General features: G+C 58.5%; 99 protein-coding genes, 3 tRNA genes, 2 rRNA genes and 3 pseudogenes (1 of these 107 running past the window's edge). 54 read left to right on the plus strand and 53 right to left on the minus strand.

Annotation, left to right across the window (positions count from 1 at the left end):
* The 10 genes from CLU84_RS14575 to cysS form a co-directional block, all read right to left on the minus strand.
* Positions 1-2,592, minus strand: a 23S ribosomal RNA gene (locus CLU84_RS14575); the annotation flags it as partial.
* A 418-nt stretch (positions 2,593-3,010) separates the two neighbouring features.
* A tRNA-Ala gene (locus CLU84_RS14580) sits at positions 3,011-3,086 on the minus strand.
* 29 nt (positions 3,087-3,115) lie between these two features.
* Positions 3,116-3,192 (minus strand) — tRNA-Ile (locus CLU84_RS14585).
* Positions 3,193-3,292: 100 nt separating this feature from the next.
* Positions 3,293-4,825, minus strand: a 16S ribosomal RNA gene (locus tag CLU84_RS14590).
* A 346-nt stretch (positions 4,826-5,171) separates the two neighbouring features.
* Positions 5,172-5,264, minus strand: a tRNA-Ser gene (locus CLU84_RS14595).
* 54 nt (positions 5,265-5,318) lie between these two features.
* On the minus strand, positions 5,319-6,584 hold the full coding sequence (locus CLU84_RS14600; RefSeq protein WP_099738038.1) for an aspartate kinase: 1,266 nt from the start codon (positions 6,582-6,584) through the stop codon (positions 5,319-5,321).
* Positions 6,585-6,677: 93 nt separating this feature from the next.
* Positions 6,678-7,682 (minus strand): tRNA lysidine(34) synthetase TilS, encoded by a 1,005-nt coding sequence (gene tilS, locus CLU84_RS14605; RefSeq protein ID WP_099738039.1) that lies wholly within the window; start codon positions 7,680-7,682, stop codon positions 6,678-6,680.
* Between the two features lie 165 nt (positions 7,683-7,847).
* On the minus strand, positions 7,848-8,825 hold the full coding sequence (locus CLU84_RS14610; protein ID WP_099738040.1) for an acetyl-CoA carboxylase carboxyltransferase subunit alpha: 978 nt from the start codon (positions 8,823-8,825) through the stop codon (positions 7,848-7,850).
* A gap of 59 nt (positions 8,826-8,884) precedes the next feature.
* Positions 8,885-9,760 carry a DNA-3-methyladenine glycosylase gene (locus CLU84_RS14615; protein ID WP_099738041.1) on the minus strand — a complete coding sequence of 292 codons (876 nt, stop codon included), beginning with the start codon at positions 9,758-9,760 and terminating at the stop codon, positions 8,885-8,887.
* A 50-nt stretch (positions 9,761-9,810) separates the two neighbouring features.
* Positions 9,811-11,196, minus strand: a complete 1,386-nt coding sequence (gene cysS / locus CLU84_RS14620; RefSeq protein WP_099738042.1) for a cysteine--tRNA ligase — start codon at positions 11,194-11,196, stop codon at positions 9,811-9,813.
* Between the two features lie 219 nt (positions 11,197-11,415).
* On the opposite strand from cysS, the gene CLU84_RS14625 reads away from it, so the two are divergent.
* The 4 genes from CLU84_RS14625 to CLU84_RS14640 all read left to right on the plus strand — a co-directional run bounded on the left by CLU84_RS14625 (position 11,416) and on the right by CLU84_RS14640 (position 14,262).
* A complete protein-coding gene (locus CLU84_RS14625) occupies positions 11,416-12,000 on the plus strand; it encodes a tetratricopeptide repeat protein (RefSeq protein WP_099738043.1) in 585 nt (194 codons plus the stop codon).
* A gap of 140 nt (positions 12,001-12,140) precedes the next feature.
* On the plus strand, positions 12,141-12,725 hold the full coding sequence (locus CLU84_RS14630) for a peptidylprolyl isomerase (RefSeq protein ID WP_099738044.1): 585 nt from the start codon (positions 12,141-12,143) through the stop codon (positions 12,723-12,725).
* A gap of 71 nt (positions 12,726-12,796) precedes the next feature.
* Positions 12,797-13,324 (plus strand): peptidylprolyl isomerase, encoded by a 528-nt coding sequence (locus CLU84_RS14635; protein ID WP_099738045.1) that lies wholly within the window; start codon positions 12,797-12,799, stop codon positions 13,322-13,324.
* A gap of 140 nt (positions 13,325-13,464) precedes the next feature.
* Complete coding sequence (locus CLU84_RS14640; RefSeq protein ID WP_099738046.1) at positions 13,465-14,262, plus strand: UDP-2,3-diacylglucosamine diphosphatase; 798 nt, start codon at positions 13,465-13,467, stop codon at positions 14,260-14,262.
* A 193-nt stretch (positions 14,263-14,455) separates the two neighbouring features.
* Here CLU84_RS14640 and CLU84_RS14645 read toward each other — a convergent pair whose 3' ends face one another.
* Positions 14,456-16,102 (minus strand): acyl-CoA synthetase, encoded by a 1,647-nt coding sequence (locus tag CLU84_RS14645; protein ID WP_099739021.1) that lies wholly within the window; start codon positions 16,100-16,102, stop codon positions 14,456-14,458.
* Between the two features lie 605 nt (positions 16,103-16,707).
* Here CLU84_RS14645 and dnaG point away from each other — a divergent pair.
* The 7 genes and pseudogenes from dnaG (at position 16,708) to CLU84_RS22495 (ending at position 25,040) form a co-directional block, all read left to right on the plus strand.
* A complete protein-coding gene (gene dnaG / locus CLU84_RS14650) occupies positions 16,708-18,699 on the plus strand; it encodes a DNA primase (protein WP_099738047.1) in 1,992 nt (663 codons plus the stop codon).
* Positions 18,700-18,974: 275 nt separating this feature from the next.
* Positions 18,975-21,419, plus strand: a complete 2,445-nt coding sequence (gene rpoD / locus CLU84_RS14655) for an RNA polymerase sigma factor RpoD (RefSeq protein ID WP_099739023.1) — start codon at positions 18,975-18,977, stop codon at positions 21,417-21,419.
* A 148-nt stretch (positions 21,420-21,567) separates the two neighbouring features.
* Positions 21,568-22,593 (plus strand): tripartite tricarboxylate transporter substrate binding protein, encoded by a 1,026-nt coding sequence (locus CLU84_RS14660; protein ID WP_099738048.1) that lies wholly within the window; start codon positions 21,568-21,570, stop codon positions 22,591-22,593.
* A 21-nt stretch (positions 22,594-22,614) separates the two neighbouring features.
* The gene (locus CLU84_RS14665) at positions 22,615-23,556 is read left to right on the plus strand and encodes a ketopantoate reductase family protein (protein ID WP_099738049.1); all 942 of its coding nucleotides are present in this window, start codon (positions 22,615-22,617) and stop codon (positions 23,554-23,556) included.
* A gap of 356 nt (positions 23,557-23,912) precedes the next feature.
* The gene (locus CLU84_RS14670; protein WP_003057624.1) at positions 23,913-24,218 is read left to right on the plus strand and encodes a helix-turn-helix domain-containing protein; all 306 of its coding nucleotides are present in this window, start codon (positions 23,913-23,915) and stop codon (positions 24,216-24,218) included.
* Positions 24,219-24,347: 129 nt separating this feature from the next.
* Positions 24,348-24,692: pseudogene (locus CLU84_RS22490) on the plus strand (FKBP-type peptidyl-prolyl cis-trans isomerase); the annotation flags it as partial.
* A complete protein-coding gene (locus tag CLU84_RS22495; RefSeq protein WP_233210263.1) occupies positions 24,672-25,040 on the plus strand; it encodes an FKBP-type peptidyl-prolyl cis-trans isomerase in 369 nt (122 codons plus the stop codon). The pseudogene CLU84_RS22490 and the gene CLU84_RS22495, both read left to right, overlap by 21 nt.
* A 66-nt stretch (positions 25,041-25,106) precedes the next feature.
* On the opposite strand, the gene CLU84_RS14680 is transcribed toward CLU84_RS22495, so the two are convergent.
* From CLU84_RS14680 to ppsA, 4 genes are all read right to left on the minus strand, one after another.
* Positions 25,107-25,613 (minus strand): hypothetical protein, encoded by a 507-nt coding sequence (locus tag CLU84_RS14680; protein WP_099738050.1) that lies wholly within the window; start codon positions 25,611-25,613, stop codon positions 25,107-25,109.
* A 179-nt stretch (positions 25,614-25,792) separates the two neighbouring features.
* On the minus strand, positions 25,793-27,892 hold the full coding sequence (locus tag CLU84_RS14685; protein ID WP_099738051.1) for a VC_2705 family sodium/solute symporter: 2,100 nt from the start codon (positions 27,890-27,892) through the stop codon (positions 25,793-25,795).
* Positions 27,885-28,283, minus strand: coding sequence for a DUF4212 domain-containing protein (locus CLU84_RS14690; protein WP_099738052.1), 399 nt, complete (start codon positions 28,281-28,283; stop codon positions 27,885-27,887). Before CLU84_RS14690 ends, CLU84_RS14685 begins: the two co-directional genes overlap by 8 nt.
* Positions 28,284-28,297: 14 nt before the next feature.
* The gene (gene ppsA, locus CLU84_RS14695; RefSeq protein ID WP_099738053.1) at positions 28,298-30,688 is read right to left on the minus strand and encodes a phosphoenolpyruvate synthase; all 2,391 of its coding nucleotides are present in this window, start codon (positions 30,686-30,688) and stop codon (positions 28,298-28,300) included.
* A 252-nt stretch (positions 30,689-30,940) separates the two neighbouring features.
* Here ppsA and CLU84_RS14700 point away from each other — a divergent pair, with 252 nt between their 5' ends.
* Positions 30,941-31,762, plus strand: a complete 822-nt coding sequence (locus tag CLU84_RS14700) for a pyruvate, water dikinase regulatory protein (protein WP_099738054.1) — start codon at positions 30,941-30,943, stop codon at positions 31,760-31,762.
* Positions 31,763-31,795: 33 nt separating this feature from the next.
* Here the strand turns inward: CLU84_RS14700 and CLU84_RS14705 are convergent, their stop codons facing one another.
* The gene (locus tag CLU84_RS14705) at positions 31,796-32,749 is read right to left on the minus strand and encodes a LysR family transcriptional regulator (RefSeq protein ID WP_099738055.1); all 954 of its coding nucleotides are present in this window, start codon (positions 32,747-32,749) and stop codon (positions 31,796-31,798) included.
* Positions 32,750-32,943: 194 nt separating this feature from the next.
* Between CLU84_RS14705 and CLU84_RS14710 the strand changes: the two genes are divergently transcribed.
* A complete protein-coding gene (locus CLU84_RS14710; RefSeq protein ID WP_099738056.1) occupies positions 32,944-33,204 on the plus strand; it encodes a DUF2798 domain-containing protein in 261 nt (86 codons plus the stop codon).
* A 79-nt stretch (positions 33,205-33,283) separates the two neighbouring features.
* Here CLU84_RS14710 and CLU84_RS14715 read toward each other — a convergent pair whose 3' ends face one another.
* The 6 genes from CLU84_RS14715 to CLU84_RS14740 all read right to left on the minus strand — a co-directional run bounded on the left by CLU84_RS14715 (position 33,284) and on the right by CLU84_RS14740 (position 39,940).
* Positions 33,284-34,111: a heme ABC transporter ATP-binding protein gene (locus CLU84_RS14715; RefSeq protein ID WP_199173785.1), complete on the minus strand. Its 828-nt coding sequence runs from the start codon at positions 34,109-34,111 to the stop codon at positions 33,284-33,286.
* Positions 34,108-35,181 carry an iron ABC transporter permease gene (locus CLU84_RS14720; protein WP_099739029.1) on the minus strand — a complete coding sequence of 358 codons (1,074 nt, stop codon included), beginning with the start codon at positions 35,179-35,181 and terminating at the stop codon, positions 34,108-34,110. Before CLU84_RS14720 ends, CLU84_RS14715 begins: the two co-directional genes overlap by 4 nt.
* A gap of 58 nt (positions 35,182-35,239) precedes the next feature.
* Positions 35,240-36,127, minus strand: a complete 888-nt coding sequence (locus tag CLU84_RS14725; RefSeq protein WP_099738057.1) for a hemin ABC transporter substrate-binding protein — start codon at positions 36,125-36,127, stop codon at positions 35,240-35,242.
* The gene (locus tag CLU84_RS14730) at positions 36,124-37,236 is read right to left on the minus strand and encodes a hemin-degrading factor (RefSeq protein WP_099738058.1); all 1,113 of its coding nucleotides are present in this window, start codon (positions 37,234-37,236) and stop codon (positions 36,124-36,126) included. Before CLU84_RS14730 ends, CLU84_RS14725 begins: the two co-directional genes overlap by 4 nt.
* Positions 37,233-37,616: a hypothetical protein gene (locus CLU84_RS14735; protein ID WP_099738059.1), complete on the minus strand. Its 384-nt coding sequence runs from the start codon at positions 37,614-37,616 to the stop codon at positions 37,233-37,235. Before CLU84_RS14735 ends, CLU84_RS14730 begins: the two co-directional genes overlap by 4 nt.
* A gap of 71 nt (positions 37,617-37,687) precedes the next feature.
* A complete protein-coding gene (locus CLU84_RS14740; RefSeq protein WP_099738060.1) occupies positions 37,688-39,940 on the minus strand; it encodes a TonB-dependent hemoglobin/transferrin/lactoferrin family receptor in 2,253 nt (750 codons plus the stop codon).
* Between the two features lie 455 nt (positions 39,941-40,395).
* Here CLU84_RS14740 and CLU84_RS14745 point away from each other — a divergent pair, with 455 nt between their 5' ends.
* Positions 40,396-41,709 carry an NRAMP family divalent metal transporter gene (locus CLU84_RS14745; RefSeq protein WP_233210202.1) on the plus strand — a complete coding sequence of 438 codons (1,314 nt, stop codon included), beginning with the start codon at positions 40,396-40,398 and terminating at the stop codon, positions 41,707-41,709.
* 163 nt (positions 41,710-41,872) lie between these two features.
* Here the strand turns inward: CLU84_RS14745 and msrA are convergent, their stop codons facing one another.
* The 4 genes from msrA to CLU84_RS14765 form a co-directional block, all read right to left on the minus strand.
* Entirely contained in the window at positions 41,873-42,580 is a 708-nt protein-coding gene (gene msrA, locus CLU84_RS14750; protein ID WP_099738062.1) for a peptide-methionine (S)-S-oxide reductase MsrA, read from the minus strand.
* Between the two features lie 94 nt (positions 42,581-42,674).
* Positions 42,675-42,959 (minus strand): pentapeptide MXKDX repeat protein, encoded by a 285-nt coding sequence (locus tag CLU84_RS14755; RefSeq protein WP_099738063.1) that lies wholly within the window; start codon positions 42,957-42,959, stop codon positions 42,675-42,677.
* 102 nt (positions 42,960-43,061) lie between these two features.
* Positions 43,062-43,853, minus strand: a complete 792-nt coding sequence (locus CLU84_RS14760; protein WP_099738064.1) for a molybdopterin-dependent oxidoreductase — start codon at positions 43,851-43,853, stop codon at positions 43,062-43,064.
* Positions 43,850-44,425 (minus strand): cytochrome b/b6 domain-containing protein, encoded by a 576-nt coding sequence (locus CLU84_RS14765; protein WP_233210265.1) that lies wholly within the window; start codon positions 44,423-44,425, stop codon positions 43,850-43,852. Before CLU84_RS14765 ends, CLU84_RS14760 begins: the two co-directional genes overlap by 4 nt.
* A 179-nt stretch (positions 44,426-44,604) precedes the next feature.
* On the opposite strand from CLU84_RS14765, the gene CLU84_RS14770 reads away from it, so the two are divergent.
* A complete protein-coding gene (locus CLU84_RS14770) occupies positions 44,605-45,330 on the plus strand; it encodes a response regulator transcription factor (RefSeq protein ID WP_099738066.1) in 726 nt (241 codons plus the stop codon).
* Positions 45,327-46,808, plus strand: a complete 1,482-nt coding sequence (locus tag CLU84_RS14775) for a HAMP domain-containing sensor histidine kinase (protein WP_099738067.1) — start codon at positions 45,327-45,329, stop codon at positions 46,806-46,808. The genes CLU84_RS14770 and CLU84_RS14775 overlap by 4 nt, the downstream gene beginning before the upstream one ends.
* A 345-nt stretch (positions 46,809-47,153) precedes the next feature.
* On the opposite strand, the gene ahpF is transcribed toward CLU84_RS14775, so the two are convergent.
* Together ahpF and ahpC are read right to left on the minus strand one after the other, a co-directional pair.
* Positions 47,154-48,710 (minus strand): alkyl hydroperoxide reductase subunit F, encoded by a 1,557-nt coding sequence (gene ahpF, locus CLU84_RS14780; protein ID WP_099738068.1) that lies wholly within the window; start codon positions 48,708-48,710, stop codon positions 47,154-47,156.
* A gap of 175 nt (positions 48,711-48,885) precedes the next feature.
* A complete protein-coding gene (gene ahpC, locus CLU84_RS14785; protein ID WP_099738069.1) occupies positions 48,886-49,461 on the minus strand; it encodes an alkyl hydroperoxide reductase subunit C in 576 nt (191 codons plus the stop codon).
* Positions 49,462-49,856: 395 nt separating this feature from the next.
* Between ahpC and bfr the strand changes: the two genes are divergently transcribed.
* On the plus strand, positions 49,857-50,333 hold the full coding sequence (bfr, locus tag CLU84_RS14790; RefSeq protein WP_099739031.1) for a bacterioferritin: 477 nt from the start codon (positions 49,857-49,859) through the stop codon (positions 50,331-50,333).
* 50 nt (positions 50,334-50,383) lie between these two features.
* Here the strand turns inward: bfr and CLU84_RS14795 are convergent, their stop codons facing one another.
* Both CLU84_RS14795 and CLU84_RS14800 read right to left on the minus strand, forming a co-directional pair.
* On the minus strand, positions 50,384-51,088 hold the full coding sequence (locus CLU84_RS14795; protein WP_099738070.1) for a FadR/GntR family transcriptional regulator: 705 nt from the start codon (positions 51,086-51,088) through the stop codon (positions 50,384-50,386).
* 88 nt (positions 51,089-51,176) lie between these two features.
* A complete protein-coding gene (locus tag CLU84_RS14800; protein WP_099738071.1) occupies positions 51,177-52,511 on the minus strand; it encodes an MFS transporter in 1,335 nt (444 codons plus the stop codon).
* 204 nt (positions 52,512-52,715) lie between these two features.
* Here CLU84_RS14800 and CLU84_RS14805 point away from each other — a divergent pair, with 204 nt between their 5' ends.
* Positions 52,716-53,258, plus strand: coding sequence for an ureidoglycolate lyase (locus CLU84_RS14805; RefSeq protein ID WP_099738072.1), 543 nt, complete (start codon positions 52,716-52,718; stop codon positions 53,256-53,258).
* Between the two features lie 74 nt (positions 53,259-53,332).
* Here CLU84_RS14805 and CLU84_RS14810 read toward each other — a convergent pair whose 3' ends face one another.
* The 3 genes from CLU84_RS14810 to CLU84_RS14820 all read right to left on the minus strand — a co-directional run bounded on the left by CLU84_RS14810 (position 53,333) and on the right by CLU84_RS14820 (position 58,408).
* Positions 53,333-54,289 (minus strand): alpha-E domain-containing protein, encoded by a 957-nt coding sequence (locus CLU84_RS14810; RefSeq protein ID WP_099738073.1) that lies wholly within the window; start codon positions 54,287-54,289, stop codon positions 53,333-53,335.
* A complete protein-coding gene (locus CLU84_RS14815; protein WP_099738074.1) occupies positions 54,289-55,758 on the minus strand; it encodes a circularly permuted type 2 ATP-grasp protein in 1,470 nt (489 codons plus the stop codon). The genes CLU84_RS14810 and CLU84_RS14815 overlap by 1 nt, the downstream gene beginning before the upstream one ends.
* Positions 55,759-55,927: 169 nt before the next feature.
* Positions 55,928-58,408, minus strand: a complete 2,481-nt coding sequence (locus tag CLU84_RS14820; protein ID WP_369826866.1) for a DNA internalization-related competence protein ComEC/Rec2 — start codon at positions 58,406-58,408, stop codon at positions 55,928-55,930.
* Between the two features lie 196 nt (positions 58,409-58,604).
* Here CLU84_RS14820 and CLU84_RS14825 point away from each other — a divergent pair, with 196 nt between their 5' ends.
* Both CLU84_RS14825 and pdxY read left to right on the plus strand, forming a co-directional pair.
* The gene (locus tag CLU84_RS14825) at positions 58,605-59,066 is read left to right on the plus strand and encodes a RidA family protein (protein ID WP_099738076.1); all 462 of its coding nucleotides are present in this window, start codon (positions 58,605-58,607) and stop codon (positions 59,064-59,066) included.
* A 41-nt stretch (positions 59,067-59,107) separates the two neighbouring features.
* Positions 59,108-59,992, plus strand: a complete 885-nt coding sequence (gene pdxY, locus CLU84_RS14830; protein ID WP_099738077.1) for a pyridoxal kinase PdxY — start codon at positions 59,108-59,110, stop codon at positions 59,990-59,992.
* A 125-nt stretch (positions 59,993-60,117) separates the two neighbouring features.
* Here the strand turns inward: pdxY and parC are convergent, their stop codons facing one another.
* The 3 genes from parC to CLU84_RS14845 are packed head-to-tail and all read right to left on the minus strand — an operon-like array spanning position 60,118 to position 65,454.
* Positions 60,118-62,508, minus strand: a complete 2,391-nt coding sequence (gene parC / locus CLU84_RS14835; protein WP_099738078.1) for a DNA topoisomerase IV subunit A — start codon at positions 62,506-62,508, stop codon at positions 60,118-60,120.
* A gap of 40 nt (positions 62,509-62,548) precedes the next feature.
* Complete coding sequence (locus CLU84_RS14840; RefSeq protein WP_099738079.1) at positions 62,549-63,436, minus strand: lytic transglycosylase domain-containing protein; 888 nt, start codon at positions 63,434-63,436, stop codon at positions 62,549-62,551.
* A gap of 47 nt (positions 63,437-63,483) precedes the next feature.
* Complete coding sequence (locus tag CLU84_RS14845) at positions 63,484-65,454, minus strand: DNA topoisomerase IV subunit B (protein WP_099738080.1); 1,971 nt, start codon at positions 65,452-65,454, stop codon at positions 63,484-63,486.
* Between the two features lie 402 nt (positions 65,455-65,856).
* On the opposite strand from CLU84_RS14845, the gene CLU84_RS14850 reads away from it, so the two are divergent.
* The 4 genes from CLU84_RS14850 (at position 65,857) to CLU84_RS14860 (ending at position 68,760) form a co-directional block, all read left to right on the plus strand.
* A complete protein-coding gene (locus CLU84_RS14850; protein WP_233210204.1) occupies positions 65,857-67,083 on the plus strand; it encodes an MFS transporter in 1,227 nt (408 codons plus the stop codon).
* 4 nt (positions 67,084-67,087) lie between these two features.
* Complete coding sequence (locus tag CLU84_RS22575; protein WP_255409127.1) at positions 67,088-67,219, plus strand: hypothetical protein; 132 nt, start codon at positions 67,088-67,090, stop codon at positions 67,217-67,219.
* A 43-nt stretch (positions 67,220-67,262) separates the two neighbouring features.
* Entirely contained in the window at positions 67,263-68,072 is an 810-nt protein-coding gene (locus CLU84_RS14855; protein WP_099738082.1) for an SDR family oxidoreductase, read from the plus strand.
* Positions 68,073-68,169: 97 nt separating this feature from the next.
* Positions 68,170-68,760: a bifunctional 2-polyprenyl-6-hydroxyphenol methylase/3-demethylubiquinol 3-O-methyltransferase UbiG gene (locus CLU84_RS14860; protein ID WP_199173794.1), complete on the plus strand. Its 591-nt coding sequence runs from the start codon at positions 68,170-68,172 to the stop codon at positions 68,758-68,760.
* A 166-nt stretch (positions 68,761-68,926) separates the two neighbouring features.
* On the opposite strand, the gene puuE is transcribed toward CLU84_RS14860, so the two are convergent.
* Complete coding sequence (gene puuE, locus CLU84_RS14865; protein ID WP_099738084.1) at positions 68,927-69,883, minus strand: allantoinase PuuE; 957 nt, start codon at positions 69,881-69,883, stop codon at positions 68,927-68,929.
* A complete protein-coding gene (locus CLU84_RS14870) occupies positions 69,880-70,557 on the minus strand; it encodes a GntR family transcriptional regulator (protein ID WP_099739033.1) in 678 nt (225 codons plus the stop codon). Before CLU84_RS14870 ends, puuE begins: the two co-directional genes overlap by 4 nt.
* Before the next feature lie 280 nt (positions 70,558-70,837).
* Between CLU84_RS14870 and CLU84_RS14875 the strand changes: the two genes are divergently transcribed.
* The 7 genes and pseudogenes from CLU84_RS14875 to bamC all read left to right on the plus strand — a co-directional run bounded on the left by CLU84_RS14875 (position 70,838) and on the right by bamC (position 78,426).
* Entirely contained in the window at positions 70,838-71,539 is a 702-nt protein-coding gene (locus CLU84_RS14875; protein WP_099738085.1) for a GntR family transcriptional regulator, read from the plus strand.
* Between the two features lie 1,180 nt (positions 71,540-72,719).
* Positions 72,720-74,255: an NCS1 family nucleobase:cation symporter-1 gene (locus tag CLU84_RS14880; RefSeq protein ID WP_099738086.1), complete on the plus strand. Its 1,536-nt coding sequence runs from the start codon at positions 72,720-72,722 to the stop codon at positions 74,253-74,255.
* Between the two features lie 17 nt (positions 74,256-74,272).
* The gene (locus tag CLU84_RS14885; protein WP_099738087.1) at positions 74,273-75,001 is read left to right on the plus strand and encodes an aspartate/glutamate racemase family protein; all 729 of its coding nucleotides are present in this window, start codon (positions 74,273-74,275) and stop codon (positions 74,999-75,001) included.
* 98 nt (positions 75,002-75,099) lie between these two features.
* A pseudogene (locus CLU84_RS22705) lies at positions 75,100-75,198 on the plus strand (transposase); the annotation flags it as partial.
* 511 nt (positions 75,199-75,709) lie between these two features.
* Positions 75,710-75,949 (plus strand): annotated as a pseudogene (locus CLU84_RS22710) (IS3 family transposase); the annotation flags it as partial.
* Positions 75,950-76,352: 403 nt separating this feature from the next.
* Positions 76,353-77,249: a 4-hydroxy-tetrahydrodipicolinate synthase gene (gene dapA, locus CLU84_RS14895; protein WP_099738088.1), complete on the plus strand. Its 897-nt coding sequence runs from the start codon at positions 76,353-76,355 to the stop codon at positions 77,247-77,249.
* Between the two features lie 64 nt (positions 77,250-77,313).
* Positions 77,314-78,426 (plus strand): outer membrane protein assembly factor BamC, encoded by a 1,113-nt coding sequence (gene bamC / locus CLU84_RS14900; protein ID WP_099738089.1) that lies wholly within the window; start codon positions 77,314-77,316, stop codon positions 78,424-78,426.
* 266 nt (positions 78,427-78,692) lie between these two features.
* Here the strand turns inward: bamC and CLU84_RS14905 are convergent, their stop codons facing one another.
* The 3 genes from CLU84_RS14905 to CLU84_RS14915 form a co-directional block, all read right to left on the minus strand.
* On the minus strand, positions 78,693-78,956 hold the full coding sequence (locus CLU84_RS14905; protein WP_099738090.1) for a hypothetical protein: 264 nt from the start codon (positions 78,954-78,956) through the stop codon (positions 78,693-78,695).
* A gap of 380 nt (positions 78,957-79,336) precedes the next feature.
* Positions 79,337-80,461: a cupin domain-containing protein gene (locus CLU84_RS14910; RefSeq protein WP_099738091.1), complete on the minus strand. Its 1,125-nt coding sequence runs from the start codon at positions 80,459-80,461 to the stop codon at positions 79,337-79,339.
* A 249-nt stretch (positions 80,462-80,710) separates the two neighbouring features.
* On the minus strand, positions 80,711-81,679 hold the full coding sequence (locus tag CLU84_RS14915) for a helix-turn-helix domain-containing protein (RefSeq protein ID WP_099738092.1): 969 nt from the start codon (positions 81,677-81,679) through the stop codon (positions 80,711-80,713).
* A 261-nt stretch (positions 81,680-81,940) separates the two neighbouring features.
* On the opposite strand from CLU84_RS14915, the gene CLU84_RS14920 reads away from it, so the two are divergent.
* From CLU84_RS14920 to CLU84_RS14945, 6 genes are all read left to right on the plus strand, one after another.
* Entirely contained in the window at positions 81,941-83,164 is a 1,224-nt protein-coding gene (locus CLU84_RS14920; RefSeq protein WP_099738093.1) for an amino acid ABC transporter substrate-binding protein, read from the plus strand.
* 216 nt (positions 83,165-83,380) lie between these two features.
* Positions 83,381-84,256, plus strand: coding sequence for a branched-chain amino acid ABC transporter permease (locus CLU84_RS14925; RefSeq protein ID WP_099738094.1), 876 nt, complete (start codon positions 83,381-83,383; stop codon positions 84,254-84,256).
* Entirely contained in the window at positions 84,253-85,203 is a 951-nt protein-coding gene (locus CLU84_RS14930) for a branched-chain amino acid ABC transporter permease (protein ID WP_099738095.1), read from the plus strand. The genes CLU84_RS14925 and CLU84_RS14930 overlap by 4 nt, the downstream gene beginning before the upstream one ends.
* Positions 85,200-85,970: an ABC transporter ATP-binding protein gene (locus CLU84_RS14935; protein WP_099738096.1), complete on the plus strand. Its 771-nt coding sequence runs from the start codon at positions 85,200-85,202 to the stop codon at positions 85,968-85,970. Before CLU84_RS14930 ends, CLU84_RS14935 begins: the two co-directional genes overlap by 4 nt.
* Positions 85,963-86,676, plus strand: a complete 714-nt coding sequence (locus CLU84_RS14940) for an ABC transporter ATP-binding protein (RefSeq protein ID WP_099738097.1) — start codon at positions 85,963-85,965, stop codon at positions 86,674-86,676. Before CLU84_RS14935 ends, CLU84_RS14940 begins: the two co-directional genes overlap by 8 nt.
* Before the next feature lie 22 nt (positions 86,677-86,698).
* Positions 86,699-88,150: an aldehyde dehydrogenase gene (locus tag CLU84_RS14945; RefSeq protein WP_099738098.1), complete on the plus strand. Its 1,452-nt coding sequence runs from the start codon at positions 86,699-86,701 to the stop codon at positions 88,148-88,150.
* Between the two features lie 122 nt (positions 88,151-88,272).
* Here the strand turns inward: CLU84_RS14945 and CLU84_RS14950 are convergent, their stop codons facing one another.
* Complete coding sequence (locus CLU84_RS14950) at positions 88,273-89,019, minus strand: DUF2076 domain-containing protein (RefSeq protein WP_099739035.1); 747 nt, start codon at positions 89,017-89,019, stop codon at positions 88,273-88,275.
* A gap of 220 nt (positions 89,020-89,239) precedes the next feature.
* Between CLU84_RS14950 and CLU84_RS14955 the strand changes: the two genes are divergently transcribed.
* Positions 89,240-89,761 carry a peptidylprolyl isomerase gene (locus CLU84_RS14955; RefSeq protein ID WP_099738099.1) on the plus strand — a complete coding sequence of 174 codons (522 nt, stop codon included), beginning with the start codon at positions 89,240-89,242 and terminating at the stop codon, positions 89,759-89,761.
* A 60-nt stretch (positions 89,762-89,821) separates the two neighbouring features.
* Here the strand turns inward: CLU84_RS14955 and CLU84_RS14960 are convergent, their stop codons facing one another.
* The 4 genes from CLU84_RS14960 to coaBC form a co-directional block, all read right to left on the minus strand.
* Positions 89,822-90,436 (minus strand): glycine zipper 2TM domain-containing protein, encoded by a 615-nt coding sequence (locus tag CLU84_RS14960; protein WP_099738100.1) that lies wholly within the window; start codon positions 90,434-90,436, stop codon positions 89,822-89,824.
* A gap of 363 nt (positions 90,437-90,799) precedes the next feature.
* Positions 90,800-91,249 (minus strand): dUTP diphosphatase, encoded by a 450-nt coding sequence (gene dut / locus CLU84_RS14965; protein ID WP_099738101.1) that lies wholly within the window; start codon positions 91,247-91,249, stop codon positions 90,800-90,802.
* 151 nt (positions 91,250-91,400) lie between these two features.
* On the minus strand, positions 91,401-91,922 hold the full coding sequence (locus tag CLU84_RS14970) for a hypothetical protein (RefSeq protein WP_099738102.1): 522 nt from the start codon (positions 91,920-91,922) through the stop codon (positions 91,401-91,403).
* Positions 91,923-91,964: 42 nt separating this feature from the next.
* Positions 91,965-93,191, minus strand: a complete 1,227-nt coding sequence (coaBC, locus tag CLU84_RS14975) for a bifunctional phosphopantothenoylcysteine decarboxylase/phosphopantothenate--cysteine ligase CoaBC (RefSeq protein ID WP_099738103.1) — start codon at positions 93,189-93,191, stop codon at positions 91,965-91,967.
* Between the two features lie 113 nt (positions 93,192-93,304).
* Here coaBC and CLU84_RS14980 point away from each other — a divergent pair, with 113 nt between their 5' ends.
* From CLU84_RS14980 to CLU84_RS15005, 5 genes are all read left to right on the plus strand, one after another.
* On the plus strand, positions 93,305-94,966 hold the full coding sequence (locus CLU84_RS14980) for a CTP synthase (protein ID WP_099738104.1): 1,662 nt from the start codon (positions 93,305-93,307) through the stop codon (positions 94,964-94,966).
* 148 nt (positions 94,967-95,114) lie between these two features.
* Positions 95,115-95,972 (plus strand): 3-deoxy-8-phosphooctulonate synthase, encoded by an 858-nt coding sequence (gene kdsA / locus CLU84_RS14985; protein ID WP_099738105.1) that lies wholly within the window; start codon positions 95,115-95,117, stop codon positions 95,970-95,972.
* 389 nt (positions 95,973-96,361) lie between these two features.
* The gene (gene eno / locus CLU84_RS14995) at positions 96,362-97,648 is read left to right on the plus strand and encodes a phosphopyruvate hydratase (protein WP_099738107.1); all 1,287 of its coding nucleotides are present in this window, start codon (positions 96,362-96,364) and stop codon (positions 97,646-97,648) included.
* Between the two features lie 76 nt (positions 97,649-97,724).
* A complete protein-coding gene (locus CLU84_RS15000; protein ID WP_099738108.1) occupies positions 97,725-98,003 on the plus strand; it encodes a septum formation initiator family protein in 279 nt (92 codons plus the stop codon).
* Between the two features lie 60 nt (positions 98,004-98,063).
* On the plus strand, positions 98,064-98,549 hold the full coding sequence (locus CLU84_RS15005) for a hypothetical protein (protein ID WP_233210209.1): 486 nt from the start codon (positions 98,064-98,066) through the stop codon (positions 98,547-98,549).
* 41 nt (positions 98,550-98,590) lie between these two features.
* On the opposite strand, the gene CLU84_RS15010 is transcribed toward CLU84_RS15005, so the two are convergent.
* Together CLU84_RS15010 and CLU84_RS15015 are read right to left on the minus strand one after the other, a co-directional pair.
* Positions 98,591-99,598, minus strand: coding sequence for an Hsp33 family molecular chaperone HslO (locus CLU84_RS15010; RefSeq protein ID WP_099738109.1), 1,008 nt, complete (start codon positions 99,596-99,598; stop codon positions 98,591-98,593).
* A gap of 32 nt (positions 99,599-99,630) precedes the next feature.
* Positions 99,631-100,155, minus strand: a complete 525-nt coding sequence (locus tag CLU84_RS15015; protein ID WP_099738110.1) for a gamma carbonic anhydrase family protein — start codon at positions 100,153-100,155, stop codon at positions 99,631-99,633.
* Between the two features lie 52 nt (positions 100,156-100,207).
* Here CLU84_RS15015 and CLU84_RS15020 point away from each other — a divergent pair, with 52 nt between their 5' ends.
* The 3 genes from CLU84_RS15020 (at position 100,208) to CLU84_RS15030 (ending at position 103,764) form a co-directional block, all read left to right on the plus strand.
* Positions 100,208-101,014 (plus strand): ferritin-like domain-containing protein, encoded by an 807-nt coding sequence (locus CLU84_RS15020; protein WP_099738111.1) that lies wholly within the window; start codon positions 100,208-100,210, stop codon positions 101,012-101,014.
* Positions 101,015-101,176: 162 nt separating this feature from the next.
* Positions 101,177-102,436 carry an EAL and HDOD domain-containing protein gene (locus CLU84_RS15025; protein WP_099738112.1) on the plus strand — a complete coding sequence of 420 codons (1,260 nt, stop codon included), beginning with the start codon at positions 101,177-101,179 and terminating at the stop codon, positions 102,434-102,436.
* Positions 102,437-102,477: 41 nt separating this feature from the next.
* Positions 102,478-103,764: an EAL and HDOD domain-containing protein gene (locus CLU84_RS15030; RefSeq protein ID WP_099738113.1), complete on the plus strand. Its 1,287-nt coding sequence runs from the start codon at positions 102,478-102,480 to the stop codon at positions 103,762-103,764.
* A 101-nt stretch (positions 103,765-103,865) separates the two neighbouring features.
* Here the strand turns inward: CLU84_RS15030 and CLU84_RS15035 are convergent, their stop codons facing one another.
* On the minus strand, positions 103,866-104,867 hold the full coding sequence (locus CLU84_RS15035; protein WP_099738114.1) for a tripartite tricarboxylate transporter substrate binding protein: 1,002 nt from the start codon (positions 104,865-104,867) through the stop codon (positions 103,866-103,868).
* A 214-nt stretch (positions 104,868-105,081) separates the two neighbouring features.
* On the opposite strand from CLU84_RS15035, the gene CLU84_RS15040 reads away from it, so the two are divergent.
* Positions 105,082-105,759, plus strand: coding sequence for a Twin-arginine translocation pathway signal (locus CLU84_RS15040; RefSeq protein WP_099738115.1), 678 nt, complete (start codon positions 105,082-105,084; stop codon positions 105,757-105,759).
* A 7-nt stretch (positions 105,760-105,766) separates the two neighbouring features.
* Here CLU84_RS15040 and xerD read toward each other — a convergent pair whose 3' ends face one another.
* Positions 105,767-106,723 carry a site-specific tyrosine recombinase XerD gene (gene xerD, locus CLU84_RS15045; RefSeq protein ID WP_099738116.1) on the minus strand — a complete coding sequence of 319 codons (957 nt, stop codon included), beginning with the start codon at positions 106,721-106,723 and terminating at the stop codon, positions 105,767-105,769.
* Positions 106,724-106,885: 162 nt separating this feature from the next.
* Between xerD and CLU84_RS15050 the strand changes: the two genes are divergently transcribed.
* Together CLU84_RS15050 and CLU84_RS15055 are read left to right on the plus strand one after the other, a co-directional pair.
* Positions 106,886-107,422, plus strand: coding sequence for a DUF2867 domain-containing protein (locus CLU84_RS15050; RefSeq protein WP_099738117.1), 537 nt, complete (start codon positions 106,886-106,888; stop codon positions 107,420-107,422).
* Positions 107,423-107,520: 98 nt separating this feature from the next.
* Positions 107,521-108,123 (plus strand): sugar O-acetyltransferase, encoded by a 603-nt coding sequence (locus CLU84_RS15055; RefSeq protein ID WP_099738118.1) that lies wholly within the window; start codon positions 107,521-107,523, stop codon positions 108,121-108,123.
* Between the two features lie 195 nt (positions 108,124-108,318).
* On the opposite strand, the gene CLU84_RS15060 is transcribed toward CLU84_RS15055, so the two are convergent.
* A complete protein-coding gene (locus tag CLU84_RS15060) occupies positions 108,319-109,299 on the minus strand; it encodes a tripartite tricarboxylate transporter substrate binding protein BugE (RefSeq protein ID WP_099738119.1) in 981 nt (326 codons plus the stop codon).
* A 245-nt stretch (positions 109,300-109,544) separates the two neighbouring features.
* Between CLU84_RS15060 and CLU84_RS15065 the strand changes: the two genes are divergently transcribed.
* Positions 109,545-110,453 carry an AEC family transporter gene (locus CLU84_RS15065; RefSeq protein WP_099738120.1) on the plus strand — a complete coding sequence of 303 codons (909 nt, stop codon included), beginning with the start codon at positions 109,545-109,547 and terminating at the stop codon, positions 110,451-110,453.
* A gap of 60 nt (positions 110,454-110,513) precedes the next feature.
* Here CLU84_RS15065 and queG read toward each other — a convergent pair whose 3' ends face one another.
* Positions 110,514-111,554, minus strand: coding sequence for a tRNA epoxyqueuosine(34) reductase QueG (gene queG, locus CLU84_RS15070; RefSeq protein ID WP_099739039.1), 1,041 nt, complete (start codon positions 111,552-111,554; stop codon positions 110,514-110,516).
* 12 nt (positions 111,555-111,566) lie between these two features.
* Between queG and tsaE the strand changes: the two genes are divergently transcribed.
* From tsaE to CLU84_RS15085, 3 genes are all read left to right on the plus strand, one after another.
* Positions 111,567-112,088: a tRNA (adenosine(37)-N6)-threonylcarbamoyltransferase complex ATPase subunit type 1 TsaE gene (gene tsaE / locus CLU84_RS15075; RefSeq protein ID WP_099738121.1), complete on the plus strand. Its 522-nt coding sequence runs from the start codon at positions 111,567-111,569 to the stop codon at positions 112,086-112,088.
* Positions 112,085-113,584, plus strand: a complete 1,500-nt coding sequence (locus CLU84_RS15080; RefSeq protein WP_099738122.1) for an N-acetylmuramoyl-L-alanine amidase — start codon at positions 112,085-112,087, stop codon at positions 113,582-113,584. Before tsaE ends, CLU84_RS15080 begins: the two co-directional genes overlap by 4 nt.
* A 191-nt stretch (positions 113,585-113,775) precedes the next feature.
* A complete protein-coding gene (locus CLU84_RS15085) occupies positions 113,776-113,991 on the plus strand; it encodes a glycine zipper 2TM domain-containing protein (protein ID WP_099738123.1) in 216 nt (71 codons plus the stop codon).
* A gap of 151 nt (positions 113,992-114,142) precedes the next feature.
* Here the strand turns inward: CLU84_RS15085 and CLU84_RS15090 are convergent, their stop codons facing one another.
* Positions 114,143-114,805, minus strand: coding sequence for a DedA family protein (locus CLU84_RS15090; protein WP_099738124.1), 663 nt, complete (start codon positions 114,803-114,805; stop codon positions 114,143-114,145).
* Between the two features lie 376 nt (positions 114,806-115,181).
* On the opposite strand from CLU84_RS15090, the gene CLU84_RS15095 reads away from it, so the two are divergent.
* A protein-coding gene (locus CLU84_RS15095; RefSeq protein ID WP_099738125.1) for a hypothetical protein crosses the window boundary here: on the plus strand, positions 115,182-115,343 show its 5' portion. 87 nt of this gene lie beyond the right edge of the window; 162 of the gene's 249 nt are visible here — the first part of the coding sequence; the start codon lies at positions 115,182-115,184; its stop codon lies beyond the right edge, outside the window.

Here is a 115,343-nt window from a genome sequence, read left to right on the forward strand (position 1 = left end):
ATAGGGACCAAACTGTCTCACGACGTTTTAAACCCAGCTCACGTACCTCTTTAAATGGCGAACAGCCATACCCTTGGGACCGACTACAGCCCCAGGATGAGATGAGCCGACATCGAGGTGCCAAACACCGCCGTCGATATGAACTCTTGGGCGGTATCAGCCTGTTATCCCCAGAGTACCTTTTATCCGTTGAGCGATGGCCCTTCCATACAGAACCACCGGATCACTATGTCCTGCTTTCGCATCTGCTCGACTTGTCAGTCTCGCAGTTAAGCACGCTTATGCCATTGCACTATCGTCACGATGTCCGACCGTAACTAGCGTACCTTCGAACTCCTCCGTTACGCTTTGGGAGGAGACCGCCCCAGTCAAACTGCCTACCATGCACTGTCCCCGATCCAGATAATGGACCAAGGTTAGAACCTCAAACGCACCAGGGTGGTATTTCAACGTTGGCTCCATGTGATCTAGCGACCACACTTCAAAGCCTCCCACCTATCCTACACAGATCCGTTCAAAGTCCAATACAAAGCTACAGTAAAGGTTCATGGGGTCTTTCCGTCTTTCCGCGGGGAGATTGCATCATCACAAACATTTCAACTTCGCTGAGTCTCAGGAGGAGACAGTGTGGCCATCGTTACGCCATTCGTGCAGGTCGGAACTTACCCGACAAGGAATTTCGCTACCTTAGGACCGTTATAGTTACGGCCGCCGTTTACTGGGACTTCAATCAAGAGCTTGCACCCCATCATTTAATCTTCCAGCACCGGGCAGGCGTCACACCCTATACGTCCACTTTCGTGTTTGCAGAGTGCTGTGTTTTTATTAAACAGTCGCAGCCACCAATTTTTTGCAACCCCTTTTAGCTCCGTTTGTTCAACTTCACTGACTTGGGGTACACCTTCTCCCGAAGTTACGGTGTTAATTTGCCGAGTTCCTTCTCCTGAGTTCTCTCAAGCGCCTTAGAATACTCATCTCGCGCACCAGTGTCGGTTTGCGGTACGGTCGTCAATAGCTGAAGCTTAGTGGCTTTTCCTGGAAGCAGGGTATCACTCACTTCGTCTGCAAGCAGACTCGTTATCACCCCTCATCTTAGCCCGGCGGATTTGCCTACCAGGCATGACTACAGGCTTGAACCAACATATCCAACAGTTGGCTGAGCTAACCTTCTCCGTCCCCACATCGCACTATTGATCGGTACAGGAATATTGACCTGTTTCCCATCAGCTACGCATCTCTGCCTCGCCTTAGGGGCCGACTCACCCTACGCCGATGAACGTTGCGTAGGAAACCTTGCGCTTACGGCGAGGGGGCTTTTCACCCCCTTTAACGCTACTCATGTCAGCATTCGCACTTCTGATACCTCCAGCATCCGTCTCCAGACACCTTCACAGGCTTACAGAACGCTCTCCTACCACGTGCCATAAATGACACATCCGCAGCTTCGGTAACTGGCTTAGCCCCGTTACATCTTCCGCGCAGGACGACTCGATCAGTGAGCTATTACGCTTTCTTTAAATGATGGCTGCTTCTAAGCCAACATCCTGACTGTTTTAGCCTTCCCACTTCGTTTCCCACTTAGCCAATTTTAGGGACCTTAGCTGGCGGTCTGGGTTGTTTCCCTCTTGAGTCCGGACGTTAGCACCCGGTGCTCTGTCTCCCAAGCTGTACTCGTCGGTATTCGGAGTTTGCATAGGTTTGGTAAGTCGCCATGACCCCCTAGCCTAAACAGTGCTCTACCCCCGACGGTAATACTTGAGGCACTACCTAAATAGTTTTCGGAGAGAACCAGCTATTTCCAAGTTTGTTTAGCCTTTCACCCCTATCCACAGCTCATCCCCTAATTTTGCAACATTAGTGGGTTCGGACCTCCAGTACCTGTTACGGCACCTTCATCCTGGCCATGGATAGATCACTTGGTTTCGGGTCTACACCCAGCGACTGATCGCCCTATTCGGACTCGATTTCTCTGCGCCTCCCCTATTCGGTTAAGCTTGCCACTGAATGTAAGTCGCTGACCCATTATACAAAAGGTACGCCGTCACCCCTTACGAGGCTCCGACTTTTTGTAAGCATACGGTTTCAGGATCTATTTCACTCCCCTCCCGGGGTTCTTTTCGCCTTTCCCTCACGGTACTGGTTCACTATCGGTCGATGATGAGTATTTAGCCTTAGAGGATGGTCCCCCTATATTCAGACAGGGTTTCTCGTGCCCCGCCCTACTTGTCTGCAGCCTAGTACCACCGATCGGTTTTCACATACGGGACTATCACCCACTATGGTTGGCCTTTCCATGCCATTTTGTTAACCGGTCGACTATCACTGCAAGGCTCTTCCGAATTCGCTCGCCACTACTATCGGAATCTCGGTTGATGTCTTTTCCTCTGGGTACTTAGATGTTTCAGTTCTCCAGGTTCGCTTCGCATGACTATGTATTCATCATGCGATACCTCTTGCGAGGTGGGTTCCCCCATTCAGAAATCTCCGGATCAAAGCTTATTTGCCAGCTCCCCGAAGCTTATCGCAGGCTATCACGTCTTTCGTCGCCTATCATCGCCAAGGCATCCACCATATGCTCTTAGTCACTTGACCCTATAACTTTGACGTCTCTTGCGAAACACAAAGCTCTAGATTTCAAAGACTGGTGAGGTCTTGCACCTCACGCGTTATGCCGTAATGTGAATATCTTTGGCTGTATCTTTCGATACAGCTTAGAGAATATTCGTCATTACTAAATATCTTTGCTTTCGCAAAATATTTGTTTTGACGCAATCAAAAAGTTGCTGATGGCACGGTGCACAAACCTTGGTTTGCGCTTTCCACCAGCAACGCTGATTTCGACTCTATGAATTTTTAAAGAACAGCCTATTGATCAAAGATCAATATAAAAGCAGTCTGCTTCAGACTGCTTTTATATTGAATTTCTGTTTTCTTGCTTCTCAACCTCATGCCTTGCAACATCTGCTGAGCCAACGATTATAGCACCTTCAGGCGCTATCATTTTTAAACTTGGTGGAGGATGACGGGATCGAACCGACGACCCCCTGCTTGCAAAGCAGGTGCTCTCCCAGCTGAGCTAATCCCCCAGGATCCTCTTGCACTGGCATTGGAATCTTGGTGGGTCTAGTTGGGCTCGAACCAACGACCCCTGCGTTATCAACACAGTGCTCTAACCAGCTGAGCTACAGACCCATTCCTCAACACAACAAGCAAGTTTCCTTGCCTATCAAGCTTTGGCTTGTTCCAACAACCGATAAGTGTGGACGTTCAATTTAAAGCAGCATTTTTCCAGAAAGGAGGTGATCCAGCCGCACCTTCCGATACGGCTACCTTGTTACGACTTCACCCCAGTCACGAACCCCGCCGTGGTAAGCGCCCTCCTTGCGGTTAGGCTACCTACTTCTGGCGAGACCCGCTCCCATGGTGTGACGGGCGGTGTGTACAAGACCCGGGAACGTATTCACCGTGACATTCTGATCCACGATTACTAGCGATTCCGACTTCACGCAGTCGAGTTGCAGACTGCGATCCGGACTACGACTGGCTTTATGGGATTAGCTCCCCCTCGCGGGTTGGCAACCCTTTGTACCAGCCATTGTATGACGTGTGTAGCCCCACCTATAAGGGCCATGAGGACTTGACGTCATCCCCACCTTCCTCCGGTTTGTCACCGGCAGTCCCATTAGAGTGCTCAACTGAATGTAGCAACTAATGGCAAGGGTTGCGCTCGTTGCGGGACTTAACCCAACATCTCACGACACGAGCTGACGACAGCCATGCAGCACCTGTGTTACGGTTCTCTTTCGAGCACGAAACCATCTCTGGTAACTTCCGTACATGTCAAAGGTGGGTAAGGTTTTTCGCGTTGCATCGAATTAAACCACATCATCCACCGCTTGTGCGGGTCCCCGTCAATTCCTTTGAGTTTCAACCTTGCGGCCGTACTCCCCAGGCGGTCAACTTCACGCGTTAGCTTCGTTACTGAGTCAGTTAAGACCCAACAACCAGTTGACATCGTTTAGGGCGTGGACTACCAGGGTATCTAATCCTGTTTGCTCCCCACGCTTTCGTGCATGAGCGTCAGTACAGGTCCAGGGGATTGCCTTCGCCATCGGTGTTCCTCCGCATATCTACGCATTTCACTGCTACACGCGGAATTCCATCCCCCTCTACCGTACTCTAGCCATGCAGTCACAAAGGCCGTTCCCAGGTTGAGCCCGGGGATTTCACCTCTGTCTTACATAACCGCCTGCGCACGCTTTACGCCCAGTAATTCCGATTAACGCTTGCACCCTACGTATTACCGCGGCTGCTGGCACGTAGTTAGCCGGTGCTTATTCTTACGGTACCGTCATGACTCCGGGATATTAGCCCAGAGCTTTTCGTTCCGTACAAAAGCAGTTTACAACCCGAGGGCCTTCATCCTGCACGCGGCATTGCTGGATCAGGCTTTCGCCCATTGTCCAAAATTCCCCACTGCTGCCTCCCGTAGGAGTCTGGACCGTGTCTCAGTTCCAGTGTGGCTGGTCGTCCTCTCAGACCAGCTACAGATCGTTGGCTTGGTGAGCCTTTACCCCACCAACTACCTAATCTGCCATCAGCCGCTCTAGTAGCACAAGGTCTTGCGATCCCCTGCTTTCATCCGTAGATCTCATGCGGTATTAGCTACTCTTTCGAGTAGTTATCCCCCACTACTAGGCACGTTCCGATGTATTACTCACCCGTTCGCCACTCGTCAGCATCCGAAGACCTGTTACCGTTCGACTTGCATGTGTAAAGCATGCCGCCAGCGTTCAATCTGAGCCAGGATCAAACTCTATAGTTCGATCTTGAATTTAAAGTCTTTCGACTGCTCACTCACTTGACGGAATCAAGAAGAATAAATTCTTCAATAATTACTGTTTTTGTGAGCGCTTGATACTCCGAAGAGTTTTGTTCCGAAGAACTGGCTGCTTGCCATCAAACGCCCACGCTTATCGGCTGTATTTTTTTAAGGAACCGAGAACTCAAAACCGGCAGAACCACTTTTGAATTTCGTTGCTTGCTGTGATCAGCGAAGCCTTAGATTTTAGCACTGTTTTCAGCAATCAAATCAAAGATTTTTGAAACTTTTTGTTAGCACCCGAAGGATCCTAACAAAAAGAAAAAGCCTTTCGGCTTTTTCTTTGATTTGGCGGAAACGGAGGGATTCGAACCCTCGATGAGGCTCTACACCCCATACTCCCTTAGCAGGGGAGCACCTTCGGCCACTCGGTCACGTTTCCAGTATGTCGCTATTGTAAGCAGCTTTTTAAAGCGTTTTTGGAAAGTTGCGAAAATTATTCGCTTTTATCCAAACCAAAGGCTGTGTGCAGGGAGCGCACGGCCAGTTCCAGGTACTTCTCGTCGATCACGACCGAGGTCTTGATTTCGGAAGTAGAGATCATCTGAATGTTCACACCTTCCTTGCTCAGAGTACGGAACATCGTGGAAGCAACACCCACGTGGCTGCGCATGCCGATACCGACGATGCTGACCTTGGCGATGTTGGGATTACCCACCACTTCGGAGGCACCCAGCGAAGGAGCGACGGTTTCGCTCAGCAGTTCTAGTGCACGCTGGTAGTCGCCTTGGCTGACGGTGAAGCTGAAGTCAGTCTTGCCATCCTTGGAGATGTTCTGAATGATCACATCGACTTCAATGTTGGCATCAGCCACAGGACCCAGGATGCCAGCAGCGATGCCGGGGGTGTCGGGCACGCCCAGCACAGAGATCTTGGCTTCACCGCGGTTAAACGCGATGCCGGATACGACAGCCTTTTCCATTTTCTCGTCTTCCTCAAAAGTAATCAGGGTGCCGGACTTGGCTTCTTCTTCCAGATCGATATCCCAGGGGGTGAAGCTGGAAAGCACGCGCATAGGCACTTTGTACTTACCAGCAAACTCCACCGAGCGGATCTGCAGCACCTTGGAGCCCAGGCTTGCCATTTCCAGCATTTCCTCAAAGCTCACGGTACCCAGGCGCTTGGCCGCAGACACCACACGGGGGTCGGTGGTGTAGACACCATCCACATCGGTGTAGATCAGCACTTCGGCTGCCTTCAGCGCCGCAGCCACAGCCACAGCCGATGTATCAGAGCCGCCGCGTCCCAGTGTCGTGATGTTACCTTCGGGGTCAATACCCTGAAAGCCCGTCACGATCACGACTCGACCTGCATCCAGATCAGCGCGCACACGCTTGTCATCAATGGATTCAATGCGAGCCTTGGTGAAGCTGCTATCCGTGCGCACAGGCACTTGCCAGCCAGCGTAGCTGACGGACTCGACGCCTTCGCCCTGCAGAGCAATTGCCAGCAGCGCCGACGATGCCTGCTCGCCGGTGGAGGCCAGCATATCGAGCTCACGGTAGTACGAATTCTTAGCGTGACTGGGAGCCAGTTCGCTGGCCAGACCCAGCAAGCGATTGGTTTCGCCACTCATGGCGCTGGGCACAACCACCATCTGGTGGCCTGCCCGAGCCCACTTGGCCACGCGCTTGGCGACATTACGGATGCGCTCTGTCGAGCCCATCGAGGTGCCGCCGTATTTATGAACGATCAGTGCCATTGGATACTAAAGGGTGACGAAACAGCTGCCACGGCGCAGGTCACAAAGGTTTTGGCGCGCCGGCGGTTTTCGTGCAAGTAGAAAGACCAAAACCTAGGAATTGTACCAATCGAGAGTTAGCCCCCGGCGCTCGACAAAACCGCGTCCCACCTTGATATGGATGCGGTGCCCTCGCGTAGTACAAACACTGATCTGTTGCATGAGCTGTGAAAGCTGGGCTGCCGTAGGCGTTGTGCCATAAATAGAGCGCAGCCAGAAGCGCAGCACATTGCCCAGCCGCACCGTAGTTAAAGTCTGCAATGCCTTGATATGCGGCGGGGTGCCCACTATCTGCAAATCAACCGCTGCCTGCTCATCCAGCAATTCAGACGCCTGCGCACAATGGGCGCTACTGCGGGCAAAGGTGCTGCGAAATTGTGGAAAGACTTGCTCCAGCACCGGCAGCAACTGCGCCCGTATGCGATTGCGCGTGTAAGCCTGATCAGTATTAGTGGGATCCTCCACCCAGCTCACACCCCGCAGACGCAGCCAGTCTCTTAGCACCTGCCCGGGCACAGCCAGCAAAGGGCGAAACCATTCAAGCTGCGCCCGTTGCCAATGCGAAGGCATAGCCGCCAAACCAGCCACCCCGGCACCGCGTGACAGCGCCAGCAACAAAGTCTCGACCTGATCATCCGCATGCTGCGCCAAAGCCAGAGAGCGCACAGGCTCCAGCGCCACGGCATCGGCACTTGACCAGTCTTGCTCCGCAGCACCAATCAAGGCTTCGTACCGGCCTTGGCGAGCCGCATCTTCCGGGCTTTGACCTTGGGCATTTCGCGCATCAATAGCGCAGACTTTGAGCGCAATGCCGTGCCGCGCACACAGTTGCTCACAGTGCTTCTGAAAATCATCTGCCGCCGCCTGCAAGCCGTGATGGACGTGAATCGCCCTCACCTGCCCCGGCCAGCGCGCATGGCAGGCCAGAAGCAAAGCGCACGAATCTGCTCCACCACTGAAAGCCACCGCCAGCGGCAAAGGTGGATTAAAAGCGGCCACGGCAGCATCTACCAACGCAGCCGAGGCATTCAGCAAGTCAGCATCGGACTTGGTTTGCATTGCAAATAGACTCCAGATTCATACTTCAATCGCAGCTAGCGCTTTCTGTATAAGGGCTAGAGGCTTATTTCACTCAAAACCCTGCTTAGCCAGCCGCAAAAACAAATGGCTCCCGAAGGAGCCATTGTGCGCAAGCGCCAGCCAAGCAGATGCTTTAGCGCTAGCTTAGCTGTTGTCCGCCTTGGTATCAGAGAACTTGCCGTAGCTCTGAATACGCTCGTAGCGGCGATCTTGCAGCTCCTTGGGCTTCAGATCCGACAGCTGACGCAGAGCATCGCCCAGCGCACGCTTGAGGAAAGCGCCCATTTGCTTGGTATCGCGGTGAGCGCCACCGACGGGTTCGTTGACGATCTTGTCAACCAGACCCAGCGCTTTCAGGCGATGGGCGGTGATGCCCATGGCGTCTGCCGCTTCTTGGGCCTTTTCACCCGTTTTCCACAGAATGGAAGCACAGCCTTCGGGACTGATCACAGAGTACACGGAGTACTGCAGCATCAGCACCTGATCAGCCACGGCAATAGCCAGTGCACCGCCCGAGCCACCTTCACCAATGATGGTGGTGATGATGGGGGTTTGCAGCTGAGCCATCTCATAGATGTTGCGGCCAATGGCTTCGGACTGACCACGCTCTTCAGCGTCGATACCAGGGAAGGCACCGGGCGTATCCACAAAAGTGAACACGGGCAGCTTGAACTTCTCTGCCGTCTTCATCAGGCGCAGAGACTTGCGATAGCCCTCAGGGCGCGTCATGCCAAAGTTGCGCAGAGTGCGCTCTTTGGTATCACGGCCTTTTTGATGACCAATCACCATGCAGGGCTGGCCGTTGAAACGGGCCAGACCACCGATGATGGACTGATCGTCCGCAAAATGGCGATCACCGTGCATTTCGACAAAGTCAGTAAAGCACTCACGCACATAGTCAAGCGTGTAGGGACGCTCGGTATGACGGGCAATCTTGGTGATCTGCCAAGGGGTCAGATCACTGTAGATATCCTTAGTCAGCTGCAGGCTTTTTTTGCTGAGCTGATCAATCTCTTCCGAGATATCGACTGCGCTTTCAGTCTGCACATAACGCAGTTCTTCGATTTTGGATTCGAGTTCTGCAATGGGCTGCTCAAAATCCAGAAAGTTCTTTTTCGCCAACGTATTTCTCCTTGTGCCAGCCTGTTGCAACTCTTGCAATCGGCCAGTGGTAGATGTCATCAAGCCACAGGCTGCGCTTCGAGCGAGCGCCAAATATACCAAGTTGCAACCGTACACCACGGCTTCCAAGCCTCGGCGACCTCACGGGCGTCACTGCGACTGACAGGATCACCCGAAAAATAATTAAGTGAGATGCCCTGAATCAATCCGGCATCATCCAGCGCCAGCACATTGGGCCGCGCCAGGTAGTAAATCAGAAAATTCTCAGCCGTCCAGCGACTGAGACCGCGAATAGACATGAGCTCGGCAATGATTTCGTCATCACCCATCTCAGGCCACTCATCCATGCGCAGGCGGTTTTCCGTGAAGTGCAGCGCCAGATCGACCAGATAGTCCACCTTGCGTGCCGACAAGCCAGCCCCGCGCATATCGTCCACCTTGAGCTTGAGCACCTGCTCAGGCTGCATCTCAATGAGCAGCTTGGCAAACTTGTTCCACAGCGTCTTGGCAGATTTGGCAGAAATCTGCTGACCCACGATGGAGCGAGCCAGCGTGGCAAAAGCCTGATCTTGACCCTGCCCTTGCCCAAATCCCGAACCACTAGGCAGCAGCGCCTGGCTGCTGAGCTGCGGAATCAGGCGCTTGAGCACGCGATCACGGCGCATGAGCTGGCGGCAGGCGTCTTCCCAGTAGGCAGGCACACCTTCAGGCAAAGCCAGATTGATCTTAGGCGCAGGCGCTTTGGGACTGGGTGCAGCCTTGGGATATGCTTCCGTTTTGCTAGCTGACACCGCAGTCTCAGCAAGCGATGCAGCCCCAGCAGAGCCTAAAGGAGCCACAGGCAGCGGCGCTGCCGGACCCATGGGCACAGGCAGATCAGCCACCAGAGGCAGCTGCTCAAAATCCATGGTGTCCAGATGCTTGACCGCACTCATGCACGGCCTTTCGCACTGCGCACAGTGTTATTGAAAATTTGCATGAAGCCTTAACCCTTAGCCGCAGCTTCCCAGGTCGTACCAGCGGCAGAGTCCTTAAGGACAATGCCCTGCCCCAGCAGTTCCTTGCGGATGCGATCGGCCTCGGCCCAGTTCTTGTCAGCCTTGGCGGCAGCACGGGCGGCAATCTGCGCCTCAATGGCAGCAGCATCCACGCCTTCAGCGCCAGCCTGCAAAAACTTCTGAGGCTCGCCCTGCAGCAGACCCAGGCTTGCACCCAGCGCCTTGAGCAAGCCAGCCACTTCAGGCGACTTGTTGCGGTTGACTTCAGCAGCCAGCTCAAACAGCACGGCCACCGCCTCGGGCGTACCAAAGTCCTCATCCATCGCAGCCTTGAAGCGGGCGGCGTAAGGATTACTCCAGTCCACCTGCACGGCAGCGGCGGCTACCAAGTCCAGAGCAGTATAGAGGCGCTTGAGAGCCACACGCGCATCATCAAGGTGCACGTTGGAGTAGTTCAGCGGGCTGCGGTAATGGCTGCGCACGACGAAGAAACGAATGGTTTCAGCGTCGTACTCTTTGAGCACATCACGGATCGTGAAGAAGTTACCCAGCGACTTGGACATCTTTTCGTTGTCCACGTTGATGAAGCCGTTGTGCATCCATGTCTGGGCAAACGGCTTGCCGGTAGCGCCTTCGCTCTGGGCAATTTCGTTTTCGTGATGGGGGAACTGCAGGTCAGCACCGCCGCCATGAATGTCAAAGCTCTCGCCCAGCAACTCGCAGCCCATGGCCGAGCACTCAATGTGCCAGCCGGGGCGACCTTCACCAAATTGGCTTTGCCATTTCACATCCGCAGGCTCATCGGCCTTGGCGGATTTCCACAGCACAAAGTCCAGCGGATCATGCTTGCCGTCAGCCACTGCCACGCGCTCACCCGCGTTCAATTCGTCCAGCGACTTGCCAGACAACTTGCCGTAGCCGGGGAACTTGCGCACGGCGTAGTTCACATCACCATTACCCGCCTGATAGGCCAGACCCTTGGTCTGCAGAGTGCCAATCATGCTCAGCATCTGCGGCACGTATTCGGTGGCGCGTGGCTCCAGCGTGGGGCGTTCAATGCCCAGCGCATCGGCATCCTGATGCAGCGCGTCGATCATGCGATCGGTCAGGCTGCGGATGGTTTCGCCGTTTTCCACCGCGCGCTTGATGATCTTGTCATCAATATCGGTGATGTTGCGCACATAGGTCACTTGGTAGCCGGTGGCACGTAGCCAGCGCTGCACCACGTCAAATGCCACCATGGAGCGCGCATGGCCCAGGTGGCAGAGGTCGTACACCGTCATGCCGCAGACGTACATGCGCACATGGCCCGGCTCGATCGGCGAAAACGATTCCAATGCACGCGACAGCGTGTTGTAGATACGCAAACTCATGAATCTTGAATTAGGGAGAGAGGGTGGCGATCAGCGGACCGGCATGCTGCTTTGCATCAACCGTGCCTGCCATACCCTGAGACTGAAAAATGCGCACTAGCATCCAGACACATCCCTGCCTGGTCAGACGCCTAAGCGCTGCGCACCCCTCAGCTACAATTCCCGTCAGTATAAGCTCCCGCCGCAGGGCAGTTCTTGCGGCGCACTGAAAGCACCTACATGCCTGTACGCAACTTGTTAAGTACCGCAGCGCGTATGGCCGTTGTGGCCGTCATGCTCACCGCCGGCAGCGCCTACGCCGATGATTATTCGGATGTTGCCCAGTTGCTCAAGAGCGGCAAGACGCAACAGGCGCTGCAAAAAGCCGACACCTATCTAGCCAAGAATGCGCGTGACCCGCAGATGCGTTTTTTGCGCGGCATTGCGCTGACCAATGATGGCAAGACCGAAGACGCCATCACCGCCTTCCGACTACTCACCGAGGACTACCCAGAACTGCCCGAGCCCTATAACAATTTGGCCGTGATCTATGCACGCCAGGGGGATCTGGATCGCGCCCGTTCCGCCCTTGAGGCCGCTGTGCGCAACAACCCAAATTACGCCGTGGCACATGAGAATCTGGGCGACATCTACGCCCGTCTCGCCTACCAGTCCTATGCGCAGTCTCTGGCCAAGGGCGGCCGCCCTGCAGCCTTGAACCCCAAGCTCAAGCAGCTCAAGGATATGTTGCAGCCTGCGGCGTCTGTCGCTGCACCAGCAGCTGGACCTGCAGCAGCCCAGCCCACGCAGCCGGCTCAACGCTAAACCGGGTCTTCATCAGCTCCCTCAAAAAGCGACCCGCCTCTTGTGAAGTGGGTCTGCGCCCTCAGCTCCCATACAGCCTGAACTCAGAGACCGCGACACAGCGGCTTGAGGCCAAGGCGTACTCACATCAGGAATATGACATGCTGAATTTTCGTCGAAAAAGCCTTAAAGCCCTTGCCTCTATTGCGCTGACAGCTACTGTTTTTGCAGCTCCCAGCTTCGCGCAAGCCCAGTCCAAGGTGCAGATTAAGACCAGCATGGGCGACATTGTGGTGGAACTGAACGATGCCAAAGCACCCAAGAGCGCGGCCAACTTTCTGCAATATGTGCGCGACAAGCACTACGACGGCACGGTGTTTCACCGCGTGATTGATGGCTTCATGATTCAGGGCGGCGGCATGGACGCCAACCTGAGCGAAAAGCCCACCCGCGCCCCGATTCCACTGGAAGCCAGCAATGGCCTGAAAAACGACCGCGGCACCATCGCCATGGCGCGCACCGGCAACCCCAATTCAGCTACCTCCCAGTTCTTCATCAACCTGGTGAATAACGACATGCTCAACGCACCAAAGCCTGACGGCCACGGCTACACCGTGTTCGGTAAGGTCACCAAGGGCATGGAGGTAGTGGACAAAATCCGTGCCGTGGCTACGGGCAACCGCGGCATGCACCAGAATGTGCCCGTGACGGCGGTGACAATCCTTTCGGCCACCGAAATCAAATAAGCCTGCAAGGGCTGCGCTGCATTCAGGTGCCAGCGCCAGCCTCTCCCTCTCAATCCTCAAGAAAGACAGACATGAGCAATCCTCAAGTTGAACTGCACATCACCATCAACGTGGCTGAAACCGCTACTCAAGGCGTGATCACCCTGGAACTGGACGCTGTGAACGCTCCCAAGTCCACCGAGAACTTCCTGGGTTACGTGAACAAGGGCTTCTACGACGGCACCGTGTTCCACCGCGTGATCAAGAACTTCATGATCCAAGGCGGCGGTTTCACTGCTGACATGAAGCAAAAGGACAGCGACGCTCCTATCGAGAACGAAGCCAAGAACGGCCTGAAGAACGACAAGTACACCATCGCCATGGCTCGCACCAGCGACCCACACAGCGCCACTGCTCAGTTCTTCATCAACACCGTGGACAACGCTTTCCTGAACCACACCGCCCCCAACGGCCAAGGCTGGGGCTACGCTGTGTTCGGCAAGGTGGTCAAGGGTGAAGAAGTGGTTGAAGCCATCAAGAAGGTTCGCACTTCGCGCAAGGGCTTCCACGACGACGTGCCTTTTGACGCCGTGGTGATCGACAAGGCTGTGGCGATCTAATCGCTCCCCCTGAGGCGCTACCGCGCCTTCCCCCTCTCTCGCTACGCGGGAGGGGGACGACGGCCTCGCTGCGGGGCGGCCCTTGCTTGCCGTCTCTCGCACGAGGCCGTTATTGTTTTCAGGCTGCGTACCATCCTCTCATGACTGACTCTTCAGATCCCCGCACGACTGCACCTCAGATGGCGCAACTGCAAGGCGCGCCCGAGTGGCGAGCTATCGACTTCATTTCCGATCTGCACCTACAGCCTTCCGAGCCGCAGACCGTGCAGGCCTGGCGCGACTATCTGGCGCACAGCTCGGCAGATGCCATCTTCATGCTGGGCGACCTGTTTGAAGTCTGGGTGGGCGACGATGCATTGGATGAGCCCGGTAGCTTTGAAGCCGAATGCGCGGAACTGCTGCGCGAGGCAGCGCAAAAACGCCCCTTATTCTTCTTGGTGGGCAACCGCGACTTTCTGGCGGGTGAAGAATTTATCAAGCGCAGTGGCATGACGGGCTTGACCGAGCCTACGGTGCTGCACTGGGCTGGCCCCAGCATCTTGCTCAGCCATGGCGATGCGCTGTGTCTGGATGATGTGGAGTACCAGCAGTTTCGCGCCGTATCGCGCAGGCCAGCCTGGCAGCAGCAGTTGCTGGCCCAGCCGCTGGCCGTGCGCCGTTCCATTGGCAAATCGGCCCGTACAGAGAGCGAGCAGCGCAAACAAAGCGGCGCACCTTATGCCGATGCCGACGCGCAAATGGTCGCCACCTGGATGCAGGCTGCGCAAGCGCCTTGGCTGATTCACGGTCACACCCATCAGCCCGCAGACCATGCACTAGGGCAAGATCAATGGCGAATTGTGCTGAGCGACTGGCACATTGATGCAACGCAGCATCGCGCCGAGGTACTGCGTGTAACGCCTGAAGGCTGGCAACGTATACCACCCGAGCTGGCTTGAATCGCTACTTTTATCGCTACTTTTTTGAGAGCTTGCAGCGCTTGATATTCATAGAGTTCAGGAATAAAAAGATTGAAACTCTACAAATAAAAGGCGTAAGCAGCTATCAAATTTAAAAAGCTTCTCTGAGTAAAAAAAGCCCAATGAAGAGCCCGATGCATTGCGCACCGGGCTTTTTTCTGGCGTGTGTGGCTTAAATCGAGATCGCCGAAGCCGAACCCACCTGCTTGCGCAACTCAAACTTCTGAATCTTGCCGGTGCTGGTCTTGGGCAGCTCACCAAACACCACGGCACGCGGCACCTTGTAGCCGGCCAGATGCTTTTTGCAGTGGGCAACAATATCTTCTGCCGTGGTTTCAGCGCCCGCCTTCAGCTCCACAAAGGCGCAAGGCGTCTCACCCCATTTCGGGTCTGGCTTAGCCACCACGGCAGCGGCCAGCACGGCGGGGTGACGGTACAGCACGTCTTCCACCTCAATCGACGAAATGTTCTCGCCACCCGAGATGATGATGTCCTTGCTACGGTCCTTAATCTGTATATAGCCATCAGGGTGCTGCACAGCCAAGTCGCCGCTATGGAACCAGCCGCCCCGGAAGGCTTCAGCCGTGGCCTGCGGGTTCTTCAAGTAACCCTTCATGGCGATATTGCCCTGGAACATGATCTCGCCCATGGTCTGGCCGTCATGCGGCACAGGCTGCATCGTTTCGGGGTCCAGCACGGCGGCAGAGCGCTGCAGGTGGTAACGCACGCCCTGGCGCGAGTTGAGGCGGGCGCGCTCGCCAATGTCCAGCACGTTCCAGCTCTCATGCTTGGCGCAGACGGTTGCAGGGCCATAGGTTTCGGTCAAGCCATAAACATGGGTGATATCAAAACCCATGGCCTCCATCCCCTCAATCATAGAGGCCGGTGGCGCAGCGCCCGCCACCATGGCCTTGATGCCCGCGGGCACGCCTTCTTTCATGGCAGCTGGCGCGTTGACCAGCAGGCCATGAACAATGGGTGCGCCGCAGTAATGGGTCACGCCATGGTTGCGAATGGCATCAAACACCGCCTGCGGTTCAACCCGGCGCAAGCAGACATTCACCGCCGCGCGTGCCGCCACCGTCCACGGAAAGCACCAGCCATTGCAGTGAAACATGGGCAGCGTCCATAAATAGACGGCGTGCTTGGGCATATCCCACTCCAGCACATTGCTGATGGCATTGTTGTGCGCGCCGCGATGGTGGTAGACCACACCCTTGGGGTTGCCAGTAGTGCCGCTGGTGTAGTTCAACGCAATCGCATCCCACTCATCGCCGGGCATCTGCCAGTCAAAACCGGCATCGCCCTGGGCCACAAAACTTTCGTAATCGATGCTGCCCACTTGCTCTGCCGCATCGCCATACATAGCGTCGTCAACCTGAATTACATAAAGAGGCTCCGCACTCTTGCGCAGCTTCAGCGCCTTGGCAATCAGCCCGGTGAATTCAGGGTCAACAACCAACACCTTGGCTTCCCCGTGGTCAAGCATGAAGGCCAGCGTCTCGGCATCCAGCCGGGTGTTGAGCGTATTGAGCACGGCGCCAGACATGGGCACGCCAAAGTGGGCCTCCACCATCGGCGGAGTGTTGGGCAGCATGACGGCCACGGTGTCGTTCTTGCCTATGCCTATTTTTTGCAGACTGCTGGCCAGCTGCCTGCAGCGCGCATAGGTCTGGCCCCAGTTCTGGCGCAAATCACCATGAACAATGGCAAGGCGCTCGGGGTAGACCTCGGCCGTTCGAGCGATAAAGCTCAAAGGCGTCTGCGCGGCATAGTTAGCGCTTGTGGGGGCGAGGTTCAGGTCGTAATGACTGGTGATATGGCTTGTCATGTTTTTGTCTCCTGAGCGTTTTGTACCCCAGCTAGCTCTGCACCCAGCTTACAACCCAGCGCGGCACTGGCCTGTTTTGAGCCGTAGCCAGCAGACCCGGACGCAAAATCTGCCAAGGCAGCCCCACCGTCGGCACAAAAAATCCTCAGAATTATCAAAGGTTATTAATTCAGACAGAAGTTTCAACATCTTCTGAAATTCAATAAACACCTTAAAAATCAATGCACTAAAAATTTAATCAGCGATGCATTGCTGCCTGATTTTTTGACTCTCAGCATCAGTCATCTATAAGACATCATTTATCTGACCCATCAAGCGCAAAGGCTTCAAATCGCTTTTAGAATTCGCGCATGTTTTGAGATGATGGCTGCCAGCACTGGCAGGCAAGACCGGAATTCCTTCCCCGCATGGAACCCGTTCTGGAGACTCAAAGCTGTGAGGCGGAGGAGACATTTAGAGGAGCGCCCGGCAATGACCGGGCATCTGGAGACCTGAGCCTGCACCTGTTGGTGCAGGCTTTTTTTTGCCCGCTCATCGCATGCTCTGCATTCCTCTTTCGCTCTCGGCGATTGCCGAAAAGGCAGAATACGGGGGTGTCCATTCCCCAATCATTTATTCAAGAGTTGCTCTCCCGCGTCGACGTGGTCGATATCGTGGGCCGCTATGTGCAACTCAAAAAGGGCGGCGCCAATTTCATGGGCCTATGCCCGTTCCATGGAGAGAAGTCGCCCTCGTTCACCGTCAGCCCCAGCAAACAGTTTTTTCACTGCTTTGGCTGCGGCAAGAACGGCAACGCCATAGGCTTCCTGATGGAACATGCCGGCATGGGCTTTGTGGAAGCCGTGCAGGAGCTTGCCAACCAGTGCGGCCTGCAAGTGCCGCAAGACGACATCAGCCCCGCCGAGCGCCAGCGCCAAGCCCAGCAAAAGCAAAAGGCCGAGAGCCTGAGCGACCTGCTGGAAAAAGCGGGCGAGTCGTATTGCAAGCATCTCAGGGGCACGCCCAAGGCGATTGAGTATTTAAAGAAGCGCGGCGTGTCGGGTGAGGTCTCCAAACGCTTTGGTCTGGGCTACGCGCCAGCAGGCTGGCATGGGCTGGCCAGCGTTTTCCCCGAATATGACAGCCCGCAGCTTGAAGAAGCAGGTCTGGTCATCGTTAGCGAGGAAGACAACCGCCGCTATGACCGTTTTCGCGACCGGCTCATGTTCCCCATTCGCAATGTCAAAGGCGAATGCATAGGCTTTGGCGGGCGTGTGTTTGGCGACGAAAAGCCCAAATACCTGAACTCCCCCGAAACACCGATCTTCCACAAAGGCCGCGAGCTGTATGGTCTGTTCGAAGCCCGCACCGCCCTACGCGACATGGGCTACGCCCTGGTCACCGAAGGCTATATGGACGTGGTGGCCCTGGCACAGCTGGGCTTTGCCAACGCCGTGGCCACGCTGGGCACCGCCTGCACGCCCGAGCATCTGCAAAAGCTGTTTCGGTTTACCGAGGCAGTGGTCTTCAGCTTCGACGGCGATGGTGCCGGCCGTCGCGCCGCCCGCAAGGCGCTGGATGCCGCCCTGCCGCTGGCCACAGACACACGCTCCATCAAATTTTTGTTCTTGCCGTCCGAGCATGACCCGGACACCTTTATTCGCGAGTTCGGCACCGATGCGTTTGCCCGCTATGTGGGGGATGCGACACCGCTAAGCCGCTTCCTTATTGAAGCTGCCAGTGAAGGCTGTGATCTCGGCCAGACCGAAGGCCGCGCACGTATGGCCAGCAACGCCAGACCGCTGTGGTCGCTGCTACCCGATGGCGCGCTCAAGCGTCAGCTGCTGTCTGAAATTGCAGCGCTGGCACAGCTGAATTCACAAGACCTCACCGACATCTGGGCCCAAGAAACGGCGCGTACCGCCCCTATTGCCCGCCGTGCGCCTGCCGCCCACCCGCATCAACAAGCCCCAGAATGGGATGCCCCGCCCAGCAACTGGGACAACGCCCCTGACTGGGCCGAGCCCAGCGCACCCGCTCAACACGCGTATCAGCAGCAAAGCAGCGGCGGCAACTGGGCTGGCCGTAAGGAGTTTGGCCGCCCACGCAAGCCCTGGGGCAAAAAAGGCGAGGACTGGAACCCGCCACAACTGGGGCCGCGCCCCACACCCGTCAGCCGTGAAGATCAGGCTGCGCGCCTGCTGATGTGCCATATGGAGTTCATGGAAGAAATGACCCATGAGGACTTCGATGCGCTGGCTCGCTGCAATGAAAGCCACGCTCAGCTATTTCGCTGGCTGGAGGCGCAGTTCACCGAATCCGGCCCACGCTCCTGGGCCTTGCTGCGCGAGCAATTGCAAGGCGCTGCGTGCGAGCCGCTGGCCAGCAAATTAATGAACGGTGCACATGCCCAGCCCGAAGGCGAAGTCGATGAATTGCGCAAGGAGTTGCGCGGCACTTTGAACCTGATTTTGGTAGATCACCTCAAGCGCGAAGAAGGCAAAGCTCTCAAAGAGATAGCTACTGACCCAACCGCAGCAAGGCGATATATCGAATTTCAGGAGCGCCGAAAAAAATTATCTGTAATTATTAGCACTACCTCTTGACATCTGATTAAAAGGTATAATCTAAATATCTATCGGCAAGAGCGACAGCAACACCTCCGACCCGGGCTCCGTGAAGAAATCACGAGATTGCAGCAACTGCATGGCCCAATATTCGCAAGGATTGCATACCAAATGATCGCCCCAACATCTTGCCCGGGAGTCTTCGGCTTCCAGCGGATTGGTTAAACCAGTTCGTGCGCCAGCATGTGTGGCGCTTGTTTGCAAATTTCGTTTTCCTTTGTGTGTTTGTGTGTGTTCGTACCCGAGAGGTGTTCATGCCCGTTTCAAAGTCCGAGAAGTCCAAGCAGGCCCCAGCAGCTTCCGCGAAGCCCAAGACCTCTAAAACTTCTGCTTCCACAGCAGTGCCCATCAAGGCCAGCGCCAGCAAGCCTGCAGTGAAGAAGAGTGCCGCAGCTGCGGCCGATGCAAAGAAAGACACCACCGTGGTTACCAAGTCACAAGCCGAACTCAAAGCCATGGCCGATGCGCTGCTGGCACAGGCAACTCCCAAGCGCGGCCGCAAGAAGGCCGAAGATGACGACACCGCTGCCGCCCCGGCCGCAGCCAAGAAGACTGTCGCCAAAAAAGCGCCTGCAGCCAAGAAGACTGCAGCTGTCAAGGCTCCTGCCGCCAGCGCTGACGCTGACAAAGCCCCTGCCAAGCGCGGCCGCAAGCCCAAGGCCAAGGAAGCCGACGAAGGCATGGATGATGCAGACCTGTCGGATATCGACAGCGACCTGGAAGGTGAAGTCGAAGAGGAAGTGGCAACCGGTGCCGCCGCCGCTCCTGCCGAAAAGGTCAAGCCTCTGCGCATGAAGATCAGCAAGGCGAAGGAACGCGCCTTGATGAAGGAATTCGGTCTGGACGAAACCGTTCTGACTGAAGACGAATTGAACACCCGCCGTCAGCGTCTGAAGATGCTGATCAAGCTGGGCAAGACCCGCGGCTACCTGACTCACGCTGAAATCAACGACCACTTGCCCGACAAGCTGGTCGATGCCGAAACGCTGGAAGTCGTGGTCTCCATGTTGAACGACATGGGTGTGGCGGTGTACGAGCAGACGCCCGACGCCGAAACCCTGCTGCTGAACAACACTGGGCAGTCCGCCGCTACTGAAGAAGAAGCCGAAGAAGCTGCCGAAGCCGCGCTCTCCACCGTGGACTCGGAATTCGGCCGCACAACCGACCCTGTTCGCATGTACATGCGTGAAATGGGTACGGTTGAGCTGCTGACGCGTGAAGGCGAAATTGAAATTGCCAAGCGCATTGAAGGCGGCCTGATGGACATGATGGAAGCCATCTCGGCTTCCCCTGCCACCATCGCCGAGATCCTCAACATGTCTGAGGAAATTCGCGAAGGCAAGGTTGTCATCACCACCGTGGTGGACGGCTTCGTCAACGCGAACGAAAACGATGACTACGTGGCCGAAGAAGACTTCGACGAATACGACGAAGAGGACGACGACGACGGCAAGGGCGGCTCCAAGGCCCTGACCAAGAAGCTCGAAGAGTTGAAAAACGAAGCGCTGACCCGCTTTGACAACATGCGCGAGCAGTTCGACAAGATGCACAAGGTGTATGACAAGGAAGGCTACGGCACTGAGGCATACATGAAGGTGCAGAAGGCCATCACCGAACAGCTGATGACCATCCGCTTCACGGCCAAGACCATTGAGAAGCTGTGCGATCTGGTGCGCGCTCAGGTAGATGACGTGCGCAAGAAGGAACGCGAGCTGCGCAAGATCATCGTGGACAAGTGCGGCATGTCGCAGGAACAGTTCATCAAGGACTTCCCGCCCAACCTGCTGAACAAGGAATGGGTTATCAAGCAAGTCGCCGCAGGCAAGCCCTACAGCGCCGTGCTGGAACGCAATATTCCGCCCGTGCAAGAGCTGCAGCAGAACCTGATCGACTTGCAAGCCCGCGTGGTCGTGCCTCTGGATGAGCTGAAAAGCATCAACAAGCGCATGAACAATGGCGAGCGTGCCAGCCGTTTCGCTAAAAAGGAAATGATCGAGGCCAACTTGCGTCTCGTGATCTCCATCGCCAAGAAGTACACCAACCGTGGTCTGCAGTTCCTGGACTTGATTCAGGAAGGCAACATCGGCCTGATGAAGGCCGTGGACAAGTTTGAATACCGCCGCGGCTACAAGTTCTCGACCTATGCCACCTGGTGGATTCGTCAGGCTATCACGCGCTCCATCGCTGATCAGGCCCGCACGATCCGTATCCCCGTGCACATGATCGAAACCATCAACAAGATGAACCGCATCTCGCGCCAGCACTTGCAAGAGTTTGGTTTCGAGCCCGATGCGTCCATCCTGGCAGCCAAGATGGAAATTCCTGAGGACAAGATCCGCAAGATCATGAAGATCGCCAAGGAGCCGATTTCGATGGAAACCCCCATTGGCGACGACGACGATTCTCACCTGGGCGACTTCATCGAAGACGGCAACAACACAGCGCCTATCGACGCTGCGATGCAAGCCGGCCTGCGCGACGTGGTCAAGGACATCCTGGATGGCCTGACACCCCGCGAAGCCAAGGTGCTGCGCATGCGCTTCGGTATTGAAATGTCCACCGACCACACGCTGGAAGAAGTGGGCAAGCAGTTTGACGTGACACGTGAGCGTATCCGTCAGATCGAAGCCAAAGCGTTGCGCAAGTTGAAGCACCCTTCGCGCTCCGATAAGCTGCGCAGCTTCATCGACTCGCTGTAAAGTCTGTGCATGGAACCGGCCTGCTGGTTCCTCACTGCTCAAAGCCCCGACCTGCCCTAGGTCGGGGCTTTTTCATTTGCGCTCAGGTCAGCAAGTCTTTGCTTGCGCGCAAAGCCCATGGACAAGCCAAAAATAACGGAGATACAACATGGCCAACACCACTTCAACCGCGCTCAGCAAAGCCACCAGCCACAGCATCACTCGCCGTGAATGGTTGCACTACAGCTCAGCATTGCTCGCCGGTACCGCTTTTGCCGCGCCTTTGTCGCAAGCCAGTCAGGCTCAGCGACTGGGCACCGAGCTGCGCATCGTCATTCCCGCCAATCCCGGCGGCGGCTGGGACCAGACCGGCCGTGCACTGGGCGCGGCGCTGACCAGCAGCGGTATGGTGGACAGGGTTGTCTATGAAAACATTGGCGGCAAGGGAGGCACCATAGGCCTTTCCGACTACACCAAGCGCTACGGCAGCGACCCCAACAGCCTGTTGATTGGCGGCATGGTCATGGTGGGCGCACTGGCGCTAAACAAGGCATCGGCCGAGTTGAATCAGGTCCAGACTCTGGCACGCATGACCAGCGACTATCTGGTAGTGGCCGTGCCCGCCGATTCGCCCATCCGCAGCCCCAAGGATCTGGCCAAGGCCATGCGTGAAAACCTGCCCGCAGTGATGATTGCAGGAGGCTCCGCCGGTGGTGTGGACCATATGTATGCCGGCATGCTGGCCCGGGTCTCCAAAGCCAACGCCGAGCAGCTGCAGTACAAGCCCTTCGCTGGCGGCAACGATGTGCTGCAGTCTCTGCTGCAAAAACAGGTGCAAGTAGGGATTTCGGGCTATAGCGAACTGCGCGAGGCACTGCAAAGCGGCAAGCTGCGCGCGCTGGGTGTCTCTTCGCGCCGCGCCATGTTCGGCATTCCTTCCATGCGCGATCAAGGCATGGATGCTGAGATGTCCAACTGGCGCACCGTGATGACAGGCAAGAATGTGGTACCAGAGCGTGCCAAGCAAATGCTGGCTGCTATCGAATTTGCGAGCAACCATGACAGCTGGAAGCAGAGTCTGGCCAGCAACAACTGGAACGCCTCATGGATGACCGGCAAGGCCCTGCACGACTTCATGGAGATCGAGACCTCCACTGCGCAGCTGATGACCTACCTGCTCAAGCTCAAGAGCTAAGCCCCCGCTATGCTTGAGCGTATGAACTCTTCTGAAAACCCTCGCTCTAGCCCCCTGTCCGTCGCCGTCATGGGCGCGGGCTCGGTGGGTTGCTACTTTGGCGCCCTGCTGGCGCGCGCAGGCCACTCCGTCACGCTGATTGGCCGTGCATCCCATATGCAGGCCATTAACGAGCACGGCCTGAGGCTGCAGACCGCCACGGAAGACATTCATGTGCCTTTGGCCACCAGCACATCGGCCGATGCCGTCTCAGAGGCTGATGTGGTGTTGTTCTGCGTCAAATCCACCGACACAGAAGCCGCAGCCGCGCAGATCAAACCCCACCTTGCCCGCCACACCCAGGTACTGAGCCTGCAAAACGGCGTGGACAACGACCAGCGCCTGCGCCAGGTGCTGGGCAACCAGCCCGTGGCCGCTGCCGTGGTCTATGTGGCAACCGCCATGGCCGGGCTGGGCCATGTGCGCCACTTCGGCAGAGGCGAACTGGTGATTGCGCCCTGCCCGCAAGGCGATGCCATTGCGCAGCAGTTCAGCGCCGCGCACATCCCCACCCAGGTTTCGGGCAGCGTGCTGGCTGCGCTGTGGCAAAAGCTCATCATCAACTGCGTGTACAACGCACTGTCCGCCCTCACCCAGCAGCCCTATGGCTGGCTGGTGGCGCAGGATGGCGTGCCTGCCGTCATGCAAGACATTGCCAGCGAATGCAAGGCCGTGGCTTTGGCAGATGGTGTACAGCTGTCGGCCGACATCGACGAGGCAGTCGCCGCGATTGCACGCACCATGCCGCAACAGCTGTCTTCCACCGCGCAAGATCTGGCACGCGCCAAGCCCACGGAGATCGACCATCTCAACGGCTATGTGGTGCGACGCGGGCAGGCGCTGGGCATTGCCACACCAGCCAATCGTCTGCTGCAAGTGCTGGTGCAGCTCAAGCAAACAGCTGCAAAAACCGAACAACTATGATTTCCATAGCTGCCAGCGCTTATCAATAAAGGGCTTGAGTGCATTTATGGATCCACGAATCAATAAGCCAGCGCTAACACAGCCTGCAAACCATGCCATATCTGCCTGAAGCCTGCCCCCGCTCTCCTTGTATTGCTATAAACCCTGAAGCAACAGGATTTAGGCTCTTGATTCGTGGCTGGCCTGCAACACTTGCGGCTAGTTTGTGACGTTATCGCCTCAAGGCGTTGCAGTTGCAGATTTGAAGCTACTAAACTTGTAGCAAAATAAATTAACCGCTATAGTCTTTAAGACTTGGCACTGTACGCACCAAGTGCGCCCAGCTCGACAACATCATTGCGCAAGGAGAAGCGTCCATGAGCTCCAAAGAAAACGCCGCCATCAACCAGCTGTTCGAGAAGCTCGAATGCCGCTATGCGCTGCGCGTGCTGTGGGCTCTGCGGGATGGACATCCCCAGACCTTCCGTCTGCTGCAAGACAGCGTCGGCGGCATCACCCCGAACACCCTGAACACCCGTATCAAGGAATTGCGAGAGTGCGGCCTGCTGGAGCACGGCAGCGACGGCTACACAGTGACCCTGACCGGTCAGGACCTGCTCAAGCGCCTGTCTGATGTGCAGGCCTTTGCCAACCGCTGGGTTGCAGCACGCGCCAAGAAGTAAAATTTGCCGCTAATGCGGCCGGGAGCAGGCTATTGCGGCCTGCTCTCATATCATTCGAGGGCCCCAAGCATGCTTGGCTGGCCCTTTTTCAATCGCCTTTTTCTGATTTGCGCTGAAAGGAAATCCATCATGGCTTTCAACACTACCGCCTCTGGCCTGCAATACGAAGACACCGTGGTCGGCGAAGGCGCCGAAGCCACCAGCGGCGCTGACGTCAAAGTGCATTACACAGGCTGGTTGTACCAAGACGGCGTACAAGGCGCCAAGTTTGATTCCAGCAAAGACCGCCGCGAGCCTTTTGAATTCACACTGGACGATGGCATGGTCATCCGCGGCTGGGACGAAGGCGTACAGGGCATGAAGGTGGGCGGCAAGCGCACCTTGATCATTCCTGCAGCGCTTGGCTATGGTGCCCAAGGCGCAGGCGGCGCGATTCCTCCTAACGCCACGCTGATGTTTGACGTGGAACTGCTGGGCAGCAAGGCTGCGCCCGTGCTGCAAATCGAAGACACCGTCGTGGGCGACGGCGCTGAAGCCACACGCGGTGCACGCGTGACCGTGCACTACACCGGCTGGTTGTACAAAGACGGCGTGCAAGGCGCCAAGTTTGATTCCAGCAAAGACCGCAATGACCCCTTCCAGTTCCAATTGGGTGCGGGCATGGTCATAAAGGGATGGGACCAGGGCGTGCAAGGCATGAAGGTGGGCGGTCAGCGCACCTTGATCATTCCTGCAGAGCTGGGCTACGGCGCTCGCGGGGCAGGCGGCGTGATTCCTCCCAACGCGACTCTGAAGTTTGATGTGGAACTGCTGGCTGTCTAAGCTACAGACTCTGCAATGACAAAAGCGGCTTTCGAGCCGCTTTTTCTTTAGGTAAATGCGGGATGCTTATTCCGCCTCGGCCCCAAACAAAGCCCTGTGCAGCGGCCCATAAGCCTTGTCGCCAGCCGCTTCGCGGATACGTGGGGCCAGCTCCACCAGTTGCTCATAGCCCATGGCCGCTTCCACCGCCAGATTGAGCCTGAAGCCCTTGAGCCCCAGCCCTCCGGTAATAGACACCGCCATGGGATAAGCCTGCTGATAACGTCGCATGGTGCTGCCCGGCTCTACCTTGGCAGGCGCCAGAGACGGCAGCACAGCCTTAGCTGGCTGCGCTTCAACAGCCACAGTCGCTTCACCCGCCAGGGCTGGAGCCTCCCGCCTGGCAAGCCAGCCTTTGGTGACCAAGGCCAGAATATCGTCCTTGCTCACACCCGTGGCTGCCGTGGCGGTCAGCACCTGCGCCAGACTGCGACTGCCATCAAACAACAAAAAGGCCGAACGCAGCCGCTGGCTCAAATCAACGTGGCGCTCCTTGAAGGCCTGCTGCCCTTCGGGTGTTTTGACTAAGTACATCAGCCTTGCCTCTCCTTTACTTTTGTTCTTGAAAACAGGGTTCTTGGAAAAGCAGAGTGGCAGCTATGACAAAGGCTGCAAAGCGGGTTTACCTGCAAACTCAGGCCGGATGGATGAGCTGAAATTTCATCTAAAAACAGCCTCCAGATCAATACATACAATTGCAAGCAGCTATCAAATTAAGTATTAAAGCTGGCTTTAGAACGGCGCAGCTCCCACCAGCTGACCAGGAATGTCGTGGCAAAGCCCGCAGGCACACCAAACACACCTGCTGATATGGGCTGAATGCCCCACCACAACCCCTCAACACGCAAAGCTGCTGGCAATACGCCTTGCAGGCCTTGTACATGGGTGAGCATGTAATACACGGTAACGGCCAGTCCCAGCAGCATGCCGGCCACCGCCCCGCGCCTGGTGGTGCCGCGCCAGAAGATGCCCATCACCATGGCAGGCACAAAGGCCGATGCAGCAAGCGAGAACGAGGCCGAGACCATGGGCAAAATGTCTGATGAGCGCCGCGCCGCCACAAAGGCTGCAGACAGCGCCACCAGCATCAGTGCAAATTTGGACAAAATCACGCGCTGCTCAGGCGAGATACGGCGTTTGCGAGCCGTATCCACACGCTGGCGCTCCTGAAAATACAGATCCCGCACCAGCGCGTTGCTGATGGTCAGCAGCAAACCATCCGCCGTGGATAGCGCTGCCGCAAGCCCGCCAGCCGCCACCAGGCCCGAGACCACATAGGGCATGCCACCCAGCTCGGGCGTGACCAGCATGATGAGGTCGGCCCCCATGCGAATCTCACCAAACTGCAAAATGCCATCGCCATTGATGTCTTCGACCGCTAACAGCGATCCATCGACCCGGGACCACTGGGCAATCCAGTTGGGCAAGGCATCAAAGTGCGTACCGACCAGGTTGTTCATCACCTCGTACTTGACCAGCACCGCCAGCGCAGGCGCGCACAGATACAGCAGGCCGATAAAGAACAGCGTCCACGCCACCGAGCTGCGCGCTGCCGACACCGTAGGCACCGTGTAATAGCGGGTGAGCAGATGCGGCAAGCCAGCCGTGCCTACCATCAGGCAGAACATCAGCGCCAGAAAGTTACGGCGACTGTGTTCATAGGTCTGCTGCTCCTCAGACGTGCCATGCGGGTCGCCCGCAAAAGGCTGGCTTTGCAGCGGCATGCCGCCCAGCGGCTTGGCCCTCTCATAGGCTTCGCGCAACTCACGCATCCAGCGCTCACGCGCGGCTGCTTCATCCTTGGGCATAGCAGCCAGTTCACGGCTGGCGGCCATGATGGCACCGATATTGCCGCTGCTGGTACGCAGCTCGCGGATATGCTCGCTCAGCGCCTGGCGCTCTGCCGTCAGCACATTGGGCACATCGCGCAGCTTGGCCTGCAGCACCTGAGCGCGGGTGCGATAGGCCTCCAGTACAGACTGCTCGGCCTCGGACGCCAGCAGTTGCTGCTCCAGCTGTGCAATTTTGCCCAGTTGCTGGGTATAGGCTGCTGGAGCCAAAGGGTTGCCCAATTGCTTATAAGCCAGCCATGACACCGGCAGCATGAATGCCAGCAAGATCACCACGTATTGCGCCACCTGCGTCCAGGTAATGGCGCGCATACCTCCCAAGAACGAGCACAGCAATACACCGCCCAGCCCCAGCATGATGCCGATCTCGAACTGCACGCCCGTCAGCCGTGCCGCAATCAGGCCCACACCGTAGATTTGCGCCACCACATAGGTAAACGAGCAGGTAATGGCCGCCAGCGCGGCAATGATGCGCGGCCAGCGCCCGCCAAACCGGGCCTGAAAAAAGTCAGGCACGGTGTAGAGATTCATGGCCCGCAGATAGGGAGCAATCAGCATGCCGACGAGGCAGAAGCCCCCAGTCCAGCCCAGCACATAGGCTAGGCCGCCCGGCTGGGTGCCCGCCCCCGAAAAACCTTGCAGATACAGCGCGCCAGAGAGGCTGATGAACGATGCAGCGCTCATCCAGTCCGCAGCCGCTGCCATGCCGTTGTAAAAAGCCGGTATACGCCGCCCGGCGACGAAATACTCTTCGGCATCACTGGTGCGTGTGTAGACACCGATGCCCGCATACACCATCACAGTGCAAAACAGAAAAATGGGCCCGATCCAGTGGCGCGACAGGCCGCGCCCTTCGGCCCAGAGCATGGTCAGCACAAAGCCTGCCACACCCAGCACATAGAGGAAAAGAATGCGATGCAGCCGCCAGTGATAGGCGCTGCTCGGTGCGGGCCGCTCAGGCATGAAAATCAGTAGCGGAGGATGTTGCGTCGTGCTCTGAAGCCTCTTTGCGGGCCTCGTCACGCGCTTGCTGGCGCTCAAAATAATCCATGGCCACACAATAGACCACGATGATGAGCAGGAACATCAGGACCGCCCCTTGGGCCGCCATCCAGTAAGCCGCAGACCAGCCCGGCATCAGCGCCTGCAGATCACGTGCGAAATAGCTGGTGCCAAATGAAAAAACCACCCAGACGGTCAGCAGCAAGGCCTTGAGTCTCAGGTGGTGTGTGTCGTGCAAGTCCGGCGGAAAAGTGACTTCTACCGGATTGCCCAATGCATCGAAAGCGTCGAATGCCCGCAAAGAGGCATCCGACACGGCATCGTCATGCGAAGGCGCGTGGTGCGTCTGCATGGCGATGCTGGGGCTTATTGAGCCAGACGCTGCCAAGTGGCAACAACGCTGTCGGGGTTCAGCGAGATCGACTTGATACCCTTTTCTGCCAACCACAGGGCGAAGTCAGGGTGATCCGAAGGGCCCTGACCGCAGATGCCCACGTACTTATCTTGCTTCAGGCAGGCGGTAATCGCCAGCTCCAGCATCTTCTTGACTGCAGGGTCGCGTTCGTCAAAGTCAGCAGCCAGCAGTTCCAGACCGGAGTCACGGTCCAAACCCAGGGTCAGCTGTGTCAGATCGTTGGAGCCGATGGAGAAGCCGTCGAAGTACTCGAGGAACTCGTCCGCCAGAATGGCGTTCGAAGGCACTTCGCACATCATGATGAACTTCAGGCCGTTCTCGCCGCGCTTCAGGCCATTTTCAGCCAGCAGCTCAGTCACGCGCTTGGCCTGACCCAGCGTACGCACGAAGGGGATCATGATCTGCACATTCGTCAGGCCCATGTCTTCACGCACGCGGTGCAGAGCTTCGCATTCCATCTTGAACGCTTCGCCGAATTCCTTGGAAATGTAGCGGGCTGCGCCACGGAAGCCCAACATGGGGTTCTCTTCCTCGGGTTCGTAGCGGCTGCCACCGATCAGCTTGCGGTACTCGTTGGACTTGAAGTCCGACATGCGCACGATGACGGGCTTGGGCCAGAATGCAGCGGCAATGGTAGCCACACCTTCAGCAACCTTGTCCACGTAGAAAGCGCGGGGCGATGCATGGCCACGGGCCACGGACTCCACGGCCTTCTTCAGGTCGGCATCCACAGCAGGGTAGTCCAGGATGGCCTTGGGGTGCACGCCGATGTTGTTGTTGATGATGAACTCAACACGGGCCAGACCCACGCCTTCATTGGGCAACTGAGCAAAGTCAAAAGCCAGCTGGGGGTTGCCCACATTCATCATGATCTTGGTCTTGATGGCAGGCATTTCACCGCGCTTGACCTCGGTCACTTCGGTATCCAGCACGCCGTCATAGATCTTGCCGGTGTCGCCTTCGGAGCAGGACACGGTCACCAGAGTGCCAGCCTTGAGCAGGTCGGTGGCGTTGCCGCAACCCACCACGGCGGGGATACCCAGTTCACGCGCAATGATGGCAGCGTGGCAGGTACGGCCTCCGCGGTTGGTGACGATGGCCGAAGCCTTCTTCATGACGGGTTCCCAGTTGGGGTCGGTCATGTCGGTCACCAGTACATCGCCAGCTTGCACTTGATCCATCTGCGAGATGTCGGACACCAGACGCACAGGGCCGGTACCAATCTTCTGACCAATGGCACGGCCTTCGGCCAGCACGGTGCCTGTGCTCTTGAGCTTGTAGCGCAGCTCGGCTTGGCCCTTGGACTGGCTCTTCACGGTTTCAGGGCGTGCCTGAAGGATGTAGAGCTGACCATCGGTGCCGTCCTTGCCCCACTCGATGTCCATGGGACGACCGTAGTGTTCTTCGATCACCAGAGCGTAGCGCGCCAGCTGTTCGACATCAGCGTCGGTCAGCGAATAGCGGTTGCGCAGTTCGTGGGCCACATCGGTAGTCTTGACCAGCTTGCCGTCAGCAGCCTTCTCTTCAGCCGAAGAAAAGACCATCTGGATCAGCTTGGAGCCCAGATTACGGCGAATCAAAGCCTTGTTGCCAGCCTTGAGCATGGGCTTGTGCACGTAGAACTCGTCAGGGTTCACAGCGCCCTGCACCACGGTTTCACCCAGGCCATAGCTGGAAGTGATGAACACCACATCTTCAAAGCCAGACTCGGTGTCGATGGTGAACATCACGCCGGCAGCACCCAGATCGGAACGCACCATGCGCTGCACGCCAGCGGACAAGGCCACCACATCGTGCTCAAAGCCCTTGTGCACGCGGTAAGAGATAGCGCGGTCGTTGTATAGCGACGCGAACACTTCCTTCATCTTGTGCAGCACGTCTTCGATGCCCACCACGTTCAGGAAGGTTTCTTGCTGACCTGCGAACGATGCATCGGGCAAGTCTTCTGCTGTGGCGGAAGAGCGCACGGCGAACGAAGCGGCAGGGTTGCCCGCTTGCAGCGTGATGAAGTCAGCGCGGATGGCGGCTTCCAGATCGGCAGGGAAAGGCTGGCTTTCCACCATGGCGCGGATTTCAGCGCCCACAGCGGCCAGAGCGCGGACATCGTCCACATCCAGCGCAGCCAGCTTGGCGGAAATCTTGCCGGCCAGACCTTCAAAGGCCAGGAATTCGCGGAAGGCATGAGCCGTCGTCGCAAAGCCGGTAGGAACGCGCACGCCCTGGGGCAGTTGCGAGATCATTTCGCCCAGCGAGGCGTTTTTGCCGCCGACCGACTCAACGTCGGTCATTCTCAGTTTTTCAAACGGAACGACTAATGCGGTCGCTTCGAACAGTTGAGACATGGGAAAACTCCAAAGGTAAAAAACCGGCACGCTTGCGAGGCCTGGGCTGAATGGCCAGGCGACGCGAACCCACGCTGCATCAAGGCAGTGCTTTGCTGTTCTGGATGTTGACCGTCAACGAGCATGGGTGGAATTTGGGAATAATGGGCGCAATTGTAGGCCTAGCCATGACATCTCGCGTGGCACAAACCTGTTTCTCCGCTCAGGGAATGGCATTGCCAGCCCCGTCCCCACCTAATCACTGCGCGCACCATGCATACCCATACGATTTTTGTCATTTCTGACGGCACAGGCATCACGGCTGAAACCTTTGGCACAGCCATCATGGCCCAGTTCGACAGCAAGCCGCGTCTGATTCGCATCCCTTTTGTGGACTCGATGGACAAGATTCATCAGGCCGTTCGCCAGATCAATCATGTGGCGGATGTGGAAAACAAGAAGCCCATCATCTTCACCACGCTGGTCAATCAGGAGATGCTGGAATTTCTGGAAGCCAACAGCAAGGGCAAGCTGTTTGACATGTTCGGCACCTTTGTGCGCCCACTGGAGGTGGAGCTGGGCCAGAAATCGCTGCACCGCGTGGGCCGCTTTGCCGATATCAGCGAGAGCAAAGAATATCTGGAGCGCATGGAGGCCATCAATTACACACTGGCCCATGACGACGGCCAGACCCATACCGACCTGACCGGTGCAGACGTGATTCTGGTGGGCGTGAGCCGCTCAGGCAAGACGCCAACCAGCCTGTACCTGGCCATGCAGTTTGGCCTGAAGGTAGCTAACTACCCGCTGATCCCCGAAGACTTTGAACGCAAGCAGCTGCCGCCCGCGCTGGAGCCCTTCCGCAAAAAACTGTTTGGCCTGACGATTCAGCCCGAGCGCCTGTCCAGCATCCGCAACGAGCGCCGTCCTGACTCCAAGTACGCCAGCCTGCAGAACTGCCGCTATGAAGTGGCCGAGGCCGAATCCATGATGCGCCGCAGTGGCATCGAGTGGCTCTCCAGCACCACCAAGTCGATTGAAGAAATCGCTACGACCATCCTGCAGGAAGTGCTGCCTCAACATCTGGGGCATTGAAACCTTGATGTAGAGCGCAGTGCTCAGTCGCTCTCAGTCGCTTCGGTCCGGCACGGGCCAGCGCAGCTTCGCCTGAGCGGGCAACTGTTCCAGCAGATAGTCCACCAGGGCGCGCACCTTGGCCGGCACATATTGCCGGTCTCTGAAACAGGCAAAAAAGTCCAGCGGCGCATGCTCGAACTGCAGTTGCCCCTTGCGCGCTGGCTTCAAGTCCAGCGGCTGCAGCCGGCCCTGGCGCACCAACTCATGCACGATGAAGCTGCCAGCCCAGACAATGCCACCGCCAGCGGCCGCAAATTCCACCAGGGCATTGATGTCGTTGCCAATCACCGCAATGCGCTGCGGAGGATCGCTGCGCAGACCGTCACGCATAAAAGGCCAGCGCATCAGCCGGCCATCGCGCTCGCGCCGGTAGAGCAGACAGGCATGCTCGAGCAGCTCTTGCGCCGTCTGCGGGCTGCCATGCTGCTGCAGATACTGGGGTGAGGCGCACAGAATGCGCGGCACCGAAGCCAGCAACCGCACTGACATGCCGGGCTCCAGCACATCGCGGTAGCACAGGCTGATATCTACATCCTCCTTGAGCACGTCCACATAGCGGTCGGCAATCAACAGCTCGATCTCCAGCTGCGGGTGGCGAGCGGTAAAAGCCGGCAGCAGCGGTGCCAGCACATGGCGACCAAAAGCCGACATGCAGGCAATGCGCAGCCGGCCTTGCAGCTGACCGTGCAGAAGCGACAGGTCGGACTGGGCTTTTTCCAGCGCCTCAAGCACCGGGGCCACGCTTGCCAGATAGCGCTCACCGGCTTCGGTCAGCGCCATGGACCTGGTGGTTCGCGTGATCAGCCGCGTGCCCAGATCACGCTCCAGTCGCGCAATATTCTGGCTGGCGGCGGCCGGCGAAATGCCCAGCTGGCGCGCGGCCGAAGCGATGGAGCCGCCCTCCAGCGCTTTGACAAAGGTTTCTATGGCTCGCAGATTCGGCATATGCACCAATGTATCGCCAAAGTATTCTGAAGTTTGAATTACGAGTGCAGCAAGCTGGCACCCTCTACCGCCATTCAGGGGGCGGGCTTAGAGTCCGGGTACTTTGAAAACATAGACGCCCGGCAGTCGGCCCTTGCGCCGTCTTCTCCTGCAGTGATGCATGCGGGCGCAAAAACATTGCTATTACCAACACCATGAGCTCTTCCCTCTCCAAGCCCGCGGGCCCTAAGCTGCACAAGCGCTACACCCCTTATGTCTTCGCCTTCTACATGGCGGGCATCATGGCTTTTCTGATGTCCTGCACCATCGTGGCGGCCAACAGCGGTCTGGGCAGCGGCTTTCTGCAGCGCGTGCTCAGCGCCTATGCCCTGGCCATGCCCGTGGCATTTTGCTGTGTGGTGCTGGTACGGCCCTTGGTGCTAAGGCTGGTAGCGCTCACCGTGCACAGTCATTGAGGGACTAAAGAATCGCTATCGAATCTGAAGTGGCCTGCGCATGGCCAACCCCAGATTTCGATGAATTACCTTATGAAGCTCAGGCAGCCATTGCGCTACCCGCTACAAAAAGATATTGCAGCGCGCCGTCGCTGCTGCGCACCGGGTCGCATTGCATGTCCCACACGCGCTGAATCAGCTCAGGCTGCAGCACCTCTTGCGTTGCTCCCCAGCTCACGCCAGCAGCTCCGCCCAGCACTAGCACATCGTCGGCATAGCGCAGGGCCAGGTTCAAGTCGTGCAAGACCGCTACTACGCCCACACCGCGCTGGCTCGCCCAGTCGCGCAGCAGGCGCATGGCGTGGTGCTGGTGGGCTAGGTCAAGCGCAGCCGTGGGTTCATCCAGCAGTAGCCAGCGGGCAGCGCCATCGGCAGGTGCCTGCCAGATTTGCGCCAGTGCCCTTGCCAGATGGGCGCGGGCACGCTCGCCGCCAGACAATGTATTGATGCTGCGCTGGGCCAGATGGTCAACACCCGTTAGTACCATGGCCTCGGCCGGAATTTGTGCTTCTTCAGCACCGGGCTGGTTGCGGTGCGGGTAGCGCCCCAGCTCCACCACTTCCTGCGCCGTAAAGTCAAACGCCACGCTGCAATCCTGAGGCATGACGGAGCGGCGACGGGCCAGCCTCTCAACCGGGTGGCTCGACAGCTCCACCCCATCCAGCAGCACCTGCCCGGCCTGCGGAGCGCGCTCGCCCACCAGCATGGACATCAGCGTGGATTTGCCCGCACCATTGGGGCCGAGGATGGCGGTAAAGCGCCCGGCCTGAATCTGCACATCGACCGTGGCCAGACGCGGACCTTTGGCCACGCCTACGCCCAGATTGCGGCATTCGATCTGTGAACCCATCTGTGACGCGGCACTCATACCTTGCTCCTGAACTGGCGCAGCATGGCCAGAAATAGCGGCACGCCAATAAAGGCTGTCAGCACGCCCAGCGGCAGCTCCGCCGGTTTGACGATGGTGCGCGCCACGGCGTCGGCGCTGACCACTAGCGCCGCCCCCAGCAGGGCCGAGCCCGGCAGCACCACCCGGTGATCTGGCCCGGCAATCAGCCGCACCCAGTGCGGCGCGACGAGGCCGATAAAGCCGATGATGCCGGTGGTCGCCGTCACCGCGCCCACGGCCAGCGCCGCCACCAGCACGGTGCGGCGTTTGGTTTTTTCAACCGCCACGCCCAGCAGATTGGCCTGAGCCTCACCCAGCGCAATCGCATTCAAAGGCCTTGCCAACGCCAGCGCGGCCAGCGTGTTTAAAGCGACAGCAGACCCCACCAGACCCACCGCACTCCAGCGCGATGCGCCCAGGCTGCCCAGCAACCACATCTGCAGGTTGCGCAGCTGTTCGTCGGTCGAGATAAAGCTCAAAAAGCCCAGACCGGCACCGGCCAGCGCATTAATCGCAATGCCAGCCAGCAGCATCAGGCCGATGCGGGTGGTGCCCTGAACCTGGCCCAGCACATAGACCACGGCCGTGACGGCCAAACCGCCGCCAAACGCCATGACCACCAGTGCCCAGCTGCCCAGATGGCGCGGCAGCCACGGCAGGTACATGCCGCCCAGAACAATGGTGATGCCCGCCGCCAGCGCAGCGCCGCTGCTCACACCAATCAGGCCGGGGTCTGCCAGTGGGTTGCGAAACAGGCCCTGCATCAGTGCACCGGCCAGCCCCAGACCTGCGCCAGCAGCCACGCCCATCAGCAGGCGTGGCAGTCGAATATTGAGAAAGACCAGATGCTCTGGCCCCTGCTGCACCGCACCGCCCAGCAGGCCGCGCAGACCATCCCAGACAATGCCCGGCAACTGCGCGGGCGCAATCGCATAGGCACCGCTGGCTGCCCCCCAGACCATGGCCAGCAGCACCAGCACCGCGCCCAGCAGCAGCGCGGCGCTGCGGCTGAGCCGCCCGGCTGGCGTGCGCCAGCGCGATGCAGCCATGGGCGCGCGAAGCACCGGAGTGACCGGCTTACCCGATTTGGCGAGCACGGCACTCATCTCACGCCACCCACTGCAGACTGCGCATATGCAGCGCCTGCACCGCCGTAGGCAGGCGCGGGCCAAAGCCCAGCAGGTGGCTGGCCTCCAGCGTTACCAGCGCTTTCTTGGCAAAAGCCGGGGTCAGGGCCAGCTCGGGCCGCTTCCAGAAGGCCTGCTCACCACCCAGCGCTTCAATGCCCTGGGTGGTGTTGATGATGACTTCTGGTGCGGCGCTGGCCATGGCCTCTGCCGTCAGCGGCTTGTAGCCATCAAACTGGTCGATGGCGTTGACACAGCCTGCGTACTGAATCAGCGCATTGGCCGCCGTGCCCCGCCCTGCCACCTGCGGGCTGCCGCTGTGCGCCAGCACAAACAGCACGCGCGGCTTGCGCTGGGCCTTGGCGACCTGGGCCTGCACCGAGCTCCACTGCGTATCGAGCTGGGCCAGCAGCTTTTCGGCATCGGCAACACGGCCTGTTTCACGGCCCACGACCTTGACCTTTTCCTGCACCTCAGCCCAGTTGTGCTCAGCCTTGACCAGAGCCACACGCACACCGGCCTGTCGAATCTGATCGAGCACCACGGGCGGCCCGGCATCGCTGGTGCCAACCACCGCATCGGGCTTGAGCGACAGCAGGCCTTCGGCCGAGAGCTGGCGCACATAACCGACCTTGGTCGTTTTCTGCGCAGCTTCAGGGAACAGGCTGGTGGTGTCCGTACCCACCAGCAGGCTCTGCGCGTTCAGCAGATAGACCACTTCGGTCAACGCGCCGCTGAGCGAGACCAGGCGGCGTGCGGGAGCAGCCACCTGCGCAGAATTTTGTGCAAATGCGGGCATGGCTGAAGCCATTGCCGCACCGCCCAGCCACTGCAGACTGACGCGCCGTGACAGCAATATGTCGCTCATGCAGCCTCCGCCACCGCCGCATGGCGCTGCAGGCCAGCCACCAGATCACGCCAGCTTTGCAGCTCGGGCTGGCCGGGCTTGCGCTCGCCAAAGAACATGGCCATGTTGTTGCCTTCGGCATCAAAGACTTCCACCGATGTCACCACGCCATCGCTGGTGGGCTTTTGCACCACCCACACATTGGCAATCATGTCGGTGCGCAGGTGCAAGTTGAAGCCCTTGTCCAGCACATTGATCCAGCGCACGCCATCCTTGCCATCCATGGGCTGAATATTGCTGACCGGGCCGGTGTGAATCTGAATGCAGCCGCTGCTGCCCACAAACACCATGATGGAAACACCATCCACCGCGGCATTGCCCAGCAGCTGGGTGACGGCATAGGCGCTCAAACGCTCGCAATACTGAGGCACCAGACGGAAGGCCTGCTGGCGCTCAACGCCAAACTTGCGCAGCATCTCAAAGAATTCGTGCGTGTCCTTCAGCGCGGTCCATGCCTGGGTCAGCCCTGGCACGTCAATCTCGGCATCGGCCTTGACGGCGGGCTTGGCTGCGGGTTCACGGAATACATAGCCAGCGGATGGCTCGGCAAAACGCTCCACCAGCGCATTCCATGCGGCCATATCGGTCGCTTCACGCGCAAACACCTTGTGCACGGCGCGCCCCGCTGCGTCATAGAACTGCAGGCTGTGCATCGCCGGGCGATTGCCATTGGCCGCCGCTTCCGTCACTGCAAAACCGGCATGCCAGTGCATAAAGAACAGGCGCAGATCAATCTCGCGGCTCAGCGCCAGACCGACGGGACCTTGGGCCGATACGTTCTGGTAGATGCCGTCTTTTTCATGCACGGTAGATTCGTTGCGCGTCAGCGCCATCACCGTGCCGCAGGCCTCAAGGCCTTTGAGAATGTCCAGCCACTCAGCGCGCAGCGGCACGGCTTTCAAGCTGCGCTCATGCTCGCCGCCGTGGGCGGCAATTACCGCACCTTCGCTCAGTTGCAGCGCCTCGGCGGCGTCTTTGGCACGCAGACCCTGCTGGCGCTTCTGCGCAAATTCTTCGCGAATCTGTACCGCTGTCATGGTGTTCATTTCGGGGGATGTGATGGCGTTCATTGCAGGGTCTCCGGGCTGTGGTGCCAGTGCGTTTGTGGTTGGTTAAATTCGTCGTCGAAACTGGGCTCAGCGGTTTGCTGATCCGGCTCGGGCTGGGCCAGCACCTGAGCCACCGTGGACCAGCGCTGCCCCAGCTTTTGCAGAAAATGGCGCATGTCGTCAGAGCGGGCGTGGCCATCCAGTCCATCGGCCATGCGCGCCAGCTGGTCCGACACACGCTGCGCCATGGGCGCGCGGTGCGCCGCACAGCAGCCTTGGCTAAAGCCGGTCATCAGCGCCAGCACGGTGGCCAGCTGGGCTTCGCCTTCGGTCAGCAGATATTCCTCATCGCGGCTGCCAGATTCACTCTGGGCATTCGCGGTGCTCTCATAAACAGACATGGCACACTCCTGCAGTTTTTGAGTCAAAAAAGCATCTAGCGCTTGCTAATCAAGCGCTATCAGCTATCAAATCAGAAGTCCTGAACCAGGGACACGCGCACATTGCGGCCCGGCTGGGTAAAGGCATCGGCAATTTGCGTGACATTGGTTAGGCTGCGCACATCGGCCCAACGCCATTGCTTTTTGTCGGTCAAGTTGTAAATGCCCACGTTCAGGCGTGTACCGGGGCGGATACGCCACTGCGCGCTCAGATCCAGCACCGTGGCGCTGGGGCTGAGCCAGGCGTTGGCCACCGAGACATCCTTGGCCTTTTTGCCCGCCCAGTGCGATGCGCTGAGCTGCACGCCCACGTTCGAGGTGTCATAGCGCACACCCAGCACCAGTTGCTGGGGCGAGATGGTGTCTACCCCTTTGCCGGTGTTTCTATCCTTGCCCTCGGTGTAGCCGTAGGCCGCATTGGTGCGCCAGTTGCCGCCGGCGAACTTGCCCCAGTCGTAATCGGCCTTGAGTTCAAAGCCGCTGATGCGCACCCGGTCCATATTCACAGACTGGAAGGTGGCGGGGTTGGCGCGGTTACCGTACTGGCCCGAGACCAGTACCTGGTCCTGGATGAAGTCCTTGTAATTGCCGGTAAAGGCCGCAGCATCCAGTCGCAACGCGTTCATGCGTGCGCGCAAGCCCAGCTCGAAGGTATTGCTCTTTTCGGGCTTGAGGTTGGGGTTGGGAATGCTGCGATAAGACGCCAGCGGATTCTCAAAGAATGCGTTGACCTGACCCGCATTGGGCGCACGGAAGCCAGCGGCGTAATTGCCATAGACCGACCATGCGTCATTCATCTGGAACATGGCACCCAGCTTGGGCGAGACCGCCGAGTCAGAGTTGCTAACCACAGGGCTGGCAAAACCCTGCTGCTTGGGCTTGAGGCTGTAGTGCTCGGCACGCACGCCGGGCGTCAGGCTGAAAGCGCCATAGTGCAGCTCGGCCTGTGCAAACAGCGCCGATGAGGTTTCCGTGGTGTCAGGGAAGCGCTTGAGCGGGAAGCTCTCGCCCGCTGGCGGCGTAATGCCGTTTTGCTCATTGACCACCTTGCCACGTGTGTAATCCACGCCGTAGGTGAATTTGCCGCTGACGCCATTGCTCCAGCGCAATGTCTTGCCAGCCTGTGCATGCAGTTGCAGTGTGTCCTCGTCATAAGTCACATCGCGTTCGCGATACGGCAGGCCGATGCGAGTTTCGGTCACAAATTCGCGCGAATCTGCACGTTGATAGCTAGCCATCAGCTTGAGCTCATCGGCCAGTGCCGTATCCAGCTGCTGCCACTGACCTTGCCAAGTAGCGCGCCAGCGCTTCATGGTGGTCTCGGCCTGTGAATCGCTGACAGTGGCGCTGCGAGCACTCAGCAGGTCGTAGCTGGCGCGCTTGTCCACGTTCTCCAGCGTGAAGACATGCTTTTGCACGGCCGATGGCGTGTAGACCAGCTTGCCGAACAGCGAATGGCTCTTGTCTTTTTCAGGGTTGGGCGTGGTGCGATTGGCTCCCACCACATCGTTGGTGCCCATGTTTTCCAGAGCACTGGAGCGACCAATGCCGGCGGAGAGCAACCAGCTCCACTCGGGGTTGACGCGCCCGGCAATCGTCGCACCCACGCGCTTGCCGTTGTCCGCACCGTCATAGCTGATCGAAGCACGGCCCGCAATGGTTTTGCCGTCCTTGAGCAAATCATCGGGCTGCATGGTGATGAAATTGACCAGACCGCCCATGCCGTCCGAGCCATAGAGCGCGGGCACGGCACCGCGCAGAATTTCCACGCGCTGCACCAGGCCCAGATCCAAAGAGTCACGGCCAAAGGCATTGGCACTGAAGACATAGCTGCGCGGCAAACGCACACCATCGACCAGCATCAGTACGCGATTACCATCCAGCCCGCGAATATTGAAGCCGCTGTTCTGGTCACGCCCCGTGGGCGCTCCTGCCAGCGAAAAACGCGCTGGACTGCGCGGCACGTCCACATTGGGCAGCTTGGCGGCAAGCTCGCGGATATCTCCGATCTGCTCCTCTTCCATCTGCTTGGCGTCGATGACGTCGACGGTCATAGGCAGGCTGTCGGCATCCTGCTCGTCGCGCGAGGCACTGATGACCACATCGCGCAGCACGGGCGTGGAACGGTCGGCGCGTGCCGCTGCGACTTGAACCGTTTCAGAAGACTGCTGCTGAGCCTGAGCAGAAATGGCAGCGCATGCCAGAGCACAGGCCAGAACCAGGGGACGAATGTCGGAGCGCGGCGCCAACGCGGCGTGAGCGTGCGAAACAGTGGCGGAAGCCATACCAGAAACCCTCTTTATTCATTGAAATGGACAAGAGCTGGCTTCTGATAGGTGCACTGACCGCCACAGGTTGAAACGATTGAAGTTTTATGACCTGTAGCTGGCACTCATTTGCTGGCTGAACGGAATGCAGTATATGCGAATAATTCTCAATAGCAAAAATAAGCGTTACAAAAAGAGGAAAAACAGCTTGAACAAGCGCTTGTCATTCACTGACTCCAGGTTCATGATCCGCCCTGTTTTCACCGCTATTTCTTTACGACCATGAACCCTGACCGAAGTCACGGGTCCATCTCACCCCAGCGCTGAAGTCATGGCCGCAGGCCTTGCAGCAGAGTCCGGGAGAGAGGGGCCCATCCTCCACCCGGAGAGTCTGCTGCGCAACCAAGGCGCATGCCGCTCCCCGCCCGCCACTGCTGCGGCCATGCCTTGCGCATGGCTTCCGGGAGCCGCCCATGAAACACTTCTTCGCCCGGAAATTCCCTCACGGATTTCTGCTCATCCCTCGCAGCATGGCTGCTGCCCGCCGCCTGGGTCCAGGCCTGATTACCGGCGCTGCCGACGACGATCCAAGTGGCATTGCCACCTACTCGCAAGCTGGCGCTCAATGGCGCTTTGGTCTGGTGTGGATGCTGTTGCTGACCACGCCGCTGATGATTGGCATTCAGATGCTGTCTGCCCGCATCGGCTGGGCCACCGGCCGTGGGCTGGCTGCCAATATGGTGACGCTGTGTCCGCGCTGGCTCACGCGCAGCCTGATTGCGCTGCTGGTGGTTGCCAACACCATCAATATTGCGGCCGACATTGGCGCCATGGCCGAGGCCGCACGCCTGATCGTCGGGGGCTCGCCGGTGTTGTTCAGCCTGCTGTTTGGCGCAGTGTGCCTGCTGGCTCAGGTGTTTTTCTCGTACGAGCGCTCGGTGCGGCTTCTCAAATGGCTGACGCTGTCGCTGCTCGCCTATTTCGCCGTGGTGATGGTGGTGCATGTGCCGCTCAAGCAAATGACGATTGAGTCACTGCAGCCCTGGCACTTCATGCCAGCTCACGCTTCGCTGAGCGACTATGCCGCCATGATGGTGGCCGTGCTGGGCACCACCATCAGCCCCTATCTTTTCTTCTGGCAAGCCTCGCAGGAGGTGGAAGACCAGCGCCTGCGCCCCGACACCGCTGCGCTGCGCAAGTTCCCCACCTATGTGCAAGAGCATCTGGCCCGTATCCGGCTGGACACGACTGTGGGCATGCTGCTGTCCAACGGCGTGGCGCTGAGCATTGTGGTGGCCACCGCCGTCACGCTGAATCTGAATGGCATCACCGAAATTCAGACCTCCGCACAGGCTGCCGAGGCACTGCGCCCCGTCGCGGGCGACCTGGCTTTTACGGTGTTTGCGCTGGGCATCATCGGCACAGGGCTGCTGGCCGTACCAGTGCTGGCGGGCTCGGCCGCCTATGCGGTGAGCGAGGTTCTGGGCTGGAAGGCCAGTCTCTCGCACGGCTTTCATGAAGCACGCGGTTTTTACGGGCTGATCATTGCCGCCACAGGTCTTGGCACGGTTCTGGGCATGCTGGAGGTCGACCCCATCAAAGCGCTGGTCTGGAGCGCCGTGGTCAACGGCGTGATCTCGGTGCCCATCATGGCCGTGATGCTGTGGCTGGGCCAATCGCCACGCATCATGGGCGAGCTGACTATCTCGCTGCGCCACCGCCTGCTGGGCTGGGGCGCTACGCTGCTGATGGGCGTAGCCGTTGTGGTGATGCTGGTGACGCTGTAGAGCCTCTACCTGTCAGTGAATACAAAAAAGGACTGCAGATTTATTCCACAGTCCTTTTTTCATAGCTGCAAGCGCTTAATCCATAAGCGCTACAGCCATTTTTAGTTGCGAATCAGGTGATCAAAGGCCTACAGGGCTGCCATGGCAGCCGCGCCCGCCGCAATCACGATTTGCTTGCCTTAGCCGCGTGAACCAGCGCTGGCGCAACCGTATAACTCTCGGGGAACAGCTTTCTCAGCTCGTCGAGCTTCGGCAGATCGTTGATCGCGATATAGGGCTGATTCGGATGCAGTGTCAGATAGTCTTGGTGATAGTCCTCGGCGACGTAAAAAGGCTTGGACAGTTCAACCGTCGTGGCCAGCGGCTTGCCGTAGGTTTTGGTCTGGTTGAGTTGGGCGATGTAGTCCTTCGCGATGCGCGCCTGCTCGGCATTTTCCGCAAACACGGTCGAGCGGTATTGCGTGCCGGTATCGGGCCCCTGGCGGTTCAGCTCGGTCGGGTCGTGCGCCACCGAGAAATAGATTTGCAGCAACTTGCCGTAGCTGACTTGCTGAGGGTCGTAGGTGATACGCACCGCTTCGGCATGGCCAGTACGGCCCGTGCCTACATCCTCGTAGCGCGCCATCTTGGCAGCGCCTCCGGCATAGCCAGAAAGGGCATTGCTTACGCCCTTGACATGTTGGAACACGCCTTGGACGCCCCAGAAGCAGCCACCGGCGAAGACTGCACTTTCGGTCTTTGCTGTGGGTGCCGCAATCAGGTCGACCGTGGGAGACGGTACGCGGCGGGACGCTTCCGCGAAGCTGGGCACGGCATACCCAAGCAGCGCTGCAGCGGCCAAGCTGCCGGCGGTCAGTGCGAAGGACTTCATGAGATTTCTTCCAGTAGGTTTCAACGCCAGAGTCGAGGTGATGGGCTCAATCCGTCATTCACGTGACGGATCGAGCAAATCGAGCAGACCGAATTCAGTACTTGGACATCGAGTCCTTGGACATGTCGTCCTTGCCCATGCCATCCTTTTTCATCCCATCCTTGGACATTGAATCCTTCTTCATACCGTCCTTTTTCATGCTGTCTTTCTTCATGCTGTCCTTGCCCATGGAGTCTTTCTTCATGCCGTCCTTGGACATGGAGTCCTTCGCCATCGAATCCTTGGCCATGCTGTCCTTGGACATGTCATCGGCGGCAAAGGCCGAGGCGCCAGCGACGGCGAGACAAGTGGCAAGCAGGGTTGTGGTGAGCTTGTTCATTTGGATTCCTTCAGTTTGGGTGTCATCTTCAAAAGATGGGCTTACGTTCCAGAGAACTCGGCCTCGCGCTTTCTTCGGCAGTCGAGTGGTTGCAACAACCCCTCAGCTCCCTCCGAACCAGTTGTAGCCCTGGTCTTCCCAGTAGCCACCGGAATAGGTGTTGGTAACGAACATCGCCTGGATGTACTTGGGGTTCTTGTAGCCAAGCTTTGTAGGCATGCGCAGCTTCATCGGAAAGCCATATTTGGGCGGCAGCGGCTGCCCGTCATAGCTCAGAGTAAGCAACGTCTGCGGATGCAAGGCGGTAGGCATGTCGATACTGGTGTAGTAGTCGTCCACGCATTTGAAGCCCACGTATTTGGCGCTGGTGTCGGCTCCGATACGACGCAGAAAATCGGAAAAACGCACACCACCCCACCTGCCGATAGCGCTCCAGCCTTCCACGCAAATGTGGCGGGTAATCTGCTCCTCCTGCTGCATGGCACGCAGCTCGGCCAGGCTCCAGGCATGCTTGTCGGCGACCATGCCGGTCACTTCGAGTCGATAGCTGGCCTCGTCCACCTCGCGGATTTCGTCCTCACCGTAGTAGGCGTTGAAGGGAAAGGGCCGCGTGATCTCAGCTTCGGTATAGGTAGGAGCCAGCTGCGACGGACTAAAAATCAGGCCCTGTATCTTGTCGTTGAAGCGTGAAATTTTGCTGAGCGCGGCTTCGACATGTTTGTCATCGCTGATGCTGCAACCGGTCAGCAGCGACAGGCCGCCGAGCGTAAGCGTGCGTTGCAAAAAAATGCGGCGTGCGGGCTGATCGAGCTGCTTGGCAATCTGCGTGCGGGCTTCACCCAACACGGCGTCAGCGTCGATATCGAGCAAGGTGTGGGGCTTGAAGATTTTCATGATGTTTTGGGCACGCGGCCTCGGATCATCGTGAGCAAGGTGCGGGGCACCAGGGCCACCATCACCAGATGCACGACAAGAAATGCAACGATGGCTGCCATGGCGAAGAAGTGGATACGGCGCGCAAACTCGTAGCCCCCCAGCAATTCGCGCAGCACAGGGAATTGCACCGACTTCCACAGCACCAAGCCCGACAGAACGATCACGATCAGATCGAGCATCACGAACAGATAGGCCAGCTTTTGCACGTTGTTGTATTGACGCGGGTCGCCATGCGAAAGCTTGCCTTTAAGCGCCTCCAGCAAGTCGTGCAGCACGCCATGCGGCGTGAGGGGAAAGAACTTGCGGGCGAGCCGACCGCTGGCGATGTTGAGCGTCAAGTACAAAAGACCGTTGAATACCAGCAACCACATGGCCGCGAAATGCCACTGCAGCGCACCACCCAGCCAGCCACCGAGAGTGATGACGGCTGGTATGGAGAAGGGAAAAATCGGCGATGCGTCATAGATACGCCAGCCGCTCATCACCATGATCACCACGGCCAAGGCATTGAGCCAGTGCGTGATGCGCATCCACAGTGGATGAATGGGCCGAGCGGCCAGATCCACCGGGCCTGCCTGGACATTTTTTGGGGCGATGATGGTGCGGGTCATGGGGCACATTGTTGGACTGGCCCCATGGCGGATGTATCACGCAAAGTTCAATTAATTGTGATAACTAAAAAACGCCTATCGCGAGAGAATGGCTCTCTATGGACTCCCCTAAACGCGTACTGATCGTCGAAGACGACCTCCACATTGCGGAACTTTTGCGCATGCATCTTCGCGATGAAGGCTATGTCGTTGAGCATGCCGCTGACGGCGATACAGGCCTGCGCGAATTGGAGCGCAGTCACTGGGATGCACTGGTGCTTGACCTGATGTTGCCGGGCATCGACGGATTGGAAATATGCCGTCGAGCCCGTACCATGGCCAGGTACACCCCCATCATCATCATCAGCGCCCGCTCCAGCGAGGTACACCGCATCCTCGGCTTGGAACTCGGCGCAGACGACTACCTGGCCAAGCCTTTTTCGGTGCTGGAACTGGTCGCCCGCGTCAAGGCACTGCTGCGGCGCACCGATGCACTCGCTCGCAATGCCCGCATGGATTCGGGCAGTCTCTCGATTGGCGAGTTGGATATCGAGCCACTGGCGCGTGAAGTGCGCATCGATGGCAAGCTCATAGAACTCACTCCGCGCGAGTTTGACCTGCTGCACTTCTTTGCCCTCAGCCCCGGAAAAGTGTTCTCGCGGCTGGACCTGCTCAACCACGTCTGGGGCTATCACCACGATGGCTACGAGCACACCGTCAACACGCATATCAACCGGCTACGCATAAAAATCGAAATCGACCCCGCCCAGCCGCGCCGCATTCTCACGGTGTGGGGGCACGGCTACAAGCTGTCGACCTCTGCCAACGGGGAGACCGCATCATGATGACTTTGTCGAGGCGGCTGTCGGTCGTATTCGCGGTGTTGCTGCTGGTCTGCTGCGGTGCCTCGGTCTGGCTGCAGATTCGCGCCACCAGCAAGCACGAGCAAGAAGTCATTCAGCGTTTGTCGAGTGGCTTGGCGGCACACATTGCCGAGAACGCGGAGTTGATGAAGCCCGGCGGCCTGAACCAGGATGCGGTGAAAGATCTGTTTGACAAGCTCATGGCGGTCAACCCCAGCGCAGAACTCTATCTCTTGGGTCTGGACGGCCGCATCGAAGCACAGGCCGCACCGCAGGGTCACCTCAAGCGCGACAAGGTCAACTTAAAGCCTGTCCATGAATTACTCGCTGGCGGAGCCCTGCCCATTGTGGGCGACGACCCGCGCAGCCCTGATGCCTCCAAGGTGTTCAGCGTCGCCCCGCTGCGCGTGGCTGGGCACGATGCCGGCTATGTTTATGTCGTGCTGCAGGGTGAAGATCACGATGCCTTGGTCGCCAACACGGCAGCCGACAATGTGCTGCACACTACTCTGTGGTTGATGGGCGTGGTTGCGCTATTGGTCCTGCTCGCCGGCCTTGCCGCATTTCGCCTCATCACCCGCCCACTGCGCGAGCTGACCGAAGTGGTGCAGCGTTTCGATACCGAGGGCATAGCATCGCTGGAAAATGAGGCACCCAAGCTAGCACGCCTGTCACAAGGCAACGATGAAATTTCGCATTTAGGCCAGGCTTTCACGCAAATGGCCCACCGCATCGCCGAGCAATGGCGCGAGCTGACGCTGCAAGATCAGCAACGCCGCGAACTATTTGCCAATATTTCACACGACCTGCGCACGCCTCTTACATCACTGCATGGCTATCTGGAAACCTTGATGCTCAAGGCCGACTCGCTCGACGAGACGGATCGACGACGCTACCTGGAAATCGCTCTGGGCCAGAGCCGCAAGGTCGGACGTCTTGCGCAAGAAGTGTTCGAATTGGCACGACTCGAATACGGCGTGGTCAAGCCCGAGAAGGAAAGCTTTGCTCTGGCGGATCTTGTGCAAGACGTATTCCAGAAATTTGAACTGGCTGCCGAGGCACGTCATCAACGTCTCACGCCCGACATTGCACCGGGCCTGCCCGTGGTGTCAGCCGACCTGGGCATGATTGAGCGTGTTTTGACAAATTTGCTCGACAATGCCATCCGCCACACCCCAATGGGTGGGGAGATCGTAGTGCAGTTACGTGCTCACAATGCCGGCGTGTCAGTCCAGGTCAGCGATACGGGAGGTGGTATTCCGAGCGAGCTTCAGAAGTCGCTATTCATGCGACCAGTATTCATGAGTGGCTCGCGCACCGAAAGCTCCGGCAGCGGCGGGTTGGGCCTGGTGATCGTAAAACGCATACTGCAACTACACGGCAGCGACATTCAACTGGTGCCGCTCCCAGAGAAAGGAGCGGTATTCCGTTTTCAACTCAGCAGTATCGATCGCCTTTGAAAAGCTTGTGCCATAAACCTGCTGAAAATCTCACATCCCCTGAGTTGTACAAACGGGTACAGCATAAGAAATGCGCCAACGATATAGGTCGCCTAAATCAGATCCGATCTACGCCATGAGTGCCACGTGGTCTCGGGCAACAAAAACTGCCGTATTTCACCGTCCACATCATTTGACAGAGTCGAGCGTTGCACGAATTAAAGGGAGAGACTCGATAGTCGAGTCTCGCTCTGTATGCCTTGGAAAGAAACGAAGGCGATGGAAGAACTACCTGTATGCAGTTCATTCACATCGCCTTTATGGATCTCCTCTACGGAGATCGCAATCACGGTTTCAGACCCGGATTTAGTTTCGGATCAGGTGATCAAAAGCCGACAGTGCAGCCGTAGCACCCGCACCCGCCGCAATCACAATCTGCTTGTACGGCACCGTGGTGCAGTCACCGGCGGCGAACACGCCAGGCAGGTTGGTCTGGCCCTTGGCATCCACAATGATTTCGCCAAACTTGCTCAGCTCCACCGTGCCCTTGAGCCATTCGGTGTTGGGCACCAGACCGATCTGGACAAACACACCTTCCAGTTCGACATGGTGTTCCTCGCCGGTCACACGGTCCTTGTAGCGCAGGCCATTGACCTTGCCATTGGCACCGGTGATTTCGGTGGTCTGTGCATTGGTATGCACCGTCACATTGGGCAGGCTGTCCAACTTCTTGACCAGCACGGCATCGGCCTTGAGCTGCTCCGCAAACTCCACCACCGTGACATGGGCCACCAGACCCGCTAGGTCGATGGCTGCCTCGATACCCGAGTTGCCACCACCGATGACCGCGACGCGCTTGCCCTTGAACAGGGGACCGTCGCAATGCGGGCAGTAGGCCACGCCCTTGTTCTTGTACTCGGCTTCGCCGGGCACATTCACATTGCGCCAGCGGGCACCGGTCGACAAAATCACGGTCTTGGCTTTGAGCGCTCCACCATTGGCCAGTTGCACTTCAACCAGACCACCAGGCTGCGCAGCGGGAATCAGCTTCTCGGCGCGCTGCAGGTTCATGATGTCCACATCGTAAGCACGGGTGTGGGCTTCCAGTGCGGCAGCAAACTTAGGACCGTCGGTTTCCAGCACAGAGATGTAGTTCTCAATCGCCAGCGTGTCGTTGACCTGACCGCCAAAGCGCTCAGCAGCTACACCAGTGCGAATGCCTTTGCGAGCGGCGTACACAGCCGCCGCCGCACCTGCAGGGCCGCCACCGATCACCAGCACATCAAACGCATCCTTGGCCGACAGCTTGGCCGCTTCACGCGAGGCTGCGCCGGTATCGAGCTTGGCCACGATTTCTTCGATGGTCATACGGCCGGAGCCAAAGACGCTGCCATTCATGAACACCATGGGCACAGCCATGATTTCGCGGTCGTTCACTTCCTGCTGGAAAGCACCGCCTTCGATCACAGTCGTCTTGATCTTGGGGTTCAGGATGGCCATGAGCGACAGCGCCTGCACCACGTCCGGGCAGTTGTGGCAGGTCAGGCTCATGTAGGCGTCGAAGTTGTAATCGCCGTCCAGAGACTTGATCTGCTCGATCAGATCCTGCTCCACCTTGGGTGGATGACCGCCCGTCCACAGCAGAGCCAGCACCAGTGAGGTGAACTCGTGGCCCAGTGGCAGACCGGCAAAGCGCAGCTGGGTGTCAGTGCCCTTGCGCTGCAGCAGGAACGAGGGCTTGCGGGCGTCGTTGCCATCGGTGCGCAGCGTGATCTTGTCACTGCGCAGGGACTGGATGGTTTGCAGCAGATCGCGCATCTGGGCGCTGGTCTCGCTGTCATCCAGAGAAGCCACCAGCTCAAACGGCTGCTGCACACGTTCCAGGTAGGCGGCGAGTTGGGCTTTGAGTTGATTGTCAAGCATGGTGGATTCCTTTGAATTTTGAGTTGTTGATGCAGTGCAGCAAGGTGGTTTCTAGCCACTTGCCCGCCCATAAAAGCAAAAACTGGGCGAAAAAAAGCCGGACGAACGGACACCGGGTGCCTGAGCGTCGTCCGGCCTTCAGAGCGCCTGCGCGCTCAGCCGATAACAATCAGGCTTAGATCTTGCCGACCAGATCCAGCGAAGGAGTGATCGTGTTAGCGCCTTCCTTCCACTTGGCAGGGCACACTTGGCCGGGGTGAGCGGCAGTGAACTGAGCAGCCTTCAGCTTGCGCAGAGTTTCCGACACGTCACGAGCGATTTCGTTGGAGTGCACTTCCATGGTCTTGATCACGCCATCGGGGTTGATCACGAAAGTACCGCGCAGAGCCAGACCTTCTTCAGGGATGTGCACGCCGAAAGCGTTGGTCAGTTGGTGCGTAGGATCGCCAACCAGAGGGAACTTGGCCTTGCCCACAGCGTCGGAAGTTTCGTGCCACACCTTGTGCGAGAAGTGGGTGTCGGTTGTCACGATGTAGACCTCAGCGCCAGCCTTCTGGAACTCAGCGTAGTTGTCCGCTGCGTCTTCGATTTCGGTGGGGCAGTTGAAGGTAAAGGCTGCGGGCATGAAAATCAGAACCGACCACTTACCCTTCAGGCTCTCTTCGGTCACGGTGATGAATTCACCCTTGCCGTTGCGGTTCACATAAGCTTCGGTCTTGAACGGTTGGACTTGTGTATTGATCAGAGACATTTGATGTTTCCTTGTGGTTGGTGTTGATGACAGGATGAAGTTTAGAGAGACTCAATCAATTAATCTAATCGATTGATTTCATTGAATTGATTGAATAAAACTATCAAATACAACTCTCAGTCATTCTGGACTCAAGCCGCAGCGCTTTGCAGCTCAGTTTTCTATTGTGGGCCGGTTTCGCTCACTTCAAGCCAATAGTCCTTCAATCACGCTCATAGCTTTTGTTGTCATCACAGTGTCAGTCCCTGTGCAAGACCGCGAGCAGCCAGTCCGTAAACTAAACGAGAACGCGCATCAGATGCAGCCAATTCGCGAAAGCATGGGCTTTGTTTGATTTGCCTCACAAAGCATGGACAATCCAGATCGAACAACAACTGACCGAGAAGGAGTCCCCCATGAAAGGTGATGCACAAGTCATTTCCTGGCTGCAAGCTCAGCTCAAGAACGAACTGACCGCCATCAACCAGTACTTTTTGCACTACCGCATGTACAAGCACTGGGGCTTCGACAAGCTGGCCAAGAAGGAATATGAAGAATCCATCGGCGAGATGAAGCACGCCGACTGGCTGATGGACCGCATCTTCACGCTAGACGGCCTGCCTAATCTGCAGGATCTGGGCAAGCTGCAAATCGGTGAAGACGTGCCTGAAGCGCTGGCCTGCGACCTGCGTCTTGAGCAAGCAGCTCAGCAGACCATCAAGGATGGCATTGCACACTGCGAATCCGTGCGTGACTATGTCTCGCGCGATCTGCTACAAAAGATTCTGGACGACACCGAAGAGCACATCGACTTCCTCGAAACCCAGCTCGACCTGATCGACAAGGTCGGCACGCAGAACTATCTGCAGTCGCTGATGGGCGAGATCGAGTAAAGCTAGCGCATAGAGTGCAAAAAAACGGGCCTTGGCCCGTTTTTTATTTTTCAAAGCCCCGTCGGGAAGTGCACGCCCGCGCGTTGCGCCGCCTGCACGATATGCATGGCCATCGCCTGCTGGGCCAGCTCGGGGCGGCCCTGGGACAGGGCATCAATGATGGCCGCATGTTCCTCGCAAGTGGCGTGGCGCGCGCCGCGTCGGTAAAACGGCAGGCGCTGGCTTTCCTGCATGACTTCGCCGCTGCCGCGCAACACATCGGCGATGGCATGGTTGCCCGAAATAGTGGCGATCTGCAGGTGAAAGTCAAAGTCCAGCCTGCTAGCCTGCGCAAAATCCGCCAGCTCAATACTCTGCTGCATGGCCTGCAGGTTAGCCTTCATGGCCGAAACATCCTCGGGCTGTATCACCAGAGCGGCCAAACGGGATGCAAAGCCTTCCAGCGCATAACGCAGCTGGTAAACATCGTTGAGCGCATGAGAATCCGCAAAGCGCCAGACCGCGCCGGAAGGCTGAGCCTCCGGCGCTTCGGTCACATACATGCCCTTGCCTGGACGCGCCACCACCAAGCCCAGGCCTTGCAAGGTAGACAGTGCCTCGCGTAGCGAGGTCCGGCTGATCCCCAGCTGTTCCGATAAATCACGCTGCGAAGGCAGCAGCGAGCCCACCGGATAGACGCCATCGTCTATCCATTCCCGAATCACGCGGGCGGCGTGGCTGGCAACGGCAAGGCTTGTGGCGCTGGTGGATTCCATACAGTAGGGTCAGTCATCAAAAACAAAGGGGGTGCGCCCGATCTTAGCGACTGTCCCCTTGCATTTGCGCTATTCCCGCCCTCTTGCCTTATTTGTTGACCAGCTTGGCTGGTACGGTATAGGTCAGAAATGCCCCGAGCAGCAGCACACCAGCCAGCACGAACATGGCCGCATTGGTGCTTTGCGTTGCATCCTTGATCAGACCGATCATGTAAGGACTGATGAAACCCGCTAGGTTGGCAAAGGAGTTAATCAAAGCAATCCCGGCTGCCGCACCCGCGCTGGACAAAATGGCGGTGGGCAAGCTCCAGAACAAAGGTGAGGTTGCAAGGCTTCCTCCTGCGGCCAGCGCCAGTGCAGCCAGCGACAGATACACATTGCCGCTGAAGATGGCCGACAGCATCAGGCCCAGAGCGCCCACGCAAAATGGCACGATCAAATGCCAGCGGCGCTCACGCATGCGGTCCGAACTGCGGCTGACCAGATTCATGGACACCACGGCCACCGCAAAAGGAATTGCCGTGAGCAAGCCAATATGGAAAGCACCCTCCACCCCCGATTGACGAATCAGGCTGGGCAACCAGAAGGTCAGTCCATACTGGCCCATGACGGTGCAAAAGCAAATCATGGCCATCTTGATGATGCGCGGATCGGAAAACAGCGCACGCAGTGTCATGTGACTGTCGCTCTTGCTGGCATTCTCACGGGCAATATTGCGCTCCAGCAGGACTTTCTCGGCCTCTGTCAGCCAGCGGGCGCTGCGGATGTTGTTGTCCAGATACCAGAGCACGGAAATACCCAGGATCAAGGAAGGAATGGCCTCAAGCAAAAACAACCACTGCCAGCCATGCAGGCCGGATACGCCTTGCATCAGCTCCATGATGCCGCCAGACAAGGGGCCGCCAATGATGCCCGAGACCGGAATCGCGCACATGAACAGCGCCACCATGCGGGCGCGCCGGTACGAGGGGAACCAGTAGGTCATGTAAAGAATCATGCCGGGGTAAAAGCCCGCCTCAGCCGCACCCAGCAAAAAGCGCAGCACATAAAACTGGGTCGGTGTACTCACGAACATCATGGCCGCCGAGATCAGGCTCCACATGATCATGATGCGCGAGATGGTGGCCTTGGCACCTATGCGATGCATCAGCATATTGCTGGGCACTTCGAAGAAGAAATAGCCGATGAAGAACAGCCCCGCACCCAGGCCGTACATGGCCTCGCTGAACTGCAGATCGGCCAGCATGTTCAGCTTGGCAAAGCCCACATTCACGCGATCCAGATAGGCGGCCACATAGCAGGCCATGATGAAAGGCAGCAGGCGCCAGGCCACCTTGCGATAGACGGCGACCTCGGCAGGCGTTTCGCTGGCCAGTGCCGGGGCCGCGCCCGCGAGCTCGGCAGATGCAGGAAGAGATGACATCAGAGAGTCCTTGGTTGAGTGGTTTTAATCAACTGGTATTACCGGTCTTAAATTACGAAACGAACGGTACCCTCTGCCCAGTGATGTGCGCACTCGCATTTACCCCTATTAACGACATCTATTCTTTCTACCTTCTGCGTTTGACATTTTTTTGATTCACTTGCAAACTGGTATTACCAGTATGGAAACAAGAGGCAAAATTTCGTGAATCCCTCATTAGAGCTCCGTCCCGCCAGTCTTCGTCTAAGAATCCAGCCACTCACCGCCGAGGCCTTCGCCGAGTTCGGAGAGGTCATATCCAGCACGGGTCACACCCCGCTGTTGATCAACGACGGCATGACCGAACGCTTCCACGCCCTGGCCCGTGTGGACACCGGAGGCGACGAAGGTCATGCGCTGATCAATCTGTTTCACGCCTTGCCCTATGCGCTCCCCATGACGCTGTCGAGCATGGAACGCCATCCGCTTGGCAGCCAGGCCTTTATGCCGCTGGATGCACAGCCTTTTATCGTGGTAGTCGCCCCTGTCGGCGAGCGCGTGGAGCCTACCGCTTTGCGCGCCTTCATCACCGATGGCCGCCAGGGTGTGAACTATCGACGCGGCGTATGGCACCACTCGCTAATCGCCTTGCATGCACCCGCACGCTTCATGGTGGTTGACCGCGGAGGTGTGGGCGACAACTGTGATGTGATGCCTATAGGCGATGGAGCCGAGGTCACGCTAGAGATGGACGAAACCCAGACTTGAAACAAGTCGCTGATGCACACAACAAAGCCGCCCAAAGGCGGCTTTGTTGTCTACAGTTATCGCATTTATGCGCTTCAACTCGGCAACAAGAAGTCGCGACTGATGCCTGAGCCCAGATCATTAACCCGGTCCAGAAACTGCGTCAGATAGGCGTGCAGGCCAGTGGTCAGAATTTCGTCGATACGACCATATTGCAGATCTGCCAACAGACGACCAGCCTTGCGCTGGGTTTCCTGCGAGTGGTCGTTGCTGACGCGCTCAAGGTTCTTCACCACCTCATGCATGCTGGCCAGCAATGATCGCGGCATGTCGGCGCGCAGCATCAGCAGCTCGGCCACACGTTCGGGCGTAATCACATCGCGGTAGACCTTGCGGTAAACCTCGAAGGCCGAGACGCTGCGCAGCAAGGCGCTCCAGTGGTAGAAATCAAAATTCATCAGCGCACGGCCACGCGGCATGCCGTGGTAGTCGCGCTCGATAGAGTGGAACTTCACATCCAGCAGCCGCGCCGTGTTGTCGGCCCGTTCTACAAACGTGCCCAGCCGCACAAAGTGCAGGGCTTCATCCTTGAGCATGGTGCCAAGCGACACGCCGCGCCACAGGTGCGAGCGGTACTTGACCCACTCGAAAAACTGCGCAGGGTCCTTCTGCCAGGCATCTTGCGAGTAGTTGCGCTGCAGCGCCAGCCAGGTCTGGTTTTGCGTCTCCCACGACTCAGTCGTCAGCGCACCGCGCACGGCACGCGCGTTCTCTCTCGCTGCTTTCAGGCAGGCGAAGATGGAAGACGGATTGGCCTCATCCGTCACCATGAACTGCAGCACGGATTCACGATCCACCACCGGATACTGGGCCTTGAAAGCCGGTATCAATTCGCTGATGGACAACACGCTTTGCCAGCCGCGATGCGCATCATGAATGGCCTGCGGCAGCATGGCAGTTTCATAGGCCACGCTGAGCATGCGCGCGGTGTTCTCGGCCCGCTCGGTGTAGCGGGACATCCAGTACAAATGGTCTGCGGTACGTGACAGCATCAGCGACCTCCCTTTGGATCGTCTTGATTTTCCAGCACCCAGGTGTCTTTGGTTCCACCGCCTTGAGAGGAGTTCACCACCAGCGAGCCTTCCTTGAGCGCCACCCGCGTGAGGCCGCCCGCCACCATGTTGACCTCAGTGCCCGTCAGCACAAAAGGCCGCAGGTCGATATGGCGCGGTGCCATGCCTTTATTCACCATGGTCGGGCAGGTAGACAGGCTCAACGTGGGCTGAGCAATGTAGTTGCTGGGGTTGCCCACCAGCACGCGGCGGAAGGCTTCAATCTCGGCGGTTGTGGCCGTCGGGCCAATCAACATGCCGTAGCCGCCAGCGCCGTGCACCTCCTTGACCACCAGCTCATGCAGGTGGTCAAGCACGTACTTCAGATCTTCCTGCTTGCGGCACAGCCAGGTGGGCACGTTCTGCAGAATCGGCTCTTCCTTCAGATAAAAGCGAATCATCTCAGGCACATAGGGGTAGACCGATTTATCGTCGGCCAGCCCCGTGCCCACGGCGTTGCAGATATTGACGTTGCCCGCACGGTAAGCGCGCATCAGGCCCTTGCAGCCCAGCGTGGATGTGGGGCGGAAGACTTCGGGGTCCAGAAAATCATCATCCACACGACGGTAGATCACATCAACCCGCTGCAGGCCTTGCGTGGTGCGCATATAGACAATGTCTTTTTCCACCACCAAGTCTTGCCCCTCAACCAGCTCCACACCCATTTGCTGGGCCAGAAAAGCGTGTTCAAAGTAAGCGCTGTTGTGCATGCCGGGCGTCAGCACCACCACCGTGGGCTCCAAAGCGCCAGACGGCGCGCTGGCGCGCAAGGTGTCCAGCAGCATGTCGGGGTAATGGGCCACCGGTGCTACAGAATGCTTGCTGAACAGATCGGGGAACAGACGCATGGTCATGCGGCGGTTTTCCAGCATGTAAGAGACGCCTGAGGGCACACGCAGATTGTCTTCCAGCACGTAATAGACGCCGTTGCCGTCTGCATCAGGCGCACGCACGATGTCGATGCCAGCAATATTGGCGTAGACATCGTTGGGGACCTGAATGCCTTCCATCTCAGGCCGGTACTGGCTGTTGCCGCCCACCAGCTCATGCGGAATGAGGCCTGCCTTGACCATCTCTTGCCCGTGATAGGCATCGCGGATAAAGCAGTTCAGCGCCTTGACGCGCTGCGCCAGCCCCGCCTGCATGCTCTCCCACTCATGAGCGGGAATGATGCGGGGAATCAGGTCAAAGGGAATCAGGCGCTCCGTGCCTGCGCCGCTTTCGTCCTTGTCGCCATAGACCGCAAAGGTTATGCCCACGCGGCGGAACACGATTTCGGCCTCGGCACTGCGGGCGCGCAGATACTCCTGCGATTGCTTGCCCAGCCACTGCGCATAGTCCAGATAGTGGTCTCGCACGGCGCCACCTTCGGCGGGCGAGTTCAGATACATCTCATCGAATGTGCGCATTCTGTCCTCTCTATTTCTGGCACGGCTCACGCATGCGAGCCGCTTGTTTCAGTTTAGCCACCCTGCGCCCACCCAAAAACTGGCGAAGACCAGCAGATTCCGCATACCTGCATCCACCTACAGAGTGACATTGCAGCCATGCAAGCCTCATGCCAGTTTCAGCGCTGCCTCAAGGTGGCGGGTAATGCACATCCCAATAATGCGCCCGGACCTGCCGCTCGCATTGCAAATCAGCAGGACGATCAGACTGCCAAAGTGCGGCGCCGCAGCGGTCCTGCAACACCAGCTGGCTACCCGCTGTCTCGTAGCGCTCCACCACTGCCGCCACCGGGTGACCAAAGCGATTCAGATAGCCTGCCTGTACCACGCCCCAATGCGGGTGCAGTGCCTTGACCCACGCCTCGGTCGAGGAAGTCTTGCTGCCATGGTGCGGCACCAGCAGCCAGTCCACGGGGTCCATCACACGGGTCTGCAAAAGCAATTGCTCCTGCGCCGCCTCAATATCGCCAGCCAGCAAAGCCACACGGCCGCTGGCCGAGCGTATGCGCAGCACGCAGCTGCCAAAGTTGGGCTGAGGCTTACGCCCGTTCAACAATGCATCGCCTTCGGGCGGGTGCAGCACTTCAAACGTCACACCATCCCACTGCCAGTGCTGGCCTTGGGTGCAGCGCTGCACAGGGGCCAGGGCTGCCAGCAGCGGGTCGTTAATCACCGAGTCCGATCCCCAGATTTGCACCTGCGGCTGTGCGGCTTTAACAGCCAGTGCGCCGCCCGTGTGGTCGCTGTCGCGGTGGCTGAGCATCATCACGTCCAGGTGCATTCCCTGCGCAGCCAGTAAAGGAGCAATTACGCGCTCGCCTGCATCGCTTTGGCGGCTGTATTGCGGCCCGGCGTCATACAGAAGTCTATGCCTTGCCGTACTGACGATGACCGCATTGCCCTGCCCTATATCCACGGCCTGCAGCTCAAATTCACCCACATTCGGCCAAGCCTGTGGCCAGAGCAATGCAGGCAGTGCGAACAAGGTCGCCACCAGCCGAAGCCGCGCAGGCAAAGGCGCGATGAGCAACAAGCCCGCTGCAATCGCCAGCACACTGGCCCACCATGCCGGCTGGGGCAAGGCCCATACGGCCCAGGGCAGCTCGGCCAGCCATTGCAGTAAACGCATCAAAGGCAGCATGGCCAGCGCAGCGCCAGCCGCCGCCACAGGCACCAAAGCCGCCAGCAAAGCCAGCGGCGTGACCACCAGAGTCACCCATGGAATGGCAATCAGATTGGCCAGCAAGCCAACGATGGAGACCTGCCCGAACAGCAGCAACCCCAGCGGTGCCAGTGCCAGAGAGATCAGCCACTGCTCACGCCACAGGGCATAAAATTTTGAGAGAAATCGGCCTGTAGCGCTTTCACCATAAGCGCCAGCAGCTATTGAATTAGAAGCAAGCAGCACACCCACCGCCACAAAGCTCAGCCAAAATCCTGCTTGCCAAAGCGCCCACGGATCCAGCACCACCACGACGGCCAGCGCCAGCAGCCACACGCAGGGCCAAGGCCAGCGCGCACCCAGCATCTGCAGCAGCGCCACCACCGCCAGCATGCAGACCGTGCGCTGCGCGGGCAGCCCCCAGCCACTGAACAATGCATAGGCTGTCGCCAGCGCTACACCCGCCAGCAAAGCCACATGCGGAGCCGGAAAAATGCGGCAAGTCCATGCGCTGCAGCGCCACAAGCGCCCCACCACCAAGGCCGCCAGCCACGCAAACATGGTGATGTGCAGGCCCGAGATGCTCATCAAATGAGAGACCCCTGTCTGGCGGAACATCGCCCAGTCCTTGCGGTCAATCGCCTGCTGGTCGCCCACCGCCAGCGCCGCCGCCACGCCCAGAGCCGCTAGCTGGCGCTCTGGTGCTACACCCGAAAGCCATGTCTGCAAGCGCGGCGACTGGGCCTGAATACGATCGCGCAGCCACTGGCGACAGCGCTGCAGCGGGTATTGCCCTGTCACCGCCAGCAATTGCTGCTGCGCTTGCTCACGCACATAGCCTGTGGCCTGAACGCCCTGCTCCCACGCTTGCAGCTCATAGTCAAAACCATGGGGGTTGCGTGCTCCGTGCGGGCGTTTGATGCGAACCGTCAGCCGCCAGCGCTGGCCGGGGTTCAACGCTACGCCCTGCGCCCATGGGGGAATCAGGGGCTGGCTGCTGTCCAGCTCTTTTCCGTAAGGGCCATACCAGGCCAGCTCTATCAAAGGCGGCACACCGGGCGGAGCGGCATCCACGGCAAAACGCCAGCGCTGCCCGTTGCTAGTGGTTTGCAGCATGGATGCAATCGTGCCCTCCACCTGCAAATCAACCGCCTCCAGCGGCTTGGGCAAGGTCTGCGCCAGATAAGCATGGGCACGCCATCCTGTGACCCCGGCCACGCAGCAGGCTGCAGCCCACATCAGCAGCAACCAGCACAGCAGCGGCCTGCGCCGCAATGGCTTGGCCATCAACAATATCAGCAAGCCCAGCACCAGCAAGCCTTGATAGACCCACAAGCCCCACAGCTGCGCCTGCGTGACCTGCCACGCAGCACCCAGCACGCAGCCCCATAGCGGCGCAAGCCATGAAAGGCGCGAACGCTGAATGGGCGGTGGGGATTTTGGCTGCACCTTGCCATGCTAGGGGCGGCGCACACTTGCCAGAACTGCGGCAATCCCTGCCCTGTGTTCAGCATTAAAACCGGCTCAAACGCCCATCTGTATTGCGATAGCAGCTATCAATTCAAAAGATCGTCGGGGTGCAATCGCTGTGTCAAACTCATCAGTCTTTCATTCCCGCACTATTGCCTCACTTCTGGAGTCCGTCATGAGCATCAACGACACACTCAAAGCCCTGAACATCACCCTGCCCGAAGTGGCCATCCCCGCCGCCGCTTACCTGCCCTATATGAAGTCCGGCAATCTGGTCTTCCTCAGCGGTCATATCGCCAAGCAAAACGGTCAGCCCTGGGTAGGCAAGCTGGGCGAGAACATCACAACCGAAGAAGGCAAGCTGGCCGCCCGCGCCGTGGCTATCGATCTGCTGGGTACGCTGCAACACGCCTGCGATGGCGACCTGAGCCGCGTCAAGCGCATCGTCAAGGTCATGAGCCTGGTCAACTCCACCACCAGCTACACCGACCAGCATCTGGTCACCAATGGCTGCAGCGAGCTGCTGGCTCAAGTCTTTGGCGAAGCAGGCAAGCACGCCCGCAGCGCCTTCGGCGTGGCACAGATCCCCATGGGCTGCTGCGTTGAAATCGAATTGATCGCCGAACTCGCTGACTAAATAGTTCCCCCCACCGCCACTGCGCCTGACCTCTGACCTATATGACTACGCCCCCTCTGGTTCTGAGCATTCAATCCCACGTCGCCTACGGCCATGTGGGCAATGACGCGGCCATGCTGCCGCTGCAGCTGCTGGGCATAGAGCCCGTGGCCGTGCACACCGTGCAGTTCTCCAACCACACGGGTTATGGCGAATTCAAAGGTCAGGTCTTCACTCCCGCCCATGTGCAGGACGTGCTGGACGGTCTGCGCGCACGTGGCGTGCTGGAGCGCTGCACCGCCGTGCTTTCCGGCTATCTGGGCGATGCCGGTGTGGGCGAAGCGATTTTGGCCGCCGTGCAGGAAGTGCGGGCCTCGCAGCCCAAGGCCCATTACCTGTGCGACCCGGTCATGGGCGATGTGGGGCGCGGCGTCTTCGTGCGCCCCGGCATCCCCGAATTCTTGCGCAAGCGCGCGCTGTCGCAAGCCAGCGTCATCACACCCAATCATTACGAGTTTGAACTGCTCTGCGGCGGTCCTCTGACCACCGTGCAGGCTGCCACACAGGCTGCACGCAGCATGCTCAGGCAAATGCATGACAGCCAGTCCGCATTGATTGTCATCACCAGCCTGCGCACCGACGGCCTGCCCACCGATCAACTGGCCACACTCGCCGTGACCGCTGACAAGGCCTGGCTGGTGCAAACGCCCTATGTCGACCTGCACCCTCTGCCCAATGGCATGGGCGATGTGTTTGCCGCAGTGCTGCTGGGCCACCTGATTCAGGACAAGCCCATCCCCGACGCCGTCTCGCGCGCGGTCAGCAGCCTCTACGCCCTGGTCTCTCGCACCGAGGCGGGGCAACGGGATTTGCCTCTGGTCGCCTGTCGCGAGCAGATTACTAAGCCTGTGGAGATATTTGCTGCAGTGGCTGTGGCTGAGGCGTAAATTTAGGCAAGGTGAAAGACTGAGTTCGGCTGTCGACCTCAGCCCCTACCCAAACCCACCCCTAAAACAAAAAGCCGCACCAGTTAAATCTGATGCGGCTTTGGTTTTTGTACGCTTAACGCAGCTTATTCCACGCGCGTCACGCTCTGCGGCTTGAAGCCCAGGTCTGCTGCCTTGCCCTTGCGGCCACGGTTGCCACGGGCGTTATTGAGGCTGCGAATTTCCAGCGTCTCGGTACGCGCCTTGCCACCACGACCAATGCCATCCAGGCGAATGCTGCGCGTGTAGGCTGCAGCTCCGGCCAGGGTGTCCTTATCTTCCAGACTGATAAGCATGAGGCCGCGACCACCCTTTGGCATGGCTTTGATCTCGCCAATCTCGAACGTCAGAATGCGCCCGCCTACCGATGCGCAAATCACATGCGTGGCGGGGTTAAGCAGACCAGCGGCCTGCTCGCCACCTTCTTCATATTCAGCTCGTGCATTCATGGGCACGCCGTGCACGACGGATGGAGCGCACAAAGTCTCGCCTTCGCCCAGCGTGACAAAGGCCTTGCCCGCTTTCTGACGTGAGAGCATGTCGCCCACTGCAGCCATAAAGCCGTAAGCGCCCGAGCCCGACAGCAGCAGCTGCGTGCTTTCAGCACCCGCAAAGTAGTAGAGCAGCTGAGTGCCTGCTTCCAGCTCGATCAGCGTGGTGACAGGCTGACCATCACCGCGCCCGCCCGGCAGGGCCGACACCGGCACCGAGTACACACGGCCGTTGCTGCCAAAGGCCAGCAGTTGATCGACCGTGCGGCATTCAAATGTGCCGAGCAGGCTGTCGCCCGCTTTGAAGCTGAGAGTGGCGGCATCCACGCCGTGGCCTTGACGCGTGCGCACCCAGCCCTTGTCGGAAATGATGACCGTGGTGGGTTCATCCACCACCTTGACCTCGGCCACGACCTTCTTTTCCTCGTGAATCAGCGTTCGGCGTGCATCGCCAAAGGTTTTGGAATCGGTCTCGATTTCCTTGCAGATCAGGCGGCGCATGGTGGCTTCGCTGCCCAGGATATCATCCAGCTTGCCCTGCTCGGTGCGCAGCTCTTTGAGCTCTTGCTCGATCTTGATCGCCTCAAGGCGCGCCAATTGGCGCAGGCGAATTTCAAGAATGTCCTCGGCCTGACGATCGGAGAGTTTGAACTCTTCAATCAGCGCCTGCTTGGGCTCATCGCTGGCGCGAATGATGGCGATGACCTGATCAATATTGAGCAGAACGGCCTGACGGCCTTCCAGAATATGGATGCGGTCCAGTACCTTGGCCAGACGGTGCTGGCTGCGGCGCGTAACCGTCTGGAAGCGGAAGGCAATCCACTCCTCCAGCATCTGGCGCAGCGACTTCTGCACGGGGCGACCATCCAGACCAATGCTGGTCAGGTTGATGGAGCTCGATGATTCGAGGCTGGTGTGGGCCAGCAGCGCCGTAATCAGCTCGGATTGCGGAACCTTGCCGGTCTTGGGCTCGAACACGATGCGCACTGGCGCATCCTTGCTCGACTCGTCGCGCACACAGTCGAGCACGGCCAGCATGCTGGCCTTGAGCTGGGTCTGTTCCTGCGTCAGCGTCTTCTTGCCGGTCTTGACCTTGGGGTTGGTGATGTCCTCGATCTCTTCGAGCACCTTCTGGGTCGAAACGCCAGGGGGCAGCTCTGTCACCACCAGTTGCCACTGGCCGCGTGCCAGCTCTTCAATCTTCCAGCGCGCGCGCACCTTGAGGCTGCCGCGACCGGTGCGGTAGGCATCGGCAATATCGCTGCTGGAAGAAATGATCTGGCCACCGCCCGGATAGTCGGGGCCGGGAATCATCGCCAGCAACTCTTCTTCGCTGAGGTTGGGCTTTTTGATCAGGCTCACGCAGGCCGCAGCCACTTCCACCAAGTTGTGGCTGGGGATTTCAGTGGCCAAGCCCACGGCAATGCCGCTGGCGCCATTGAGCAGCGAAAACGGCAGGCGAGCTGGCAACTGCCTTGGCTCTTGCGTGCTGCCGTCATAGTTGGGCACAAAGTCCACCGTGCCCATGTCGATTTCGTCGAGCAGCAGGCTGGTAATTTTGGACAGTCGCGCTTCGGTGTAACGCATGGCGGCTGCGCCGTCACCGTCGCGGCTGCCGAAGTTGCCTTGGCCGTCGACCAGCGGGTAGCGCTGGTTGAAGTCCTGCGCCATGCGCACCAGTGCATCGTAGGCAGACTGGTCGCCGTGCGGATGAAAACGGCCCAGCACATCGCCCACCACGCGGGCGCTTTTGACGGGCTTGGCCGCCGTGTTGCCGTTGTTGCCGCTATAGCTCAGGCCCATGCGATCCATCGCATAGAGAATGCGGCGCTGCACGGGTTTCAGGCCGTCGCAGACATCGGGCAAGGCACGGCCTTTGACGACCGACAAAGCGTATTCAAGATAGGCGCGCTGTGCGTATTGACCCAGGTCCAGGACATCGCCAGCGGCTTGAAGAGACAAATCCGGTGTGGTTTGATCGCTCATGAATTCTCAGTAATTTTCCAAATATCGCCTGTGCGGCGAATCACGGTATGCGTACGTCCGGGGCTGAAACAGCCCCCGGCAAAGTCATGCGAATGCGCGAGCTGCCAGAGCCTGCCGATGCGGAGACTCCAGTGCGAGCAGTTGTCACAGGTGACGCTCGGCCGCTCAGCGGCTTGCCCGCCTGCAACTGCTCATAGATGCCCGTGACCGCCTTGACGTAATTCATCGTTTCTTTATAGGGCGGAATGGCCTTGCCAAACTTCTGCACCGCACCTTCACCTGCGTTATAGGCAGCCAGCACCAGATCGAGTCGTTCAGGGAACAACTTCATCAGGTAGCTAAGGTAGCGGGCGCCTGCGGGGATATTCACGGCAGGGTCGGCCAGCTGCTCCTGCATGCTGCGGCTTTTGCTGGCGGCCACGCCAAAGCGTTCGGCCGTGGCGGGCATCAACTGCATCAGGCCTACCGCCCCCTTGGGCGAGATGGCGCCGGGGTCAAAGCCAGACTCCACCGCAATCACGGCCTTCAGCAACTCATATTCCACGCCCGTTCTTTCTGCGGCTTTTTGCAGGTGCGGCCTGACGCTTTTGTAGCGCGGCGACACTTCAAAAAAGCTCTGCATACGGGTGCGGGCGGTCAGGCCCTGCGCAGCGGTATCGGGGCGCAGGCCAGGCTGAGTGCTGTCATAGCGCTCACCCTTGAAAAACAACTTGTAGCGTTCATCCAGCGCTTCGGCTGCAAAGTGGGTGATACCAAACTCATCCACATACGCCCACAGATCGGCATGCGCCGCCGGTGCAAACGCCAGCCAGCCAGCGCCAGCCAGTAACAACTGCGCACCGGCCAGACGAACACCAGTGCGCAAACGCACCAGCCTGCCGCTTTTCTGCGAAGGCTGTTGCTGAGTACAGAACAGGAAATTTGACATGACTTAATCCAGTGACCGCAGAAGACTGGGCGTGACGCCTGCCTTGCTCAGATGTCGATCTCCACGGCGTCGCCGTGCAGTTCCATCAACTCGCGGCGGGCGGCGGCTTCGCCCTTGCCCATGAGCTTGGTGACGACGGCTGCAGCCTCGGCAAAGTCCAGGTGCATGAACTGCACTGCGGGCATGCGGCGTGTGTCGGGATTGAGCGTGGTTTCCCACAGCTGCTCGGCATTCATCTCGCCCAGCCCCTTAAAGCGGCTGACCTGGCATTTCTCGCGGGGCACGCCATCTTTGGCGCACTTTTCGATAATAGCTTCCAGCTCGCCTGCATCCAGCGCATAGACCTTGATGGCGGGCTTTTTGCCACGCGCAGGCACATCCACACGGAACAGCGGAGGCAGGGCCACATGAATGTGACCGGCTTCGATGAGCTTGGGGAAATGTTTGAAGAACAGCGTGAGCAGCAGCACCTGAATATGAGAGCCGTCCACGTCCGCATCACTCAAGATGCAAATCTTGCCGTAGCGCAGGCCAGTCAGGTCGGGCTCGTCATTGGGGCCATGCGGGTCCACACCAATCGCCACCGAAATATCGTGAATTTCGTTATTGGCAAACAGGCGGTCGCGGTCCACTTCCCAGGTGTTGAGCACCTTGCCGCGCAGCGGCAGGATCGCCTGAGTTTCCTTGTCGCGCCCCATCTTGGCGCTGCCGCCAGCAGAGTCACCCTCGACCAGAAACACTTCGTTGACGCTGATGTCCTTGCTTTCGCAGTCGGTCAGCTTGCCGGGCAGCACAGCCACGCCGCTGCCTTTGCGCTTCTCAACCTTCTGGCCCGCTTTCTGGCGGGTCTGGGCGGCTTTAATGGCAATCTCGGCCAGCTTTTTGCCCCAGTCCACATGCTCGTTCAGCCAGAGCTCCAGCACCGGGCGCACAAAGCCCGAGACCAGACGCACGGCATCGCGCGAGTTCAGGCGCTCCTTGATCTGGCCCTGAAACTGCGGGTCCAGCACCTTGGTGTTGAGCACATAGCTGGCGCGGGCAAACACGTCGTCAGGCATGAGCTTGACACCCTTGGGCAGCAGCGAATGCATGTCGATAAAGGCTTTGACGGCCTGAAACAGACCATCGCGCAGGCCGCTGTCATGCGTGCCGCCAGCGGTGGTGGGGATCAGATTGACATAGCTTTCGCGCAGCGGCGAGCCGTCTTCGGTAAAGGCCACGCACCATGCGGCGCCTTCGCCTTCGGCAAAGCTGTCGTTGTTTTTGTCGGCAAAGCCCTCGCCCTCAAACAAGGGAATGACGGGCTCGCCATGCAGGCTTTGCGCCAGATAGTCACGCAGACCGCCCTTGAATTGCCAAGTTTGCGTATCGCGCGTCTTTTCATTGACCAGCGTAACGGCCACGCCGGGCATGAGCACGGCTTTGCTGCGCAGCAAATGCACCAGCTCACCCATGGGCAGGGCCGAAGATTCAAAGTATTTGGCATCAGGCCAGGCGCGCACGGTGGTGCCATGCTTGCGCTCGCCGGGCTGCAGATCACGAATCTGCAGCGGCTCGATCACATCACCAGCCGAAAACACCAGCGTGGCGACCTGACCATCGCGGTGCACCGCCACTTCAAGGCGGGTAGCCAGCGCATTGGTCACCGAGACGCCCACGCCGTGCAGGCCGCCGGAGAAGCTGTAAGCCCCGCCATTGCCCTTGTCGAACTTGCCACCTGCGTGCAGACGCGTGAAGACCAGCTCCACCACGGGTGCATTTTCTTCAGGGTGCATGCCAAAGGGAATGCCGCGACCGTCGTCTTCCACGCTGTATGAGCCGTCGGCGTGTATGGTGAACTTGATCTTTTTGCCGTAACCGGCAAGCGCCTCATCGGCCGCGTTATCGAGCACCTCCTGCAATACATGCAGGGGGTTGTCGGTACGCGTGTACATGCCGGGTCGCTGTTTAACAGGCTCCAGACCCTTGAGAACGCGGATCGAGCCTTCGGAATATTCGTTGGACGGTTTGACTGCCATGGGGGCGGATTGTAGTGGCCTCTCCAGATCAACGCTGGATAAATTCACAGTTGTTTACTCCCAATACTCTTGCACAAAGCCAGAACAACTGTCTTTGGCATGTGTTTTTGCTTGCAGAGAGAGCACTATAAACCTCATCAAAACAATAGCTTACAGCGCCTGTATTCAATGGATTCCAAAGCCATTCAATTCTGAAAGCTATGAATAACAAGCGCAAAGCGCTCACTTTTTAATCAACCCTAACGCTATCGGGCACTTCCCGCCACTTCTCAGAGCAGACATCCAAGCCCCCGCTCTCGCATTCCGGCAAGTGAGCCTGCCGCGCAGGCGACGGCCAGCGTACGCGCAAAAGCAGTTGTTTCGTTAAAGTCGAGTACTGACACGCTTTTCCGCACGCACGGTATGACAACAAAGACAACACAACCATCGCTGTCCATGGCGCAGATTCTTCTGTGCGGTGGTGCCATCGTCACCCTTTCCATGGGCATACGCCATGGCTTTGGCCTGTGGCTGCAACCCATCACGCAGGATATGGGCTGGACGCGCGAAAGCTTCTCGCTGGCCATTGCCGTGCAAAACCTGTCATGGGGCATTTTGGGTATTTTTGTCGGCATTCTGGCCGACCGCATCGGTGCCTTCAAGGTGCTGATTGGCGGCTCTATTCTGTATGCGCTGGGTCTGGTCGGCATGGCGCTGTCGCCCACCAGTACGATATTTTTGCTCACTGCCGGGGTACTGATCGGTGCGGCGCAGGCCGGCACCACCTATGCCGTTATCTACGGCGTGCTGGGGCGGCAGATTCCGGTTGCACAGCGCAGCTGGGCCATGGGCGTGACGGCGGCAGCGGGTTCGTTTGGTCAGTTTTTCATGGTGCCTGTGGAGGGCGGGCTGATTGCGCAGTTCGGCTGGTCTAACGCTTTGCTGGTCCTGGCGGTGTTCGCCCTGCTGATTGCCGGTCTGGCCTTTGGCCTGCGTGAGCCTGGCTTTAGCAGCGGCACGCCCATCAAGCGCGATCAGACCGTGGGGCAGGCGCTGAAAGAGGCTTGGTCTTACCCCAGCTTTTTGCTGCTGATGGCAGGCTACTTTGTCTGCGGCTTTCAGGTCATGTTCATTGGCGTGCACATGCCCAGCTACCTCAAGGACTTCGGCATGGCGCCGCATGTGGCCAGCTACTCTCTGGCGCTGGTGGGTCTGTTCAATATCTTTGGCACCTATCTGGCAGGCAACCTGGGCCAGAAGATGCCCAAGCGCTACCTGCTGTCGGGCATTTACAGCCTTCGCTCGGTGGCCACGGTCTGCTTTTTGCTGGCTCCGCTGTCGCCCTGGTCGGTCTACATTTTCTGCGCGGCCATGGGCTTTTTGTGGCTGTCTACCGTGCCTCTGACCAATGCCACCATCGCCCAGATTTTTGGCGTGCAGCACCTGTCAATGCTGGGCGGTTTTGTGTTCTTCAGCCATCAGATCGGCAGCTTTCTGGGCGTGTGGCTGGGCGGCTATCTGTATGACATCAACGGCAACTACGACATGGTCTGGTACATCTCGATTGGGCTGGGCATCTTTGCCGCCCTGGTCAACCTGCCGGTTCGCGAAAGTGCCATTGCGCGCCCCAGCACGGCCAATGCCGCCTGAAGCCATGCAGATCAACCTCTGGCAACGCATCCTCATCTGGGCCGCCATTCTGGCGGTTCTGCTGGCCGTGTTTGCCCTGTATCTGCAACCGCAATTCATGCTCACACTGGCTGACCAAGTCTGGGCCTGCTTCTGAGCTTTGGGTGCCACCCGGCCCCGCAGTCAGGCCGGGAGAGAGCATGCACCGTATTGTGATTACCGGCGCGTCTGACGGCATTGGTGCTGAGATCGCCCTCCAGCTTGCGCAAACCCATCAAAGCCAGCTGCAACTGACACTGGCCGCGCGCAATGCAGGCAATCTGCAAGCCGTGGCCCGCCAGTGCGAGGCGCATGGCGCGCAGGTGCTGGTGCAACCCACCGATGTCTCTGTCGAAGCCCAGTGCCGCACGCTGATTGCAGAAGCCGTGCGCCGCTTTGACGGCATCGATGTGTTGATCAATAACGCCGGCATCTCAGCCCATGCTTTGCTGGAAGATGTCAGCGCCCAAGACCTGAACTGGTACGAGCAGCTGATGCGCATCAACCTCTGGGGCAGTGTGTGGTGCACCCATGCGGCACTGCCGTATCTCAAGGCCAGCAAGGGGAGCGTCGTCGCCGTGTCATCGCTGGCCGGGCTGATCGGTGTACCGGGCCGCACGGCCTACAGCGCCAGCAAATTTGCCATGACCGGTTTTTTTGAAGCACTGCGCGCCGAACTCAAACCCGCAGGCGTGAGCGTCACCACGGCCTACCCCGGCGTGGTGGCCACGCAGATTCGCAACCGAGGCTACAACGCTAAGGGCGTGGCCGCAGGCGTCAGCGGCCTGAAGGAAGACAAAGCCATGTCGGTGCAAGAATGTGCGCGCCTCATCATCCACGGCATGAACCAGCGCCAGCGCGAGGTGGTGATGGACAAGGGCAAGCTAGGCCGCTTCCTCAAACTGATTGCGCCCGGCCTAGTTGAGAACATGGCGCTGGCCGCGCTCAAAGACGATGTGAAGCCGCATTGAACCCAACCTGGCGGATTGCATCAACAGCCCCTGTCAGCCCCTTGCCGCGCGGCGCTGCTATAGTTTTTGCAAGATGACTTGCACAACACCCGACGCGATGCCTGGTGCTCAGCCCAGCACAATGCCCCTGCCCTCAACAACCGCTGCCCACGGCGCGCAAGCGCCTTCCGCATGGATTACCCGCTTCGCCCATCTGTTACGCCCGCAAGGCACGGTGCTGGATCTAGCCTGCGGCATGGGTCGCCACACCCGCTATTTTTTTGAAGCAAATCATGCTCTAACCAGCGTAGATAAATCGCAAGAAGCTACGCAATCCATAGCAGACATCGCAGAAACCATCACCGCTGATATTGAAAACGGCCCCTGGCCGCTGGCGGACCGCAGTTTCGACGGCGTGGTCATCACCAACTACCTCTGGCGCCCACTTTGGCCGCAGATTCTGGCCAGCGTCAAACCTGGCGGCGTGCTGCTGTATGAAACCTTTGGTCAGGGCAATGAGGCCTACGGCAAGCCATCGCGCCCGGATTTTTTGCTGGTCTCCGGCGAGCTGCTGCAAGTCTGTGCTGGCTGGTCCATCGTCGCCTATGAGCATGGCGTGCTGTACCAGCCCGACCGTGTGGTGCAGCGCATTGCCGCCATCAAGCCTGCTGACTCTGCGGCAACCACGGCCTTCCCTCTGCAAAGCTGACCACCATGCGCTACTACGCGCGGCTGCTTGGCAGGGGCCGGACTTCAGCAGCTGGGTTTGGCCCGGTCAGTGTCATCTGCAAGTCCATGTCGGGGTCAGGTGAAACTCAATATCGACCGGATTTATGCAACAGCACCCTTAAAGCAATGCATCGCATTGGCTGACCTTAGTTCCCTGCTGGGAAACGCTCAGCCCAGTGGCGAGCCAAATCAATACGGCGGCACACCCACACGTTGTCGTGCTTCTGAATGTGATCGAGGAAGCGCTGCAGCGCTGTAATACGGCCGGGACGGCCAAGCAGGCGGCAGTGCATGCCGATGCTCATCATCTTGGGGGCGTTGTCGCCGTTGGCGCTGCCTTCGGCATACAGGACATCGAACGTGTCCTTCAGGTACTGGTAGAAAGGATCGGCATACGAGTAACCCTGGGGCAGGGCAAAGCGCATGTCGTTGCAGTCCAGCGTGTAAGGCACGATCAGCTGGTTACGGGTGCTGCCATCGGTCTTGGCAACCTTCATCCAGAAGGGCAGGTCTTCGCCGTAGTAGTCGCTGTCGTAAGTGAAGCGGCCAGTATCGGCCACCAGGCGGTGGCTGTTGGGGCTGTCACGGCCGGTGTACCAGCCCAGGCCGTGGTCGCCGTCATGGCCGTACAGCTCTTCAAAAATTTCCACGCATTGCTGCAGATGGGCGCGCTCGATCTCTTCGGGCACGTTCTGATAGTGAATCCACTTCAGACCATGGCAGGCCACTTCGTGACCCAGCTCGTCAAAGGCCTGAGCCAGCTCGCGGTGCTTTTGCAGGGCCGTGGCAACGCCGAACACGGTCAGGGGCAGGCCGCGCTTTTCAAATTCGCGCAGGATGCGCCACACGCCGACGCGTGAGCCGTATTCATAGATGCCGTCCATGCTCATGTGGCGGTCGGGGTAGCTGGCCGGATTGAACATCTCCGACAGGAACTGCTCGCTGCCGGGGTCGCCGTGCAGCACGTGGTTCTCACCGCCTTCTTCGTAGTTCAGAACGAACTGCACAGCCACGCGGGCTTTGCCGGGCCATTGCGGATGCGGCGTGTTGCGGCCATAACCAATCAGGTCGCGGGGGTAGGAGGCGGTGGAATCGTAAATCATAGGGATACAGATGAAAGTGCCATCGACAAATCGTTCGTTGGCAGATCGCGGTCAAAGGTCAGGCCTGCTTCCACGTGGTCCAGGTGCTGCTGCATCAACAGCACCGCATGTTCGGCATCGCCTGCCGCCAGAGCGGTGACGATGTCGGAGTGCTCTTCGTGCGAATGCTCGGCCGCCGATGCAGACTGGTACATCAGCGTAATCAAGGCGCAGCGTGAAATCAGCTCCCCCAGCAGTTGTGCCAGCACTTCGTTGCCCATCAGCTCGGCCATGCGCACGTGAAAGTCGCCCAGCAGCTCGGTGCGCTGGCCAACGTCTTCGGCATCCATGGCCTTTTTTTCGGCCGCAACATGCGCTTTGAGTTTCAACAGTCTGGAGAGGTCCTGCTGCGCGGCAAAATTGCGCACCATTTCAACTTCAAGCATGCGACGAACGGCAAAGACTTGGCGTGCCTCCTCCATCGAGGGTGTGGCCACAAAGGCGCCACGCGTGGGTTCTAGCTTGATCAGTCTGTTCTGTGACGCCTGAAACAAAGCTTGGCGAACCAGGGTGCGAGAAACGCCAAAGTGATTAGCCAGTTTCTGCTCCGACAGTTTGGTGCCAGGCATCAGTCGATGTTCAACAATTGCTTTGGTAAGGCTTTCGGCAATAAAGCAAGTGAGCGAAGTTTCCATTGCTTCATCATAAATCTTGAACTCAACGCTTGTATACAACATTAATTAAGGAAAAGTAGGTGTTCTCCCTTAAGAACTATTCGAAGTTCATTGAGGTAATTGTCAGAAGTAGATCGTTAGATAGCCCACTCAGCATAATTAACTTACTCTTCTCCTTCAGCTAGCGGCAACATGATGCCTGCCGCTCAATGTTTGTGAGGGTCTATCACTGACGTGGGCGAACTCCTCCACACCTAAGACCAACGACTTAGTCATAACACGGTCGCATAAAATCCATTGAATGAGTACTCCAGTTATCACCAAAACCAAGATCGCCGAGCGTCTCATAGAGTCGATCCTGACTGCCAAGCTTCGTCCGGGAGAGAAGCTTGGTGAACAGGACATTGCGGACTTATTTCAAGTTAGTCGAACCTTGGTCCGCGAGGCATTGATGCACTTGCAGACCCGCGGGTTTGTGGAGGTCCGTTCTCGGGTGGGCTGGTATGTTGCAGAGCCTTCGTTTGAGGAGGCTCAAGAAACCTATGCAGCGAGGCGTGTCGTTGAGCCGGGCATGCTACGTGACGCCGGCAAACCCTTGCAAACAACACTGAAGCGCCTACGCAAGCACATCGCTGAAGAGCGTAAAGCCATTACCAGTGGCGATGCAGAAGCTCGCAGTTGGCTGTTGGCTGACTTTCATATTTGCTTAGCAGAGTGTCTCGGCAATAGGTTTTTGACTTCTATGATGGTCGATCTCTCTGCGCGAACGACTCTGATTTCAGATCTATATCAATCGAAAACTGAGGCCAGGGTCTTCAACGACGATCACGCAGCCATTGTTGAGGCGCTGGCAGGTGGAGACAATTTGCGGGCCGAACAATTAATGATCGATCACATTGATGCATTGGCATCACGCCTTGATGAAAGTCTGATTGGCCGTCGCGGAGCACGCAATCGACTCCGCTCCATTTTGGCTCCTGAAGACTCGTCTTCAGATAGTTAGACATGTCAGTCCTCTGCGGACTTCAAACAGGTTTAACTGCCTGATGCCTTTGACCAAATCTTCCCCCATCATTTCGAAAACGACCAAGAAGTCCTTGCGAGCAGTTTGAGGCTACCGCCTTCAGCGTGGATGCAAGCCATTGAAGCGCTCGGGCGTCCAAGCCAGTGTTGTTACTGGCTTTAATCCCAAAGGCTTGGAACCCTGGGAGGCTTCATGCAGTGCGCAGGCTCCACCTCCACCGTTGAGGAACGTCAACATTAGCTTCATCGCGAAGCCATTGGTTTGGTATTACTGTTGCGCTTGCTACCTGTGCCGGTTACTACTGTGCAGTCCGTAAGCCGTAACCGGTAGCGTTTGCGGCTGATTCAACCGGTCGATGCAATGCAACGGCTGCACATCTCATCGCCAATACAGACCAAAGAAGATCAGCGCGCGCAATCCGCCATCTATGCAAGTTACGCGAGGCTCTTGCCTTCTTGAACCTGCCACGCCCTGATCTTTCAGCGGTTCCAGCCCTTCGTAAAAATCGCTGTCACGGTCTACCCTGAATCACACTTGATCTCAAGGAAGCAGAAGCGCCTGCGCTGATTGCTTATTGACGTACTGAAATTCCTGAGAAGGGCTCAGCTTGAATGTCAGCTTACGGCAGCCCAGCAGTGTCCGCGGTGCCGATTTCAGTACGCGACCTTGTTGGTCTCTATGGCCCAGCTGTGCACACCCCAACCCAGCTTTTGTAGCAGAGCTTGTGGGCATGTTCATAGATAGATATCTGCGCAAAACAGCCATGATCAAAGCGTAGGTTCCGACACTCACTCTGAGCGGAAATGCACGCCAGAGCTTGCTGTGCCTAGTTCTGGGCGTTTGTCACCTCATCTCAAGATTGCATCGAAACGACAACCCTGCTCAATCGAACAAGGGTTCTTACTAGCGTCTTGAGTTCATGCCTTGTATACATTGCATGCATGTCAGTGATGTGTTCAAAGCTTTGCTGATCGAGCTAGCTGGAGCAGATGCTCTTGAGGCGGATTAGATTCACTTCATAGGCATCACAGCGCTTCAGCGGCAAAACATGACTGCAGGCCTACAACGCCTGCAGCCGTTAACGATAAACATGACCTACTTAGCCGAAATGAGGCCATGGCAAAGGGGCTCCACGGTGCACCCTGATGGAAGGCGACATATGAATGACCTAGTACTGGACACGCATGGCGAGTCATTAGCTTCGGGTGCTAACGCTGCCAGCCCAAAGCGAGATAAAGGTTTGCCGACCGGGGTTTCTCCGGCGCTATACAACCACGATTTGGCCCCCATCTCAAAACAGGCACGCACTTGGGGGAGCTACAGCCTCTTTACTCTTTGGGCTAACGATGTGCACAGCCTTGGCAATTACGCCTTTGCCATTGGTCTTTTCACACTCGGACTCGGGGGTCACGAGATTCTGATAGCTCTAATGCTGGGTGCAGCATTTCTGTTCGTACTGCTGTCTCTCTCGGGCTTTATGGGCACCCGTACTGGGATACCTTTTCCTGTGATGAGTCGCATCAGCTTCGGTACTCGCGGTGCGCAAATTCCAGCATTGATCCGCGGTGGGGTCGCCATTGCCTGGTTTGGCATCCAGACCTACCTAGCATCAATGGTGCTGGATGTGATGCTGATCACGCTGTTTCCGGGCTTGGAGTCGCTAAGAGAACAAGTCTTACTAGGCTTGCCGGTGCTGGGCTGGATTAGCTTCTCTATTTTGTGGATTGTACAGGTGCTCATTGCCTGCTGGGGCATGGAGAGTATTCGAAAGTACGAGGCTTTTGCAGGACCTGTAATTCTGTTCACGCTGATTGCCCTGGCAGTATGGGTTTTTTACAGCGCCAAATGGACCTTGCATTGGTCCGCTCCATTTGCGAGCAGTGGCAGAGACAAGTGGCTGCAAATTCTGGGCGCAGCTTCATTATGGGTTGCGATCTACGGCACCTTTGTACTGAATTTCTGCGATTTCACACGCGCAGCGACCTCACGCAGCGCCGTCGTGAAAGGCAATTTCTGGGGTATCCCCATCAATATGCTGATCTTCGGTTTGATCGTGGTCATCTTGACAGGAGGCCAGCTTGCTATCGATGGCACTCTGATTAAAAGCCCGATAGACATCGTTCAGAACATCCCAAACAAGCCACTGCTGATTCTGGCCAGTCTTTCACTGCTGATCTTGACTATTGCCGTGAACCTGATGGCAAATTTCGTGGCTCCGGCTCTAGCGTTGGCAAACCTCATGCCCAGACATCTGAATTTCCGTCGGGCAGCACTTGTCAGTGCAGTGCTTGGTTTCGTGATCCTGCCCTGGAACCTCTACAACTCCCCGGTGGTCATCGTCTACTTCTTGGGAGGACTGGGTTCATTTCTGGGGCCACTTTTCGGCATCGTGATGGCCGACTATTGGCTAATCCGTAAACAACGTGTGAACGTGCCTGCGCTTTATACACACGACCCTGCTGGCCCCTATCACTACCGCAATGGCATCAACCCCAAGGCAATTCAGGCTCTGATTCCGTCCTCCCTGATCGCCTTGCTCTTTGCATTCCTGCCGACGCTGCAATCACTGTCCCAGTTCTCCTGGTTCATCGCTGCCGGGCTTGGTGCCCTGTTTTATTGGATGGTTGCACCTAAAGGCCTCACCTACGAAGACCGGGATGGCGAGGCTATATCCGTAGCTTCTGCCAAACACTGAAAAGAAAGCTAAAAATCATGCGCATTTTGATCGTGAACGTGAATACCACTGAGTCGATGACCCATGCCATTGGCATGCAAGCTCAGAAAGTGGCGGCGCCAGGTACCGAGATAGTCGCGTTGACCCCTCGTTTTGGGGCCGAATCCGTTGAAGGAAATTTTGAAAGCTATCTCGCCGCGGTCGGAGTTATGGATGCAGTGATGAGCTACGACCAACCCTTTGATGCAGTCATTCAAGCCGGCTACGGCGAACATGGGCGTGAGGGACTGCAAGAGTTACTGAACGTCCCCGTGGTGGACATCACCGAAGCGGCAGCGTCCGTGGCCATGTTCCTGGGTCACAAGTACTCAGTGGTCACGACGCTGGATCGCGCCGTGCCATTGATTGAGGATCGACTCAAGTTAGCGGGTCTGGACAAGCGCTGCGCATCAGTACGTGCCAGCGGAATGGCCGTACTAGAGTTAGAGACACAACCTGACCGCGCAGTTGAAGCGATTGTTCGCCAAGCAAGCCTTGCCGTCAGTGAAGACCACGCGGAAGTCATTTGCCTCGGTTGTGGAGGTATGGCCGAGCTGGATGCCAAGATCCGTAAGCTAACTGGCGTACCGGTGGTCGATGGGGTCGCAGCTGCCGTGACCATTGCCGAGTCACTGGTACGGCTTGGCCTGAGCACATCCAAAGTCCGAACCTATGCACCGCCCCGCAGCAAGCGCGTGACAGGCTTCCCATTCACTAGGGTCTGTTGAGATTTGATCCCCGGGCCCAGAACACCATCACCATTGCGCTGTGATGCGATACGTTTTGACAGATAAACAATGGACTCAGATGAGCCCATTGTTTATGCAAGGTTGGAGACAGAGGCCGAAGCTGCAGCAACAACCGCTGGTTCTTGGAAGCGGTGCTTTGGATCGTACGTACCGGTAGCCCTTGGCAAGACTTGCCCCTCTGTAAAGATATTGGCACTGACACACGCCCTTGGAAATTTGATTCGATTCGTTTTGCGACCAAGCCAACGGCACGACCTCCAAGGCGTGGTGCTACTGGGCAAAGATTGGCCTGCAGGTGTTGCTGGCAGACAAAGCGTTCGATGCAGACTGGCTCAAGCAACGCTTGCTGGCACAGAATTGCTAGGCTGTGGTTGTACAAAAGTCCAATTGGCGAGCCCATGGGCGATTGATACGGAGGTCTACAAGTGGCGGCACCTGATCGAGAATTTCTTTTGCAAGCGCGAGGAGTTCAAGCGCATTGCAATGTGGAGCGATAAGACAGGCAGCAGCTTCGCTGCTGTAATTAGGTTGGCGTCTGCTGTGATGACCTCACGCTAAATCTCAGATGACTCCCATGCTGATACGTCCAATGAGAGGTGACTCACAGACATTGCTGAGTTCCAGATTCCTGTTGCAGTGAGGACCTCCCACTAGCAATGGCAAGATGGCTCTCGAGGACCATGATGAAGGTTGGCTCGCTCGATGTCTCGCAAAGGGTCCTCGCCAGGCAATGCTGCATAAGAAGGCTTATTGGGGAAGCTGAAAATGAAGCAGCTCTATCTCAGCAACTGGCGATCAACAACGATTGAGCAGTTCATTGAAGCTATCGATACTCACATTCATTGATATAACGGAAAACATATCAAGGCATATCTGGTGCGTTTAAATCCTGTGGAATACCGGCAAAAATTTGGTCTAGCCGCATAAAGCCAGTCCAAGCTTTTATCCACCCCTTGATGTTTGCTGCATCTCGCATCAGCGCCAAGTTAAAAAAGTGAGCTGCTCGCGCTTATGGTGAAAAGGCCAGAGGCTGAAATAGTCATGTTTTCTATCAAAACTTCAGCCTTAGCTCAACTGCCGCAGTTACATCAACGCATGACGCAGACTACGCATGCAGCCCAAGATGCCTCGGTAAGCATGCATGCTGTCTAAAAAAGCAGCACTTCAAGCAACCAATATGACGCACGGTAATTCAATATTTCGTCACTTCGTCATTTATCAGCAACACTTTGACTAAAACAGAGTTTTGCTCGACACTGTTTACCGTAAACCACTGCAGGGACCCTGTCCCTGTTTGTAGAATTCATTTTTCCCGTTTCTGATTGCGGATATGACATCACCCTCCGTCGCCCTCACTGGCAGCATTGTTGCCCTCATTACGCCCATGCTCGAAGACGGTAGCGTCGACTACCCGTCGCTGCGCAAACTCATCGACTGGCATGTGGCCGAAGGCACCAGCTGCATCGGTGTGGTCGGCACGACTGGTGAGTCGCCCACCGTCAATGTTGAAGAGCACCGCGAAATCATTCGCGTCTCCGTCGAGCAAGCCGCAGGCCGCGTCTCCATCATGGCCGGCTGCGGTGCCAACAGCACACACGAAGCGATTGAGCTGGCCAAATACGCCAAATCGGTTGGCGCAGACAGCCAGCTGCAGGTGGTCCCCTACTACAACAAGCCCACACAGGAAGGCCAGTACCAGCACTTCAAGGCCATTGCCGAAGCCACTGGTGACCTGCCCGTGATCCTCTACAACGTGCCCGGCCGCTCGGTCGCAGACATGCAGCACGACACTGTGCTGCGTCTGGCTCAGGTCCCCGGCATCATCGGTATCAAGGAAGCCACTGGCAACATCGAGCGCGCTCAGTGGCTGATCCGTGATGTGCCCGCAGGCTTTGGCGTTTACTCCGGCGATGACCCCACAGCAGTGGCTCTGATGCTGTGCGGCGGTCACGGCAACATCAGCGTGACAGCCAACGTGGCTCCTCGCCTGATGAGCGAGCTGTGCAAGGCTGCCATGGCTGGCGATATCAAGCGCGCCATGGAAATCCAGTTCAAGCTGATGCCTCTGCACAAGAGCCTGTTTGTGGAAGCCAATCCCATTCCGGTGAAATGGGCAGCAGCCCGCATGGGTTTGTGCGCCCCCACCATGCGCCTGCCCATGACCCCTTTGAGTAAGGAATATGAAGCGCTTGTCGAGGGTGCTCTCAGTAAAGTTGGCATTCTCTGACTGAGTTGCGCTAAGCTAGCGGTTTTTCGCATTTAGCTTGAACCGCTACCCAAGGACAATCCGCGTGAAACAACAAACAGCACGTTTGGGCTTGCTCAGCATCGCACTGGGTCTTTCTGCCTGCTCGACCACGTTCCAAGAGACCAAGATTGACTACAAGAGCGCGGGCAAGAACCAAGCTCCTTCTCTTGAAGTCCCTCCTGATCTGACGCAGCTGTCGCAAGACTCGCGCTACAACGTCCCTGGTGGCGTTGTGTCCGCAGCTGCCATGCAGGCTAATGCCAAGGCTGCAAAGCCTGCCGATAACAGCACAGCAGCCAACAAGATTGGCGACGTCCGCATTGAGCGCGACGGCGCCGAGCACTGGCTGGTGGTGGACCGTGCTGCCGACAAGCTCTGGGAACCTACCCGTGACTTCTGGCTGGAAAACGGTTTCATCTACGCGATGGAAGATCGCCAGCTGGGCATTCTGGAAACAGACTGGGCCGAAAACCGCGCCAAGCTGCCGCAAGACATCATCCGCAAGAGCCTGGGCAAGGTGTTCGATTCGCTCTACTCCACCAGCGAGCGAGACAAGTTCCGCACCCGCCTGGAGCGTGAAGCCGATGGCAAGACCCGCATCTATGTCACACACCGTGGCATGCAAGAGGTCTACACCAGCGAGCGCAAGGACAACACCATCTGGCAGCCTCGCCCTCGCGATCCTGAGCTGGAAACAGAATTCCTGCGCCGCATCATGGTCAAGCTGGGCGTGAGCGAAGAACAGGCATCTGCTGTGGCCAAGGCTGACAAGTCTGCCGCCGTCGCTTCGAGCAACGCGCGCATGGACACCGTCAACGGCGTTCCTACCCTGCAGCTGGACGAAGGCTTCGAGCGCGCCTGGCGCCGCGTGGGCGTGGCGCTGGATCGCACCGGCTTCACCGTGGAAGACCGCGACCGCAGCCGCGGCATCTACTTTGTGCGTTATGTCGATCCAAACGCCAAGCCAGAAAGCAAGGGCTTCTTCAGCAAGATCTTCAGCCAAGGTAAGGAAGCTGCTGCCCCCGCCAAGTACCAGATTCAGGTCAAGGGGGAAGGCAACAAGTCTCAGGTCAGCGTTCTGAACGAACAAGGCCAGCCAGACAGCAGCGCTAACAGCCAGCGCATTGTGCGCATCATCACAGATGATCTGAAGTAAAGAGCGCTGCACACCATACAAAAGCCACCAGGCTCGGCTCTGGTGGCTTTTTTCATGTCCGAGCGAATCGAACTTCGGCTTGGGGGCTGCAAGGCTCATGACGCGCTTGCCCGTCAGAATCCGCCCAAGTGCAGGTGCAGACCTTGTATGTCGACAGGCATCCGCAGCTCGAAAATCGGCTGCGAAATTCAGACGTAAAAAAACCGCACTCAGGTGCGGTTTTTTCATGCTTGAGGCCTAGGCCTCAAGCTGGCTGATGCAGCGAATTACTTGGCAGCAGGAGCTTCAGCGGCGGGAGCAGCGTCAGCGGCTGGGGCAGCAGGAGCAGCGTCAGCGGCTGGGGCAGCAGGAGCGTCAGCGGCAGGAGCAGCAGCATCAGCGGCGGGAGCAGCAGGCACTTCAGCAGCAGGTGCAGGAGCAGCAGGAGCTTCCACAGCAGGAGCGGGAGCAGCAGGAGCTTCTTCCTTCTTACCGCAAGCAGCCAGAGCAGCAGCAGCAATCACAGTAGCCAGAATCAGAGAGTTCTTCATGACAGTTTCCTAGTTGGAGGTTCAGCAGACAGTATGCAGATTGCCATTACGGTCAGCTTTTTGCAGCTATTGATCGCTATGGCAGATCAGGTCAAACGATAAATTCGACTCAGCACGCATTATAGGTAGATTTGATCATTACTGACTAACACTGACAGCAACTAAACAAATCTGCACAAATCGGTGCGTTTCTTATTTACCGGGCAAGCCTTGGCTTGCCATGGAACACACTGTGATCCATAAATTCTTTCCTGTCAATTCCCTGACAAAGCTTTCATAAAGATTTACACAACCAGTACAAAGCCTCGTCAGATCAGCAGGAACCCATAGAGGGTATCCCCGTAACTTAGCACGGAGCCAGTTACAAGTCCACCCTCAAATCAATCGCCTGAGCGAACCCAGCCTGCATCAAACCACGATGACAGCAGCTCCAGCGCATCATCGCTGGCGCTTGCCAGGTCCTTGCGAGACAGCATCCGTGTGTCCGCCAACTTGCGCATCAGCGTGGCATCGCGGCCACCGGCCAGATAGCTTTCACCGTTGATGAAGATGTGCTTGGCGTCATACATCATGCGGGTGCGGCGATCGAGCACAACGCTTTCGAACATGCCGTTTTCATCGCCATGCTCGAACCAGACATTGGGCTTGGGGTCCGACAGGTACTCACCCAGAGCACGTTCCAGCGCCAGCGGCTCGGCCAGCGCTTTTTGCAGAGCTTCGCGGGCAAAGTCATACATGCCAGCCGGAATTTCAGCGGGGTTGCTGACCGCTTCCTGCTTGGGGTCACGGTAGATGACGGGGTTTTCTGGTTCATCAGGCTCGTCAGACATGCGCAGCAGAAGCTCGCGACCCATCTCGCCACGGTCAGGCGAACGGAAGCCGATGGAGTACGTCATGCACTCGCCTTCGGCCACGCCGTCATGCGCCCACTTGGGCGGCAGGTACAGCATGTCACCGGGCTCCAGCACAAACTCTTCTTCGGGCTCGAAGTTCGCAAGAATCTTCAAAGGCTTGTCTTCCTGCAGCGACAAATCTTTCTGGCGACCAATGCGCCAGCGACGCTTTCCATGGGCTTGCAGCAGGAACACGTCATAGCTGTCAAAGTGCGGACCCACGCCGCCCTTGTCCGTCGCAAAACTGATCATCAGATCATCCAGACGCGCTTCAGGCACAAAGCGGAACTGCTGCAGCAACTCATGCGCCTTGTCGTCATGCATGTCCACACCCTGCACCAGCACCGACCAGCCCGGCTTGGTGAGCGGGGGCAGGCTGCGGCGGGACAAGGGGCCGTGGCTCAGCTTCCAGTTGTCACCGTCAAGCTGCTGAATCAGGCGCGACTCCACACCTTCTTCACCGGCCATGGCCAGCAGGCGAGCACGCGGGATAGGTGCTTTAAAGCCGGGAATGGCTTGACGCACCAGCAAAGGCTTTTTATGCCAATGCTTGCGCATGAATTGGGAAGCGGTGAGCCCGCCGAGCAAGGCGAGTGGCGTGTTGATGTCCATGGAAATACGGTCCTGCTTTTCTAAGCGATAGCCTGCATTGTCCTATAGCCCCCAATAACGCCGGTCAGCGCAGATCAATGACCAAGCGATCGAGCGCAAGATCAAGCGCGCACTGGACCCGGATGGCATTCTGGTGCCGGGAAAAGAGGGATTGATATCTAACCTACTGCGGCACTTTTGTGCGTCCGCAGCTCTTTCTTTGATAGCTGCTCACGATTGATAGTTAAGCGCTACAGGCCTGTTTGGCATTTAGTTCAGCAGATGACTCGTCGCAAGTCCGGCCCTGAACTGCACCGGCGTCTGCCCCGTGTGCTGCTTGAACAAGCGGCTCAGATGCGCGCCGCTGGCAAAGCCGCAGGCCAGCGCCAGCTCGGTCAGCGTGCAGTGCTGGTTGGCCAGTTTGCGCACATCTTGCTGAAACAGCGCAATGCGCTGGGCCCAGACATACTGGTTGATGCTCAGCTCGTCATCGGCAAAGGCGTTATAGAGATGGCGCTTGCTGCAGTTGAGCGCAGCGGCCATGCCATCGGCAGACAAGCCCGGGTCACGCAGATGCTGGCGCACATAAGCCCTGATGCGGCTGTTGAGCAGCTCGCTGGCGCTCAACGTTGAGGCACGGCCACAAGCATCTAGAAGAGACAGCTGAATGAGCTGCACCAGCGAATCCGTCACATGCTGGGCCACGCCCTGCCCCATCACTCGATATTCGGCAAACATGCCACGCATCATGTCCAGCGCGATGCGCGAAACGCCTTCGGTGCCGCCCACATAGCTGCCCATCAGCGCATCCACGGCGCGGCCATGCTCGGCAAAGCGGCTTTTGGGCAGGGTGATGATCAGGTGCTCGCACCACTCGGGGTTGAGGACTTCGTATTCCTGCGTGCTGTCGTAGATCAGCCATTGGCCGCTGCGTGCATGGGCCTGGCGGCCTTTCTGGCAGACGCTGGCCGTGCCTTGCCAGGGGGCAACGATCTTGAGGAAGTCCGTGCTGTGACTGGCCATGCTGGCCGAGGTACGCCGTACACGGTGACGGCTGGCCTCTATCTTGGTCATGCCCACGGCGCCCAGCTCAAAGGTGTTCAGACGCGCCGAGAACTGCTGGTCGTCATAGACATCGCTTTCAAGCCCATACAGCGATGACATCCAGTGCTGCCATGCACCAATGGCCTGCTTGCCTTGCATCTCTGTCGTCTGATAAGCGGCGGTGGCTTGGGGCATGCGGGCTCCTCGGTCGTAAACAACATTCTCCCTGCACGTAACAGGATGCTTCATTATCCATAGCAGCCTGCACACCCTCTTTCTCGCGCCCAGCGTTGCACAGGGAAATTGGTGTTTACCCAGAGAGGCCTGCACGGCCAGACAAGACTTTGTGCACACCCAGACAAACCCCTGCTGCGCTGTTTTCCTACGATGGGTAAAAACCGGGTTCAGAGCATATTGCCGACCTGGGAACCGGAACCATCCACACAGGAGACAAGCATGAATCTCAGCAACAAGCGCTTTATTCTCAAGAGCCTGGTCGCCGCTACCGCGCTGGCCGGTCTGGGCGGCGCGGCTCTGGCGCAAGAGGCACCCAAGTCCATCCGCATCGGCTGGGCCATTGCCAAGACCGGCATCAACGCGGGTGGCACCTCCGTCACCACCGCGCCCAACTACAAGCTCTGGGTCAAGGAGATCAATGACGCAGGCGGCATCATGCTCAAAGCCTACAACAAGCGGGTGCCGGTTGAAGTCATTGAGTACGACGACCGCTCCAGCACTGAAGAAGCGGTGCGCGCCACTGAGCGCCTGATCACGCAGGACAAGGTGGACTTTGTGCTGCCACCGTGGAGCACAGGCTCCAACCTCGCCGTCGGCCCCACCTACGAAAAGCACAAGTACCCGCTGCTGGCAGCCACTGCGGTGACCGACAAGGCACCCGAGCTGGCCAAGCGCTGGAAGCACGCTTTCTTCTTCCTGGGCACTGGCGGCGAGTACGCCGAGGACCTGGTCGCCATGCTGGAAAAGGCCAAGAAGGAAGGCAAGATCAACAACAAGATCGCCATGATCAACATCGCCGACGGCTTTGGCGTGGAGCTGGCCAATGCCACGCGCAAGGCGGCCAAGCAGCATGGCTTTGAGCTGGTGTACGACAAGAGCTACCCCATAGGCACGCAGGACATGACGCCCGTCATTAATGAAGCCAAGGGCAAGGGTGCAGACACCTTCGTCGCCTACTCCTACCCGCCCGACACCATGCTCATCAATGAGCAAGCCAAGACACTGGGCCTGACACCCAAGGTGCTGTTTACCGGCGTGGGCACGCAGTTTCCCATGTTCAAGGGCAAGTTTGGCGCGGCGGCTGAAGGCGTGATGGCCCCCGGCGGCATCGACGCCAGCAACCCGCAGATGCAGGCCTATCTGAAGCGCTTCAAGGAAGTCACGGGCCAAGAGTCGGACCGCTTTGCCAGCCCCATCGTCTACACCTCGCTGCAGATGCTGCAGCAGTCGATTGAGCGCGTGGGCAAGATCGACCGCGCCGCCGTGACCCAGGAACTCAAGACCGGCAGCTTCGACACCGTGCTGGGCAACGTGAAGCTGGAAGGCCAGATGCTGACCAAGCTCTGGCATGTGGGCCAATGGCAGAACGGTGAGTTCAATGCGATTGCGCCGACTACACGGGCGGGGGTTAAACCTGCGGTAATCCCCCGCAGCTCCCCCTGAGGCGCTACGCGCCTTCCCCCTCTCTCGCTTCGCGGGAGGGGGACTACAGCCTCGCTGCGGGGCGGCCTTTGCTCGCTGTCCCGCTACTAAGCCATGCCTATTCAAACACTGCGCTCAGCTTTTAGAACTATCAAAACAAGAGCTGGCTGCGCATGTCTCGCTTTCACTTTGCATTGATTTCATAACAAGAACAATGAATCACGAGCGGTACACGCTATGAACTTTATAGACATTCTTCTTGCAGGTGCCATGCTCGGCGGCCTCTACGGCCTGGTGGCCATGGGGCTGACGCTGCAGTACGGCGTGGCGCGGATCATGAATCTCTCGTATGGAGAGTTTCTGATTGCGCCGGCCTTTCTGGCTTTTTTCGCGGTCACTGACTGGGGTGTTTCACCCCTGCTTGTGCTGGCACTCGTTGTGCCGCTGGGCTTTGCCGTGCAGTGGGTCATCTACCAACTGCTGCTGACCCCGCTGGTGCGCCGCGCCAAGGGTGGGCCTTCGCTGGAGGTGGATTCGATTCTGGCCACCTTTGGCATGCTGTTTGTTGCGCAAGGCATCATGCTGGTGATGTTTGGCGGCGATTATCACAGCTACACCTATCTGTCGGACACGGTTGAGATTCTGGGCAGCAAGGTCGCCGCCAACCGCCTGCTGGTGCTGGTCGTGGCACTGGTACTGGGCGGGGGTCTGTACCTGCTGCTGACGCGCACCCGCGCCGGAGCCGTGGTGCGGGCCGTGGCAGTGGCTCCGCAGTTTGCACATCTGGTCGGCATCAATGTGCGCAGTACCGCCGCACTGGCCTACGGGCTGGGCGGTGCACTGGTCGCCGTCTGCGGCGTGATGGTCAGCATGTTTTTACCCTTCTCGGCCAGCATGGGCACCATGTTTGCTATGAAGGCACTGATTGTCGTCATCATGGGTGGCGTGGGCAATCTCATGGGCTGTCTGGTCGCAGGCATGCTACTGGGCTTTGCCGAGACACTGGTGGCATCCTTCATCGACCCCGGCCTGACGCTGGCCGTGAACTACGCTGTTTTCTTGCTGGTGCTGCTGTTCAAGCCCACAGGCCTGTTCGGGAGGGCTGCACGATGAACCCGATCAACCGCAAAGAAATTCTGATCTGGGCCATCTGCGCCATCGCCACTGCCGGTCTGGCCCTGCTGCCGCGCTGGCTGACGGACGAGTACTACCTGTCCCTGCTCATCAGCATCCTCATGTACTGCGTGCTGGCCACGGCCTGGGCGCTGTTCTCTGGGCCAACGCGCTATATCTCGCTGGCCACCGTGGCGTTCTTCGGCCTTGGTGCCTATGTCACTGCCGTGTTCGGTGAGTCGCTGCCCTGGGCTGCCGTGCTGGCCATTGCCGCCGGCGTGGGCCTGGTCACCGCGCTGCTGGTGGGCCTGTCCACGTTGCGACTGTCGGGCGTGTACTTTGTGATCTTCAGCTTCGGCCTGGCCGAGCTGGTCAAGCAGCTGGTGACCTGGTGGGAGGTGAACATCACCAAAGACCTGGGCCGCTATGTGTTTGTAGAAATCACCCAGCTCGACATCTACTGGCAGTTGCTGACCCTGCTGGCCCTGGTGCTGGCGCTGCGTGCGCTCATCAACCGCTCGCGTCTGGGTCTGGCCCTGCGCGTGATTGGCGAGGATGAAACCGTGGCCACCCACGTAGGCATCAACACCACGCATGCCAAGGTGCTGCTGTTCACCGTCAGCGCCGTGTTCATCACCGTCACCGGTGCCATCATGGCCCCGCGCTGGACCTATATCGACCCCAGCATTGCCTTTGCGCCCGCCATCTCGTTCCAGACGCTGATCATGGCCTTGCTGGGCGGTGCCGGTGCGCTGTTCGGCCCGATTCTGGGTGCCGTGCCGCTGGTGCTGTTGTTTGAATATCTGGGCGCCAACTTCCCCAACCATTTCTCGATTTTGCTGGGTCTGGTGTTTATCGTGATCGTGTATTTCATCCCCCAAGGCCTGTCCGGCGTGCTGGCCAAGCTGTTTGAAAAAACCTCAGCCAGGAAGGTGGACAAGCCATGAAAACAGCCACCCTGCTTTCCGTGCGCTCGGCCACCAAGCGCTTTGGCGGACTGGTCGCCGTCAACGAACTGAGCTTTGACATTTACCCCGGTGAAGTCGTGGGCCTGCTTGGCCCCAACGGTTCGGGCAAGACCACGGCCATGAATCTGATCTCGGGCGCGCTGGCCGTCAACGGCGGCGAAATTTTGTTCCATGGTCAGCCCATTCACAGCCTCAAAAGCCACCAGATTGCGCGCCTGGGCATTGCACGCACTTTTCAGCTGGTCAAGGTGCTGGGATCCATGAGCTGCATGGACAACGTCATTGCCGGCATGGCCTTCAAGCCCCGGCCGCTGTTTGGCAAAGCCGCCACGCCGCGTGCACTAGCGCTGCTGGCGCAGGTCGGTCTAGCCGAATTTGCGAACATACCTGCAGGCGATCTCACCTACATCAACCAAAAACGGCTGGAGCTGGCCCGCGCCCTGGCGCTTGAGCCGCAAATTCTGCTGCTGGATGAATGGCTGTCAGGCCTAAACCCCACCGAGCTGCAGCAAGGCATTGCCTTGATTCAGCAGCTGCAGGCCACGGGGCTGACGATTCTCATGGTCGAGCATGTGATGGACGCCGTACACGCCCTGTGCAGCCGCTGCGTGGTGATGAATGCAGGCACAAAAATAGCCGACGGCCCCACGGCACAAGTACTGAAGGAACCCGAAGTCGTGCGCGCCTACCTGGGTGAAGATGTGGATGGTGGTGAAGAAGCAACTGCGGAGACCCACCATGCTTGATGTACGCAATATCTCGGTGAGCTACGGCAAGCACGAAGCCCTGCACCAGGTCAGCCTGAACGTGCAGCCCGGAGAGCTGGTCGTCATGCTGGGCGCCAACGGAGCGGGCAAGTCCAGTCTGCTCAAGGCGCTGGGCGGCATGGTCACGCCGCAGGCCGGTGCCAGTGCGCAACTAGCCGGCAAGGAACTGATGCTGTTGCCCGCACACGCTATCGTGCAGTCAGGCCTGGCGCTGGTCCCCGAAGGGCGCGGCGTGTTTGGTGATTTGAGCGTGAAAGAAAACCTGCAGCTGGGCGCGCAGCCACAGCGTGCTCGAGTCAATGAGGCCAAGAATCTGGAACAGGTCTTTGCCCTCTTTCCAAAGCTGCGCGACCGCCTGCCCCAAGCCGTGCGCACCATGAGCGGCGGTGAGCAGCAAATGGTGGCCGTGGGCCGCGCGCTGATGAGCCAGCCCGATATTTTGCTGCTGGATGAACCATCGCTAGGCCTGTCGCCATTGATGTGCAAGGAGCTGTTTGCGGCACTGGCCCACATCAAAACACTTGGCATGGGCGTGCTGCTGGTAGAGCAGAACGCCCGCCAGAGCCTGGCGATTGCCGATCGCGGTTATCTGCTGGAAACGGGGCGCATTGTGGGCGAAGGCTCAGCCACAGAACTTTCCAACAGCCCGGCGGTACGACGTGCCTACCTGGGCGGTGAACATTGAGCAATGACAAGGAGAAACTCTCATGATTGAACAAAAAATGCTGATTGGTGGCCAGGAATGCGCGGCCAGTAATGGCGCGACTTTCGAGCGCAAGAATCCTCTGGATGGCTCCGTGGCCACACGCGCCCCGGCTGCGACGACCGAGGATGCGATTCGCGCCTGTGATGCCGCTGCGGCGGCCTTCCCCGCCTGGTCGCAGCTAGGCCCCAATGCCCGCCGCGCCATGCTGATGAAGGCATCGCACGCGCTCGAAGCCAAAGGCGAGGCCATTGCAGCAGCCATGGCCGCCGAAACCGGAGCCTCGGGTATCTGGGCCGGCTTTAACGTGCATCTTGCCGCCAGCATGCTGCTGGAAGCCGCATCGCTGACCACGCAGATCAATGGCGAAATCATCCCCTCCGACGTGCCCGGCAGCGTGGCCATGGCCGTGCGCCAACCCGCCGGTGTGGTGCTGGGCATTGCGCCCTGGAACGCGCCGGTGATTCTGGCCGTGCGCAGCATCTCCACCGCTCTGGCCTGCGGCAATACCGTGATCCTCAAGGGTTCGGAACTCTGCCCTGCCACCCACGGCCTGATCATCGAAGCACTGCAGGACGCAGGTCTGCCCGCTGGCGTGGTGAACTTTGTGACAAATGCCCCCGACGACGCAGGTACCGTGGTTGAAGCCATCGTCGCCCACCCAGCCGTGCGCCGCATCAGCTTTACCGGCTCCACCAAGGTGGGTCGCATCATCGGCCAGACCTGTGCCAAGCACCTGAAACCGGCCCTGCTGGAGCTGGGCGGCAAAGCACCGTTTCTGGTGCTGGACGATGCCGATATCGATGCCGCAGTCAATGCTGCCACCTTTGGTGCCTTCGCCAACTCGGGCCAGATCTGCATGTCTACCGAGCGCTTTGTGGTGGACAGCAAAGTGGCCGAGGAGTTCATCGCCAAGTTTGCAGCCAAGGCCCAGAGCCTGCCGCTGGGCGACCCACGCAAAGGCCCGGTCGTGCTGGGCTCGGTGGTCGATCTGGCCACGGTGGAGCGCTGCAACGCCATGATTGACGACGCCTTGGCCAAGGGCGCGAAGATCGTCTGCGGCGGAAAGGCGGAGAACACGCTGATGCCGGCCACGCTGATTGATCATGTGACGCCCGCAATGCGCATCTTTCACGAAGAGACTTTTGGCCCCGTCAAAGCCATTGTTCGCGTCAACGGCGAAGAAGAAGCCATTGCCACGGCTAACGACAACGAATTCGGCCTGTCGTCCGCCGTCTTCACCCGGGACACCGCCCGAGGCTGGCGCGTGGCGGCACGCATCGAGGCCGGCATCTGCCACATCAACGGTCCCACCGTGCATGACGAGGCGCAGATGCCGTTTGGCGGCGTCAAGGCCTCGGGCTACGGCCACTTCGGCGGACGGCAAGGCATTGACGCCTTTACCGAAACCCGCTGGGTGACCATGCAGACGGCAGAGCGCCACTACCCGTTCTAAGCAGCTATTCAAGCAGCCATGAAAAAGCCGCCCGCGCATTGCTGCCGGGCGGCTTTCGTTTTTGATAGTAGCTAGAGCTTTATGAACAAGGGCTGGAGCTTAAAAACACTCAAAGTACTGAATCACGCAAAGTCGTCATCAAAGAAGCCACCGCCATCATCCCAGCTGCCGCTGGCTGCACTATCAATGCTGCCAAGGCCTGCGTCATCAGCCAGACTGGATGTACTGCCGCTGCCCTCGTTCAGGTTCTGCGTGCTGCTGTCTTGGGCCAGCGGTTTGCTTTCACTGCTGCCCAAGGGGTTGGCAGAGCTGGCGTGCTGGTTGCCCATCAGATTACCCAGCCCGTTGAACAAAAACATGCCGCCCGCCACACCGGCCGCTGCCGCTACGGCGCTGCCCAGAAAACTGCCACCTTGCGATGCTGCGGGCTGAGCAGCGCTGGGGGAACTGGATGCGGCGCTGGATGTGGCACCGCCTGAAAAGCGATCGCGCCAGCTGGATGCTGGCATGGCTGGCTGAAACTGGCTGGGGCTTTGATACGACGACTGCGCGCTAGCGGCATTCACAGAAGGCTCTGGCGCACGGCCAAAGTGCGTGCTCAGCCCGCCCGATAGAAAGCTGGAGCCAGCCTGATTCTGGTTTTGCTGGGCCTGCTGCACTTGCTGCTGCAGCTCGCTGATCTGCTTTTGCGCCTGCTGCAACGCCTGCTCCAGCATCAAGGTACGCTGGGCCAGCCAGTAAACGGCATCGGGCGCGGCGGTCAGGCCGCTGCGCAGTTCAGCATCGGCCTGCGGGTCTTTGGGCTGCCCCTGCGTCAGCGTCAGTCGCGCGCACAGGTCTTGCAGCAATTGTTGTTCTTGAGAGGTCATGATGCGGTCCTTTATGGAACCAAAGATAGGGCCAGTATGCAGGCCTGCAAGAGCGCCAATGTGAAGGCCGTGCAAGCGCTTTTTGCAAGGTGTAACAAAACGCCCCTGATGCAGTGACAAGCTACGCATGGGACAATGCCAGCCATTGCGCCACAGTCGTGGCTGCGTTTTATTTTTTGCTGCGGGACTGGCCTGCAGCTCACCCAACTGCATACACACCATGGAAGTTACCCAACAATGCGTGGTCGCTCTGACCTGGACACTGAAAGACACTCTGGGCGAAGAGCTGGACGTGCTGGACGAGCCGGTGGACTTTCTCGTCGGCGGTGATGATCTGCTCAAGCGCATCGAAGAAGCTCTGCAAGGCCATGTGGCTGGCGACAAGCTGGACCTGCACCTGGAGCCCGAAGAAGCGTTTGGCGACTATGACGAAACCCTGATCTTCCTGGAAAAGCGCGAGCTGTTCCCAGCCGAGATCGAAGAAGGCATGACCTTCGAGAGCAGCGCCATGCCCCAGGGCACCAACCCCGTGCTGCCAGGCCTGCTCTACACCGTCACAGAAATCTACCCCGAGCATGTGGTGCTGGACGGCAACCACCCGCTGGCCGGCATTGCGCTGCGCATTCATGTGCAGATCGAAGCCGTGCGCAATGCGACCGAAGAAGAAGTGGGCCGCGGCACTGCGGGGACAGGCTTTTTCCGCATCGAGCCTCAGGCTCCGGGCAATGACACACTGCACTGATCGCGGTGCTTGAAACAAAAAAAGGGACTCCAAGGAGTCCCTTTTTCATTGTCCCGATATTTACCGGCGAAAGATCTGGTTGCCTTCCACACGCACATAGTCACCAACGCTGAACTGTGGTGCGTACTGGTAGTCAACGGCGCGCATGCTGCCGTCTTGCAGCTGCACCGTCACGCGGTACACGTCACGCACACTGCCGCCGCCCACGCCGTTTTGCACGGCGTTGCCAGCCAGAGCGCCACCCACCACGCCGGCAATAGTGGCCAGTGTGCGGCCAGAGCCCTTGCCGACCTGATTACCCAGCACGCCACCGATCACGCCGCCAGCAATGGCACCACCGGCACCCACGCCGCTGCCGTCTTGCACGCGCACGGTTTCAATATTCATCACGCGGCCCTGCTGGGCGTATTGAGGCTGTTGCTGCTGCTGTGAATAGCAGTTGGGATTGTTGTAGTCGCAATTGTTCGCGGGATAGCCTTGCGCTGGCATGCTGCCCACAGGGTAGGTCTGCGTGGTGGCAGGAAAGCCCGAGCCAGAGTAGCCACCTTGCTGATAGCCGCCCTGTGCAGGGTAGCTATTTTGGTAGCTGCCTTGAGGATATGCAGCGCAGGCCGACAGAACTGCGGCAATTGCGCCAACCATGGCCACGCGGCCCCAGCGTTGAATGACTTGCATGGAAATCTCCTGACTGACGCATGCGCTGTGCATGGGTCGCAATATCTGTTGTGAGTACTGATGCAAACCCTGTTCGGTCTGCCCTTTAACTACAACGCACCGCGCTGCCTTTTGGACGACCAGATTCACATTTGCTCACAATAGACTGCGCCGTCGAAGGCAGCAGGCTGATTCTGAATTCATAGCATGCAGCGCCTGATCTGCTTCATTCTTGATACATAGCATGCAGCGCCTGGTCTGCTTCATTCTTGATAGATAGCTCTATCAATACGAGTCAGAGCAAGCGCAGCGTGCTACTAAAAATTCAGTATTTGGTGGGCATGTCGGCACACTGTCCTCCACCTCAGTCGCCAAAGCGCAGGCTTATTGCTTGCCTGTAGAGCCGTAACCGCCTTCGCCGCGCTCGCTGGCGTCGGCGAAGTCATCGACCAAATTGAACTGGGCTTGCACCACGGGCACGATCATCAGCTGAGCCAGGCGGTCCATGGGCTGCAGCGTGAAAGCGGTTTGCGAGCGGTTCCAGGCGCTGACCATGAGCTGGCCCTGGTAATCGGAGTCAATCAGGCCCACGAGGTTGCCCAGCACAATGCCGTGCTTATGACCCATGCCCGAGCGCGGCAGGATGAGAGCGGCGTAGTTGGGGTCTTTGAGGTGCATGGCCATGCCGGTGGGAATCAGCTGCCACTGGCCGGGCTCCAGCGTCACGGGCGCATCGATGCAAGCGCGCAGGTCCAGTCCGGCGCTGCCGGGCGTGGCGTAAGCGGGCATGTTTTCGCGCAGGCGCGCATCGAGAATCTTGACATCTACGTTCATAAAAACCTTGGCAAAAAGCCCGGGAACCGGGCCTTGCAGTGATCCAGAGCGCGGCGCTGCTGCGTCTGGTTATTGAATAAAAGACGCCATTGTCGCCCTTTTGCAGACGCAAAAAATGCGCAGCAGATTCGGCTTGCCTGCCTTATTGGCCCTACTTAGCCTTGAGGCGGTTGAGCACGCCGCCCACCAGGGTCATCAAGCCCATGATGGAGAGAATGGCGCCAAAGCCCGGCACAAACTGCGCAATGATGGTTCCGCCCACGATCATCGCCAGGGAGAAAGGCGAAATCCACGGCTTCTTCTGCGTCGCAGCCTGTGCCTTCTGGTTTTCAATGTCCCGCTCAAGCGCCTTGAAGCGCTGCTGGGCTTCTTCTTTGCTGACGCTCTTGCCCCCTCGCACCGGGTGGGCCGCAGCGGTGCGGCTGGCAACGGTCTTCTGAATGACAGGCTTGCGCTCCACCTGCTGCTCAGCCATGTCTCTGGCTTTTTGCAGGGTGTCGCGCAACTGGCTCATGGGTGAGCTGGCCTGCCCCCCGGGCGTAATCACAGCGGAATGCATCGCTCCAGCAATGCTGCGTTGGGTACGTCGGTACTCAGGACTGGCACGCAGCAACTGGTCCACATAGGCCACATAGTCGCCATTGCGCGGGCCTTCATAGCTGGAAGGGATCATGTTCAGGTTCCTAAGGCTCAGTGTTCGGTCAGGGCTGCCAAATTACGACTTCACAGCGGGCAGTCGCAGGGCAATTTCATCCACCAGCTGCCGCGCCAGAACGTCTTTGCTGGCGTGGGGCAGCTCTTTCGTGCCCTTATCATCAATCAGCAGCAGCGCATTGTCGTCCTTGCCAAAAGTGGCCGGCCCAATATTACCCACCAGCAGCGGCACGGCCTTGCGCAGGCGCTTGGCCGTGGCGTGCTTGAGCAGGTCATGGCTTTCCGCCGCAAAACCCACGCAGTACAGCTTGCCAGCCTTGGCCTGCGCAGACTGGGCGACGCCCGCCAGAATGTCGGGGTTTTCAACAAAGCTCATGGCTGGCACATCGCCAGAGCCGTCTTTCTTGATCTTTTGATCCGAAAATTCGGCTGGTCGCCAATCTGCAACAGCGGCAGTAGCTATGAAGATAGTGGCATTTCCCACCTGCGACTGTACGGCTTCTTGCATCTGGCGGGCCGATTGCACATTGATACGCATCACGCCACGCGGCGTGGGCAGGTGCACGGGGCCAGCCACCACAGTGACCTGCGCGCCCGCCTCCTGCGCGGCGCGGGCAATGGCAAACCCCATTTTTCCACTCGACAAATTGGTGATGCCGCGCACCGGGTCAATCGCCTCAAAGGTCGGGCCGGCGGTCACGAGCAGATGCTGACCTTCCAGGCGCTTGACCGTGAAGTGGGCGGCGAGCTCTTCCATGATTTCTTCGGGCTCCAGCATGCGGCCGTCACCCGTCTCACCGCAGGCCTGGCTGCCGTTGCCCACGCCCAGCACCTTGGCACCATCGGCTTGCACCTGCGCCAGATTGCGCTGGGTTGCGGGGTGGGCCCACATTTCGCGGTTCATGGCCGGGGCCAGCAGCAGAGGCACTTTATCCGTGGGGCGTGCCAGGCACATCAGGCTCAGCAGCTCATCGGCACGGCCTTGCACCAGGCGCGCAATGAAGTCTGCACTGCAAGGGGCGATGAGAATCGCATCGGCCTCTCGGCTCAGGTTGATGTGGGGCATATTGTTGGGCTCACGCACATCCCACTGAGAGGTGTAGACTGCGCGCCCAGAAAGCGCCTGCATGGTGACGGCTGTCATGAACTGCTCAGCCGCCTCCGTCATGACCACTTGGACCGTAGCGCCGGCCTGAACCAGCAAACGGCACAAAATGGCCGATTTGTAACAAGCTACGCCCCCGGAGAGACCCAGCACCAGATGTTTGCCTGCGAACACGTCATTCATGCTGCGCAATTTATCAGACCTGAGCCAGTTTTCTGCAACTCAAGCATCCCTGTACGCCACGCCGAAATTCGTGGCGAACCTATAATCCTGTTTTACCACCACCAATAAAAGACATGACCAAGTTCGTCTTCGTCACCGGCGGTGTGGTGTCTTCCCTCGGTAAGGGAATCGCCTCAGCCTCCCTTGCAGCGATCCTCGAATCGCGCGGTCTCAAAGTCACCCTCATCAAGCTCGACCCCTACATCAACGTGGACCCGGGCACGATGTCGCCCTTCCAGCACGGTGAAGTGTTCGTGACGGATGACGGAGCCGAGACCGATCTGGACTTGGGCCACTATGAGCGTTTCATCGAAACGCGCATGCGTCAGACCAACAATTTCACCACGGGCCGTATCTACCAGTCCGTGCTGGAAAAAGAACGCCGTGGTGACTATCTGGGCAAGACCGTACAGGTCATCCCCCATATCACCAACGAAATTCAGGAATACATCAAGCGCGGCGCCGGTCTGGGAACAGACCACGAAGTGGATGTTGCCATCTGCGAAGTCGGCGGCACCGTGGGCGACATCGAGTCCCTGCCCTTCTTGGAAGCTGCCCGTCAGCTGGCCCTGAAGCTCGGCCCCAACAATTCCGCTTTTGTGCACCTGACTTACCTGCCTTTCATCGAAACGGCCGGCGAACTCAAGACCAAGCCCACACAACACACCGTGCAGAAGCTGCGCGAAATCGGTATCCAGCCCGACGCTCTGCTGTGCCGCGCCAAGCACCAGGTGCCTGATGAAGAGAAGGAAAAGATTTCTCTCTTTACCAACGTTCCCGAGTGGGGTGTGATCTCCATGTGGGACGTGGACACCATCTACAAGGTGCCCCGCATGCTGCACGAGCAAGGTCTGGACGGCCTGATCTGCGACAAGCTGCGCCTGAACACGCCCCCTACCAACCTCAAGCGCTGGGATGATCTGGTCCACGAGACCGAGCACCCCCAAGGTGAAGTCAAGATCGCCATGGTGGGCAAGTACGTGGAGCTGTCCGACGCCTACAAGTCGGTCAACGAAGCACTCAAGCACGCGGGTCTGCGCAACCATGTACGCGTCAAGATCTCGCACGTGGATTCGGAAACCATTCACGACAGCGATGCAGCCAAGCTGCTCAAGGAATACGACGGCATTCTGGTGCCCGGCGGTTTCGGCTCTCGCGGTGTGGAAGGCAAGATCTCGACAGCCAAGTTCGCCCGCGAAAGCAAAGTGCCTTACCTGGGCATCTGCCTGGGCATGCAGGTTGCGACCATCGAGTACGCCCGCCATGTGGCTGGTCTTGAAGGCGCCAACTCCACCGAGTTCGACCCTGCAACGCCCAACCCCGTGATCGCGCTGATCACCGAGTGGAAAGATGCGGACGGCACGATCAAGACACGTGACGCCAACTCCGACCTCGGCGGTACCATGCGCCTGGGCGCACAGTCCTCCGACGTGCAACCCGGCACACTGGCCCACAGCATCTATGGCGATGTGGTGACCGAGCGTCACCGCCACCGCTACGAAGCCAACACCCAGTACCTGGACCAGCTGCGTGAAGCCGGTCTGGTGATCTCGGCGCTGACTCAGCGTGAGCAGCTGACCGAAATCGTGGAACTGCCTGCCAAGACTCACCCCTGGTACATCGGCGTGCAATTCCACCCCGAGTTCAAGTCCACTCCCTGGGCAGGCCACCCCCTGTTCAATGCCTTCATCAAGGCAGCGATGGACAACAAGGCTCGTTCGGGCAAAAAGGCCTGATTCCCGTCCACCGGAATCAATCCTGAAATAGGAGCTGCCAGCGCTTGAAAAATGAAGACTTCAGCATCAAATACTGCTGAAATCATTCAATTTATAGCACTAGCAGCTTCAGTTTGAAGCATGCAATGCGTGCACAAAGGAACCCACCATGAAACTCTGCGGCTTTGATATTGGCCTTGAAAAACGCTTCTTCCTGATCGCCGGCCCCTGTGTGGTCGAGTCCGAGCAGCTGCAGATGGACGTGGCTGGGCAACTTAAAGAAATCACCGCCTCTTTGGGCATCAACTTCATCTTCAAGAGCAGCTTTGACAAGGCCAACCGCTCCTCCGGCACCAGCTTCCGCGGCCCCGGCATGGAAAAGGGTCTGGAAATCATGGCCAAGGTGAAAAAAGAATTGAACGTGCCCATCCTCACCGATGTGCACACCGTCGAAGAAGTGCCTTATGTGGCGTCCATTGTGGACATGCTGCAGACCCCGGCCTTCCTGTGTCGCCAGACGGATTTCATCCGCGCCGTGGCCCAGTCCGGCAAACCCGTGAATATCAAAAAGGGCCAGTTCCTTGCACCGCATGACATGAAGAATGTCATCGACAAGGCCCGCGCTGCCGCCCTCGAAGTGGGTCTGCCTGCTGACAGCTTCACCGCCTGTGAACGCGGTGCCAGCTTTGGCTACAACAATCTGGTGAGCGATATGCGCTCGCTGGCCATCATGCGCGAGACCAACGCCCCCGTGGTATTTGACGCCACCCACAGCGTGCAGCTGCCCGGCGGCAACGGCACCAGCAGCGGCGGCATGCGCGAGATGGTGCCTGTTCTGTCCCGCGCCGCAGTGGCCGTGGGCGTGGCGGGTCTGTTCATGGAAACCCATCCTGATCCCAGCAACGCCCTCTCCGACGGCCCGAACGCCGTCCCCCTCAAGCACATGAAGGCCTTGCTGGAAACGCTGGTGGCTCTGGATGACATCACCAAGCGCAACGGTTTCCTCGAAAACCATTTCGAAGCCTGAGCATGAGAGCACTGCGCATCCCCCGCACGCATGCCGACCGCCGCAAACCGCGGCCAGGCGTCTAAGGCCATGATGCACCCCGGCATGACTGACACGATGAACCGTGGCGTCATGCCTTTTTTGTGCCCGAAGCCTGTAACCGCAATATTCAAAAAGAAGAAACTCGATTACAGCATCACGTCAAGGCTAAAGCGGCCTGTCAAATTTGTGCACAATAGCTGCCGCAGCCTCTTTCATACTGATCGCGTGCATGGCGCGCGCAGCAGGTGGAAAGCAAACGGCTTCACAAGTTTAATAGCAGCTTGCGCTTGATGCTCAAGCGCTTGGGCGTGATTTCATAACCGAAATCAGCCTGCACGTACCGATTTCAGAAACCCAAAGGAAATGCAATGAGTGCCATTGTTGACATCGTAGGCCGCGAAGTGCTGGATAGCCGCGGCAACCCCACCGTTGAATGCGACGTGCTGCTGGAATCCGGCGTGATGGGCCGTGCGGCTGTGCCTAGCGGCGCATCCACCGGCTCGCGCGAAGCGATTGAAATGCGTGACGGCGACAAGAGCCGTTACCTGGGCAAGGGCGTGTTGAAGGCTGTTGAGCACATCAACACCGAAATCTCCGAAGCCGTTCTGGGCCTGGATGCTTCCGAGCAAGCCTTCCTGGACAAGACCCTGATCGACTTGGACGGTACCGACAACAAGAGCCGCCTGGGCGCCAACGCCATGCTGGCCGTGTCCATGGCTGTGGCCCGCGCCGCTGCTGAAGAAGCTGGCCTGCCCCTGTACCGCTACTTCGGCGGCATGGGCGGCGTGCAACTGCCCGTGCCCATGATGAACGTGATCAACGGCGGCGCCCACGCGAACAACTCGCTGGACCTGCAAGAGTTCATGATCATCCCCGTCGGCGCCCCCACCTTCCGTGAAGCCGTGCGCTGGGGCGCTGAAGTGTTCCACGCGCTGAAGGCCATCATCCACCACAAGGGAATGTCCACTGCCGTGGGTGACGAAGGCGGTTTCGCTCCTTCCGTGGAAAACCACGAAGCTGCGATTCAGCTGATCATCGAAGCCATCGAAAAAGCTGGCTACAAGCCCGGCGAGCAAATCGCTCTGGGTCTGGACTGCGCTGCTTCCGAGTTCTACAAGGACGGCATGTACGTTCTGGCTGGCGAAGGCAATATGACACTGACCGCTGTGCAGTGGACTGACATGCTGGCTGGCTGGTGCGACAAGTACCCCATCATCTCCATCGAAGACGGCATGCACGAAGGCGACTGGGATGGCTGGAAGGTCCTGACCGAGCGTCTGGGCAAGAAGGTTCAGCTGGTGGGCGACGATCTGTTCGTCACCAACACCAAGATCCTGAAGGAAGGCATTGACAAGCACATTGCCAACTCCATCTTGATCAAGATCAACCAGATCGGCACCCTGACCGAAACTTTCGCTGCCATCGAAATGGCCAAGCGCGCTGGTTACACCGCCGTGATCTCGCACCGCTCGGGCGAAACCGAAGACAGCACCATTGCTGACATCGCCGTGGGCCTGAACGCTGGTCAGATCAAGACTGGCTCCATGAGCCGTTCCGACCGTATCGCCAAGTACAACCAGCTGCTGCGCATCGAAGAAGATCTGGGCGATGTGGCTGAGTACCCTGGCAACGCAGCCTTCTACAACCTGCGCTAAAGTGCAGGGCTAAGAGAAAGCGCCAGACAGCCGGTTTTCGGCTGTGGCGCTTCTCTTGTTTCCACCAGGTTTTTTTATGGTTAACCGCGTCGTCTGCGTCACTCTGCTGGTTCTTCTGGCCGCCATTCATGCCCAGCTCTGGCTGGGCAATGGAAGCATGGCCTATGTGCAGGATCTGCATCGGCAGATTCAGGAGCAGTACGCCGCCAATGCCCTGGAAAAATCTGAAAACGACAGGCTGGAGTCTGAAGTCAATGACTTGAAGGACGGCCTGTCGACGGTGGAAGAAAAAGCCCGCTACGAACTGGGCATGGTCAAGCCCAATGAAATCTATATTCAGGTTTCCAAGCGCTGATCACCGCCCGCCCCTGTAGCATTCAAAGCCAGCCCTGCGCTGGCTTTTTCATTGATATCCATGACTGATCACCGCTACCCCACCGTCGTCCTGCTGGGCATGCCCCATGCGCTGTCCCGCAGCATGGCCCACGCTTTGCTGCAGGCGTGGGAGCAAGGTGCAAGCAAGGGCAACCAAGACGCATGGCAATGCCTTGCCCCCCAAGCGAATGAGGCTTGGCCGCAACAAGCATTGGTGTATGTGCTGGGCCAGGATTGGCGCGATAGCGACCCGGCGGATCCAGCAATTGCACAGCAGATCAGCGCCTGGCGAGAGCAACTGGGCGCACAGCGACGGCCTTATGTGATGCTGTATGGAAAGCCTTCGGCACAGTGGCTGCAACTCGCAGAGTCTTTAAAATCCGTAGCACCTGATGCTGACTGGAATTGGATTTCAGCGCAAAACCCCTGGAAGCCTAGCGCCCGCATGCGCCTCAAGGGTTGCGAGCAGTGCGACGACCCTGAATGCGAACAGGCACTGTTCGCTCAACTGAAAAAGGCCAGCTGACGCTGGCCTTTTTAGCTACCGCAGCAAGTTGCTGCAGCGACTTATTGCACTGCAGCAGAGCTTGGAGGCTGAGTTTTCAAATCGGTGAACAAGCGTGCCGCATCGATAGGATCAAAGTGGTACTGCTGACCGCAGAAGTCACAACCCACTTCAATCTGACCACGCTCGGCCAAGACAGACTCCACTTCTTGCTCGCCCAACGAGACCAGCATGGTGCCCACACGCTCGCGACTGCAAGTGCAGGCAAAGCGGGGGGCCAGCTCATCGGCCTGGGGCGCAAAGCGCAGCAGCTTTTCTTCCCAGAACAGGCGGCGCAAGATGGTGTCCACATCCAGCGTCAGCAGCTCTTCCTGCTTCAGGCTGGAGGCCAGCGTGGCGATGCGGTTGTATTCCTCGTTGAGGCCCTGCGCATCATGCTCGGCATCACCGCTTTCGGTGGCTGCGGACAGATTGGCTTCGCCCTTGACCGGCATGCGCTGCAGCATCAGGCCTGCGGCAATCTTGTCGTTGGCGGCCAGCACCAGCACGGTGTCCAGCTGCTCGGACTGCTGCATGTAGAACTGCAGAGCATCCGACAGGCGTTCAAAACGGCCGCCATTCTGATCATTCAACGACACCACGCCTTGATAAGGCTGCTGGCCGGGCTGGCGGTCCTTGGGGTCCAGCGTGACAGCGCAGCGGCCTGCACCACGTGCATTGACCAGATTCGCCAGCGGGGCCTGCTGGCCTTTCAGCGGGTAGTTGGCCTCGCCCACCAGCGATGCCGTGACGCGCAGACTCAGGTCAGACTGCACTTCAGCCACGGCCAGCTTGACAGGGCCATCACCCATGATCTGGAACACCAGAGCGCCATTGAACTTGATGTTGGACTGCATGAGCACACTGGCAGCAGCCATCTCGCCCAGCAGGGCAGCCACGGCTTCTGGGTAGGCGCCGGTTTCGCTGTTGCCAGCACGGCGCTGCAGGATTTCCTGCCAGGCGTCGGTCAGGCGGACGATGGCACCCCGCACGGGCAGGCCGTCAAAAATGAATTTATGCAGTTCAGACACGCTAATAGATTCCGGTAAGGGCTGGGCTGCTATCAACCCAGCTTGCGCAAGCCGCTCTTGAAGCGGCGTGCATTCAACACATAATTTTTGGCGCTTTGGCGCAGACCTTCGATCTGCTCTGGCGACAACTCGCGCACGGCCTTGGCAGGGCTGCCCAGAATCATGGATCCATCGGGGAATTCCTTGCCCTCCGTCACCAGCGAACCTGCGCCTACCAGGCAGTTCTTGCCAATTTTTGCGCCATTAAGCACCACCGCACCAATGCCGATAAGCGAGCCATCGCCAATCGTGCAGCCATGCAGCATTACTTGGTGGCCAACCGTCACATTGCAACCCACGTTCAGCGGCTTGCCCATATCGGCATGCAGCACGCTGGCATCCTGAATATTGGAGCCCTCGCCGATGGTGATGCTGTCGGTATCACCACGGATCACGGTACCGAACCAGACGCTGGCATCTTTGCCCAGCGTGACGCGGCCCATGACTTGCGCGCTGTCCGCCACCCAGGCGGACTCATCGATCTCGGGCGCCACACCATCCAGTTCGTAAATTGCCATGTGGGTTGTCTCCTTGATTTATGACTTCTCTCAACTACCTAGAATTGTAGGGATGGAGTTACGTCATCGCGCGCTAGAGGTCTTGTGCTTTTCAGACCCTGAACAAAAAGCAGCTGCAGCCCTTGATCTGTATGCGCAAAAAGCTCTCTATTCGATAGCAGATACTGCTCCGGCGCTGCCTGTCCCCGAGTCTGAGCTGCCGGGCCGCCCGCCCAGGCCCGAGCTCAAGCACCACACGGAAGTCGGTCGCCGCTCGCCCGCCACACCGGAGGGGCGGGCCATCCTCATCCATGCCATTGCGCATATCGAATTCAATGCCATCAATCTGGCGCTGGATGCCGTCTGGCGTTTTGACGGCATGCCCCAGCAGTACTACTACGACTGGCTGCAGGTCGCGGCCGAGGAAGCCAAGCATTTCCGCCTGCTGCGCGAGCACCTGCAGCAGCAGCATGGCAAGGACTATGGCGACTACCCCGCCCATCAGGGACAGTGGGCCATGTGCGAGAAAACGGCGGGCGACATCACCGCCCGCATGGCGCTGGTACCGAGAACGATGGAAGCCCGTGGGCTTGACGCTACGCCGCAAATTCAGAACAAGCTGCGCAACACCCATGCGCCCGATGCACTGGCAGCCGTTGAGATTCTGGACATCATCTTGCGCGAGGAGGTCGGCCATGTCGCCATCGGCAACCACTGGTACCGCTGGCTGTGCGAGAAAGATGGACTGGACCCCGTACCGTTGTACCAGGAGCTGGCAACCCGCTACGAGGCCCCGCGCATGCGCCCGCCCTTCAACGAAAGTGCGCGCCTTGCCGCAGGCTTTACGGTGACGGAGATGGACTGGCTCAAACAAAATTGAGTCAATTTCTTGACTCGAATCAAGTTTTTTGAGCTGTTACACCCCATCAGCCCAAGTTGTTGGCGCAAAAGCCCCACACGCTCAAAGCTGACACTATGATCGACTCATTCTTACAGCAACGAGCAAAGCCAACTTTTCCTCACCAACAGATGGCATGTACAGATGAGTGAACAAACCCTAAAGGACACGGCTTTCGCCCCCTCGCGCAACCTGTCCAAAGGCATGATTGCCCGCCAGCCCATCGTCAATGGGCTGCAGCAAATCATTGGCTATGAGTTGTTCAACCGCTCACGTTCGCCTTACGACCACACCATGTCGTCCGATGCGACGCTGATCTTTGCTGCCCTCACGCACGCGGGTGAAGAAGATCTGGTGGGCACCAAGCTCATGTTTGTGAACTGCACACATGAAGGCCTGACCGGCGAGCATCTGGAGCTGCTGCCCGCCGACAAGGTGGTGCTGGAAATCCCGCCGCTGGGCCATGCAGCCACTCACGAAGTCGCGGCACGCCTGCCCACGCTGCTGGCGCTCAAGGATCAAGGCTTTCACCTGGCCTTCAACCACACCGTGCTGGAGTCTGAATACTCGGCCTGGCTGCCGCTGGCCGATTACATCAAACTGGACCTGTCGGCTCTGGCTCCGGCCCAGCTGACGGTGCTGGTCAAATTTGCCAGCCGCCACTCCCGTGCCGAGCTGATTGCCGAGAAGGTGGAAAGCGCTCTGCAGCACGACCTGGGCCAGCGCCTTGGCATCGAGCTGTTTCAAGGCTTCTGGTTTGCACGCCCCACGGTGATGCAAACCCGCCTGCTCACCCCCTCACAGCAAAGCATCATTCAGCTGCTGACCCTCGTGCGTGAGCAGGCCAGCACCGATGCAATTGAAGAAGTTCTGAAAAAAGACGCAGCTCTGGCCTTCAACCTGTTGCGCCTCATCAACTCGGCCAGCTTTGGCGCGCACCGCGAGATCACCTCGTTCAAGCAAGCCGTCATGCTGCTCGGCATGAACAAGCTGTTCCGCTGGGCGGCCATGCTGCTGACGGCCGCCCGCGAAGGTGGCCCGCCGCCCGCCGTGGGCCAGACCGCTGTGATTCGCGGTCGCCTGATGGAGTTGCTGGCCAAGCATTCGCTGACAGAGACCGATACCGACCTGGCCTTTATCTGCGGCATGTTCTCCATGCTCGACCGCATGCTGAACATGCCTCTGCCCGCTGCGCTGGCGCTGATTCCCGTGTCCGAGGCAGTCTCTGCCGCTGTGCTGCGTCACGAAGGCATTCTGGGTGAGCTGCTCATCCTCACGCAGGCCTGCGAGAGCCAGGACCTGGATCAGTTTGACCGCAGCGCTGACAGCCTTGAGCTGGAACACAACGACATCAACCAGGCCCACTTGCAGGCACTGAGTTGGACGGAGTGCCTGTCCGATTGACAGAGCACATCCCCTACGCACACACCCTATTGATAGCAACCATGGAAACCTCAGACACCTCCGACCTGCCTCAGCCCGCTGACCCAAGCACAGACAAAGACGATGCCAACATCGCCAGCATTGCGCGTCAGGCCATCGTTGATGAGAAAAGGGATGTGTTCGGCTACGAGCTGTTTGACCGCTCCGTCTCTCACAACGCGCACACCGCCGCCTCTGATGCAGCACTGCTGTTCAACGCCCTGTCGTACGCAGGCGCAGAAGCGCTGGTGGGCAAAAAAACGGTCTTCATCAACTGCACGCATGAAAGCCTGAGCGGCGGCCATCTAGAGCTGATTCACCCCGATCGCGTGGTGCTGGAAGTGCCAGCCCTACCTGCCGATGCCTCGCCGGAGAGCATCGAAGCCTGCCTGCCCACCTTCAACGCCCTGCGCCAGCGCGGCTTTCGTCTGGCGTTTGACCAGAACCTGCTGCGCCGCAACTACGCGTCGTGGCTGCCTATGGCCTCCTTCGTCAAGCTGGACATGCAGGCCTTCGGACTGGAGCACGCCGAAAAGCTGGTGAAGTTTGCCCAGACCTACACCCGCGCGCAAATCGTGGCCGAGAAAGTTGAAACCGCCGAGCAGTTCGATCACATGCTCGGTCTGGGCATCAAACTGTTCCAGGGCTACTGGTTCGCCCAGCCCCAGGTGGTTCAGGCGCGCACCATTCGCCCCACGCAGGCGACCATCATTCAGCTCATCAACCTCGTGCGCCAGCAGGCCAGCACCGAAGAGATTGAAGAGTTGCTCAAGAAGGACCCCACGCTGTCCTTCAACCTGCTGCGCTTCATCAACAGCTCGGGCTTTGGCCTGTCCTGCGAGGTCACGTCCTTTCGCCATGCGGTGATGATTCTGGGCCTCAAAAAGCTGTTCCGCTGGGCTGCACTGCTGCTAACCACCTCGCGCGCCGGCGGCTCACCGCCCGCCGTGGGCCAGACCGCCGTGGTGCGCGGGCGCCTGATGGAACTGCTGAGCGCCGAGCTGCTGCCCCCCGAGGAAAGCGACCACGCTTTTGTGGTCGGCGTGTTCTCCCTGCTCGACGTGATGCTGGGCCAGCCCATCGTCAAGGCACTGGAGTCCGTGGCGCTGCCGCAATCCGTCGTCGATGCACTGGTGCACAACAAGGGCGTGTTCGCCCCCTTTCTCGACCTGACCCGCGCCTGCGAATCGGGCGACGAAGCGGCCTTTGCACAGGCTGCCAATGCGCTGCACCTGTCCAACCATCAGGTTAACTGGGCCCACCTGCAGGCTCTGAGCTGGGCTGACAGCCTGATCAGCGAAGGCGCTTAACTATCAAAATATGAGCTGCTAGCGCACATAAAAAAAGGGCTTGCGGCTAAATTGGCCGCAAGCCCTTTTTATTCAAGCGCAAGGCGCTATCATTTTATCCATCAGTTCAGCTGAATCTTGGCTGCCTTGATGATGTGCGCATTGGCCTTGGACTCGGCCTCAATCTGCTTGGCAAAGTCAGCGGCCTTGCCGCCTGTGAGCACGTTGTCGGTCGCCTCCAGGCGCTGGCGCATTTCAGGCAGCGCCAGCACCTTGTTCACCTCGGCATTCAGGCGAGCCAGCACGGGGGCAGGCACACCGGCGGGAGCAAAGATGCCAAAGACCGATGTGGTGTTGGCGTTCTTGTAACCCAGCTCAGCCAGCGTAGGCACTTGCGGCAGCGAATCCAGACGCGAAGGCGCGCCCACAGCCAGAGCCTTGAACTTGCCAGCCTTGATGTGCTGCATCACCGCCGGACCGGCGTTGGTAGAGAGCACTTCAAACTGCGCGCTCAGGCCGTCATTGAGCTGCTGGCCGCCGCCCTTGTAAGGCACATGTGTGATCTGGGTCTTGGACTGGTCGGCAATCTGCTCCAGCATGATGTGGCCCAGCGATGCCAGACCGGCTGTGGCCCAGCGCACATCGCCGGGGTTGGCCTTGGCCTGCGCCAGCATTTCAGGGAAGCTCTTGGCCGTCAGCCGTGTGGTGCCCAGCAGCAGCACGGGCGAGTACATGACGCTGACCACGGGTGTGATGTCCTTTTGCGCATCAAACAGCGGCTTGCCCAGATGCGGGCTCAGCGTCAGCGGGCTGATCGATGAAAAGCCCAGCGTATAACCATCGGGGTTGGACTTGACCACCTGATCCAGACCAATCGCACCACCGGCACCGGCCTTGTTCTCAATCACCACCGGCTGACCCAGCGAGGCGGTGAGCTTTTCACCCAAAGCACGGGCTACCACATCGCTCACGCCACCAGCGGGGTAAGACACCACCAGACGAATGGGACGGCTGGGCCACGCCGCATCGGCTTTATCAGCTGCCTGGGCATTCAGGGACAAAGCGGCAGGCAGCGCAGCGACCAGCGCACAGCTCAGTACGCTACGGCGAAGAAAGTTAGTCATTACTCAAATCCAGATAACAAGACCTGCATTTTTGACCAAAGTGCATTCCCGAGATGAATACGGTGTCGAATCGGCAATTAAACCGCCACAAACAATCAAAATAGCTATACAAATACGACAAATCAACTGAAATATGACATCAGTGACGGCTCAACGCATCATCCATGGCGCTTGTCGCTAGACTGCTGAGAGTCCACATCACAGAAAGCGCTTCATGGCAGCAAAGTCTCTGTTTTCACGTCGCTCACTGCTGCAAGGCAGTGCCGCCGGTGCGGCGCTGAGTGCCATGGCCCTGCCCGCAGCCGCTGCGCAGGCTCGCACCACCGCGCGCCCGGCTTCCCGCTCGGCATCCAGCGCCTGCGTGCTGGATGGCCTGCAGCCCGTCATGCTCACCATCAGCGGCACCGGCGTACAGGCCAATCGCGGCAAGCCCCAGGCCGTAGCGGACCGCATGCTCAACATGCACGGCTATCAGTTTGATGCCGCATGGTCTTGCGGACTGGATGCGCTCAACAGCCTGGAGCAGCACCAACTTACCACCCAGCTGGAATACGACGAAACCGAGCACCGCCTGCAAGGCCCTCTGCTGGAGCATGTGCTGCAGGCCGCAGGCATCGATATCGCCTCCGCCATTGCGCAAGGCTTGCAACTTACCCTGCAAGGCATTGACGGCTACCGCAACCAGATGCCGCTAACGCAAGCCGTGCGCTGGCGCATTCTGCTGGCCACCCAGCTCGATGGCCTGCCGCTGTCTGTCGGAGGCGTGGGGCCGCTGTGGGCCGTTTTTGCGCCCCAGAACATTCCTGAGTTGAGCCAGTTGCCCATCAAACAGCGCTTTCCTGCGGCCGTCTGGGGCCTGTACTACATACAGGTCAGCCCAGTCACCGCTTAAACATGCACTAGCCGCGCGGATGGTGCTCGACATGCAACGACTTGAGCCTCTCCCTGGCCACATGGGTGTAGATGGTGGTGGTGGAGATATCGGCATGACCCAGCAGCATCTGCACCACGCGCAAATCAGCCCCGTGGTTGAGCAAATGTGTGGCAAACGCATGGCGCAGAGTGTGGGGTGACAGGGGTGAAGTCACGCCCGCAATCTGCGCGCATTTTTTGACGATGACCCAGAACATCACCCGACTCATGCCCGCGCTGCGCTGAGTGACAAACACCGCATCGGTCTGCTGTCCACCCAGAATAATGGCGCGTGCGCCTTGCAGATAGCGCTCCAGCCAGTGCTGCGCCTCCTGGCCAAAGGGCACCAGCCGCTCCTTACGACCCTTGCCCGTCACACGCAGCACGCCAGCGCGCAAATCCAGCTCGTGCATGCGCACACCCACCAACTCGCTCACACGCAGGCCGCTGGCATACATCAGCTCCAGCATGGCCCGGTCGCGCAGGCCCAGCGGCATATCCACATCGGGCGCATTCAGCAAAGCCTCCACCTGCTCCTGAGTCAGCACTTTGGGCATGCGCGGTGCCTGCTTGGCAGCCAGCATGCGCACTGTGGGGTCGGTGGCTATGCGCTTTTCACGCAAGGCCCAGTGGTAGTAGCGGCGCAGCACCGTCAGGCGGCGGTTGGATGATGTGGCCTTGGTCTCATCCACCCGCGCCGCAAAGTAGGCGTTGATATCCCCCTCCTGCGCTTCATCCACCGCCTTGGGCGGCGGCAAGCTGGCCAGCCACTGCGCAAACGCATTCAAATCGCGCCTATAGGCAGACAGCGTGTTGCGCGACAGGCCATCCTCAAGCAGCAGCGCATCGATAAACAAGTCCAGACCATCCAGGCTCTCTGGCAGCGGCGGCGGCCAGCTCTCAGGAACAGATGGTTTGCGCGGTTTTTTCTGAGCTTCAGACATGAGAGCTAGCGTACACGCTGGCGAGGGACTGCAAGTGCAGCTAACAAGCCATGGCAAGCGAAACAAGCGGCAGAGCTATTCAAGCGCCCATAGGCCAATTCATTGAACTCGCGGCGTCGCTTGCCGGTACGGAATTTTCGTTGCACCGCTATAGTGAAAGTCATGACAAACAGACCCTCTGAATCAGCAGTTCCACCGAATAGCCGCATTGCATCCCGGTTGGTAGGTGCCAGCTTTCATGACTCGTGGAGCATCACCTCCAGCGACACCAGTCTGTCTTCACTCGGTCACTTCATCGCCGCGGCCAAAGACACGCCTCGCTGGATAGATATATGCATGAGGGCCCGTAACCGCCTGGGCCGAATCGTAGGACTCAAGGACCTCGGTACGTTATCAGGGGTCGCCGCAGGCAAATCGGCGCTCGACTATCAGCCAGGCGACCGCGTGGGCATCTTCACGGTCATCGAAAATACTTTTGATGAAGCGCTAATCGGCGATGACGACAAACACCTGAAGGTTGTTCTAAGCGTTCACCGTCAAGAGCATGCGGACGAAGGACTGGTGTCCATCACGATCACGACCGTCGTGCATGTCAAAAACCGGCTTGGCAGCCTCTATATGTTGCCTGTCAAACCTATGCACCGGCTCATCGCACCTGCGGTGCTTGCGAGCATAGGGCGCAACGCGCATGCGGCTTAAGCATCCACTCCAGGGCTGCAGATTCGCTGCAAGAAGCGGTTATCGAGCCCTGCTCTATGCACTATGGTTGGCGTCTCGGAAAATTCGGACAACTCTCAATGCCCAACCTCGAAATGCAGCTCGCCCATATCCACAGCGGGCAGATGTACAACGACCTGACTCCTGAGCTGGTTGCCGCTCGACAAAGCGCGGTTCTGTTGAGCAATGCCTACAACGCAGCCTTCTCGCAATCGGGACAGGAGCGAGAAGAGATCCTCAAACGATTGCTAGGCCATATCGGCCAGAGCGTGCACTTCGAGCCTGGCTTTCGCTGTGAGTTCGGTCGCAACATCCACATCGGCGACCGCTTCTATGCCAACTTTGATTGCATCATGCTCGATGGCGGCGGCATCTTTATCGGTGACGATGTACTTCTCGCGCCGCGCGTCGGCATCTACACCTCCAATCATGCAATTGACCCCATGGAAAGAGCGGCCGGAGGATGCTTTGCCAAGCCTGTGAAGATCGGCAATCGCGTCTGGATCGGCGCAGGCGCGCACATCAACCCCGGAGTCACCATCGGAGACGGCTCGATCATCGGCTCTGGCAGCGTTGTAACCTCCGAAATTCCTGCAGGAGTCATCGCAGCAGGCATTCCCTGCAAGGTCATACGGACGATTTCCGAACAGGACAAGACCGGATTTGATCCCGAACCATACTGAATGGACAGTCGTGCTCATAAATGCCTGCCAGACAAATACATAGCGAGTAGACAAATCTGCAACAAGGCTGGCAAAAGCCGGCTCAAAGTCGATGCCCGTTTGTTTCTCTTTGAAAAGCGACAAAAAAGCCCGAATGGCCTTGAGGGCAATTCGGGCTTGCGGTATCCGCTACTGCTTTAGTGGCAGATCAGATGCTTAGTCCAGCGTCAGCTTCTGCTTGGCAACGACTTGCTTGTAGGTTTCAAACTCTTCCTTGAGTTCCTTGGCAAATTCCTGAGGGGAGTTGCCAACCACCAGAGAGCCGGTGTCTTCAATGCGCTTCTTCACTGCGGGGTCCTGCAGCACCTTCTTCACGGCGGCGTTGATCTTGTCCACGGTGGCCTTGTCCATGCCCTTGGGGCCCAGAATGCCATAAGAAGCCATGCGGTTCACCTGGGGCAGGCCAACCTCCTTGAAGGTGGGCACATCAGGCAACACCGCCAGGCGCTGGGGGGCTGCCACGGCGATGGCCTTGAGGCGGTTGTCCTTGATGAAGGGCAGTGCCGAAGGCAGGTTGTCCAGAATCATGGGGATCTGGCCGGCAACGGCGTCATTCAGGGCCGGGCCCGCGCCGCGGTAGGGCACGTGGGTCATCTGAATGCCGGTCAGCGACTTGTACAGCTCCATCAGCATGTGCTGGATGCCGCCCGTACCGGACGAGCCGTACGAGTACTTGCCGGGATTGGCCTTGAGCTCAGCCTCGAACGCCTTGTAGTTGGCGTTACCTGCAAACTTGGGGTTCACGGCGATCACATTGGGCGTGGCCGCAATGTTGATGATGGGCGTGAAGTCGGTCAGCGGGTTGTAGGGAGTCCTGGGATTGATGGCCGGGTTGGTGGCCATGGTCGACAGGGTGGAAATGCCCAGGTTGTAGCCATCGGGCTTCTGGCGGGCGGTTTCCTGCGCGCCGATGACGCCACCGCCACCGCCCTTGTTGTCCACGATCACGGACTGACCCAGTTCCCTGCCCAGCGGCTCGGCGATCACACGGGCAATGATGTCTGTCGTGCCGCCTGCGGCAAAGGGAACCAGCAGCTTGATGGGCTTGGTAGGGTAGTTGGCCTCAGCCATCACAGCGGTAGAAAAACCTGCGGCTGCCAGAGCCATTGTCAGGCCCATGCACATACGACGATTCATGAAGGGGTCTCCTTATGATTTCAGAAAATTAACGGCTGATGGTAAGTGGCGACAAAAACCTGACACATCCTTGTTAGCCCTGATTTGCCAGTAAAAACCCTAGGTTCATGCAAAAACATTGAACCGGATCAAGGTTCAAATCGAATCAATGGATTCACAGCAGTAAGTACTACCACTGAGCGCCAAGGTGACAGCTTTCTCTCAGCAAGCGAAAGTCCAGGCTCTACCGGCCCTATGCTTGCACCGTGAACTATCTCGAACTGCTTTTCCCCGATTTCGCGCTCATCGTGCTGGGCTATCTGCTGTGCCGCTTCACGCCCATCAACCGCAGCGTCTGGCAGGCGGTGGAGCAACTGGTTTACTACCTGCTGTTTCCGGTCCTGCTGTTTCACTCCATTACGCGCAACCCCATTCAGTGGGGCGATGCCAGCCAGTTGCTGGGCGCGGGCGTGCTGGGCGGGCTGCTGGGCATTGCACTGACTTACAGCCTGCCCTACCTGCCCTTTCTGGGTCGGCGCATTGAGTCGCGCAGCCATGCATCGGCGGCGCAAGTGGCGTTTCGCTTTAACTCCTTCATCGCGCTGGCGCTGGTGTCGCGGCTGGCGGGGCCGGATGGACTACTTTATGTCTCGGTGCTGATTGGCGTGTCTGTGCCGCTGTGCAACGTGGCCGCCGTATGGCCCATGACACGCGGCAGCAGCCAGCACTTTGTCGGTCATTTGCTGCGCAATCCGCTGATCGTCAGCACCGTCAGCGCCCTGCTATTCAATGCTGCAGGGCTGAAGATTCCTGAGTTGCTGGAAACGCCGGTCGCACGCCTGGGTGCAGCATCGATTGCGCTGGGGCTGATGGCGGCGGGAGCGGGACTCAAGGTCAGCGCGCTGGCCAGCAACAAGCTGCTGGCGGGCGAGCTGCTGCTGATACGCCATGCGATTCAGCCACTGATTGCCTTTGGCATGGTGCGCTTGTTCGGGCTCCACGGTGCGCAGGCGATTGCACTGATGGCGTTTTCCAGCATGCCCACTGCCTCGTCCTGCTATGTGCTGGCGGTGCGCATGGGCTATGAGGGAGCGTTTGTGGCAAGCCTTGTGTCGCTATCCACCATGCTGGGCGTGCTCAGCCTGCCGTTTGGGCTTTGGCTGATTGGTGTTTAATCAAATTCAATAGCTGCTTGCGCTTATTCAATAAGCGCCAGAGGCTTATTTGATCAAAAATCAAGCGCGCTGCGCCAGCGCCCAGGCCACATGCTCGGCCACCACGGGGTCTGGATGATTGGCCCGCGTTTGCAGCGCGGCTTGCAGCTCCGGCTGACCCGTCTCACGCCATGCGTTGCCCAATGCCACGGCCACATTTCGCAGCCAGCGCGCATGGCCAATACGGCGAATAGGACTGCCTTCGGTAATGCGCAGAAACTGGGTTTCATCCCAGGCAAAGAAATGAACCAGCTGTGTGCCTGCCAGCCCGGCGCGGGCGTCAAAGTCTGGCAACTGGCTGGGCTTGGCAAATTTGTTCCAGGGGCAGGCCAGCTGGCAGTCGTCACAGCCGTAGATGCGGTTAGCCAGCAACGGGCGCATGTCTTCGGGAATACTGCCCGCATGCTCAATCGTCAGATACGAAACGCAGCGACGCGCATCCACCTTGTGCGGCGCGATGATGGCGCCGGTGGGGCAGGCGTCTATGCAGGATGTGCAGTTGCCGCAATGCGCAGTCACCGGCTCGGTGGGGTCGATGGCGAAGTCCACATAAATCTCGCCCAGAAAGAACATGGACCCCGCCTCGCGGCTCAGCACCAGCGTGTGCTTGCCGCGCCAGCCCTGGCCGCTGCGGCTGGCCAGCTCAGCCTCCAGCACGGGGGCCGAATCGGTAAAGGCTCGGTGACCAAACGGGCCAATCTCCTGCGCAATGCGCTCGGCCAGCTTTTGCAGGCGGTTGCGGAGCACCTTGTGATAGTCCCGCCCCCGAGCGTAGATGGAGACAATGCCTTCGGCGGGGTTCTTCAAGCGATCCCATTCCACGGCCTGCCAGCCATCAGCCGTGGCTTGGGGCAGATAATCCATGCGCACGGTAATCACGCTCACGGTTCCGGGAACTAATTCCGCGGGGCGTGCTCGTTTTAAACCATGGGCCTGCATATAGTGCATCTCGCCATGAAACCCTTGCGCCAACCATTGCAGCAAACCGGGTTCTGCCGAAGACAAATCTACGCCCGCCACGCCGATTTGGGAAAATCCCAGCTCGCGAGCCCAGGCTTGCATCAAAGGAATCAATTGACTGCTGCTCAACATACTCCCCGAATTGTAGGAAGCGATCCTGCACCCGCGCTGGCGCAGCTACAGATAGTCTGGCGCGACGAACAAGATACCCAGCGTTTTGCACAAAAACTGGCGGCCCTGCCCCAGCTGCGCAACGCCTATGCCACGCTGCACGGCGACCTGGGCGCGGGCAAGACCACGCTGGTGCGCCACTGGCTGCGCGCTCTGGGCGTGCAGGGCCGTATTAAAAGCCCGACCTATGCCGTGGTGGAGCCGCATGAGGCGGGTGACCTGTCCATCTGGCACTTTGACTTCTACCGCTTTGACGACCCACGGGAATGGGAAGATGCGGGTTTTCGCGACATTTTTGCAAGCCCGGGGCTCAAACTGGCAGAATGGCCCGAAAAGGCTGCAGCGGTTACACCTGTTGCGGATATAGCTATCCATATTGAAGCAATTGACGATGTGCAACGGCAGGTGACGCTCAAAGCAGGAACCACCGCAGGCTGCACAGTGCTTGAAGCATTTACGGCATGAGCAAAACTTACCCCACCCCTGCTCCACTCGGTCTGTCCCGGCGCAACCTGCTGCAGGCAGGCAGCATCGTCTTGCTGCTGGGCCGCCAGCATATTGCGCAAGGGGCCAGCATCGTGGCTGTGCGCGTCTGGCCCGCCCCCGACTATTCACGCGTCACGCTGGAATCCGATATTCCGCTGACAGCCAAGCCCGTCTTCGTTGCATCCCCACCACGCCTTGCCGTGGATGTGGAAGGGCTGGACCTGAACCCGGCTCTGAAAGAGCTGGTGGCCAAGGTTCGTCCCGACGACCCGAATATCGCCAGCATCCGCGTGGGCCAGTTCGCGCCTGGCGTGGTGCGACTGGTCATCGACCTCAAACAAGAAGCCCGCCCCCAGGTCTTTACCCTCGCCCCGATTGCACCCTACAAGAACCGCCTGGTGCTGGACCTGTACCCAGCCAAGGCGGTGGACCCGCTGGAAGCACTGATCAGCGAACGCCTGCGCGATACCAGCAGCGTAGGCAGCACCGGCGCTATCGCCGCCGCACCCGCTCCCCACAACGGCCTGATCACCACGCCGCCACCAGCCGTCATTGCCGCCGCACCGCAGGCTGACCCGCTGGGCGACCTGATTGCCCAGCGCAACCAGCGCGTGCCTGCACCTGCGCCTGTTCCGATCGCCGCAGCCCCCGCCGTGATTGCGCAAGCGCCCGCTCCGGCCCCAAGGCCTGCGCCCGCACCAGCACCCACGCCACGTCCTGCGCCCAATATCGCTACCTCGCAAAGCACGGACCGCATCATCATCGTGGTGCTGGACCCAGGCCACGGCGGCGAAGACCCAGGCGCTACCGGCCCCAGCGGCCTGCGCGAAAAAGATGTGGTGCTCAAAGTGGCCCACCTGCTGCGCGAGCGCATCAACAACTCCCGCATTGGCGGCAGCCCCATGCGCGCCGTGATGACGCGCGATGCCGATTTCTTTGTACCCCTTGCCACCCGCGTGGAAAAAGCCCGCCGCGTGCAGGCCGATCTGTTCATCAGCATTCACGCCGATGCCTTCACCACGCCCGCCGCTCGCGGTGCCAGCGTGTTTGCGCTCAGCGAACGTGGAGCCTCCAGCACGGCGGCGCGCTGGCTGGCCAACAAAGAAAATCAGGCTGACTTGGTGGGCGGCCTCAATGTGGGCGGCGTTCAAGACCGGCATGTGCAGCGCATGTTGCTGGACATGAGCACCACCGCACAGATCAAGGACAGCCTCAAGCTCGGCACCTCACTGCTGGGCGAGATTGGCGGTATGGCCAAGCTGCACAAGGCCCGCGTAGAGCAAGCCGGCTTTGCCGTTCTCAAAGCGCCAGACATTCCCAGCGTGCTGGTCGAGACCGCCTTTATCAGCAACCCTGAAGAAGAGGCCAAACTGGCATCTGCCGCCTACCGCGATCAGCTGGCTGATGCGCTGATGCGCGGCATTCGCAACTACTTTGCGCACAATCCGCCGCTGGCGCGGAGCCGCTCGGTTTAAACAAACCGGTGGCCATATCCATAAACCGTTAGTCACTGCTGTCAGCTTTATGGCCAAAACGATGACAGCCGCCAAGCTCAAATGACATGAGCTTGGCCCCATCTCCTACTAAAAGAGTGCCCGTCAAGGTTCACTATGAAAGCCTGTTTTTTAAAAAGCTGCCTTCGCGGCAGCGATACAGGAGAGACCTCATGAAACTGCGAACCTTGGCGTTAACCATCTCTGCAGCCCTAAGCCTCTTCATGGCCGGCTGCTCTACCTCTCCAACCAATGCACAAGTTGGCACCGGCGTTGGTGCCGTGGCTGGCGGCGTGGTGGGCAATGCCGTGTTTGGCGGCACGCTGGGCACCGTGGGCGGCGCAGCCGCTGGTGCACTGATTGGCAACGAAGTGGGCAAGCGCCAATAAGCTCAGACACAAGCCTTGAGACGCTAGTAGACCCCTTCACAACCATTCACCCAAAATAAGAAAGCCCCGGCATGCCGGGGCTTCTCTTTTTAACTCAAAAAAGGCTCTAGACCTTATCTTATGGGCGTAAAGCGCTATTAAAACTGCAGAATTACACGGCCTTGGGCTTGTCTGCCTTCTCTGCCTTTCCCGCACGCCATGCACCAATGATGGCAATCAGGCCAGGCACCAGAATCAGACCCCAGATAATTTTCTCCAGGTTGTTCTTCACCCATTCCATATTCCCGAAGAAATAGCCCGCCGCGCTGATGCCCACCACCCACAGAATGGCACCCATCACGTTGAAAATGCTGAAGCGTCCACGGTCCATGTGCGCCACACCGGCCACAAAGGGGGCAAAGGTACGAATAAACGGCATGAAACGCGCCAGGATGATGGTCACACCGCCGTAGCGCTCATAAAAGCTGTGGGCCTGATCAAAGGCTTTGCGGTTGAACCAGCGCGAGTCTTCCCACTGAAACACCTTGGGCCCCAGATAGCGGCCAATCGTGTAATTGCTCTGGTCGCCCAGAATGGCCGCAGCCAGCAGCACAACCACGGCCAGCGGGTAGTTCATGTAACCGGCACCGCACAGCGCCCCCACGATAAACATCAGCGAATCACCGGGCAGGAAGGGCATGACCACCACGCCAGTTTCCACAAACACGATGATGAACAGCAAGGCGTACACCCAGGGGCCGTAAGCGACGACAAATGCTTCCAGGTGCTTGTCGATATGCAGGATGAAGTCGATCAGAAACTGAATGATTTCCAAAACACAGTCCTCAAAATTAAGAAGAGGCATACCAGCGCATGCAGGCAAGTAATGTACTGCGACTGGCAGAAGCCCCTGTACCTGAGCCGCTGATCTGCTAGGAATTTTGATGTTCTGGGCACAGTTGCTTTCCCCTTGCAACAATCACAGGCACCAAAGCAGTGTTTGTTACAAGTTTTGATAAATCTATACGTCAACAATACGTCAGCTTGTCTATTCTGCTGGCACAGTAGAGACGTCAGACAGCAAGCCGTGCATTGCTGTCCAGAACACGGCCCAAGGCCGCAAGTCCAGCGTCTGACGCCTCCCCATTCTGGGGAGTCTGCAAAGATCGGACCGCTTCCCCCACAACTAGCACGACGAGAGGAATACGAGCATGAACAAGATCACTACGCGCTACGGCAAGGCCCTGACTCTGGCAGTCGCACTCACCGGCGCTCTGGCACTGGGCGGCTGCGCACATGGCCCCAGCCGTCAACAAGTGGGCATCGGCGCTGGCGCTGTTGCGGGTGGCGCTGTCGGTAATGTGCTGTTTGGC

This window comes from Comamonas sp. 26, from assembly GCF_002754475.1.
In the GTDB taxonomy this organism is placed as follows: domain Bacteria; phylum Pseudomonadota; class Gammaproteobacteria; order Burkholderiales; family Burkholderiaceae_C; genus Comamonas.

Excerpts from the sequence above, each read along its gene's own strand:
- CLU84_RS14600 (WP_099738038.1), bottom strand. The coding sequence starts at position 6,584 with ATGGCACTGATCGTTCATAAATACGGCGGCACCTCGATGGGCTCGACA.
- tilS (WP_099738039.1), bottom strand. The coding sequence starts at position 7,682 with ATGCAAACCAAGTCCGATGCTGACTTGCTGAATGCCTCGGCTGCGTTG.
- CLU84_RS14615 (WP_099738041.1), bottom strand. The coding sequence starts at position 9,760 with ATGAGTGCGGTCAAGCATCTGGACACCATGGATTTTGAGCAGCTGCCT.
- cysS (WP_099738042.1), bottom strand. The coding sequence starts at position 11,196 with ATGAGTTTGCGTATCTACAACACGCTGTCGCGTGCATTGGAATCGTTT.
- CLU84_RS14625 (WP_099738043.1), top strand. The coding sequence starts at position 11,416 with ATGCCTGTACGCAACTTGTTAAGTACCGCAGCGCGTATGGCCGTTGTG.
- CLU84_RS14630 (WP_099738044.1), top strand. The coding sequence starts at position 12,141 with ATGCTGAATTTTCGTCGAAAAAGCCTTAAAGCCCTTGCCTCTATTGCG.
- CLU84_RS14635 (WP_099738045.1), top strand. The coding sequence starts at position 12,797 with ATGAGCAATCCTCAAGTTGAACTGCACATCACCATCAACGTGGCTGAA.
- CLU84_RS14640 (WP_099738046.1), top strand. The coding sequence starts at position 13,465 with ATGACTGACTCTTCAGATCCCCGCACGACTGCACCTCAGATGGCGCAA.
- rpoD (WP_099739023.1), top strand. The coding sequence starts at position 18,975 with ATGCCCGTTTCAAAGTCCGAGAAGTCCAAGCAGGCCCCAGCAGCTTCC.
- CLU84_RS14660 (WP_099738048.1), top strand. The coding sequence starts at position 21,568 with ATGGCCAACACCACTTCAACCGCGCTCAGCAAAGCCACCAGCCACAGC.
- CLU84_RS14665 (WP_099738049.1), top strand. The coding sequence starts at position 22,615 with ATGAACTCTTCTGAAAACCCTCGCTCTAGCCCCCTGTCCGTCGCCGTC.
- CLU84_RS14670 (WP_003057624.1), top strand. The coding sequence starts at position 23,913 with ATGAGCTCCAAAGAAAACGCCGCCATCAACCAGCTGTTCGAGAAGCTC.
- CLU84_RS22495 (WP_233210263.1), top strand. The coding sequence starts at position 24,672 with ATGTTTGACGTGGAACTGCTGGGCAGCAAGGCTGCGCCCGTGCTGCAA.
- CLU84_RS14680 (WP_099738050.1), bottom strand. The coding sequence starts at position 25,613 with ATGTACTTAGTCAAAACACCCGAAGGGCAGCAGGCCTTCAAGGAGCGC.
- CLU84_RS14685 (WP_099738051.1), bottom strand. The coding sequence starts at position 27,892 with ATGCCTGAGCGGCCCGCACCGAGCAGCGCCTATCACTGGCGGCTGCAT.
- CLU84_RS14690 (WP_099738052.1), bottom strand. The coding sequence starts at position 28,283 with ATGCAGACGCACCACGCGCCTTCGCATGACGATGCCGTGTCGGATGCC.
- ppsA (WP_099738053.1), bottom strand. The coding sequence starts at position 30,688 with ATGTCTCAACTGTTCGAAGCGACCGCATTAGTCGTTCCGTTTGAAAAA.
- CLU84_RS14700 (WP_099738054.1), top strand. The coding sequence starts at position 30,941 with ATGCATACCCATACGATTTTTGTCATTTCTGACGGCACAGGCATCACG.
- CLU84_RS14705 (WP_099738055.1), bottom strand. The coding sequence starts at position 32,749 with ATGCCGAATCTGCGAGCCATAGAAACCTTTGTCAAAGCGCTGGAGGGC.
- CLU84_RS14710 (WP_099738056.1), top strand. The coding sequence starts at position 32,944 with ATGAGCTCTTCCCTCTCCAAGCCCGCGGGCCCTAAGCTGCACAAGCGC.
- CLU84_RS14715 (WP_199173785.1), bottom strand. The coding sequence starts at position 34,111 with ATGAGTGCCGCGTCACAGATGGGTTCACAGATCGAATGCCGCAATCTG.
- CLU84_RS14720 (WP_099739029.1), bottom strand. The coding sequence starts at position 35,181 with ATGGCTGCATCGCGCTGGCGCACGCCAGCCGGGCGGCTCAGCCGCAGC.
- CLU84_RS14725 (WP_099738057.1), bottom strand. The coding sequence starts at position 36,127 with ATGAGCGACATATTGCTGTCACGGCGCGTCAGTCTGCAGTGGCTGGGC.
- CLU84_RS14730 (WP_099738058.1), bottom strand. The coding sequence starts at position 37,236 with ATGAACGCCATCACATCCCCCGAAATGAACACCATGACAGCGGTACAG.
- CLU84_RS14735 (WP_099738059.1), bottom strand. The coding sequence starts at position 37,616 with ATGTCTGTTTATGAGAGCACCGCGAATGCCCAGAGTGAATCTGGCAGC.
- CLU84_RS14740 (WP_099738060.1), bottom strand. The coding sequence starts at position 39,940 with ATGGCTTCCGCCACTGTTTCGCACGCTCACGCCGCGTTGGCGCCGCGC.
- CLU84_RS14745 (WP_233210202.1), top strand. The coding sequence starts at position 40,396 with ATGAAACACTTCTTCGCCCGGAAATTCCCTCACGGATTTCTGCTCATC.
- msrA (WP_099738062.1), bottom strand. The coding sequence starts at position 42,580 with ATGAAGTCCTTCGCACTGACCGCCGGCAGCTTGGCCGCTGCAGCGCTG.
- CLU84_RS14755 (WP_099738063.1), bottom strand. The coding sequence starts at position 42,959 with ATGAACAAGCTCACCACAACCCTGCTTGCCACTTGTCTCGCCGTCGCT.
- CLU84_RS14760 (WP_099738064.1), bottom strand. The coding sequence starts at position 43,853 with ATGAAAATCTTCAAGCCCCACACCTTGCTCGATATCGACGCTGACGCC.
- CLU84_RS14765 (WP_233210265.1), bottom strand. The coding sequence starts at position 44,425 with ATGCGCATCACGCACTGGCTCAATGCCTTGGCCGTGGTGATCATGGTG.
- CLU84_RS14770 (WP_099738066.1), top strand. The coding sequence starts at position 44,605 with ATGGACTCCCCTAAACGCGTACTGATCGTCGAAGACGACCTCCACATT.
- CLU84_RS14775 (WP_099738067.1), top strand. The coding sequence starts at position 45,327 with ATGATGACTTTGTCGAGGCGGCTGTCGGTCGTATTCGCGGTGTTGCTG.
- ahpF (WP_099738068.1), bottom strand. The coding sequence starts at position 48,710 with ATGCTTGACAATCAACTCAAAGCCCAACTCGCCGCCTACCTGGAACGT.
- ahpC (WP_099738069.1), bottom strand. The coding sequence starts at position 49,461 with ATGTCTCTGATCAATACACAAGTCCAACCGTTCAAGACCGAAGCTTAT.
- bfr (WP_099739031.1), top strand. The coding sequence starts at position 49,857 with ATGAAAGGTGATGCACAAGTCATTTCCTGGCTGCAAGCTCAGCTCAAG.
- CLU84_RS14795 (WP_099738070.1), bottom strand. The coding sequence starts at position 51,088 with ATGGAATCCACCAGCGCCACAAGCCTTGCCGTTGCCAGCCACGCCGCC.
- CLU84_RS14800 (WP_099738071.1), bottom strand. The coding sequence starts at position 52,511 with ATGTCATCTCTTCCTGCATCTGCCGAGCTCGCGGGCGCGGCCCCGGCA.
- CLU84_RS14810 (WP_099738073.1), bottom strand. The coding sequence starts at position 54,289 with ATGCTGTCACGTACCGCAGACCATTTGTACTGGATGTCCCGCTACACC.
- CLU84_RS14815 (WP_099738074.1), bottom strand. The coding sequence starts at position 55,758 with ATGCGCACATTCGATGAGATGTATCTGAACTCGCCCGCCGAAGGTGGC.
- CLU84_RS14825 (WP_099738076.1), top strand. The coding sequence starts at position 58,605 with ATGAGCATCAACGACACACTCAAAGCCCTGAACATCACCCTGCCCGAA.
- pdxY (WP_099738077.1), top strand. The coding sequence starts at position 59,108 with ATGACTACGCCCCCTCTGGTTCTGAGCATTCAATCCCACGTCGCCTAC.
- parC (WP_099738078.1), bottom strand. The coding sequence starts at position 62,508 with ATGAGCGATCAAACCACACCGGATTTGTCTCTTCAAGCCGCTGGCGAT.
- CLU84_RS14840 (WP_099738079.1), bottom strand. The coding sequence starts at position 63,436 with ATGTCAAATTTCCTGTTCTGTACTCAGCAACAGCCTTCGCAGAAAAGC.
- CLU84_RS14845 (WP_099738080.1), bottom strand. The coding sequence starts at position 65,454 with ATGGCAGTCAAACCGTCCAACGAATATTCCGAAGGCTCGATCCGCGTT.
- CLU84_RS14850 (WP_233210204.1), top strand. The coding sequence starts at position 65,857 with ATGACAACAAAGACAACACAACCATCGCTGTCCATGGCGCAGATTCTT.
- CLU84_RS22575 (WP_255409127.1), top strand. The coding sequence starts at position 67,088 with ATGCAGATCAACCTCTGGCAACGCATCCTCATCTGGGCCGCCATTCTG.
- CLU84_RS14855 (WP_099738082.1), top strand. The coding sequence starts at position 67,263 with ATGCACCGTATTGTGATTACCGGCGCGTCTGACGGCATTGGTGCTGAG.
- CLU84_RS14860 (WP_199173794.1), top strand. The coding sequence starts at position 68,170 with ATGCCTGGTGCTCAGCCCAGCACAATGCCCCTGCCCTCAACAACCGCT.
- puuE (WP_099738084.1), bottom strand. The coding sequence starts at position 69,883 with ATGATTTACGATTCCACCGCCTCCTACCCCCGCGACCTGATTGGTTAT.
- CLU84_RS14870 (WP_099739033.1), bottom strand. The coding sequence starts at position 70,557 with ATGGAAACTTCGCTCACTTGCTTTATTGCCGAAAGCCTTACCAAAGCA.
- CLU84_RS14875 (WP_099738085.1), top strand. The coding sequence starts at position 70,838 with ATGAGTACTCCAGTTATCACCAAAACCAAGATCGCCGAGCGTCTCATA.
- CLU84_RS14880 (WP_099738086.1), top strand. The coding sequence starts at position 72,720 with ATGAATGACCTAGTACTGGACACGCATGGCGAGTCATTAGCTTCGGGT.
- CLU84_RS14885 (WP_099738087.1), top strand. The coding sequence starts at position 74,273 with ATGCGCATTTTGATCGTGAACGTGAATACCACTGAGTCGATGACCCAT.
- dapA (WP_099738088.1), top strand. The coding sequence starts at position 76,353 with ATGACATCACCCTCCGTCGCCCTCACTGGCAGCATTGTTGCCCTCATT.
- CLU84_RS14905 (WP_099738090.1), bottom strand. The coding sequence starts at position 78,956 with ATGAAGAACTCTCTGATTCTGGCTACTGTGATTGCTGCTGCTGCTCTG.
- CLU84_RS14910 (WP_099738091.1), bottom strand. The coding sequence starts at position 80,461 with ATGGACATCAACACGCCACTCGCCTTGCTCGGCGGGCTCACCGCTTCC.
- CLU84_RS14915 (WP_099738092.1), bottom strand. The coding sequence starts at position 81,679 with ATGCCCCAAGCCACCGCCGCTTATCAGACGACAGAGATGCAAGGCAAG.
- CLU84_RS14920 (WP_099738093.1), top strand. The coding sequence starts at position 81,941 with ATGAATCTCAGCAACAAGCGCTTTATTCTCAAGAGCCTGGTCGCCGCT.
- CLU84_RS14925 (WP_099738094.1), top strand. The coding sequence starts at position 83,381 with ATGAACTTTATAGACATTCTTCTTGCAGGTGCCATGCTCGGCGGCCTC.
- CLU84_RS14930 (WP_099738095.1), top strand. The coding sequence starts at position 84,253 with ATGAACCCGATCAACCGCAAAGAAATTCTGATCTGGGCCATCTGCGCC.
- CLU84_RS14935 (WP_099738096.1), top strand. The coding sequence starts at position 85,200 with ATGAAAACAGCCACCCTGCTTTCCGTGCGCTCGGCCACCAAGCGCTTT.
- CLU84_RS14940 (WP_099738097.1), top strand. The coding sequence starts at position 85,963 with ATGCTTGATGTACGCAATATCTCGGTGAGCTACGGCAAGCACGAAGCC.
- CLU84_RS14945 (WP_099738098.1), top strand. The coding sequence starts at position 86,699 with ATGATTGAACAAAAAATGCTGATTGGTGGCCAGGAATGCGCGGCCAGT.
- CLU84_RS14950 (WP_099739035.1), bottom strand. The coding sequence starts at position 89,019 with ATGACCTCTCAAGAACAACAATTGCTGCAAGACCTGTGCGCGCGACTG.
- CLU84_RS14955 (WP_099738099.1), top strand. The coding sequence starts at position 89,240 with ATGGAAGTTACCCAACAATGCGTGGTCGCTCTGACCTGGACACTGAAA.
- CLU84_RS14960 (WP_099738100.1), bottom strand. The coding sequence starts at position 90,436 with ATGCAAGTCATTCAACGCTGGGGCCGCGTGGCCATGGTTGGCGCAATT.
- dut (WP_099738101.1), bottom strand. The coding sequence starts at position 91,249 with ATGAACGTAGATGTCAAGATTCTCGATGCGCGCCTGCGCGAAAACATG.
- CLU84_RS14970 (WP_099738102.1), bottom strand. The coding sequence starts at position 91,922 with ATGATCCCTTCCAGCTATGAAGGCCCGCGCAATGGCGACTATGTGGCC.
- coaBC (WP_099738103.1), bottom strand. The coding sequence starts at position 93,191 with ATGAATGACGTGTTCGCAGGCAAACATCTGGTGCTGGGTCTCTCCGGG.
- CLU84_RS14980 (WP_099738104.1), top strand. The coding sequence starts at position 93,305 with ATGACCAAGTTCGTCTTCGTCACCGGCGGTGTGGTGTCTTCCCTCGGT.
- kdsA (WP_099738105.1), top strand. The coding sequence starts at position 95,115 with ATGAAACTCTGCGGCTTTGATATTGGCCTTGAAAAACGCTTCTTCCTG.
- eno (WP_099738107.1), top strand. The coding sequence starts at position 96,362 with ATGAGTGCCATTGTTGACATCGTAGGCCGCGAAGTGCTGGATAGCCGC.
- CLU84_RS15000 (WP_099738108.1), top strand. The coding sequence starts at position 97,725 with ATGGTTAACCGCGTCGTCTGCGTCACTCTGCTGGTTCTTCTGGCCGCC.
- CLU84_RS15005 (WP_233210209.1), top strand. The coding sequence starts at position 98,064 with ATGACTGATCACCGCTACCCCACCGTCGTCCTGCTGGGCATGCCCCAT.
- CLU84_RS15015 (WP_099738110.1), bottom strand. The coding sequence starts at position 100,155 with ATGGCAATTTACGAACTGGATGGTGTGGCGCCCGAGATCGATGAGTCC.
- CLU84_RS15020 (WP_099738111.1), top strand. The coding sequence starts at position 100,208 with ATGGAGTTACGTCATCGCGCGCTAGAGGTCTTGTGCTTTTCAGACCCT.
- CLU84_RS15025 (WP_099738112.1), top strand. The coding sequence starts at position 101,177 with ATGAGTGAACAAACCCTAAAGGACACGGCTTTCGCCCCCTCGCGCAAC.
- CLU84_RS15030 (WP_099738113.1), top strand. The coding sequence starts at position 102,478 with ATGGAAACCTCAGACACCTCCGACCTGCCTCAGCCCGCTGACCCAAGC.
- CLU84_RS15035 (WP_099738114.1), bottom strand. The coding sequence starts at position 104,867 with ATGACTAACTTTCTTCGCCGTAGCGTACTGAGCTGTGCGCTGGTCGCT.
- CLU84_RS15040 (WP_099738115.1), top strand. The coding sequence starts at position 105,082 with ATGGCAGCAAAGTCTCTGTTTTCACGTCGCTCACTGCTGCAAGGCAGT.
- xerD (WP_099738116.1), bottom strand. The coding sequence starts at position 106,723 with ATGTCTGAAGCTCAGAAAAAACCGCGCAAACCATCTGTTCCTGAGAGC.
- CLU84_RS15050 (WP_099738117.1), top strand. The coding sequence starts at position 106,886 with ATGACAAACAGACCCTCTGAATCAGCAGTTCCACCGAATAGCCGCATT.
- CLU84_RS15055 (WP_099738118.1), top strand. The coding sequence starts at position 107,521 with ATGCCCAACCTCGAAATGCAGCTCGCCCATATCCACAGCGGGCAGATG.
- CLU84_RS15060 (WP_099738119.1), bottom strand. The coding sequence starts at position 109,299 with ATGAATCGTCGTATGTGCATGGGCCTGACAATGGCTCTGGCAGCCGCA.
- queG (WP_099739039.1), bottom strand. The coding sequence starts at position 111,554 with ATGCAAGCCTGGGCTCGCGAGCTGGGATTTTCCCAAATCGGCGTGGCG.
- CLU84_RS15080 (WP_099738122.1), top strand. The coding sequence starts at position 112,085 with ATGAGCAAAACTTACCCCACCCCTGCTCCACTCGGTCTGTCCCGGCGC.
- CLU84_RS15085 (WP_099738123.1), top strand. The coding sequence starts at position 113,776 with ATGAAACTGCGAACCTTGGCGTTAACCATCTCTGCAGCCCTAAGCCTC.